The organism is Vibrio nigripulchritudo ATCC 27043, assembly GCF_000222685.1.
Taxonomy (GTDB): domain Bacteria; phylum Pseudomonadota; class Gammaproteobacteria; order Enterobacterales; family Vibrionaceae; genus Vibrio; species Vibrio nigripulchritudo.
Window position 1 is genome coordinate 1 of record NZ_AFWJ01000267.1, and the last position, 115343, is coordinate 115343.

General features: G+C 46.9%; 99 protein-coding genes and 1 pseudogene (1 of these 100 running past the window's edge). 31 read left to right on the top strand and 69 right to left on the bottom strand.

What is annotated here, in order from left to right; all coding sequences use genetic code 11:
• From RH89_RS18225 to dusA, 7 genes are all read right to left on the bottom strand, one after another.
• A partial coding sequence (locus RH89_RS18225; RefSeq protein WP_004405224.1) for a phosphoadenylyl-sulfate reductase occupies positions 1-676 on the bottom strand: 676 nt, incomplete at its 3' end.
• Positions 669-2387, bottom strand: a complete 1719-nt coding sequence (gene cysI, locus RH89_RS18230) for an assimilatory sulfite reductase (NADPH) hemoprotein subunit (RefSeq protein ID WP_004405225.1) — start codon at positions 2385-2387, stop codon at positions 669-671. The genes cysI and RH89_RS18225, both read right to left, overlap by 8 nt.
• Entirely contained in the window at positions 2387-4210 is a 1824-nt protein-coding gene (locus tag RH89_RS18235; protein WP_004405227.1) for an assimilatory sulfite reductase (NADPH) flavoprotein subunit, read from the bottom strand. Before RH89_RS18235 ends, cysI begins: the two co-directional genes overlap by 1 nt.
• Before the next feature lie 122 nt (positions 4211-4332).
• Positions 4333-4563 (bottom strand): hypothetical protein, encoded by a 231-nt coding sequence (locus RH89_RS18240; protein WP_004405228.1) that lies wholly within the window; start codon positions 4561-4563, stop codon positions 4333-4335.
• A gap of 140 nt (positions 4564-4703) precedes the next feature.
• Complete coding sequence (locus RH89_RS18245; RefSeq protein ID WP_004405229.1) at positions 4704-5369, bottom strand: TIGR04219 family outer membrane beta-barrel protein; 666 nt, start codon at positions 5367-5369, stop codon at positions 4704-4706.
• Positions 5370-5463: 94 nt separating this feature from the next.
• Positions 5464-5673 carry an envelope stress response protein PspG gene (gene pspG / locus RH89_RS18250; RefSeq protein WP_004405230.1) on the bottom strand — a complete coding sequence of 70 codons (210 nt, stop codon included), beginning with the start codon at positions 5671-5673 and terminating at the stop codon, positions 5464-5466.
• A 180-nt stretch (positions 5674-5853) separates the two neighbouring features.
• Entirely contained in the window at positions 5854-6858 is a 1005-nt protein-coding gene (gene dusA / locus RH89_RS18255) for a tRNA dihydrouridine(20/20a) synthase DusA (RefSeq protein WP_080564034.1), read from the bottom strand.
• 107 nt (positions 6859-6965) lie between these two features.
• On the opposite strand from dusA, the pseudogene RH89_RS18260 reads away from it, so the two are divergent.
• A pseudogene (locus RH89_RS18260) lies at positions 6966-8020 on the top strand (site-specific integrase).
• Positions 8021-8124: 104 nt separating this feature from the next.
• Positions 8125-8730, top strand: coding sequence for a DUF4145 domain-containing protein (locus tag RH89_RS28825; protein ID WP_004405234.1), 606 nt, complete (start codon positions 8125-8127; stop codon positions 8728-8730).
• A gap of 421 nt (positions 8731-9151) precedes the next feature.
• Here the strand turns inward: RH89_RS28825 and RH89_RS30120 are convergent, their stop codons facing one another.
• Together RH89_RS30120 and RH89_RS18270 are read right to left on the bottom strand one after the other, a co-directional pair.
• Entirely contained in the window at positions 9152-9289 is a 138-nt protein-coding gene (locus RH89_RS30120; protein ID WP_004405236.1) for a hypothetical protein, read from the bottom strand.
• The gene (locus RH89_RS18270) at positions 9286-9705 is read right to left on the bottom strand and encodes a hypothetical protein (protein ID WP_004405237.1); all 420 of its coding nucleotides are present in this window, start codon (positions 9703-9705) and stop codon (positions 9286-9288) included. The genes RH89_RS30120 and RH89_RS18270 overlap by 4 nt, the downstream gene beginning before the upstream one ends.
• 332 nt (positions 9706-10037) lie before the next feature.
• Here RH89_RS18270 and zur point away from each other — a divergent pair, with 332 nt between their 5' ends.
• Both zur and RH89_RS18280 read left to right on the top strand, forming a co-directional pair.
• Positions 10038-10487 carry a zinc uptake transcriptional repressor Zur gene (gene zur / locus RH89_RS18275; protein ID WP_004405239.1) on the top strand — a complete coding sequence of 150 codons (450 nt, stop codon included), beginning with the start codon at positions 10038-10040 and terminating at the stop codon, positions 10485-10487.
• Between the two features lie 13 nt (positions 10488-10500).
• Positions 10501-10962, top strand: a complete 462-nt coding sequence (locus RH89_RS18280; protein WP_004405240.1) for a chemotaxis protein CheX — start codon at positions 10501-10503, stop codon at positions 10960-10962.
• Positions 10963-11091: 129 nt separating this feature from the next.
• Here the strand turns inward: RH89_RS18280 and pgi are convergent, their stop codons facing one another.
• Positions 11092-12744, bottom strand: a complete 1653-nt coding sequence (pgi, locus tag RH89_RS18285; protein WP_004405242.1) for a glucose-6-phosphate isomerase — start codon at positions 12742-12744, stop codon at positions 11092-11094.
• A 285-nt stretch (positions 12745-13029) separates the two neighbouring features.
• Here pgi and RH89_RS18290 point away from each other — a divergent pair, with 285 nt between their 5' ends.
• A complete protein-coding gene (locus RH89_RS18290; RefSeq protein WP_004405243.1) occupies positions 13030-13455 on the top strand; it encodes a secondary thiamine-phosphate synthase enzyme YjbQ in 426 nt (141 codons plus the stop codon).
• 65 nt (positions 13456-13520) lie between these two features.
• On the opposite strand, the gene RH89_RS18295 is transcribed toward RH89_RS18290, so the two are convergent.
• On the bottom strand, positions 13521-14732 hold the full coding sequence (locus RH89_RS18295) for a BamA/TamA family outer membrane protein (protein WP_038146640.1): 1212 nt from the start codon (positions 14730-14732) through the stop codon (positions 13521-13523).
• Between the two features lie 468 nt (positions 14733-15200).
• On the opposite strand from RH89_RS18295, the gene RH89_RS18300 reads away from it, so the two are divergent.
• Positions 15201-17468 (top strand): hypothetical protein, encoded by a 2268-nt coding sequence (locus RH89_RS18300; protein ID WP_004405246.1) that lies wholly within the window; start codon positions 15201-15203, stop codon positions 17466-17468.
• 68 nt (positions 17469-17536) lie between these two features.
• Here the strand turns inward: RH89_RS18300 and RH89_RS18305 are convergent, their stop codons facing one another.
• The 3 genes from RH89_RS18305 to RH89_RS18315 all read right to left on the bottom strand — a co-directional run bounded on the left by RH89_RS18305 (position 17537) and on the right by RH89_RS18315 (position 21659).
• The gene (locus tag RH89_RS18305; protein ID WP_004405247.1) at positions 17537-18715 is read right to left on the bottom strand and encodes a helix-turn-helix transcriptional regulator; all 1179 of its coding nucleotides are present in this window, start codon (positions 18713-18715) and stop codon (positions 17537-17539) included.
• A 445-nt stretch (positions 18716-19160) separates the two neighbouring features.
• Positions 19161-20237: an alanine racemase gene (alr, locus tag RH89_RS18310; RefSeq protein WP_004405251.1), complete on the bottom strand. Its 1077-nt coding sequence runs from the start codon at positions 20235-20237 to the stop codon at positions 19161-19163.
• An 18-nt stretch (positions 20238-20255) separates the two neighbouring features.
• A complete protein-coding gene (locus RH89_RS18315; protein ID WP_004405252.1) occupies positions 20256-21659 on the bottom strand; it encodes a replicative DNA helicase in 1404 nt (467 codons plus the stop codon).
• A 170-nt stretch (positions 21660-21829) separates the two neighbouring features.
• Between RH89_RS18315 and RH89_RS18320 the strand changes: the two genes are divergently transcribed.
• Entirely contained in the window at positions 21830-22588 is a 759-nt protein-coding gene (locus tag RH89_RS18320) for a DUF481 domain-containing protein (protein WP_004405253.1), read from the top strand.
• A gap of 72 nt (positions 22589-22660) precedes the next feature.
• Here the strand turns inward: RH89_RS18320 and rplI are convergent, their stop codons facing one another.
• The 9 genes from rplI to RH89_RS18365 form a co-directional block, all read right to left on the bottom strand.
• A complete protein-coding gene (gene rplI, locus RH89_RS18325; protein ID WP_004405255.1) occupies positions 22661-23113 on the bottom strand; it encodes a 50S ribosomal protein L9 in 453 nt (150 codons plus the stop codon).
• Between the two features lie 32 nt (positions 23114-23145).
• Positions 23146-23373, bottom strand: a complete 228-nt coding sequence (gene rpsR, locus RH89_RS18330) for a 30S ribosomal protein S18 (RefSeq protein ID WP_000090471.1) — start codon at positions 23371-23373, stop codon at positions 23146-23148.
• Between the two features lie 16 nt (positions 23374-23389).
• Complete coding sequence (priB, locus tag RH89_RS18335) at positions 23390-23692, bottom strand: primosomal replication protein N (RefSeq protein WP_004405287.1); 303 nt, start codon at positions 23690-23692, stop codon at positions 23390-23392.
• 8 nt (positions 23693-23700) lie between these two features.
• Positions 23701-24108: a 30S ribosomal protein S6 gene (rpsF, locus tag RH89_RS18340; protein WP_004405288.1), complete on the bottom strand. Its 408-nt coding sequence runs from the start codon at positions 24106-24108 to the stop codon at positions 23701-23703.
• Between the two features lie 227 nt (positions 24109-24335).
• Entirely contained in the window at positions 24336-25127 is a 792-nt protein-coding gene (locus tag RH89_RS18345) for a DUF1338 domain-containing protein (protein ID WP_004405289.1), read from the bottom strand.
• 173 nt (positions 25128-25300) lie between these two features.
• Positions 25301-26764: a succinylglutamate-semialdehyde dehydrogenase gene (astD, locus tag RH89_RS18350; protein ID WP_004405290.1), complete on the bottom strand. Its 1464-nt coding sequence runs from the start codon at positions 26762-26764 to the stop codon at positions 25301-25303.
• Between the two features lie 27 nt (positions 26765-26791).
• A complete protein-coding gene (gene astA, locus RH89_RS18355; protein ID WP_004405292.1) occupies positions 26792-27811 on the bottom strand; it encodes an arginine N-succinyltransferase in 1020 nt (339 codons plus the stop codon).
• 94 nt (positions 27812-27905) lie between these two features.
• On the bottom strand, positions 27906-29117 hold the full coding sequence (locus tag RH89_RS18360) for an aspartate aminotransferase family protein (RefSeq protein WP_004405293.1): 1212 nt from the start codon (positions 29115-29117) through the stop codon (positions 27906-27908).
• Between the two features lie 351 nt (positions 29118-29468).
• Complete coding sequence (locus RH89_RS18365) at positions 29469-30047, bottom strand: aminodeoxychorismate/anthranilate synthase component II (protein ID WP_004405294.1); 579 nt, start codon at positions 30045-30047, stop codon at positions 29469-29471.
• Between the two features lie 402 nt (positions 30048-30449).
• On the opposite strand from RH89_RS18365, the gene RH89_RS18370 reads away from it, so the two are divergent.
• Both RH89_RS18370 and RH89_RS18375 read left to right on the top strand, forming a co-directional pair.
• On the top strand, positions 30450-32312 hold the full coding sequence (locus RH89_RS18370) for a S8 family serine peptidase (RefSeq protein WP_004405295.1): 1863 nt from the start codon (positions 30450-30452) through the stop codon (positions 32310-32312).
• Positions 32313-32326: 14 nt separating this feature from the next.
• Positions 32327-32782 carry a hypothetical protein gene (locus RH89_RS18375; RefSeq protein WP_004405296.1) on the top strand — a complete coding sequence of 152 codons (456 nt, stop codon included), beginning with the start codon at positions 32327-32329 and terminating at the stop codon, positions 32780-32782.
• Between the two features lie 134 nt (positions 32783-32916).
• On the opposite strand, the gene RH89_RS18380 is transcribed toward RH89_RS18375, so the two are convergent.
• From RH89_RS18380 to RH89_RS18425, 10 genes are all read right to left on the bottom strand, one after another.
• A complete protein-coding gene (locus RH89_RS18380; RefSeq protein ID WP_004405297.1) occupies positions 32917-34554 on the bottom strand; it encodes a glycoside hydrolase family 19 protein in 1638 nt (545 codons plus the stop codon).
• Positions 34555-34831: 277 nt separating this feature from the next.
• Positions 34832-36628 carry a HEAT repeat domain-containing protein gene (locus tag RH89_RS18385; protein WP_004405298.1) on the bottom strand — a complete coding sequence of 599 codons (1797 nt, stop codon included), beginning with the start codon at positions 36626-36628 and terminating at the stop codon, positions 34832-34834.
• A gap of 21 nt (positions 36629-36649) precedes the next feature.
• The gene (locus tag RH89_RS18390) at positions 36650-39043 is read right to left on the bottom strand and encodes a hypothetical protein (RefSeq protein WP_004405299.1); all 2394 of its coding nucleotides are present in this window, start codon (positions 39041-39043) and stop codon (positions 36650-36652) included.
• Entirely contained in the window at positions 39040-40173 is a 1134-nt protein-coding gene (locus RH89_RS18395; RefSeq protein ID WP_004405300.1) for a hypothetical protein, read from the bottom strand. The genes RH89_RS18390 and RH89_RS18395 overlap by 4 nt, the downstream gene beginning before the upstream one ends.
• A gap of 73 nt (positions 40174-40246) precedes the next feature.
• Positions 40247-41815: a hypothetical protein gene (locus RH89_RS18400; RefSeq protein WP_139063314.1), complete on the bottom strand. Its 1569-nt coding sequence runs from the start codon at positions 41813-41815 to the stop codon at positions 40247-40249.
• Positions 41816-41823: 8 nt separating this feature from the next.
• Positions 41824-42135 carry a hypothetical protein gene (locus RH89_RS18405; protein WP_004405302.1) on the bottom strand — a complete coding sequence of 104 codons (312 nt, stop codon included), beginning with the start codon at positions 42133-42135 and terminating at the stop codon, positions 41824-41826.
• A gap of 9 nt (positions 42136-42144) precedes the next feature.
• Positions 42145-42483: a hypothetical protein gene (locus tag RH89_RS18410; protein WP_004405303.1), complete on the bottom strand. Its 339-nt coding sequence runs from the start codon at positions 42481-42483 to the stop codon at positions 42145-42147.
• Between the two features lie 386 nt (positions 42484-42869).
• A complete protein-coding gene (locus RH89_RS18415; RefSeq protein ID WP_004405305.1) occupies positions 42870-44732 on the bottom strand; it encodes an L-tyrosine/L-tryptophan isonitrile synthase family protein in 1863 nt (620 codons plus the stop codon).
• A 163-nt stretch (positions 44733-44895) separates the two neighbouring features.
• A complete protein-coding gene (locus tag RH89_RS18420) occupies positions 44896-46338 on the bottom strand; it encodes an FAD-binding protein (protein WP_004405307.1) in 1443 nt (480 codons plus the stop codon).
• On the bottom strand, positions 46335-47171 hold the full coding sequence (locus RH89_RS18425) for a TauD/TfdA dioxygenase family protein (protein ID WP_004405308.1): 837 nt from the start codon (positions 47169-47171) through the stop codon (positions 46335-46337). The genes RH89_RS18420 and RH89_RS18425 overlap by 4 nt, the downstream gene beginning before the upstream one ends.
• Before the next feature lie 336 nt (positions 47172-47507).
• On the opposite strand from RH89_RS18425, the gene RH89_RS18430 reads away from it, so the two are divergent.
• Complete coding sequence (locus tag RH89_RS18430) at positions 47508-48401, top strand: LysR family transcriptional regulator (protein WP_004405311.1); 894 nt, start codon at positions 47508-47510, stop codon at positions 48399-48401.
• A 47-nt stretch (positions 48402-48448) separates the two neighbouring features.
• Here RH89_RS18430 and RH89_RS18435 read toward each other — a convergent pair whose 3' ends face one another.
• The 13 genes from RH89_RS18435 to pilM all read right to left on the bottom strand — a co-directional run bounded on the left by RH89_RS18435 (position 48449) and on the right by pilM (position 62828).
• Entirely contained in the window at positions 48449-51055 is a 2607-nt protein-coding gene (locus RH89_RS18435) for an ExeM/NucH family extracellular endonuclease (RefSeq protein ID WP_004405312.1), read from the bottom strand.
• 412 nt (positions 51056-51467) lie between these two features.
• Positions 51468-52484: a tryptophan--tRNA ligase gene (gene trpS, locus RH89_RS18440; protein WP_004405316.1), complete on the bottom strand. Its 1017-nt coding sequence runs from the start codon at positions 52482-52484 to the stop codon at positions 51468-51470.
• A gap of 118 nt (positions 52485-52602) precedes the next feature.
• On the bottom strand, positions 52603-53295 hold the full coding sequence (locus RH89_RS18445) for a phosphoglycolate phosphatase (protein WP_004405317.1): 693 nt from the start codon (positions 53293-53295) through the stop codon (positions 52603-52605).
• 69 nt (positions 53296-53364) lie between these two features.
• Positions 53365-54039, bottom strand: coding sequence for a ribulose-phosphate 3-epimerase (gene rpe, locus RH89_RS18450; protein ID WP_004405318.1), 675 nt, complete (start codon positions 54037-54039; stop codon positions 53365-53367).
• A 75-nt stretch (positions 54040-54114) separates the two neighbouring features.
• Positions 54115-54948, bottom strand: a complete 834-nt coding sequence (locus RH89_RS18455; RefSeq protein ID WP_004405319.1) for a Dam family site-specific DNA-(adenine-N6)-methyltransferase — start codon at positions 54946-54948, stop codon at positions 54115-54117.
• A gap of 69 nt (positions 54949-55017) precedes the next feature.
• Positions 55018-56541 (bottom strand): AAA family ATPase, encoded by a 1524-nt coding sequence (locus tag RH89_RS18460; protein WP_004405320.1) that lies wholly within the window; start codon positions 56539-56541, stop codon positions 55018-55020.
• Between the two features lie 30 nt (positions 56542-56571).
• Positions 56572-57660: a 3-dehydroquinate synthase gene (gene aroB / locus RH89_RS18465; protein WP_004405321.1), complete on the bottom strand. Its 1089-nt coding sequence runs from the start codon at positions 57658-57660 to the stop codon at positions 56572-56574.
• A gap of 22 nt (positions 57661-57682) precedes the next feature.
• Positions 57683-58201 (bottom strand): shikimate kinase AroK, encoded by a 519-nt coding sequence (gene aroK, locus RH89_RS18470; RefSeq protein WP_004405322.1) that lies wholly within the window; start codon positions 58199-58201, stop codon positions 57683-57685.
• A 189-nt stretch (positions 58202-58390) separates the two neighbouring features.
• Positions 58391-60133, bottom strand: a complete 1743-nt coding sequence (locus RH89_RS18475; protein WP_004405324.1) for a type IV pilus secretin PilQ — start codon at positions 60131-60133, stop codon at positions 58391-58393.
• Positions 60134-60169: 36 nt separating this feature from the next.
• On the bottom strand, positions 60170-60682 hold the full coding sequence (locus tag RH89_RS18480) for a pilus assembly protein PilP (protein ID WP_004405327.1): 513 nt from the start codon (positions 60680-60682) through the stop codon (positions 60170-60172).
• Positions 60675-61262 (bottom strand): type IV pilus inner membrane component PilO, encoded by a 588-nt coding sequence (locus RH89_RS18485; protein ID WP_004405328.1) that lies wholly within the window; start codon positions 61260-61262, stop codon positions 60675-60677. Before RH89_RS18485 ends, RH89_RS18480 begins: the two co-directional genes overlap by 8 nt.
• Complete coding sequence (locus RH89_RS18490; RefSeq protein ID WP_004405329.1) at positions 61259-61819, bottom strand: PilN domain-containing protein; 561 nt, start codon at positions 61817-61819, stop codon at positions 61259-61261. The genes RH89_RS18485 and RH89_RS18490 overlap by 4 nt, the downstream gene beginning before the upstream one ends.
• Entirely contained in the window at positions 61812-62828 is a 1017-nt protein-coding gene (gene pilM, locus RH89_RS18495; RefSeq protein ID WP_004405331.1) for a type IV pilus assembly protein PilM, read from the bottom strand. The genes RH89_RS18490 and pilM overlap by 8 nt, the downstream gene beginning before the upstream one ends.
• Before the next feature lie 145 nt (positions 62829-62973).
• On the opposite strand from pilM, the gene RH89_RS18500 reads away from it, so the two are divergent.
• Positions 62974-65472, top strand: coding sequence for a penicillin-binding protein 1A (locus RH89_RS18500; RefSeq protein ID WP_004405333.1), 2499 nt, complete (start codon positions 62974-62976; stop codon positions 65470-65472).
• A gap of 55 nt (positions 65473-65527) precedes the next feature.
• Here the strand turns inward: RH89_RS18500 and oxyR are convergent, their stop codons facing one another.
• Positions 65528-66409, bottom strand: coding sequence for a DNA-binding transcriptional regulator OxyR (oxyR, locus tag RH89_RS18505; protein WP_004405335.1), 882 nt, complete (start codon positions 66407-66409; stop codon positions 65528-65530).
• Between the two features lie 178 nt (positions 66410-66587).
• Between oxyR and RH89_RS18510 the strand changes: the two genes are divergently transcribed.
• From RH89_RS18510 to RH89_RS18520, 3 genes are all read left to right on the top strand, one after another.
• Complete coding sequence (locus RH89_RS18510) at positions 66588-67319, top strand: glutathione peroxidase (protein ID WP_004405337.1); 732 nt, start codon at positions 66588-66590, stop codon at positions 67317-67319.
• A 95-nt stretch (positions 67320-67414) separates the two neighbouring features.
• Complete coding sequence (locus RH89_RS18515; RefSeq protein ID WP_004405339.1) at positions 67415-68866, top strand: dihydrolipoyl dehydrogenase; 1452 nt, start codon at positions 67415-67417, stop codon at positions 68864-68866.
• A gap of 453 nt (positions 68867-69319) precedes the next feature.
• Entirely contained in the window at positions 69320-69574 is a 255-nt protein-coding gene (locus RH89_RS18520) for a DUF3624 domain-containing protein (RefSeq protein ID WP_004405342.1), read from the top strand.
• Positions 69575-69602: 28 nt separating this feature from the next.
• On the opposite strand, the gene RH89_RS18525 is transcribed toward RH89_RS18520, so the two are convergent.
• From RH89_RS18525 to argC, 5 genes are all read right to left on the bottom strand, one after another.
• Complete coding sequence (locus tag RH89_RS18525; RefSeq protein ID WP_004405344.1) at positions 69603-71069, bottom strand: alkaline phosphatase family protein; 1467 nt, start codon at positions 71067-71069, stop codon at positions 69603-69605.
• 328 nt (positions 71070-71397) lie between these two features.
• The gene (gene argH / locus RH89_RS18530) at positions 71398-73272 is read right to left on the bottom strand and encodes an argininosuccinate lyase (RefSeq protein WP_004405346.1); all 1875 of its coding nucleotides are present in this window, start codon (positions 73270-73272) and stop codon (positions 71398-71400) included.
• Positions 73273-73384: 112 nt separating this feature from the next.
• On the bottom strand, positions 73385-74599 hold the full coding sequence (locus tag RH89_RS18535; RefSeq protein ID WP_004405348.1) for an argininosuccinate synthase: 1215 nt from the start codon (positions 74597-74599) through the stop codon (positions 73385-73387).
• Between the two features lie 67 nt (positions 74600-74666).
• Positions 74667-75452 carry an acetylglutamate kinase gene (gene argB / locus RH89_RS18540; RefSeq protein WP_004405350.1) on the bottom strand — a complete coding sequence of 262 codons (786 nt, stop codon included), beginning with the start codon at positions 75450-75452 and terminating at the stop codon, positions 74667-74669.
• An 11-nt stretch (positions 75453-75463) separates the two neighbouring features.
• A complete protein-coding gene (gene argC, locus RH89_RS18545; protein WP_004405351.1) occupies positions 75464-76468 on the bottom strand; it encodes an N-acetyl-gamma-glutamyl-phosphate reductase in 1005 nt (334 codons plus the stop codon).
• 156 nt (positions 76469-76624) lie between these two features.
• Between argC and argE the strand changes: the two genes are divergently transcribed.
• The 3 genes from argE (at position 76625) to RH89_RS18560 (ending at position 81591) form a co-directional block, all read left to right on the top strand.
• Positions 76625-77761 (top strand): acetylornithine deacetylase, encoded by a 1137-nt coding sequence (gene argE, locus RH89_RS18550; protein ID WP_004405354.1) that lies wholly within the window; start codon positions 76625-76627, stop codon positions 77759-77761.
• Between the two features lie 263 nt (positions 77762-78024).
• The gene (ppc, locus tag RH89_RS18555; RefSeq protein WP_004405356.1) at positions 78025-80658 is read left to right on the top strand and encodes a phosphoenolpyruvate carboxylase; all 2634 of its coding nucleotides are present in this window, start codon (positions 78025-78027) and stop codon (positions 80656-80658) included.
• A 393-nt stretch (positions 80659-81051) separates the two neighbouring features.
• Entirely contained in the window at positions 81052-81591 is a 540-nt protein-coding gene (locus tag RH89_RS18560; RefSeq protein ID WP_022551979.1) for a PadR family transcriptional regulator, read from the top strand.
• Positions 81592-81661: 70 nt separating this feature from the next.
• Here RH89_RS18560 and metF read toward each other — a convergent pair whose 3' ends face one another.
• From metF to RH89_RS18575, 3 genes are all read right to left on the bottom strand, one after another.
• Positions 81662-82552, bottom strand: coding sequence for a methylenetetrahydrofolate reductase (metF, locus tag RH89_RS18565; RefSeq protein ID WP_004405358.1), 891 nt, complete (start codon positions 82550-82552; stop codon positions 81662-81664).
• Between the two features lie 217 nt (positions 82553-82769).
• Entirely contained in the window at positions 82770-85181 is a 2412-nt protein-coding gene (locus RH89_RS18570) for a bifunctional aspartate kinase/homoserine dehydrogenase II (protein WP_004405359.1), read from the bottom strand.
• Positions 85181-86347, bottom strand: a complete 1167-nt coding sequence (locus RH89_RS18575; protein ID WP_004405360.1) for an O-succinylhomoserine (thiol)-lyase — start codon at positions 86345-86347, stop codon at positions 85181-85183. The genes RH89_RS18570 and RH89_RS18575 overlap by 1 nt, the downstream gene beginning before the upstream one ends.
• 297 nt (positions 86348-86644) lie before the next feature.
• On the opposite strand from RH89_RS18575, the gene metJ reads away from it, so the two are divergent.
• Complete coding sequence (gene metJ / locus RH89_RS18580) at positions 86645-86965, top strand: met regulon transcriptional regulator MetJ (RefSeq protein WP_004405361.1); 321 nt, start codon at positions 86645-86647, stop codon at positions 86963-86965.
• 103 nt (positions 86966-87068) lie between these two features.
• Here metJ and RH89_RS18585 read toward each other — a convergent pair whose 3' ends face one another.
• Positions 87069-88328: a malic enzyme-like NAD(P)-binding protein gene (locus tag RH89_RS18585; RefSeq protein WP_004405362.1), complete on the bottom strand. Its 1260-nt coding sequence runs from the start codon at positions 88326-88328 to the stop codon at positions 87069-87071.
• 269 nt (positions 88329-88597) lie between these two features.
• Positions 88598-88816, bottom strand: a complete 219-nt coding sequence (rpmE, locus tag RH89_RS18590) for a 50S ribosomal protein L31 (RefSeq protein ID WP_004405363.1) — start codon at positions 88814-88816, stop codon at positions 88598-88600.
• A gap of 303 nt (positions 88817-89119) precedes the next feature.
• Here rpmE and priA point away from each other — a divergent pair, with 303 nt between their 5' ends.
• The 7 genes from priA to rraA all read left to right on the top strand — a co-directional run bounded on the left by priA (position 89120) and on the right by rraA (position 96895).
• Positions 89120-91321, top strand: coding sequence for a primosomal protein N' (priA, locus tag RH89_RS18595; protein ID WP_004405364.1), 2202 nt, complete (start codon positions 89120-89122; stop codon positions 91319-91321).
• Between the two features lie 253 nt (positions 91322-91574).
• Positions 91575-92579: a DNA-binding transcriptional regulator CytR gene (cytR, locus tag RH89_RS18600; RefSeq protein WP_004405365.1), complete on the top strand. Its 1005-nt coding sequence runs from the start codon at positions 91575-91577 to the stop codon at positions 92577-92579.
• A gap of 125 nt (positions 92580-92704) precedes the next feature.
• Positions 92705-93241 (top strand): SPOR domain-containing protein, encoded by a 537-nt coding sequence (locus RH89_RS18605; protein ID WP_004405366.1) that lies wholly within the window; start codon positions 92705-92707, stop codon positions 93239-93241.
• Between the two features lie 119 nt (positions 93242-93360).
• A complete protein-coding gene (gene hslV, locus RH89_RS18610) occupies positions 93361-93900 on the top strand; it encodes an ATP-dependent protease subunit HslV (RefSeq protein WP_022591191.1) in 540 nt (179 codons plus the stop codon).
• 10 nt (positions 93901-93910) lie between these two features.
• Positions 93911-95242, top strand: a complete 1332-nt coding sequence (hslU, locus tag RH89_RS18615; RefSeq protein ID WP_004405369.1) for an HslU--HslV peptidase ATPase subunit — start codon at positions 93911-93913, stop codon at positions 95240-95242.
• A gap of 126 nt (positions 95243-95368) precedes the next feature.
• The gene (locus RH89_RS18620) at positions 95369-96286 is read left to right on the top strand and encodes a 1,4-dihydroxy-2-naphthoate polyprenyltransferase (protein ID WP_004405372.1); all 918 of its coding nucleotides are present in this window, start codon (positions 95369-95371) and stop codon (positions 96284-96286) included.
• 78 nt (positions 96287-96364) lie between these two features.
• On the top strand, positions 96365-96895 hold the full coding sequence (gene rraA / locus RH89_RS18625; protein WP_004405373.1) for a ribonuclease E activity regulator RraA: 531 nt from the start codon (positions 96365-96367) through the stop codon (positions 96893-96895).
• 213 nt (positions 96896-97108) lie between these two features.
• Here rraA and zapB read toward each other — a convergent pair whose 3' ends face one another.
• On the bottom strand, positions 97109-97351 hold the full coding sequence (zapB, locus tag RH89_RS18630) for a cell division protein ZapB (RefSeq protein WP_004405374.1): 243 nt from the start codon (positions 97349-97351) through the stop codon (positions 97109-97111).
• Positions 97352-97672: 321 nt separating this feature from the next.
• Between zapB and glpX the strand changes: the two genes are divergently transcribed.
• The 3 genes from glpX (at position 97673) to RH89_RS18645 (ending at position 100035) form a co-directional block, all read left to right on the top strand.
• On the top strand, positions 97673-98680 hold the full coding sequence (glpX, locus tag RH89_RS18635) for a class II fructose-bisphosphatase (RefSeq protein ID WP_004405375.1): 1008 nt from the start codon (positions 97673-97675) through the stop codon (positions 98678-98680).
• 228 nt (positions 98681-98908) lie between these two features.
• The gene (locus RH89_RS18640; protein ID WP_004405376.1) at positions 98909-99526 is read left to right on the top strand and encodes a helix-turn-helix transcriptional regulator; all 618 of its coding nucleotides are present in this window, start codon (positions 98909-98911) and stop codon (positions 99524-99526) included.
• A gap of 179 nt (positions 99527-99705) precedes the next feature.
• Positions 99706-100035 (top strand): DUF3135 domain-containing protein, encoded by a 330-nt coding sequence (locus RH89_RS18645; RefSeq protein WP_004405378.1) that lies wholly within the window; start codon positions 99706-99708, stop codon positions 100033-100035.
• Between the two features lie 56 nt (positions 100036-100091).
• Here the strand turns inward: RH89_RS18645 and RH89_RS18650 are convergent, their stop codons facing one another.
• Together RH89_RS18650 and RH89_RS18655 are read right to left on the bottom strand one after the other, a co-directional pair.
• Positions 100092-100520 carry a DUF805 domain-containing protein gene (locus RH89_RS18650; RefSeq protein ID WP_004405379.1) on the bottom strand — a complete coding sequence of 143 codons (429 nt, stop codon included), beginning with the start codon at positions 100518-100520 and terminating at the stop codon, positions 100092-100094.
• Between the two features lie 13 nt (positions 100521-100533).
• Positions 100534-100881, bottom strand: a complete 348-nt coding sequence (locus tag RH89_RS18655) for a 5-carboxymethyl-2-hydroxymuconate Delta-isomerase (RefSeq protein WP_004405380.1) — start codon at positions 100879-100881, stop codon at positions 100534-100536.
• Between the two features lie 247 nt (positions 100882-101128).
• Here RH89_RS18655 and tpiA point away from each other — a divergent pair, with 247 nt between their 5' ends.
• Positions 101129-101899, top strand: coding sequence for a triose-phosphate isomerase (gene tpiA, locus RH89_RS18660; RefSeq protein ID WP_004405381.1), 771 nt, complete (start codon positions 101129-101131; stop codon positions 101897-101899).
• An 80-nt stretch (positions 101900-101979) separates the two neighbouring features.
• Here the strand turns inward: tpiA and RH89_RS18665 are convergent, their stop codons facing one another.
• The 4 genes from RH89_RS18665 to RH89_RS18680 all read right to left on the bottom strand — a co-directional run bounded on the left by RH89_RS18665 (position 101980) and on the right by RH89_RS18680 (position 105904).
• Positions 101980-102744 (bottom strand): IclR family transcriptional regulator, encoded by a 765-nt coding sequence (locus RH89_RS18665; RefSeq protein WP_004405382.1) that lies wholly within the window; start codon positions 102742-102744, stop codon positions 101980-101982.
• 45 nt (positions 102745-102789) lie between these two features.
• Complete coding sequence (locus RH89_RS18670) at positions 102790-104079, bottom strand: TRAP transporter large permease (RefSeq protein ID WP_004405383.1); 1290 nt, start codon at positions 104077-104079, stop codon at positions 102790-102792.
• A 9-nt stretch (positions 104080-104088) separates the two neighbouring features.
• Positions 104089-104616 (bottom strand): TRAP transporter small permease, encoded by a 528-nt coding sequence (locus RH89_RS18675; RefSeq protein WP_004405384.1) that lies wholly within the window; start codon positions 104614-104616, stop codon positions 104089-104091.
• Between the two features lie 67 nt (positions 104617-104683).
• Positions 104684-105904 carry a TRAP transporter substrate-binding protein gene (locus RH89_RS18680; RefSeq protein WP_004405387.1) on the bottom strand — a complete coding sequence of 407 codons (1221 nt, stop codon included), beginning with the start codon at positions 105902-105904 and terminating at the stop codon, positions 104684-104686.
• Between the two features lie 342 nt (positions 105905-106246).
• Here RH89_RS18680 and RH89_RS18685 point away from each other — a divergent pair, with 342 nt between their 5' ends.
• On the top strand, positions 106247-107854 hold the full coding sequence (locus RH89_RS18685; protein WP_004405391.1) for a GMC family oxidoreductase: 1608 nt from the start codon (positions 106247-106249) through the stop codon (positions 107852-107854).
• A 4-nt stretch (positions 107855-107858) separates the two neighbouring features.
• On the opposite strand, the gene RH89_RS18690 is transcribed toward RH89_RS18685, so the two are convergent.
• The 5 genes from RH89_RS18690 to RH89_RS18710 form a co-directional block, all read right to left on the bottom strand.
• On the bottom strand, positions 107859-108446 hold the full coding sequence (locus tag RH89_RS18690; RefSeq protein ID WP_004405393.1) for a DUF2913 family protein: 588 nt from the start codon (positions 108444-108446) through the stop codon (positions 107859-107861).
• Between the two features lie 114 nt (positions 108447-108560).
• Positions 108561-109382: a serine O-acetyltransferase gene (gene cysE / locus RH89_RS18695; RefSeq protein WP_004405395.1), complete on the bottom strand. Its 822-nt coding sequence runs from the start codon at positions 109380-109382 to the stop codon at positions 108561-108563.
• A gap of 55 nt (positions 109383-109437) precedes the next feature.
• On the bottom strand, positions 109438-110487 hold the full coding sequence (gene gpsA / locus RH89_RS18700; protein ID WP_004405397.1) for an NAD(P)H-dependent glycerol-3-phosphate dehydrogenase: 1050 nt from the start codon (positions 110485-110487) through the stop codon (positions 109438-109440).
• 162 nt (positions 110488-110649) lie between these two features.
• Complete coding sequence (secB, locus tag RH89_RS18705; RefSeq protein ID WP_004405399.1) at positions 110650-111126, bottom strand: protein-export chaperone SecB; 477 nt, start codon at positions 111124-111126, stop codon at positions 110650-110652.
• Positions 111127-111201: 75 nt separating this feature from the next.
• On the bottom strand, positions 111202-111636 hold the full coding sequence (locus RH89_RS18710) for a rhodanese-like domain-containing protein (protein WP_004405401.1): 435 nt from the start codon (positions 111634-111636) through the stop codon (positions 111202-111204).
• Positions 111637-111954: 318 nt separating this feature from the next.
• Between RH89_RS18710 and RH89_RS18715 the strand changes: the two genes are divergently transcribed.
• Positions 111955-115343, top strand: partial view of an alpha-2-macroglobulin family protein gene (locus RH89_RS18715; protein ID WP_004405404.1) — the 5' portion only. Its footprint extends 1390 nt past the window's final position; 3389 of the gene's 4779 nt are visible here — the first part of the coding sequence; the start codon lies at positions 111955-111957; its stop codon lies off the right edge, out of view.

Sequence of the window (115343 nt, forward strand, 5' to 3'; positions counted from 1 at the left end):
TACGAGTAGTATGAGTGTCACCTACAGATAGATAGCCTTCATCCCAAAGTGGGTGGTAAGGCAGGTCGTTCTCTTTGAGGTAATAGTGAACGTCTTTATTTGTCCAGTCGATTACAGGCAAGAACTTAAATACGCCATTTTGAATCGCTAAGATAGGAAGATTGGCTCGCGAACTTGACTGTTCACGGCGTAAACCAGAGAACCAAGTCCCTACCTTTAATTCGTTAAAGGCACGACGCATAGGTTCCACTTTGTTTATCTTGTTGTACTTCTCTATACCTTCAACACCTTGTTCCCACAATTTTCCGTAGCGAGCTTCCTGCCAGTTAGGACTGCTCTCTGCTCGGAAGATTTGTAGGTTGAGGTTAAGCTTTTCTGTCAATTCATCAATAAAGCGGTATGTTTCTGGAAACAAGTAACCAGTATCAGTCAATATCACTGGTACATCTGGCTTTACCTGTGAAACAAGATGAAGCATTACAGCGGCTTGGATTCCGAAACTGGATGAAACCACATAATTGCCTTCCAGATGCTCAATCGCCCAAGCCACTCTCTCTTGTGCTGTTAATGTTTCTAAGTAGCCATTCAGTTCCGCAAGGCGCAGCGACTGCTCCGCCTTGGTCATGGACAGTAACTCAGAAAGCTGTGGCTTCTTAGTTGCTGTAGTATCAGGCATGCAAATCCCTCTTGGATACAAAGACTTCTTCTATAATGCCCGCACGGATCGTGAAGTCACCGAAGCATTCGCCTTCGTTACGCTCTTTCGCCCAGCGACCGACTAACTGATCGATCTCTTCTAGGATTTGAGCGTCGGTAATGTTCTCTTTATACATCTTAGGAATACGAGTACCTGCACGGTTACCGCCTAAGTGTAAGTTATATCGACCCGGAGCTTTACCAACCAGACCGATTTCCGCAAGCATGGCGCGACCACATCCGTTAGGACAGCCTGTCACTCGTAAGATGATGTTTTCATCTTCTGGCAGACCGTGCTTTTCCAGAATGTCTTCTACGTCGGTGACAAACTCAGGAAGGAAACGTTCTGCTTCCGCCATCGCCAACGGACACGTTGGGAATGCCACACATGCCATGGAGCTTTTGCGCTGCTCACTCACGCTGTCGTCCATTAGACCGTGTTCACGAGCAATCTTTTCGATCTTCGCTTTCTGGCTCTTTGGAACACCAGCGACAATTAGGTTCTGGTTTGCGGTCATACGGAAATCGCCTTTGTGGATCTTCGCGATTTCTGCCATACCGGTTTTCAGTGGTTTACCTGGGTAGTCGAGTAGACGACCATTTTCAATAAAGATTGCCAGGTGGTATTTGCCATCTACACCTTCTGTCCAACCAATGCGATCGCCTCGGTCAGTGAATTCGTATGGACGACTCTCTTCAAACTTCACTCCAGCTCGTTTTTCAACTTCCGCTTTGAAAACATCAATACCTACACGATCAAGTGTGTACTTTGTTTTCGCATTCTTACGGTTAGAACGGTTACCCCAGTCTCGCTGAGTTGTCACTACTGCGGCAGCGACATCAAGCGTTTTGTCTAGGGAAACGAATCCGAAATCATCCGCACGACGTGCATAAGTAGAGGTGTCACCATGAGTCATAGCCAGACCACCACCCACAAGAACGTTAAAGCCTACTAACTGACCATCTTTTTCAATTGCTACGAAGTTTAGGTCGTTAGCATGCACATCGACGTCGTTTTGCGGTGGAATAACCACTGTTGTTTTGAACTTACGAGGCAGATAGTTGTTACCCAGAATCGGCTCTTCGTCTCGGTGCCCTTCAATTTTCTCGCCGTCTAGCCAGATCTCAGCATATGCTTTGGTCTTTGGCAGTAGGTGCTCAGAAATTTTGGTTGCCCAGTCGTAAGCCTGCTGGTGCAGTTCAGATTCTACAGGGTTGGACGTACACAATACGTTTCGGTTTACGTCACCCGCAGTCGCGATGGAGTCGATGCCGTATTTATGCAGAGTCTGGTGCATCAATTTGATGTTTGGCTTCAGTACACCGTGAAACTGGAAGGTTTGACGCGTTGTCAGACGAACACTTCCGTACATAGTGCTTTCATCAGCAAATCTGTCAATGGCAAGCCACTGTTCAGGCTTGATGATACCGCCAGGCATACGAGCACGTAACATCACATTATGCAAAGGTTCTAGCTTCTGCTTCGCACGCTCTGCACGAATATCGCGGTCATCCTGCTGATACATTCCGTGGAAACGGATAAGCTGGAAGTTGTCCGCAGTGAAGCCACCGGTTGTTTTGCCGCTAAGATCTTCGGTAATTGTACCTCGAAGGAAATCACTCTCACCCTTCAAGCGCTCGTTGTCAGATAATGGGCCAAGCTCCGTACCCAGTAGATTCTTATCGCTCATTAGTACACGTCCCTTTGATAACGTTTAGCTTTACGAAGATCGTTAACGAACTCTTCGGCTTTCTCTTGACTTAAACCGCCCTGATCTTGAGCCACTGTGATAAGTGCATCGTTCACATCTTTCGCCATGCGCGTTGCATCACCACATACGTAGATGTAGGCACCATCCTGAATCCATTGCCATACTTGCTCTGCATGCTCAAGGATTCGGTGTTGTACGTAGACTTTCTCTTGCTGGTCACGGCTGAATGCCACATCAAGCTGAGTCAAAATGCCCGACTTGAGGTATTTCTGCCATTCGACCTGGTATAAGAAATCCTGTGTGAATGTGCGATCACCAAAGAACAACCAGTTTTTACCTTCCGCATCACGGTTATCACGCTCTTGAATAAAGCTGCGGAAAGGCGCAATACCAGTACCTGGACCGATCATGATCACTGGTGTGTTGTCGTCTTGTGGTAGCTTAAAGTTGTTGTTGTTCTCAACAAACACTTTTACTTCACCGCCTTCTTCTAAGCGGTGAGAAAGGAAGCTGGAAGCTCCGCCGTAACGAGTCTCTTCACCAACATCGTATTCCACAACACCTACCGTCAGGTGTACTTCTTCATCTACCTCGCTTTGAGCAGATGCGATGGAGTACAAACGAGGTGTCAGACGACGCAAGATACCCACTAGCTCTTCCGCTGAAAGCTTAGTTTTCTTCTCACCAAGCACATCAACAACCTGAGTATTACCCGCGTATTCACGGAGCTTGTCTTTATCTGCAACCAGCTTTTCAAGCTTTTTACTGCCAGACAGTTCTGCGTATTTCGTAACTAGCTGAGGATTTGAAGTCGTGATTTCATACTTGCTGATTAGCGCCGTACGAATAGACAAGCTTTCGCCATCTACTTCTATTGTTTCAATGCCCGATAGCCCAGCTTTTTCAAGAATGGCATCGACCAGCTCAGCACTGTTTTCGTACCAGACACCTAATGCATCGCCAGGTTGGTAAGTAATACCAGACTCATCAAGATCGATTTCAATATGGCGAACGTCTTTACCGGAATCACGACCTGTAATCTTTTGGCTAGCCAAAAGCGTTGCTGTGTATGGCTTCTGTTTGGTGTACTGGCTGTGCGCAGCGGCTGGCTGACCCGCAGCATGAAGCTGAACCACTTCTGCTTCTGCACCTGAAGAAAGCATGTCTTTGGCTTTTTCTAATGCGCTCTTACGCCAATCTGCTGCTGGCTCTTCGTAGTCGACATCACAGTCCAGACGCTCGATAAACGACGTTGCACCTAACTTAGACAGATACTCATCGAAGTCTTTAGCGGTTTGACAGAAAAACTCGTAGCTTGAATCACCCAAACCAATCACACCATATTGCAGGTTAGGCAGTTTCGGTGCTTTTTTCGATTGAAGGAACTCATGAAGTTCCATCGCGTTATCTGGCGGCTCACCCTCGCCGTTTGTAGACGCTACCACGATAACGTGGGTTTCTTTTGCTAAGTTCTTACCTTTGTAATCACTTGCGTCGAATAGCTCTACTGCAATTCCTTCTGCTTGCGCTTCTTCTTTCAGCGCTTCAGCAACGCCTTTTGCGTTACCCGTTTGAGAGGCGAAAATGATGCTTAGTTTGCCCGCAGGTTTTGCGGCAACTGTTGCGGCGGCTTGATTAATTGGCGCTGCAGCACCAGCCGTCTGATTTTGACTTATACCCCAGAAATAACCACTTACCCACGCTAACTGCTGTGGAGATAGTTCAGAAATAGCTTGTTGTAATTGACCTATTTGCTGATCATTAAGTGGGCTTGCGAGGGCGGAAAGTTCCTTAAGTAACATGGTCACGACATCCCTATTCATTGCGTGATGATAGATTAACCACTCCCTCTAATAATAAAAAAGAATAGATGAGCATGTTTTATAACTTTTTGGAAGTAAGAAACGGGTCAGGAGGTAAGAGTTCAGTACTCTTCAATGCGAACTTGGCGAAATCCAACCGCCAAAGCAGACTTGGATGCTTTATCTAAGTCGATGTAATGACACTCTTCACCATGAGAATCTGTAAGGAGTATAAAGCCTCCCCGGGCGTGGCGAAATTCCACAATCCAGGTGCCTTCTTGAATGGAGGGTTCGATAATCGCTTCAACCAGCTGGTTATCTTGATACAGGCTTCGCAATTCAGAAATCGTCATCTGTCAATCCTTGCTAACAAGTATGTTATTAAGAATGACGGAAAACCATCGAATTGCAAATACAATGTTAATACAAATAACAAAAAGGCATACCAATCAATATCGATATGCCTTCTAGCTTCAGTATTATAGGTCGATTTTTAAAAGCCGACTTCCAGACCGACAAACGCACCGTGCGTTAGATAAGTGTCACTCGGACCTGAGAATAAATTGAAGCGATAGTCCATCACTCGGTAGCCGGCGCGAATAGCAACGTCTGCTTTATCAAGTTCGAATCTATATCGCATACCTGCGGTCACGTCGGCTGTTTTGTCGCCATCGCTGTTCCCGAAATCGAATTCACCAATAATATCTAAGTTGGTATCTGGAATTGTAATGGCGGCATTGGCATACCAGCTAAACAGCAATTTGCTGAAATCCTGAGTCGGGTCGACAGGGTTGGAGTAAACACCACTGGAATACTGAGACAACGTTAGACCCGCATCGAAATGCAGCAGTTCATGCTCAATCAGATCGTAATAAAAGGTGAAGTCCGTTTTATTGAAACTGATGTATTCCATCTCGACAGGGCTAAAACGAATACGGAAATCTGGCACGTAAGAGATGTCGTGTTTCAATGCTAATGAACCTGTGAACTGAGTATCTCTGTCACTGGACAGAATCACATCGGCATCATGCTTGTAATCTGTTTTTGCTACCCAGGCGTCTGCTATGGCTGTTACTTCAAAGCCAGACTCAGCAAAACTAGGGAACGTACATAAAGCTATAGAAGAGGAGAATAAAGCCGCAAAAACGCGATTTTTCATTGAAGGAAACCCCACCCGTAAAACGTGAACACAGTGGGGATACTATCATACTTGCACTGCACGAAAAGCCATCTTGTACAGCGCTAACCCAAAATTAACGTGGGCAGTAGACTTTATTTCGGAAGAACCACCAGGCAACCGCCAGAACGATCAACCAAGGCAGTAACTTAAATACCATGCCTACCATTCCGAGAACCAACATCACTGCGAACGCTACTGCACCCGCCGCAAAAATCGACACTAAGGTGACGCCGGTAAAAAACAACACACCCAGAAATACCAACACAAATAGCAGTTCAATCATTGTTTGCCTCTCTTTGCATTTCACTTTCAACTGTATGTTTTAGCTATTGCAGGAAGCAGACCAACTTTCAAAAAATGGCATTTTTTCTTTTTATAACAAGCAAATAAAAAGAAACCCTAAGGTTAAGCCTCAGGGTTTCAATTATTCTGTTTGGCAAAATACACCAACTGGTAGCGATTTTTACACACCCAGTTCTGATGGAATTTTCGCTAAAGCGGTTTCGACTACTTCTAAGCCAGCTCCTTTCTTGTGCGCGTTCTCACTGATGTATCGACGCCACTGCCGAGCACCCGGCATACTTTGGAACAGCCCTAGCATATGGCGAGTCATATGCCCCAGGTAAGTTCCTTTAGACAGCTCTTTCTCAATGTAAGGGTACATAGCGCGAACGATATCAGAGCGTTTTTTGATTGATTTATCTGATCCGAAAAGCTCTTGATCGACAGATGCCAGAATATAAGGGCTTTGATACGCTTCGCGGCCAATCATGACACCATCCAGATGCTGTAAATGCGCTTTGGCTTCTTCCAGAGTTTTAATACCACCGTTGATTGCAATGGTCAGGTTTGGAAAATCTTTCTTGATTTGATAAGCGCGAGGGTAATCCAGTGGCGGGATCTCTCGGTTTTCTTTTGGGCTAAGACCACTGAGCCAAGCTTTACGTGCATGAATCGTAAACTGCTCACAGCCACCCTTTTCAGACACTACAGAAACGAAATCCGTCAGAAACTCATAAGAATCCTGATCATCGATGCCGATACGTGTCTTTACAGTAACAGGCACATCCACCACTTCGCGCATCGCCGCAACGCATTCGGCGACTAAGTCTGGCTCTGCCATCAGGCAGGCACCGAAGCGACCGTTTTGAACACGGTCAGACGGGCAACCAACGTTCAGGTTAATCTCGTCATAACCACGATCCTGTGCCAGTTTGGCGCAAGTGGCTAAATCCGCTGGGTTAGAGCCACCAAGCTGCAACGCTACAGGGTGTTCTTCTTCGTTGTACGCCAAGAAATCGCCCTTACCATGAATGATCGCCCCCGTTGTAACCATCTCGGTATACAACAATGCATTATCAGACATTAAGCGGTGGAAGTAGCGACAGTGTCTATCAGTCCAGTCGAGCATGGGCGCAACACTGAAACGCTGCATTGGGAAATTGCTTGTATTCTCTGGCTTAGACACTGTTTTACCTCAATTTTTCTTGTCTCATTTTTGCGTCGAATCGCTTGGTTTTTCGTCGAATTCCGTACTATAGTACCCCTAGGAGTACCCCTCAAGGAGTAGGACAGTTGGCATCTTTTACTATAGAAAAGCGCACGTTAAAAAGTGGCGAATCCAGATTCAAAGTGACCATCTTCGTCAAAAAAGCGGACGGATTATACACCGTGAATCGAAAACTTTCAGAAAAAAGGAAATCGCTAGAACACACGGAAAGAACCGAGTTCAAGACATTGAAACTCAAGGGGTACTCAGAACAAAAGCAGTCCCCCTAGGGGTACTGTTAGACAAGTTCATGGATGACAGAGATCTCTGGGAACAAACCGGACGCACAAAGCAATACACGATCCGATTCTTACGTGATTGTGATATTGCCAAGGTTCAAAGCAACGAACTGAAATCCAGTGACCTCATAGAGCACTGTCGGATAAGAAAAACAGCTGGGGCAAAACCTGTCACTATTTACCATGATATTGCTTACCTGCGCTCAGTGATGAAGAAAGCAAAACCCGTCTTTGATATAGATGCCAACTTCCAAATCTTTGAAGAAGCAGTACCAGTACTCATTGATATGAAGTTAGTCGGTAAAAGTCAGAAAAGGACTCGCAGACCAACCTCAGAAGAAATTGAGCGATTAAAAGAAGCACTTCACGAACGCCAAAAGACCCACGCTAGTAAAATCCCATTTGTCGACATCTTAGAATTCAGCATCCTCACCTGCATGCGAATTGGCGAGGTATGCAAACTGCGCTGGGAAGACTTACACGAAGAGCATAAAACTGTGTTGGTTAGAGATAGAAAAGACCCACGCAAGAAAGAAGGCAATCATATGATCGTGCCACTGCTTGGTGAATCATTCGATATTGTCAAAAGGCAGCCTACTAACAACGCGCTGATTTTTCCGTACAACTCACGTAGCGCAACCGCTGGTTTTCAACGTGTTAGAAACTCACTTGGTATCGAGGATTTGCGCTATCACGATTTAAGGCGCGAGGGAGCGAGTAGATTATTTGAGAAAGGTTATTCTATAGAGGAAGTGGCTCAGGTTACCGGACATAGAAACTTGAATGTACTTTGGCAGGTTTATACCCACCTGTTTCCCCACAAACTGCATGAAAAGAGCTAATCCAAAACTAACATCGTGTAAAATACACAAAGTATTCACTGGCCTTGGAGCTGTTCAGAATGTCAACCTTAGTCTTAACATGCCCTCACTGTGAGGCAGAGAAGATGACCTTTAACTCGTTTTATGACCTAACGACTGCTAAACCATTTAATCCTGGTCTGTATCATCATTTGCTAGCAATGATCTGTAGCGGATGCCAACGAGGTATTATTGCAGAATTTCTATCAAGTAATGGTCAAGTCGATTTTCATGCAGATAAGTTTGGAAATCTAAAAGAATTCAGAGAGATACTAAATGGACACATTGATACATATCCTAAAGTAACGACTACCTCCCAGCTAGAGCATCTACCTGACAACATCAAAAATTTTTATGAACAAGCGTTAAAAAGCCACAAATCAGGCTTGTATGATGCGGCAGCAATTATGGCAAGAAAAACTCTTGAGGTAGCTACCAAAGAATTAAGCCCTGACCATAAAGACCTAACACTGTACAAGCGAATCGAGAAGCTATACGAAGAACACACAGTGACCAAAGTTCTTAAGGAGTGGGCTCATATCATCAGAGAAGAAGGCAATGGTGCAGCTCATGAAGAGGAACCAATTTCAGAGAATGAGTCCGAAGAGTTAACCTCTTTCACAACAATGTTTCTTAACTACACTTTTACTATGCCTGAAATGATTGAACTAAAAAAGCAGCAACCAAACTAGTAGCTAGTTGACACCCGAGTTAAAAACTTTATTATTCAGCTCGTAAGCCCCTCATTTTCTATGTGCGTAATGATGGACGGGTATTAAAAATTAATATTTCGTTTGTTTTAACATAGTAAATTAGGAGAGAAAGACATGAAGTATAATCGTGAACTGAAACTTGTTCTGCACGTGATGACGAGCATCATTCAATTAGCAAAACTAATTATGATGTTTTAATTTGTAGGATAGGGGCTTACACAAAAAAGGAGCCGTAAGGCTCCTTTTTTATTCCATCCAGCAGCAAGCGAGGGCAAGGAGGTTAGCCGTTAGCTTGTCCCTTACCCATGGCATGAGTAAACCGTCATTAACTGGCTTGCGTGTCAATTCACGCTCTATCATGCGTTTTTAAGCTGGCATTCCGCTCTGAGTGCAACTTAAGTTAAAGCTTGCCCACCTTTTCCACTAGCCTGTCGAGAATGTTTCGCGTGTTCTTGATGTTCTGCCAGAGCATAAACAAGATCAGCAATTCAGTGGGCTTGAGTCCCAAGTCCGAAATCACAGGTAACAAATCCGTCATATCACCATCCTTTTTGATTGCCGTTCAAGCCACACTTCAAAGGCTCGGCGCAACATGCGCCTAAACCCGAATGTGTCGATGTAAATCATGGCGAGCGCATACCAGTAGTATTCCGGTATATTTTCCAGTGCTTTGAACCCGGCATCCACGTAATGCACCCATTCAGGCACGAACGCCATCATGACGGGTAACGTGGTGATGATAAGCAAATACTCATCTTTCCAGCCGCGATTGGACAGGCTGATTTCGTCCAGCTTGGTGGCGTTGTTGTCACCCTGCTCTATTCGCTTGATGGTTGCCAGCGTTTTGGATTCTTCTATGCGGTCTTTTCGCTCCGCTGCTTTGTGTTTCGCGACTTGGTGATCGCGAAACAGGTTTACGAACGGGGAAAAGAGCGCGCCAATCAGTCCAGTCATAGCCACCCCTTTTACGTAAGTATTTCAGTGTGTACTCAGCCTGTAATGTTTAACACTTTTCCATATTTTTATTGCGGGATCGTGCAGAAATCTGGTAGAAAAGCCACCTTGAGTTACTTACCGCACGCATGCCAAATATGTGACACTTTGTTGCATGGTGCACATTTCCTAGATAGGTAAGTGATTTACAATCACAAAACGTTTTTCGCCATCCATTCATTGCTTGATTGGTCGACATCTTTTGCTTAGGGTTAAAAAAAACGCCCTTTACTGCCTAACTTGCTAGATAAATGGTATATTATTAATAATGTGCACCAAAATAGGTGAGCCAATTGGAGCTGTCGTTGCTAGAACAAATTGAAGGCATCTGCCAGAGCCGTGGTGTAAGGCTGACACCGCAGCGGAAAAGAGTGTTCGAACTTATCTACTCAAGCAAAAGTGCATCCAGCGCTTATGATTTGCTGGATAAGCTGAAAGTAAGTGAACCTCAGGCAAAACCACCAACGGTCTACAGGGCGTTGGATTTTTTATTGGAGCAAGGCTTCATCCACCGCGTCGAGTCCACGAACAGTTTTATTTCGTGTTGCTCGTTTGGTGCTCACAAACACTTCTCTCATCTTCTCATATGCGACAAGTGCGGGAATGTTTCCGAACATCAGGATGACCAACTGGTAGCCTTGTTGGCAAAAAACAGTGAAAAGCAGGGGTTTAACGTAACCAATCACGTTATTGAAACCCACGGTACTTGCAAAAGTTGTTTTTCAGACTTTACGGATAAATAAAAGATAGAACGTTATGCGCGCTGAATTTGTAAACCCGTTTTTAGCTTCATTAATGAATGTACTGAAAACTATGGCTTCTCTGGAGCTTAAGCCCCAGAAACCTCGTGTAAAGAAAGATGAAATTGCTCGTGGTGATGTGTCTGGTTTGATTGGTATGGTCGGTGACCAAACCCGTGGTTCAATGTCGATTACTTTTGATGAGTCTCTGGCTTTGGAAATCATGCAGAACATGCTGGGCGAGCGACCAAATGGTTTGAACGAAGAAGTGACCGATATGGTGGGTGAAATCACCAACATGGTAACTGGCGGTGCAAAGCGTATTCTTTCAGAAAGCGGCTTTGACTTCGATATGGCAACGCCAGTTGTGGTTTCAGGTAAAGGTCACACCATCCGTCATAAGTGTGAAGGCGCAATCATTATCATGCCTTTCTCTTCTGAATGGGGTAACGCATTCATCGAGATCTGTTTCGAATAAGACAGAGACTCATACGTAAAGGCTGTTGCATGGCAACGGCCTTTTTTGTTGCCTGAGATTTTGTTTTTAAACGCCTATAAAAAAAGGTCAGCACTTTTGCTGACCTTTGTATTTTTAACGGGATTAAACTTAAGCTTTAAATGCTTTGAATGCGTTAATCAAACCGTTGGTAGAACTGTCGTGAGATGCGATTTCTGAATCGTCTGCCAGTTCAGGCAAGATTTGGTTCGCTAGTTGCTTACCAAGCTCCACGCCCCACTGATCGAAGCTAAAGATATTCCAGATAACGCCTTGCACGAAGATTTTGTGCTCATACATGGCAATCAGGTTACCTAGCGTACGAGGGGTAATCTGCTTAACCAGAATCGAGTTGGTTGGGCGGTTACCTTCAAACACTTTAAATGGAACCAGAGACGCCACTTCTTCTTCGGTTTTACCCGCTTTTGCAAATTCTGCTTTTACTGTTTCTTCAGCTTTACCAAATGCCAGTGCTTCTGTTTGAGCAAAGAAGTTCGACATCAGTTTCTGGTGGTGGTCGCTTGCTGGGTTGTGGCTTAGCGCTGGAGCAATAAAGTCACAAGGGATCAGTTTGGTGCCCTGATGAATCAACTGATAGAAAGCATGCTGACCGTTAGTACCTGGCTCACCCCAGATGATTGGACCCGTTTGGTACGTCACTGCGTTACCATCGCGATCTACGTATTTGCCGTTCGATTCCATGTTGCCCTGCTGGAAGTAAGCAGCAAAGCGATGCATGTATTGATCGTAAGGCAAAATCGCTTCCGAATCCGCACCATGGAAGTTGTTGTACCAAACACCGATCAGCGCAAGAATCACTGGAATGTTGCTTTCCAGATCTGTGCTTGCGAAATGGTTATCCATCTCGTGCGCACCATCCAGTAACTCAACAAAGTTATCGTAACCAACAGACAGCGCTATCGACAAACCAATCGCAGACCACAATGAGTAGCGACCGCCAACCCAGTCCCAGAATTCGAACATGTTGTCTGTATCGATACCAAACTCTGACACTGCTGTCGCGTTAGTTGAAAGAGCGGCAAAGTGTTTCGCTACGTGTGCTTCGTCACTCGCTGCTTCAAGGAACCAGTCACGTGCTGTGTGAGCATTCGTCATGGTTTCTTGAGTAGTAAATGTCTTAGACGCAATCAGGTACAAAGTTGTTTCTGGGTTCACTTTTTTCAACGTTTCAACGATGTGCGTGCCGTCTACGTTAGAAACGAAGTGTAGGTTCAGGTGATTTTTGTATGGCGCCAGTGCTTCTGTCACCATGTAAGGACCTAAATCTGAACCACCGATGCCAATGTTAACGATGTCGGTAATGGCTTTACCTGTGAAGCCTTTCCATTCGCCATCAATCACGCGGTTGGTGAAAGATTGCATTTTCTCAAGCACTGCATTCACAGCGGGCATTACATCTTCGCCATCAACCAATACAGGTTTGTTGCTGCGGTTGCGCAAAGCCGTGTGCAGCACAGCACGATCTTCAGTCTGGTTGATCGCTTCACCATTGAACATTGCATCAATGGCGGTTTTTAATTCGGTTTCTTTCGCCAGAGCAAACAAGTGCTTAAGCGTTTCCTCGTTGACGAGGTTTTTAGAGTAGTCGACAAGGATATCCGACCCGAAACGTGTAGATAGTTTCTCGAAGCGTTGGGCATCTTCCGCAAACAGCGCTTTCAGATCCATGTCTTGTGCTGATTCGAAGTGCGCAGTCAGCGCATTCCAAGCTTGGGTCTTGGTAGGGTCAATGTTTTTTAACATGGTTACTTTTCCAATGTTCGTTCGATTGTGTTCTCTTCAGCCAGATAAATTTATATGATGCTGAGTGAATTCCAGATTAAGCGAAATAAAGAATCGTCTGTTTTGTGTTTGTTATATCCTATCGACACAAAACAACGTAATAAATTTTCAGATTCCGGATTATGGCTCAACCCGTTGTTACTGACATTGAGGTTTATCACGTAAACTCAATTGTACCTAATCGGAATCAACTATTAATGCGATTGTTTATAACAATTAGTGATTAGAAACAACAAGGCACAACCTATGTGGTATCAAACTACCTTTTCTCTCACCGCGAAACGCCGAGGCTTTCATCTTGTTACTGATGAAATTGAACAACATTTACCACAAATTCGTCAGTACTCGATAGGGCTTTTACATCTTTTCATACAACATACGTCTGCAAGCTTAACTTTGAATGAAAATGCAGATCCGACTGTTCGTGCCGATATGGAACAACACTTTAATAAATTTGTGCCAGAAAGAGCGCCATACTATCAGCACACCTATGAAGGGGATGACGATATGCCCGCGCATATTAAAGCTTCCACGCTAGGTTCAAGTGTCACCATTCCAATTACCGATGGAAGGTTAGCTGTGGGGACATGGCAGGGAATTTACATAGGCGAACACCGAGATCACGGCGGAGCGCGAAGAATCGTGGCAACTATCCAGGGTACGACTGAATAATTAGTCGTAAATACAAAATAAAACAGGCGCTTAGAGCGCCTGTTTTTTGATTCGAATTGACCGATTTAGAACGGCTGATTGATCATCACACGGAACATGTTTTCTTCATCACCGAATGCCATTTCAGTTCTGACTACAATGCCCTCGACCTGGAATCGAACGCCGCCACCCAAGTTGTATTTCATGTTGTTGTGAAGCTCTCGAAAGTCGAACTCATTGGCGACTCTACCCGCATCCACAAACGCTACCCACTGCCACCAAGGCACTTCGTACCAATTGAAAATTGGCCAGTTTTGAAGCGGCTGCCATTCCGGCATAACCCGGTATTCTAGGCTATAGTGTACGGCGCTACGACCATGATACCGATTGGCAGAGTAACCTCTTAGATGATACAAACCACCCAGTGAGACACCAGCATACCCCGGCGGGCGCTCACAAGTCCCAGAGCCACATAGACCCCAGGTTGGCGTATCTGCAACGTACATATCAAACGCCAGAACCTGTCGAGAAAACACGTCGTCCACTTTGCCTAAGCTAAAGAAATGGCTTTGTTCGACTTCAACTTTGGTCCACGGATTATCATTTCCTGAGTCCGGTGCGTGAGCCACATTGATTTTCAACTTCGCGCCCTGACTTGGGTTGCGGACGTCGTTGCGATTGTCCCACTCAAACCCTAGATTAATGCCCCATGTGGAATCCGGCGAAGTATCATTTGCAACACTCAGGCTGCGCTTGGAAAGGAAAGGTTCAATACGAACCATCGATATTCCGCTGGTCGCTGGCGACGCCCCCTGAATGCGCCTTTTAGGTTCGTAGGCGGCTCTCGCTCCTTTGAACGCTGCTGCCCCCCACGGAATGATATAGCGCATAGTGAAATGGTACTGCGCTTCGTCTGCGTCGGTCACTGTCTTTTGAGAAAACTGCGAGTCGTTACTTCCGGCAGTACCCAGATGATAAGGGAAATCAGAGTAGCTGGCATTGTATGCGTCAAAACCAAGCAGCCATGCCTTCCCTACCTGAAAGTTATTAAGCCCGATAAAAGTCATGTTACTGCCCTTATCGGAAATCAAACCCGCGCCAATTAAGCCCGTTTGAGGCTGACCTATACCTTTTAACAGACCCGCGACACCAATGGTGTTGCCCAGTGTACTGGATGAAAAAGCAAAAGGTACTGCTGCTGTGTCTGGCATCCAGGGAGGTAGCCATTCATAAGCGGATACACAGCTTGACAAACTAAGTGAGGAAATGAGTAAGGTCTTCAATATGTGTCTAGACATTATTTAATTGCTGCACTCCATGGCAACTCCAGAAATTAATTTGATCACAAATTCGTGCGTAATGGTACCAACATGATACGCCACTTTTTCAAATCACGTATCGCGACTCGGTTCGACTGAAAAGTCACGGCCAGTCTTAAACCAAGTTCTCGAGTAATTTTGTCGGAGACAGATGACACACCATAGAGTGACTATTAAACGCACCAGTCCAAGAGGATTTCGTCATAGAACAGTACTCCTGAAGGTACAGCCACCACACGCTCAGTGCTATTTGAGAGCTCAGAGTCTCCTTCAAGCCATTTGTCTCGGCCCAATTATACCCCCTCAATTGGGGGGGATGTAATACCGTCGCGCAGCGATAGTCTTTGTTGTGAGTATGTTTCAGCTATGTCGCATAACCAGAAAAATGCCACTAGTTGTCAGGCTCAACTTCAATACAAATAGACAAATACGTTTAAGGAAGAACCTATGAGTAAGAGAGTGGCAGCTACTCTGGCAACAAGTATGTTTGTGCTAGCCGGGTGCTTTGGCGGTGACAATAGTAGCAGTAGCAACAGTGATAATGGTGGTAAGGCTGCCTCGAGTAACCTGAGCGGACGCATTGCTGATGGTTACCTAGCAGGGGCAACCGTCTGCTTGGATACCAATCTGAATATGGTTTGTGACGTGGGCGAGCCTTCCGCAGTGTCAGATAGTGAAGGGAAGTATAACCTCAATATCTCCAATGAACAGGCGAGCGAGTACCCGGTCATCGCCATCGTGACCCCAAATGTAACGGATAAAGACACGAACAACTATGTTGCCAACGCTTACACTATGGTTTCACCTCCGAGTTATTCTCAATTTATTAGCCCAATTACGACATTGCTTGCCCTTTCCGCACAAGATTACTCCACCGATTCACTGGCAACCAGCGCTTCCATTCTTCGCACAAAATTAGGGGTATCTGACGAAGTCGATTTGTACAGTGACTTTATCGCTGCGCAAACAAACATTGGCAACAGCGACAGTTATAAGAAAGTACATAACGTCGCCCAGTTAGTGGCACGTAAGCTGGGGCAACACCTTACGAGCTTCAATAATGGCGACAACGAAGGAGAAATTGATAAAACGAAACTGGTTGTTGCGGTTGATTCCGTTAGTAAATCCGTTTCTGAGCTGGCTGAACTTGGTGAGCTAAGTGGTTTTAATGCTGATGCTATTGCACAATCCAAGTCTTCTGAATGGAATGATGATGTCAAAGACATTGTTCCTTCTGAGAAGTTTGTTCAAATCGAAAATGAAAGATCGCTTCCTAACGCGTTAAGTGGTGGCGTCTACCAGTTTATCGATACTGACGGCAACAAAACGGATTTCTTAACCATTAAGTTGAACGTGACAGACCAAGGCTACAACGACAGCAACGCCGTCGTTGTCACCAACACCAATGGGGATACATATACCTTTGAGTCCACAGACAGAAGCGATGTTGATCTCGACTTCGATGGTCAGGTCGCATTTGTGAAGACGTTAGCCGGAGACACTTTGGTCAGCGATACATACACTTTTTCATTGACCAAAGGAGAAGGTGACTCCCTTGAGTTATTTACAGATAGCTACGTACAACCCACGTTAGCCAGTTATAACAACAACCTACTCAGTGCCGGTATCTCTCGGGTTTATACGCCTTTCAATGAGACATTTCTCTCCTTTCCCGTAGAAGATGATGAGCTGTTCTACCAAGCCTTGTTATTGGATGCAGAAGACAATGTTATTTACACTGGACGAGTAGAACAAGGGAGAAGTGTTGTCTGGAATGATGACCTCGCTGAGGTACAAGCAGCCGCCAAACTGTTGGTAAAAGCGTCCGACGGCTCTAATCACCGTGATAGTCACTATACAAGAGAACTGTTTAAAACCGCGTTGACAGAACCGGAAGACACACCCTTCATAGGATTTGCACGTACGTATTTCCGCAATGCTTATGACGTTTCTTCAAGCAAGTCCAAGCAACGTTATGTTTTCCAGTTCAATGCTGAACCTGCCGCTGAGGAAAATGCGTCCACCTTGGTAAAAAAAGTCAATGCGTTCAAAATTGAGTACTTTAATCCTAATACATCGAGTTACGTAGAAGTACTCAGTGCAAATGTGCAGGATTCAATATTTGAAGGACTAGGGAAAAGCGCTGAAGCTGAGCAGAATGATTACGATTTGTGGTACCAGCTAGACAACGATGGATCTGTGATTTATTTGGATGCGTTTTTCCAAGGCGATACGTCTGCCGCTGAAATGGCAGTCGGTACGTACCGTTATTCTGTCACCGACACCAGCGGAAAAACATTCTACAGATATGACTACTATGGTGGGTTATCAGCAGGGTTTCCTGAATTAGTCGCAAGCAGTTTTAAAGCGAAGGAACTCAATGCTGACTGGTATCAATTGTCCATCGATTCGGCTGAAGGAGGTGACGGTTCGCTAGTGTACGAATTTCAGTTTAATGTCCTTTACCAAGGTGACAATGGAGAAGATCACAACTATCTGTTTGGTTTAGATAGACAACGAGAGCCCATCGCTTTAGTGAAGAAACAAACACTCGAAGATGCCATCTCAGAATTTGAAGAGAAACGAGGTGTAGAAGTGGATGAAATTTTGGTTGATGTCTCTATCTTCGACGGAACGAAATCTTACCAAATGGACAATAGGTTTGAACTAACCGACATTAACTTCGCTCAAGCTCTTGCGGCTGAGAATCAATAGCTAACAACGTCATTTTACTTATAGCTAATTCAAGGCAGGTGGACAACCTGCCTTGCTTTTTGGTTCTGCTAGGCTGAACGATAGACAGGGCTAGTAAGCAGAGTCGCGATAAGATCGGATTGAGAATGACTGCCCGTTTTCACAAACACCGATTTGATATGGTCTTTAATCGTATGCGCGGACCTCTCAAGTATGGTGGCAATTTCGTTGCGATTAAAACCGCTGACGATCAATTCGCAGATCGTGGTCTCTGTATCCGTAAGCCCAAAAATCGCTTTTAAAAACTCAGGATTCACATGAATTGGGTGCTGACGGTCATAAAGATAGACAATCGCACCAATCTCATAGCCTTTGAGCAACTGCTGTTCGTCATGAGCAAGCGAATGATTAATGCCAATCGGAACTAGAAGAATCGTTATAGGTGATTGCTTATTGGTTAGATGGGTGACGCGGCACGCCTGTTTGACGTTGTCTCCCTGCTTGAGCACATTGAACAGATTCGAAATGTATTCGCGTTTTACAGAAACATCATTAATTGAGAATCGGTTCGCGTTTACCTCCAAATCACTGTACAACTCCCCAAGCTCTATCGCTTTCTGGTTAACACAAATCAACTCTCCTTTGCTGTCATACAACAGGGCACCGTGAGGTAATTGAGCAATAAGATGGTGCAGATTCGACGTTTCATTTCGGATATTTTTAAACTGCTGATAGAGAGTAAACGCTCTTTGAATATGCGGAATGAGTTCATTGAATACGAGAACATCATCGCTTGAGAAAGCGGGATTCGACGTATCGCGATGGACGGTGATCATCGCTACCTGATTTTCCAACCTACCCACAATAGCAGATGACGCATCCAAAAAATCATTGCCATCAAACCACTGCTCTACCGCCAGTTGAATCGGCGTTAATGTCGAACTTTCAGGTCGTCCAATATCACTGAGTAACGTATAAAATTGGCTAGGAGGTGCCTGATCAATGTATTTGTACAAAACATCGCCCTTCTCCAATTTATTCTCAACAAATTGAATCAAAGCATCAGCTTTGGGCCCAGCAATCCATGCACCTTCGGTGACATTGCTAATAGTGTTTTGTATGTGGAGCACGGCATCACATAACTTAAATTCGATGGTGAGCAGTTCTAAAAAAGGCTGAAAACCTTGCTGATGGGTAGGAGCCTGATAGAGCAAATCGATTAAGTGGCTAAAGCGAAACAAAGAATCCTTTCTTATGGTCTCCGCCATACTTATTGTTCCCCTATATTGGTATGGTAAACATTTCAATCATGTTTGAATCTCATTTACTGATAATGTACGCACTTATTTACAATGAGCATAGTTTCATAAGTGAGATTTTCTGTATGTTGTCTTAACAATGTATAGAAATGACGGAATGAAAACTTAGCAATCAAACTAAGCCCTGCGGGAACGAAGAAATGGCATATCGCCTCGCCATAAGAGACGGCGAGGTTTATTTCTGGGAGTTTCAATACTTCAAATTATCAAGTCTAGTCGTCCCCGCCGACACCATGGTACTTATCGGAGCCTTACGCCCAAAGTTCAATAGCCTCGGCCAATTCTGAATAACTAATGCTGGTATAAAAATCTATTTTTATACCATTACCTGCTTTTGATGGGGACAATATAGGAGATCTTAGGAGCAGTTAACTTGGTTGGTTTTCCCCATCAATTATTTGAGGTACTCCATCTCAACGCGAGAGGTAAGCTTAGTCACCAACTCATACGCTATGGTGCCAATGTGATGTGCGACTTCTTCAGAAGGCAAGTCTTGCCCCCAAAGGATTACTTCGTCTCCGACTTTGTCTTCACAATCCGGTCCCAAATCGACCGTTAACATGTCCATCGAAACCCGACCAGCAACGGGGACTCGTCTGCCATTCACTAGAACAGGTGTTCCAGCAGGAGCCGTTCTTGGGTAACCATCGCCATAACCAATGGCAATCACTCCGATCTTGGTGTCACGCTCACTGTGCCAGATAGCTCCGTAGCCGACTGGTTCACCTTTTTTCAGATCTCGCACTGCAATCAGGTGCGATTTTAAGGTCATGACGGGTTTAAAGCCGAGTTCTTTGGCGCTCTTGTCAGAGAAAGGAGAAACGCCATACATAATGATACCTGGACGTACCCAATCCAGATGGCTCTCTTTCCAGGCCAATAAGCCAGAAGATGCCGCCAGTGTACGTTCACCTTTGCAACCTTCTGTCAGGGCAAGAAAGTTGTCAATTTGAGCTTGAGTAACCGGGTTCTCCAGCTCGTCTGCACACCCAAAATGGCTGATATAGCGCAATGGTTTGGCGACGTTTTCACACGCTTTCAAGCGCTCAACAAACTCAGAATACACTTCTGGACGCACACCTAAACGATGCATTCCAGTATCGACCTTAAGCCAGACTTTTACTGGGTTTTCCAGTGTTGCCTGTTCCAGAGCTTCAAGCTGCTCCTCACAATGCACCACGGTTTGAATATTGTTGGTAACCAGAATCGGTAAATCTCTTGGGGAGTAAAAGCCTTCAAGCAACAGAACAGGCCTGACGATGCCACCTGCCCGCAGTTGTAGCGCCTCTTCAATACGTGCCACGCCAAATGCATCTGCCCCTTCTGCTGCCTGAGCAATTTCGAGCAGACCATGCCCGTAAGCATTAGCTTTCACCACAGACATGACTTTGCTTTGCGGTGCGTGCTCTTTCACCATTCTGAGGTTGTGTTTCAGTGCAGAAAGGTCGATACACGCCGACGCGGCTTTCATATAACTCATGTTCGGCGATTACTCTTCATCAAACGCAGGACCTGCGTAGTTATCGAAACGGGAGAACTGCCCCTGGAAGGTGAGTCGAACCGAACCGATAGGACCGTTACGCTGCTTACCTATGATGATTTCTGCGATGCCTTTGAGTGAGCTGTCTGGGTTGTAAACTTCATCTCGATAAATAAACATGATCAAGTCGGCATCCTGCTCGATGGAGCCCGATTCACGAAGGTCGGAGTTTACCGGGCGTTTGTCGGCACGTTGCTCTAGGGAACGGTTAAGCTGCGACAGCGCCACCACGGGCACGTTCAGCTCTTTTGCCAATGCTTTCAAAGAACGAGATATTTCGGCGATTTCCAAAGTACGGTTGTCCGACAGCGCTGGTACGCGCATAAGCTGAAGGTAGTCGACCATAATGAGTGACAGACCACCGTGCTCACGAGCGATACGACGAGCACGAGAACGCACTTCGGTTGGCGTCAGACCCGAGCTGTCATCGATGTACATGTTCTTCTTCTCCATAAGAATTCCCATGGTAGAAGAAATGCGTGCCCAGTCTTCATCGTCCAGCTGACCGGTACGGATTTTGGTTTGGTCAACGCGAGACAGGGAGGCCAGCATACGCATCATGATCTGTTCCGAGGGCATCTCAAGAGAGAAAATCAATACAGGTTTGTCCGACACCATGGCGGCGTTTTCACACAAGTTCATGGCAAATGTGGTTTTACCCATCGAAGGACGTGCCGCCACGATAATAAGGTCAGAACCCTGAAGACCTGCTGTTTTCTTGTTGAGGTCTGAGAACCCCGTATCCACACCTGTCACACCGTTTTGCGGCGTCTTATACAGAATCTCGATACGCTCCAGAGTTTTCTCTAGGATGTTATCGACGTTTTGAGGACCTTCGTTCTCGTTAGTTCTGTCTTCTGCAATGGCGAAAACCTTACTTTCTGCCAAATCCAGAAGATCTTCCGAACTGCGACCCTGTGGGTCATAACCCGCATCCGCGATCTCGTTAGCCACACCAATCAGGCTACGTACCAATGCCCGCTCTGCCACGATATCGGCATACGCATTGATGTTTGCAGCACTTGGTGTGTTTTTAGCCAGATCAGCGAGGTATGCAAAACCACCGACGTCGTCGAGTTGCTCTCGCTGTTCTAGGAATTCAGATAAGGTAATCAGATCAAGCGGTTTGCTTTCTTCAAGCAAGGTTCGAACACCATCAAAAATCATGCGGTGTGGACGGCTATAGAAGTCTTTTGCCACTACCCTTTCTGCTACCGAGTCCCAGCGTTCATTGTCCAATAGCAGACCACCGATCACAGACTGCTCTGCCTCAAGAGAGTGCGGCGGTACTTTGATAGCGTCTACCTGGCTATCCACTGGCTTCTTGTTACGATTATCTCGGTTTTCTGACATGGGTGTTCTCAACAGCTTATCTTGACCGTTCATTATAGCTAAGTTCTATCTGCAGGCTACTTCAAGATGCGCAGCACCGTTAAGAAAATCAGAAATTAACAGTGACCTGACCCATAACCAAAAGGCTATGAATACAATTCCGTATCAAAAGAATCTGTAAGGGGTATTGGGTGTCGAAAAATTTGCTCGCGTTGAGCCTGGTGGTGGTCAGTGCCAGTCTGTATGCAGAGGAAAACTCAGACACGGATACGTCGAGCCCCTCCCCTCTGAAAACCGAGGTGGAATTTGGCTATCAGGCACACAGCGGCAACTCTGATTCAGAATCCTTAAATAGCCGCCTTGAGGGGGTTTATACAGAAGGTCGTCACCGGCATTCCGGTGAATGGAAGTTTTACAAGCTCAATAAGAATGGAAAGGAAGACAAACGTCAGTCCACCTACCAATTGCAAAGCGATTACAAGCTCGCTCCTCGCACTTACCTTTACGCTAACTTCAAAGGCATCGATTCCAAATACAGTGCTTATTTCAAAGATTACACTTGGTCGAGCGGGTTGGGTTATCAGTTTTCTTATACTGACGATTTGAAGCTTTCGATGGAATTAGGTCCGGGCTATCGTCACCAAAAGCCGAATCTGGATGAGTTGGACGACGACGATTTGATCTTTCCTCATAACGTGGATGAGTTCATTTTTCGTGGTCTGTTCAAGGGGGATTGGAAGATGCTTCCTTCACTCTCTTTAAGTGCGGAAATTTCAATAGTCAGTGGTCAATCTAATACGCGATTCGACAATGAAGTGAGTATTACCAACACTATTACGGAGAACATCGCGCTGAAGCTGACTCACTCTCGCCAGTATCTGGATCGCGTCCCGAATAACTTGAGTAACACGGATACGGTTGTCTCAGCCAACTTGTTGGTAAAGTTTTAGTTCCCTCTTCCCTCTTACAGGTATAAAAAAAGCTGGCATAAAGCCAGCTTTCTCAAATCGCTTGGTACTGAATTACTCAGCAGCAACAACTTGTAGGTCAACTTTAGCAAATACTTCAGAGTGAAGTTGGATGCTAATTTCGAACTCACCAGTGTTACGTAGAGCACCTTCAGGTAGGCGAACTTCGCTCTTAGCAACTTCAACACCTGCCGCTGTGATAGCGTCAGCGATGTCGCGAGTACCGATAGAACCGAACAGTTTACCTTCGTCACCAGCTTTAGATGCGATAACAACAGCTTCAAGAGCGTTTACTTTCTCAGCACGAGCTTCAGCAGCAGACAGTTGCTCAGCAACTTTTGCTTCTAGTTCAGCACGACGAGCTTCGAACATTTCAACGTTAGCTTTAGTAGCCATTACTGCCTTATTCTGAGGGATAAGGAAGTTACGAGCGTAACCAGATTTAACGTTAACAGTATCGCCAAGACCACCTAGGTTACCGATTTTATCAAGTAGAATAACTTGCATTGTTTAATCCTCTTTCTTAATAAAACGACCGATTACTGATGCTTATCAGTGTACGGTAGTAGTGCTAGGTAGCGAGCACGCTTGATAGCGCGAGCTAGTTGACGCTGGTATTTAGCGCTTGTACCAGTGATACGGCTAGGTACGATTTTACCAGCTTCAGTGATGTAGTTTTTAAGAGTTGCTACGTCTTTGTAATCAATCTCTTGTACGCCTTCTGCAGTGAAACGGCAGAATTTACGACGACGGAAGAAACGAGCCATGGGCTATCTCCTGATCTTAAATATGTATGATGTTGTCGGCATGTAACACTAATTTCCCGTTGCCATTTCGGCTGGTTTGATAAGCAACAAAACCGCTTACCTTAATGTGACTGCCTATAACGAGTTCTTGAGTTAATTCTTTTGACTTTTGCCCGCTGATGACGACCGGCATACGACAATACACTTGTCTCGGAAGGTCAGCTTCTAACACTGTGGAGCGATGTTCCAGCCAAAATCGGCAATGAGGAACGCCCGCAGGGCTTTGGCTTCGAATTGGTGCTTTCGCGACAGTGCCACTCAGCTCCATTCGATTGGTCATTGAATGAATTACTCAGCAGCTGCTTCTGGTTTAGCTTCTGTACGCTCAGAACGCTCTGCACGCTCTTCACGACGAGGAGCACGCTCAGCACGCTCTTCTTTCTGCTTAAGCATGATAGATTGCTCAGTTACAGCAGCTTTAGTGCGCATGATCATGTTACGTAGAACTGCATCGTTGAAACGGAAAGCAGTTTCTAGCTCGTCGATCACTTCTTGACCAGCTTCAACGTTCATTAGAACGTAGTGAGCTTTGTGAAGCTTGTTGATTGGGTAAGCCATTTGACGACGACCCCAGTCTTCTAGACGGTGGATAGTACCGCCAGCTTCAGTGATTGAACCAGTGTAACGCTCGATCATGCCAGCAACTTGCTCGCTTTGATCAGGGTGCACCATGAATACGATTTCGTAATGACGCATTGGTTGCTCCTTACGGATTATTCAGCTTCCACAAATGGCTCGGTCGTCCAGAGGAAGCAAGGAACTAAAGAAAATTGACCGAGAATTAAGGACGGCAAATAGTATAGAAAAACACCGCTAAGAGCAAGGAGTATTTGAAGGTCTAAAATAGATATTTTCGAAGACAAAAGTAAGGCACCGACAGAGACTGACGATGCCTTGTAAAGGCTATAAGTAACAACGCTATGTTAGCTGTCTGTACTTTCGAAAATCTTGTCTGCTGATGCCGCAACAAATCCAGGATAAAGCTCGCCATTTGCCATTGGGTAACGCTTGGCAAATTCATAAAAGCCACCAGGAACGACTTCTGTGCCTTCAACAAAAGTAACAGGGACTTTGTCCGCCATGGTCGAAGACTGCTCTAGCAGCACATCTGGTGAGCCTTTCACTTCCCCACCAAATTCATTGATGGTGAAGCCCGAGTTGCGAAGGTGATCGTTCACCCCTTTCACTTCTTCAAAAGCATTCAGTTGGTTGACGCTAACGGTAAAGTGGTTAGCACCGTAACCGTGTGCCGCCAGCCAGGATGCGTATTCGCTTTCTTTAGCCAGCTCTTTATAGTCGATGTGGCTGATGTCCCACAGCCGACCACCGTACAGAAATTCGCTGCCTGTTAGCTTGGAACTGTCGACCTGTTTAACCAGGCTATTGACAATATCCTGAACGGTTTGAGAACACTTGTGAACTTCCAGTTCACTGATGAACACTTTTGGCTGTTTAGGATCCGGATGCTCAAAGTGTTTGGCCACCAGCTTCTTCGATTCAAAAACATAGTCACCGGCAGGTTTGTAACCGATCTCTAGCAAAGGTTTGGCTAGCGTTTCAATCCCTAATGGCTCGACACCAAAGGTGCGCAGTGCGATGTGATCGTTAATGAGTGGCTCGTCTTCTTGCAGTAACTCATGCACTTTGTGTGCAGAGGGGCAAAGACGAGTGATGTAGTCATTCCAAAGTGAAGCAAACAAATTGTCTGGCGACATAACGCCTCCTTGTTAAATCTACCAAGACAGGTAGGGGTTATTGGCAGTCACCTCAACCCGAGGTGACTTCAGCCTGTGACAGAGTTCTGGTTGGCTTCCAGTTATTATTATTTTGGCTCGAATTGTTAGGGGTTAATTACCTATGCGGATAGCCCCGATATTATTTTTGTTTACTATTTTAGCTCGACACCCGGGCTGAGCGTGGCTGGCAATACTGTCTCTTGCCCTTCCATTGATGCCATTGGGTACGCACAGTAATCTGCGGCGTAGTAGGCGCTTGGGCGTAAGTTGCCAGAGGCTCCCGGTCCGCCAAATGGGGCATCACCACTTGCGCCCGTTAGCTGACGGTTGCGATTTACAATGCCCGCTCGGATATGTTCGACAAAGTAGTCCCAGTCGCTATCCAGAGTAGAAACCAAACCAGCAGACAGACCAAATCGGGTGTCGTTTGCCATGTCCACTGCAGATTCCAGACCTTCATAACGAATCACCTGAAGCAGGGGACCAAAGTATTCTTCGTCTGGCAGGTTTTCAATCTCTGTGACATCAATGATGCCCGGTGTGACAAACGCTTCTCCTTTTGATGCTGCCTCAATCAGGCTCACACCGCCCAAACCTTGTAGGTTGGTTTGCGCTTCGAGAATACCGCTCGCAGCCTGAATGGAAATTTGAGGTCCCATGAAAGGAGCGGGATCTGCAAATGGCTCATCGACGCGGATATTTGCAGTAGAAGCCACCAGCTTGTCGATCAGAGCATCGCCCTTTTCGCCGACAGGCACGTACAGACGACGAGCACAAGTACAGCGTTGGCCCGCACTGATAAATGCAGATTGAATGATGGTATAAACCGTCGCGTCCACATCACCGTAATGATCTGCGATGACCATTGGGTTATTGCCGCCCATTTCAAGCGCCAGCATCTTATCTGGCTGACCAGCAAACTGGCGATGCAGAACATGACCTGTATTGGCGCTACCAGTGAACAGAACACCATCGATTTTTCTGGCATTCGCCAGCGCAATCCCTGTTTCTTTCGCACCTTGTACTAGGTTAATCACACCATCAGGCAAGCCTGCCTGTTGCCATAGCTTTATCGCGAATTCACCAGTCCAAGGCGTTTGCTCTGAAGGTTTGAATACCACGGTGTTGCCTGCCAATAAAGCTGGAACAATGTGACCATTAGGCAAGTGACCCGGGAAGTTGTAAGGACCAAATACTGCCATCACGCCGAGTGGGCGGTGGCGAAGTACAATTTGGTTGCCTGCGGCTTCTCGCTGCGCCTCGCCAGTGCGATCGTGGTATGCGCGAATTGAGATGGCAATTTTTCCTGCCATTGCGCCCGCTTCTGTACGAGTTTCCCAGATGGGTTTACCCGTTTCTTTGGCAATGATGGTCGCGATTTCTTCGCTGTTCTCTTTAACCAGCTCGGCGAACTTTAAGACAACGGCTTCACGCTCAACGAATGGTAGTTTCTTCCATTGCAAAAACGCGGTGCGTGCGGCATCAACTGCCGATTCCACCTGATCTTCCGTCGCGCCTTTACCTTCCCAAATCGTCTCGCCATTGTATGGACTGGTTGAAGCCAGTGCTTCGCCTGCGCCTTCTACCCAAGACCCGTTTATCCAGTGCGTGCTCATACTGCTAATCCTTCTTTCGTGTTCACGTTACTGTGCGAGCAAACGCACGTAATCACCGTCTTTGACTTCCAATGCATTCGCCACTTCCTGGCTCAGCATGACGGTGTCGGTTGCTTTGTCGTACGCAGCAGTCGCTGCGGTCGCTCTGAAGTTTTCGAATGATGAATTACACATCAAATAATGCTGTGCGCTTGAATGTTCCTGTACGCTGACTTTTGCCCGGAACGAGTGGCGTACCGACTCGATATTTCGAAGGTCACACTCCACCGACGGACCAGCATCAAAAATGTCGACATAACCTCGGCACGAGAAGCCTTCCTGTTCGAGCAGGCGAAGCGCCGGACGGGTGTTGTCGTGCACTTTGCCGATCACGGCCTGCGCTTCTGGTGACAGTAAGTTGATGTAAATAGGCAATTTAGGCATGAGGTCGGCAATAAAGCCTTTCTTACCAATACCCGTCAGGTAATCTGCCATGGTGAAATCAATCGAGAAGAAATGCTCCTGCAGCCATTGCCAGAATGGTGAGTTGCCTTCATCGTCTGACACCCCTCGCATCTCTGCAAATACGGTTTCTGAGAAGCGATGCGGGTGCTCAGCCATCATCAAGAAACGACATTTGGACATCAGGCGACCGTTTAACCCCTGACGAAATTGCGGGCGTAAGAACAGGGTACAGATCTCGCTACACCCCGTGTAATTGTTACCAAAGGTCAACAGTTTAACGACATTGTTTACACCTAGCTTGGGTGACGAATGCACTACTTTGCTGATGTGGTAAGTGTAAAAAGGCACATCCCAGCCAATGGATGCTTCAATGCCCGTAGTGCCGGCTACTTCACCCGTTTCGCTGTCGAAACCGACCATTAAGTAGCCTTCATCTCCGGGTTCGGTGACTTCAGATTTGCCGAAACTGTAGACCGAGTGGTCAATGCGATTGGTTAATAATTCTTCGTTGACAGGAAGAGAAGTAAATCCATGTCCTGATTCTACGGCACAGGTATTCAGTGCCTCATAATCTTGTTTCGTAATAGGACGAACTACCAGCATCACAACTCCCTCCAGATGCTATTGCAGAATCTCGCGCCAAGAAAAAGGCCGGGTACGTTCACACCCGACCAGTTCGATGTGCCGAGCTACTGCCTTAAACTAAGCTTGCGATGGCTTTTTCTAGTCTTGCCAGCCCTTCTTCGACTTCTTCTTTTGAAATCACAAGAGACGGGGTAAATCGAACGACATTGGCACCAGCAACCAGAACCATCAGCCCTTCATTACCTGCTGCAACCAGGATGTCGCGAGCGCGACCTTGCCACTCTTCATTCAGAGCTGCGCCTAGCAGCAGACCTTTACCACGAATTTCAGAGAAAATCGGGTACTTATTGTTAATTCTAGACAATCCTTCACGGAACAGCGCTTCACGTTCCTTCACGCCTTCCAGAACGTCTGGCTGGCGTACAACATCAACCACAGCTTCTGCTACCGCACAAGCCAGTGGGTTACCACCGTATGTTGAACCATGAGTACCAATTTTCAGATGCTGAGCCAGTTCTGTTGTAGTCAGCATGGCACCGACAGGGAAACCACCACCCAGTGATTTTGCCGTGCTTAGAATGTCTGGTGTGATACCAAGACCCTGGTATGCATAAAAGTCGCCTGTACGACCATTACCTGTCTGAACTTCATCAAAAATCAGCAGCGCGTTGTGTTTGTCACACAGTTCACGTACCGCTTTTACGAATTCTGGTGTTGGGGAAACAATGCCGCCTTCCCCCTGAAGAGGTTCCATCATGATGGCACAGGTGCGATCTGAGATGTGAGCTTCGAGCGCTTCGATGTCGTTATATGGCAGGTGAGTAACATCACCCGGCTTAGGACCGAAACCGTCTGAGTAAGCAGCTTGCCCACCCACAGTTACAGTGAAGAATGTGCGACCGTGGAAGCCTTGTTGAAATGCGATGATTTCAGATTTTTCTTCACCATGCTTATCTGCTGCCCAGCGACGTGCCAGTTTCAATGCCGCTTCGTTTGCTTCTGCACCCGAGTTTGCAAAGAAGACTTTTTCAGCAAAACTTACTTCAGTCAGCTTCTTCGCCAAACGTAGCGCTGGCTCATTGGTCATCACGTTACTTAGGTGCCAGATCTTGTTCGCCTGATCTGTAAGAGCAGATACCATCGCGGGGTGACAATGTCCCAAGCAGCTCACAGCGATACCACCAGCAAAGTCGATGTATTCTTTACCAGCTTGATCCCATACTCGTGCACCTTCACCACGAACAGGAATGATCTCCATCGGGTTGTAACAAGGCACCATTACGTCATTAAACAGGCTGCGTTCTACTTTGTTTTCCATTGTCATCACATACTCCATTCCGATCCCAATGTATTTGAGCAATAGCCAGAATCCGATACCACGTGGTATTTTCTACTGCTCAAACATTGTATTTACATTAAATTAACTATTTCAATAGTGATTTGTTCTTTTTATAGAACAAACAACACGCTAGCTGCCAAGAGCCATGAGTATTTATGCACCAGCCAAATGCTTTTATGAAGCAATTTATACTTATACGTAAAATAAGCTGGGGTTAACCATATATAGATAGAAGGGTTACGAAGACAAGCGAATCGTATTGCGAATAGTTTTGCATAGAACGCTATTAAGAAAAAAAACGGAAAAAATGTTAAGAAAAGTGACCCGAAGCAGGCTTTAACGACGCAGAAAGTTGGCGAGCAGCTCGTGCCCTTGTTCTGTTTTGATGGATTCGGGGTGAAATTGCACTCCTTCAATAGGCAAAGTGTTGTGCTGAAAGCCCATGATTTCGTCGAATTCACCGTCAACGTCTTTTGTCCAGGCAGTCACTTCAAAGCAGTCTGGAAGTGTTTCTGCTTTGACCGTCAGAGAGTGATAACGCGTGACCGTCAACGGCATATTCAGTGCTTCAAACAATCCTTGCTGCTCGTGCCAGATTGGTGAGGTTTTTCCGTGCATCACTTTCTTCGCACGAATCACATCTCCACCAAATACCTGAGCAATTGCCTGATGACCCAGACACACACCTAATATAGGCAATTTGCCAGCAAAGTGTTTTATAGCCTGCAGCGAGATCCCTGCTTCATTCGGAGTACACGGTCCGGGGGAGATAACTAAGTGGCTAGGTGCTAGTGCTTCTATACCTTCTATGGTTATTTCATCATTACGCACAACTTTGACATCCGCACCCAGCTCGCAGAAGTACTGATACAAGTTGTAGGTGAAAGAGTCGTAGTTATCGATGATTAACAACATAAAGGCAGTTTATAGACATGTTACTTAAGGGCGGTATTGTGCAGCAGAGTCACGGAAAGGCAAGTGAAAATTCAGGTTAGTTTGGGTCTGCTGACCTTTCTAGGTTAAATTTTATCCGAATGGGATGCTTGGTCAGATACGTTTTGATCGCGGTGCAAGATTTTAAATTTCGCCGATTTATCCGGTTATTTTTCCGAACATCATTCCAACACTTTAAACCCTTCGGTTGTCAACAGATTGAAATCAAAGTCGGTGAAAAGAAAGCGCTTTTTCACTTTGTTCTACGATCAATGTCTCCTATCAGCACCTTCCATAAACATCCAAGTTCGAGATATTAATAAATATGAATCTCATTGCTATGCGATTCGATTAATATTACTAACAATAAACATAGGATGTACGATGCATAAAAAACGGATTATCTCATTAGCAATTGGGGCAGCAATTGCTTATGCCGGCACAGCAGGCGCAACTGATAGATTCCACGCCGACCGTTGGCTAACACCAGGTGACCCTCTATTACAACATCAGTGGAACTTACTAAATACTGGTCAGGCGGCTTTCGCAGCACAGGGTGGTGTTGCAGGACATGATTTGAACTTGTGGCAAACACATTTGTTTGGATACGGCGGTCAGGGCGTGATTGTTGCCGTGGTTGATGATGGGCTTGAGATTGCTCATCCAGATCTGGCACCAAACATTAAACCGGGTTCCTGGAACTTGGTTACAAATACCAACGATCCCACGCCAACAAAAGCATCAGCCAGCCACGGTACGTCAGTAGCGGGTATTATTGCAGCGGCGGGTGGCAACAATGAAGGTGTTCGTGGTGTTGCTCCACAAGCCGGTCTGAAGGGTTATAACTACCTAGACGAGCAGTCTATCGAAAGCTGGCTCATTACCCACGGTAAAGATCCAAGAACGGCTGATGTGCGCGTGTTCAACCAAAGCTATGGTTCTCAGCCTCTATTTAGTATCCCTTACGACTTAACCAATAATCTGAACCTGGCAGTTCAGGATGCGGTTCACCAAGAAGTCAGTACCACAGCACATCAGGGCAAAGGGGCACTGTTTGTTAAGTCTGCTGGTAATGGCTTCGGACGCACCAGTGTTCGATTCACCAGTGGCGCTACTTTCCGCATTCTTCCAAAAGACTACGATACTGCAGAAGTGCCTAATGAAGGGCTGCCATGGCAGAACAGTAACCTTTCTTTCAACAACGCCAACTACTGGAATATGACGGTAAGTGCGATGAATGCCGATGGTAAGCTGTCTTCATACTCTTCCGTTGGTAGTAATGTCTTCCTGACTGCTCCTGCTGGTGAGTTTGGACGTGACAAACCAGCTCACGTTACCACTGATCTGATGGGTTGTGATCGTGGTTACAACACCATCGAACGAGCAGATCGTAACGGCTTGCATGGTGGAACAGCGGATGATCCAAACTGTAACTACAACGGCGTTATGAACGGTACGTCTTCTTCCGCGCCGAACACTTCTGGTGCCGCGGCTTTGCTTATGAGCGTACGCCCGGATTTATCTCAGCGTGACATTCGCCACCTACTGGCGACAACAGCAACCAAAATCGACGCAGAGCACGTGAATACTGACATTTCTTACACCACTTCATCCGGTGTATCACGAACTGTCACAGGGTTAGAAGGATGGTCTGCCAACGCAGCTGGTTACGACTACAGCCCATACTACGGCTTCGGTCTTATCGATGTAGATAAAGCGATGTTTGCCGCACGCACTGCACAGCCTCTGCCACCATTACAGCTCACTGAGTGGAAGACCACTACAGCAAACATCACTGTGCCAGACGCGGGTGATCAAGCCGTTACGGATACAGTAGCCATCAATGATGCGCTTAAAGTGGAGTCAGTTCAGGTTAAAGTTGATATTGACCACGAGCGTACCAGCGATCTTCTGATCGAATTAGTCTCTCCTTCCGGTACCAGCAGTGTTCTGATGTCTCCTCGCAACAGCCTGGTTGGACGTTCTCTACTGCAAGGTATCGGACAAGCGATTGGTGACGAAAGCCGCGGTTACCGCGATCATCTGTTACTGAGCCATAAGTTCTATGGTGAAGATGCTGCGGGTGAGTGGACATTGCGAGTGACAGATACCAGCGGTGAGCACAGCCACTGGATCCTGCGCAACCGCAATGACGAAACTCAGAGCTTCAACATCCCTCACTTCAACAACAGCGTACCGGGCACGATCAACCATTGGTCAATCCGTATTATTGGTCACCAAGGTTAATCAAGGAGATACTTATGAAATTTAAAGCGATTGTACTTGCCTCTGTATTGGTTTCTGCATCGGCAATGGCAAACTCAGACATTAAAAATGAGATTGGTATTTCTGCTGCGCCGGGTGAAAAAGTGCTTATTAACGGTCAAACCTTTTTCAAAGAGAAAGAGGAATCTTTTTCACTGCTTCGTTTCCTAGGCTTTGACAACCCTGTTGAAGTGTATGCAGGTGACGCACTTACTGATGAAACGGGTATCGAGACTCACAAAGCCAGTGGTGTCATTTTGGTAAGAGCAAGCCAGGATCAAGCGAAAGCTCTTGCGAAGGAGTACGGCTTAGAGGTGGTATCTCAGGCAGGTTCTATTTCTGTATTGAAAGCATCTACATCCACTGAACTGCTTAACTTAGCGTCTCAGTTGGAAGCTAAAGGTGTCACTTTACAAGTCGAGCTTGTGAACAGCGCTGAGCAACCAGAATAAATACAGCCACAGTAAACATACAAAGCCTTGGTACTCCACCAAGGCTTTCTTGTTTAAGCGTGACCAAATAGAAATAAAAAACCAGCAGAGGGTATCTGCTGGCTTTGTAATGATCTCAATCTCGTATAAGCGAGTTACTTACAAGAAATTTGGTCCCAGTTCCAACCAGAGTTTGGATTGCTGCCCGGAGTATCCCAGACACCTGGGTTATTTTTCGCGATATAGCACTTACCTGCATGAGTCACTTTGTCACCATTGGCAACCTGGCTCACACCTTCTTGCCACTCAATGAATCCATTTGGATTTGTTGGTGGAGGTGTTGGTGTTGTTGTGCCGTTAAACACTTCCCATGCACCGCCTAGCGCTGGGTCATCACCCTGAGTCCAGTTTTTCGCTTGGTAAACCACACCTTTACGTGCCGCTTTGTCGCCTTTGTTGTAAACCTTGTTCACATCCCAACCCGCAACGCCATCAACTGCTGGCTCACCAGGCTCTACTGGAATTGCTTTATCCACAACTCGAACTTCAGGCCAGATGGTATGAGAACCATAGAAGTTAGTCACACACTTCTCGTAGTCACCTGGAACAAGAGCAGAATAAGCCGTTTGGAAAGGTACCAGTTCACATTCAAACGATGCGCCTCCCGGGCGTTCTGGGTGTGGTTTCCAATTACCATCCCAGTTGGTGTAAAGCACGTCAGTTGAACCTTTCAGGTTCAAGCTGCCAAATGGCGTTTGCTGATAGCAAGTGTTCTTCTCATCTGCTTCAATTGGGATCTGGTAATGAGCCGCTAAGCCTTCCCAATAGCTGATGCGGTTAACTGGCTGACCTTTTGTCTTATTGTGCTCACCACACTCAATACCACCGTTGATCACATTGATGGTAGTACCAAAGCCATAACCAATACCGGCTTCGATTTCACGCTGTGATGGTTTCCATGTACGGTCAATAACATGAAGCATGGCTGGTTTTGGTGCCTGAGGAGTCAGGAAGAACCAGATAGCAGAAGCCATGTTCAACCAGGAATCTGCCACCAAAGCAGGATTCTTAAGAAGCACAGTCGCATCACCATCGAACATCACTTCCGAGAATGCGCCGTAGTTAAAGTGGTAAGACAGCTGCTTCGCACCACGACCAAAGTAACCTTGTCCAGGTTCACACGGCCAGCGTCTGTTTTGCCAATCATCAGAACCACACCCTGTTGTGTAGCCTTCCTGACCTTCAGCCCAGCCCATCTCTCTTACGTGGAATAGCGCTTGCTGCCACTTTTCCAGACCAAGAGGGTTATCTGAAACATTACTTACTTCAACGTGACCACCTGTTTCCTGCGCAAAGTGCGCAAAAGCCGTCACAATCGATTTCTTACAGATAGCATCTGAATCACGACCGTCAGTGTATTCGCCACAGAACGCTGGGAATTTGCCAATCGCACGCAGGAAACGTGTGTAAGAGTATTCTGGTGCCGCCATGTGAGTTAAGAAATCCCACTCGGTTTGCGGGAAGACACGCTCAACACGTTTAACGTTTTCTGGGTTGGTCGTCAGCCCTGGCTGAATCGCTTCAACTATTGTGTTTGAACGAGTTTCGAGCGCTTTCGACCAGATGGCATACATAGGATCGGAAGTTAATGATTTTTCAACGGCTTGAATATCTGCACGAGCAATGATGTAACCGTTTGGATTTGTAGGGTCCGGTTGGATGTTCATTGCAGCAAATGCATTTGCAGACAACAAACCACCAATCAATACTGAAAGGTAACGTTTTGTTTTCATTCCTATTCCTCTCGCTCCATAAAAATAAGGAAATTAGCAGAATGATAATTTAGTCAATGGATTATTCGCAGTGAATTCTATAAGCGTAATGAATATCTCCGAGTCACTTCTACCAAATGAAAACCGAACACCAACTGGCTACATTTTTATTGAGCGATTTATCGAGGAAATAACAGGTTTAGTAAACAACTCTGTTGATATGACAAGCTCACACTTTGAGCCATAAAGAAAAACAGAAGCCAAAGGCTTCTGTTTTAAAGGGAAATGCAAGTTGATGTTAAATTCTGGCTTGTTCCAGTACATTTTCTGCGTAGTTTTTGAGGCTTGTGATCCCTATAGTTGGGATATACTCCTCAAGTACATCAATCGCTTCTGGGTACTGTACTGCCATGTTCCCCAGTAAATCAACCAGTTGCTTAATCACTTGCTGGTTGGTTTCTGCAAATAGGCGCTCTTTGTATACCTGAACAAACTCAGATCGCGGCGTGGTGAAACTCAGACCTGCTGATGCGATTTCTCGAACACGTTCATCTTCAGCTTCCAATGAGCTCAGCAATACAGACTGAGCTTCTGGCGTATTGACGAACCGGAGTGAATTGACGGCCGCATGGCGCACGGATTTATTCTCATGGCTTAAGAAGGGCGTCACCTTGTCTGTTTGGTTCGGTGAACCAATGTTACCAAGCACACTCAGTGAATCAGCAATATCACTCGCGTCTGAAGCCTGACTCAATTCAAGTTCAAACTGTTCATAGAGCTTATTCGCCCTGTCTTCATCTCTGTCCAGTAAGTTATTCGCCATGCTACCCAAAACCAATTTTGCCTGGACTTGATCTTCATGTTTAAAGAGCGTTCGAGACATTGTCTGAACCGCATCAACACTTGCTTGAGTCGGCTCTTTTAGGAACGCAAGCTTTAGCATGATTGCCTGTTGCTTGGATACCGACGAGGTATTGAGTACATCCAGCAGAATTTGCTGAGCTTCAGGTGAGCCGATATTAACCAGAAGTGCACTCAGCATTTGAAAAGACGGATGGCTGGCATTGTACATCCTCATCCACTCTTCTATCTGAGTCAGTTTTGATGGGTCCAAGGCAACCCAGGCACGAAGCTCGAAGAACAACTGAGAGCGCTCTTTATTGCCATAAGACGGCGTTGCGCGCAGACGACCTTTGAAAGTATCAGGATCAGCGTTAGACAAGGTATTTTCATACATTTGAGTCTTCAACAGCGTTTTCTGATAGTGACCAGCCAACGTATCCCGGACGACTTGCCCAACCAAAGCCGTTCTGGTGTCTGCTATTTTTGACTGAGAGAGGTAGTTCAGGCTGAGAGACATGCTCTCTTTCGCCATCAAACGGTTAGCGGAGAAGGTACTTCGCTCTCTGTTGGTTTGAATTTGCTCGATTCGTTTAAAGAACCGACTGATCACCACATTCGTGGATTGATTCATACGGACTTGCGGGTTAAGCGCAATGTATTCCTTTAAGATCGTCGTATCTAACGTTGGAGAAGAACCTTCCTGCAAGCGGTAACTCACATCGTAATCTGAAGTAAAGTCGCCTTCTACAGTTTGCCAGTTAGCTTTACCGTCGTTGGTAAGTGAAACCTGAAACTGCCCTATCCACTCCTTTAATACAGGAGAGAACTCAGCAAAGTAGCGCTCCTGAAACTCTAAGTCGGATAAAAGACCATCTTTACTCAGAGTACCTGTTACAACGATGTCTTTCGGCCATACCCAATTCACTTCTTCGTTGATACTGGCTTTAAAAGTGTCTGCATCAAATGAAAACTCCAATTGATAGCCCAATGCATTTTCCTCGATAACATGGATATGCATCTTACCTTTGAAGGCATAATCCACGTTTATCGAAGAGGCAATAAGGTTGGCAGCTTCGGCATACCCCGAAGCATGACCAGATGCATCACTGGTGTACTCTAACCCGTAAGTGTATGTATTACCGGGCTCGAAACGGATCAAGTAGTTTTGCTCCGTTCCTTTGACATACCCAATCAAAATCAAAGCAACAACCGCTGCCATTGCAGCCAAGTACAGCGTTACCTTTTTTGTCATTCTTTACCAACCTAACTGTTTTTAGTGTAAGAAACCGTGCAGGCTTCTTAGCACATTTGCGTTATCAATTTTTTCTTGCTCAGTGACCGAAGTCGATGAGGTGCCACTAAGCGAACTTACAGGCACGGAATCACTGAAGCTCTCAGCTCCCATGTGCCAGTCGGCGGAGTTTCGAGCCATCACACCCTGAGCACGTGATTGCGCCGAGTTGTGATCAATTGTCGCCGCAAGCCAGGATTCATACTGCTCCAGGTTTTGCTTAGCCGATTGATTACTCAACTGAAACTCTGCTCGTTTTTGAGGAAGTAAGGTAACAGATGCACTTTCAAGTTCCTCCTTCAACTTCGCAAAGGTATTTTGAATTCGAACCTGAGTCTTAGAGCTATAGTCATTCAGAGCAACGTGTCTTTGATACAGGTTCACTTTGCCTTTTAACGCATCCGCTTCACGTCGATCGGTCTGATCGATCAGAGAGCCATTCATCTGAACGCCCTGATAGCCATAAACCAATTGCCAGTTCATGATAGGTTTCGACCAGGCATACCCAGCATAGCTGTAAAGATTTTTGGACTTTCTCTTACTTCGGATACATGGATACGGAATTTTTATAAATCCAATTTTCTTTTTACAGATCTTGATCCAAGGATACTCAACATAAGCGCTGATACCACCACTCATGGCTCTCAGTAGTACGTCAGAAGTCAGACCGAGTTTGAGGTAAGGTTCACCAGACTGAGCGAAGAACACACCCGCTTTACCACGAAGTGGAGCGGACAAATTCAATACATCAATGTTACCTCTTACACCTGCTGACAGGACTTTTTTGATGCCTACAGCCCCTTCACCAAACGCACCCGCTTTCGCCATTGGCTGAAGCTCTGCATACACTTGAGTCATATATAGACCCCAGCTTAGACGCGCATTTGAGCTCGCATACACCCCAACAGAGACATAAACCGGAATAGGACCTATCGCAAATTGCTGAGTGTAATCATAAGAGTAGCTGTATCCATCACCACCACCCAAAAGCTCTATGCTGTCTTTAATGATGCCTTCGTTTTTCAGCCAGTGACGCTTATAAAGCTGGTGTCCCAATACCTGAATATCGACATTACCTTCCAACTTCTGAGGACCTACCTCGGCTTGCGCATAAGCCCCGATAGCATTGTTCTCTTTGTTGAAGATGTAAACATCTGCTCGACCCACTGCGATCGCCCATTGAACTTCTTCTGAACCGCGAATTTCGTAATACGCAGACGCTTTAGTACCAGCAATGCTTCGCTTGCCAAGGTCAAAGCCCGTCCAGTCTTTACGCTTCTTAAGCGCCAAATCTTCTCGAGTTGGCGGTTCAAAAGATTCATTAAAGCTGATGGTCGGCACATCTGGAATATCCCAGTTAGCCGGAATGGCGAGACCCAAATCTTCGATGGTTTGCTTGATGAACTCAGGAGACGGCATGGTTAACTTTATCTTTAACCCATCCAGTTCTAAGAATTCTGAACCCCACTCCATTGCTTTAACCAACGGAGACCAAGTCAGAATGCTATCGATAGCTGGCAAGTCAAAACCCATTCCAGCCAATGCGCTATTGATCTTATCTTCAATATAAGAGATCACAGCCTGGGCAGTATTGCCTCCACTTCCACCACCCACCATTTGGATCAAGCGATCAACATCAACCTCTGTCACACCGTTCACGGTTTTCATTGGCAGATTCATGGCTTCGTAAACGCTGTAGCCAAGTGCACACAAGATCTTATTGGTGTTGTTTGCAGCTCGAATGTACTGATCGAATTTCGCTAAATCACCAGATTTCAGTCGATATGGTTCATCAAGGAATTCTTTTAACTTCTCGTCAGCATGGTCCGCGATATGTCCATTAACCTTTTCCACCAGCCTATCGACGTTTATTTGCGGGCAGCTTCCAGGATCAATGGCATCCAAACGACGCATTAACTCTTTGCGAGCATAAAGCTCTAACGCATCCAACAAGCGCTTCTGTAGCAGTTCCGGATCGTTAAATAGCTCATAGATATCCACCGGCAGCTGCTCAAAGGATTCATCACGCATACTATAGCCATATGGCGTGATCTGCGCTTCCAGCTGGTTTGCTAACCCAATGTACTCGTTGATCTCAATACGCTCTGGCTGAGTTTCCGAGGTTACGTGAAGCAGCAGGTAAGTCTTACCAGATTGAACATCCAGCTCCAGATCGTCATTGGGATCTTTATTTGCCAACTCTCGAATTTCACTGTCTGTAAACGGGACAAACTCCTTTGGCGTTCTGTCTCCAAGTACAAGTTTGATGATTTCTTCCCCTGCCGACGCTCCTGCATTTTGTGCAAACACAGAAGGCACATTAAAGAAAGTGAATAGAGCAAAGAGACAAAGCAGTTTCTTCAATGTAGACATCATTGTGTCACCTCCGAGAAAGGTGCTTGAGGAACACGAGATAACTGAGCATGCAGATAACGCTGCTGATCAAGCGTCATTTTTTGAATAGCGGTTCTATCCAACCCAATCAAACTCTTAAGTAATGCGCAGTTATATTTCTGGTGGTTTGCCGAAATTTTGCATTGCGGCGCATACGTTGACAGTGTTCTCCGATACACATCATAAAGGGTAATGTATGCCCTTCTTTGAGCCACACTCAGAGCACGTTTTGCATCGTTGTACTTTCTGTCCATAAAATTCAGACTCGGCTGCTTCAAGGAGGCTTCTAACGGACTGCTTATGATTCGAGCTCTGTCTTTTTGGTAACTGGCTTCAAAGGCTTTGAAGTGAGCATCTGCAAGGAACCAGTCCCTGCGTGCTCGTGATGTGACAAAGGATGCTGCTTTAGATGCATCATCAACGGGTTTAGACACCAGTGACTCAACCGCAAAGAGTTGCTTTAAGTTCTCTAACGACTGAGTTAATTCAGGGTACTGTAGCCTTGAAAGACTGATGATTGACGCCAATACGTCACTGGTTAACAACAGAGCACTCTCTAAACGAGACATCTGTTCAGCTGTGAATGTTTTGCTGATATCGTCAAATGCACCATAAGTTGTGGTGACGTTTGTATTCAAAGCAGGAATTGTTGCGCTGAACTCCTGGATGTAATCCGTCGGATACTGAGGTATGTCATTCAGCACCGCCATGCCTCGGATAGCCTGCTTGCGGATATGAGAAGATTCATCAATTGCTATGTAGAGTTCATTGAGTAGCAGAGACATTTCACTTTTAAATGCACCTGCATCCGATTTAGCTAAGCTCTGGTGGTCACTTAAACGACGCCTTAGGTCGTTCATCTTATTCATCCAGACATTATGTTCGGCATACCATTTCGATACTTTGTCTGATACACCGTTTTGCCCTAAGTAGTGCTCATCTCTTGCCAGTCTGTACTGACTCAATGATTGTAATATTTGATCAATTCGATAATTGATTTGATTGAGAGACTTTTGCTGGTTGTCCAACTGTTCAGAGGTCACGTTCGCTGCGATTGCATTTCCCTGAAATAGCGCCAATAGCAAAGCCGCTCCAACTAGCCTAACTTTCATGTTATACCCAGTAGAAGTAAATATAAGAGAATAAAAAAGCCACTTAAGTGATTAACTTAAGTGGCTTGCTTGATTAGAGTTCAGCTAACTTAGCTTGAAGTGCTTTAAGTTTCTCTCGCTCGATACTGCTGGCGTTTCTTGCCACCGCTAACGTGTGCTCAATAACATTCACAAGCGCCAGAACTTTTCGGCTATTTGTCGTTTTCATGCTTTCAATGATAGGACGCAGATCTGAACTATTGGTATCAGAATAGGATATATCGCCAGTTAACTGCGCTAGAGAGACTAAGAATTCCCAATGCGCGTAGTGGACAGTCTCGTATTTCTTATACCCAAACTCATCGTAGAGATAATCCAAGTCAAAATTGAATAAGTTCTCGATACCGCCAACGCCAGTTTGTTGCGCCAACTGATCTAACTTCTCAAAATTAGGCTTTGAGTTTACTGGGTCATGTAAGGACGTCTCCATGACCAGTGTCCATTCCATACTTGGGTCATCAAACTCTGAAGGAATATAACCCGAAGTGAAGAAATCAGACACAAATACCGTCGTCGCAATCGTGTCCCATATGGTTGTCATTTCTTGCGTAATCTGATGTTTCATGTCATTGCTTGAACGAAGTAAATTGTCCAGAGACTGTCTTTCCACAATCAAAGAATTCGCTTCAGCAACAAGAACGTCAGCCAGTCTTTCTAGCTCAGTGATGTATTCCGTTCCACCTGTAATATCCAGGTTCACACGCCAGTACGGTTCACTCAGGTCTTGACTGTTAACAACAGCAAACCTGACTGGGCTGGTACCGCATCGTTTCAAGAAGGTCTTCAACGCGTTAGGCTCAAATCCTCCGATACCGGAATCAGATGCGACGCCAATTTTTGATAGGTTGGAATCTTTATAGTGGAGCGGTACGTTGACTGAAGGCACGGTCGCATTATCAACACAGCTCAATTCATAATACGCGGATGGCAAAACTTCAGACTTGAAGCTCCCAGACCACTTTGAAGTCACGCTTGTTGGTATCGGAGTCAAATTTGTCACTTCTGCTGGTATGAAGGTCGTAATGTCACCAACTCTGATTGGTACTAAACCAAGGTTTTTGGAGATTCGGTTCTTCTTAACAATCTCTTTCAGTTCACCCCGGTAGTCTGCTCTCGGTACTTTGTAAGTAAGATCAGCCTGAACAGGCGTCACCGTTAAGTTGTTGCTTACACAGGTTTCAATATTCCCGGCCACACTACAGTGAGAGCCACGGTGATAGTATGCAGATTTATCAAACTGATATGGTCCACTTTCACAGCTGATAACGTTAGCAAACTTGCCTGTACTAGTGTTAAACGCTTCATATACTGCTGCGCAATTTTGAAGCTTCTTACTTACCGAAAATTCGGGATTATTCTGTCTGACACTTAAGTCGCCCGCTAAATCTAAACTTTCCGGATAAAGAACTATTGAAGTTTGGCTCGGCGACAAAATTTTACGTTTGGTAGGTAACGTTTGCTCACTAACCCAATCGTCCAAACTGCAAGACCACTGAGCGTGAGCAGGGTATTCATTGGATTTAAGCGTACAGGTAGCAGCACTGGTGAATGAAACACCAGACAAGACGGCACCTATGGTTAGGTATAAGTTAGATAGTTTCATAGAGCTGATCATCCCTTAATCATTTGATAACTCTGAACAACAGGGCTGCCCTGCTCACACGCTTCAGATATATGAAATTTCACTTTGGTTTGCGTAAACATTGCAGACGCTAGTACCGAAATAGTTTGCTGTTCAGAGGTAGAAACCAGTACCTGATTACCTGCGCAGTCGCTTTTAATATTGAGTGCATTCGGCAACACAATTTCGCAATACTCGCTGTCCATAGCACACTGTATATTGCTGATTTCACTGACATGAGTACCAGCGGCATTCGCTCCCACTGAAAACAAAGCAAGACTGAGAAGAGTTTTGAGTCTCATACTCCCCCCTTACTTAACGCTTTTGCGCGCAAGTACATTGAAAGAAGCCAGTTCAGGCAGGGCGTTATAACAAGTGTTGGACAGTTCGATCTCAACCTGATGGTTAGTCATCATGGCAGATGAAAGCAGCGCTACAGCTAGCTTTCCTTGTTCGCTATCAGATTCCCATGTGATTTGGTTGGCAGTACATTCAGCCGGACCCACCTGTTCTAAATTCAAGGTCAAAGAACAACGGTTAGTTGCCTGATCGCACCCCAGGCTTTGAATGGATGCTGGTGGAAGACTCTGAGCCATCGCGGCTGTTCCAAATAAGGACAACCCCAACGCGATAAATAACTTATGTTTCATTTCTAAACCTATGTACGTTGTTAATGAATTTCCATGAACGTCGAATTTGAGCCAGTGCTTAAAACCATCTGCCGAGCTTCTTTCGAAGTGTTCACGGATTTTTTAATAGGTAGGTACTGGCTAATTAAATGACATGCCAGTCAATATGCATATCAATCAATATCTTATGCTAACTTATAATTCTTGGTCGATATATGGACACCAAACAGTGATTCATAGGATTCTGATGCATATCACTATTTTGAATATTCTCTTTTAGGCTTATAAATATCTTGTCTGTCATACAGACGTCGGAAATTAAATAAAGATAAATATTTGGTTATCACAGTGTTTAAAAATGAAAAAAGCCAGCGTTACGCTGGCTTGTGTATTCAAACCTTTTAACCCTAACTGGCTCGGTTAAACTCAGCCATATTATGTGGTTGCCACGGAGAGTTGACCGACTTAGGCTGGAGCTGCATTCGCCACAATTCGCGTTTTCCGATGAAGGGTTCCGCTCCCATCAGTGTTGAATGATTATTTACCAGTAACAGGTCGCCTTCTTGAATTTGATGTCGGGTTTGTAATCGTTCATCACCACATATCTGGTTCATACGATTTTCCAAAGGGGTTACCTGATCGTAAGTTGGCGAATCGACAATCTCTGCATTGATGGAAAAGAGAATTTCTGACTGAGCATGCTCCCCTTCACTTTGAGCCCAACGCACAACATCTTGCTTGCTCCATGGGCATCGAGTAACCAATGGGTAAACCATAGATTCCGGCTCTGGATGTTGAGTCTGCGGGGAATAACGAAGTGAGGTATTTCGAAGGGCTTCCCGCTCAAGACCATGAACACTGATCGCAGCAAGAGCGGCATCCACTGAAGTGATGGCACCAACCCCATCGTGTTGTTGGTTTGAGTGACAACGGCAATACAAGATGAATTCGTCTGGAGTGTAATCTTCGTAACGGTATTTATCCTGATTCACACCCATGTATGAAGGCGGACACATCAAATTCCAGTGAAGCGGCAACGCTGCTTGATCAGTATGTTGAGATGCCATGATTTGAACCTGTCCAAATTGCCAGGGAACGGCAGAACCTCGCTCACAGTACCAGTTTTCCATTTCGGTAGGTTCACTGAACTCATCGAACCCGCGCAACGTGACTGTGCCAAACTCTTTCATCAGGTGGCGTAGCTCTTTTTGATTGAGCGCACTCACAGGCAAATCGGCTGTGTTATTTTCAAGAACTAAACCGGACTTTTCATGGTAAAGCGTGGCAGAAAGCTGCTTGAGCTGATGAGCCATTTCCTCTGTTCTGGCAGTTAGCTTCAGGTAACACCACGCTCTCTCTTGATGCATCACAGGAATGACCACCCCGCGACTGTTCAAATGATTTTCCCGCGAATCAACCACGAACTTTCCTGTTGTCGAATCAAACATCATGGTGCTGTGCCAGGGCGTTTTGAACTGCTTTTCTTCGAAAAGAAATAAGGAGTATTTCTTGCCTACCATTGGGTGTTCATGAATGCTCAAGCGTATGCAGTCACCGAAATGCGCTTGCAGAAAACTATCCAGTGCTTTGCCTTGAACCATCATGCCTTTCGCTATTTCAGCCAAACGCTGACGACGCGATTTGTACGAGTACTTAGACAAAATATGCTTCTGGTCTTGGTTCATAAATTTCTTCAAACCCAGATAGGTGTTGTTCATTTTGTTGTTGCGCAGTTTGAGCTCAGCAAAATTCTGCTCGTAGCTAGGGTCACCAAATTTATCTTTCAGCCCTCTGAAATACTGATCGTCTGTCAGCCCGTCAAAAGCTTCAAAATGCTCGAAATTGACGATCTTTAGATAGTCACTGCAATTCATGCTTTCGACCATCTTTCTTAACTCATTCGAGTAATCGTAATGATGTTCGAGGTCGACTGAGATGTAATCTGAAAACGTATGGTAATCAGAGAAGATGTAAAAAGTGACACCCGGTTTATACACTGCTTGAATGTCGCGGATGGCTTTCACGAATTTTCGCAGTACTAAGTACTCCCCCATATCCGGTTTGTGCCCTAAAACTTTGTCCAGGTTGTTGGTTTTACACGGGAAAGCAGGAAGAAGCAGTTTTATCTGACCGTCATTCGCAACATAATCTCGTATCTGTTGTTTAAGCTTAACCAATCCCTGAAAGCTGGCATCGGTTTGTGCGAGTAATTGGTTGAGCAAAATAAAGGATATATTTTCCACGCATTGCTCACGTTGAATATCTAGCATAACTAACCCTTAAAATATATTTAAGACTTAAATTTGATGAGAATTTAATTTCAGATATATTCAACATTCAATAAATAACATGATAATAATTAGAATCTTTCTATTATTTACCAGTCATTAATTTAGATATGAATATATTTAGCTAATGGTTATTATTGAATAGTCAGATTGACAATTGTTCTAATAATATTTCGACGTTTTCTAATGGCGTTATAGATTCAATGTAACCATCCGGGCGAATAAGTATCGCATTACCTTGATAATGCGCGTCTCTAGCCCAAAATCTTCCATTGCCTTTTTGATTATGAATCGCTAAGACTTGAACCCAGGCAGGGATATTTTTTAGCTGCTCGTCGCTCTGCCCTATCAAGAGCAGGGTGAATTTGGTGTAGTCCAGCAGGCTGTACAACCGTGTTTTGCTCTCTCCATCAAAGACTTCAAAATCAAAGACACGTAAACCCTCGATCCCAGACTCCCCGTAGCGAATCCCCATCCCAGTAATATTACCAGCACGCTTTTCGACAATTTTTACATAGTCCTGTGCATGGGTTCCGGTGTCTGAGTATTTGGTGGAACGTACTAATTCCCCAGAACTGTCAATCACACTGCGAGCTACGGGCTGGCGTTCACTTTCGTAGCTTGTTAACAGATCTTCAGAAGCATGATGATTAAGCACCATATTAAGCTTCCACATTAGATTAAACGCGTCCGCCAATCCGGTATTCAGCCCTTGCCCCCCATTGACCGAGTGAATGTGACTGGCATCGCCTGCCAGGAATACTCGGTCATTCACAATGAATTTCTCTGCTACCGATTCTTTCACCGTGAATTGCGAAAACCAGACAACTTCTTGAAAGCTCAGCGTATGCGGTGACATCGCCCGGTTTATCTTGGCAATGGCTTCTTCCATGGTGAAGTCTTTGGTATCCATACGAATATAGAATCGGTCAATGTCACCTTCCCTCGGGATCCAGGCTACATCCGACGTTTCAGCCTGAAATACGATGATCTCAGGTACTTTTGGAAAGTCTGTTTCCAAAACGCCGTCGATCACCGCCCAAATAATCTGTGGGTGCACAATTTCGAACGGTACTTCAAAGTGGTTACGCACAAAGGATTGTGAACCATCGGCTCCAATCACATAACGAGACCGGATAGTTTCGCCATTGGTGAGTGTGGTCAGGCAGCCATCTTCGTCTGTTTTGATGTTTTCAATTGACGTAGAGCGCATGACTCCTTGCTTCATTGCTGTCAGATTTTTATCTAGAAGCTGTTCCACAAAAGACTGCCCAAGCATTAAAAAATGCTTGTGAAAGCACCCTTCCAACTCTTCCCACCAAGAGGACTGGCGAGATACAAACTCACCATTCGCCCACACTGAACTGGTGTTACATGGCTTGCCTAATGGATACAGATCATCAAACAAGTTTACGATTTCCAGAAGTTGTAGCGTACGGGCATTCAATGCATCTGCACGGCCAACTTGAAGCGGAGCGTCAGACTTATCAACCACCACTGAGCTGAGCCCGCACTGCTGCGCCAGATAGTGACACATGAGCCCCACAGGTCCTGCGCCAACGATCATTATGTCTGTCTGTTTGGTCATTGATACGACTCCAGGCTTGGGTTATCAAATGGGGGATTGCTTAGTACCTGCACACGTCGAATGTGGCGTGGCGATTGAGAAATAAAAGCTTCGCGGCCATGCAGCAGGTTAAAGTTATCGGTAATCACTATGTCACCGGTTTGCCATTCATGAGCATAGAAGTTTAGAGGATCGTAAAGGGCTTCTCTAAGAGTCTGATGGAAGTACTCGACTTCATCTTGAGTAATACCAGTGAACTGGGTATCAGGTGGGTTAAGGAGGTCGCCTCTCTCTTCGAAATGCGGTTCGTTGTAACGGATAACTAGATGATCTTGCAGCGGGTGTTTGGTAATAATCGGGGAAACGGTTCGGCTGTTGTAAAACTCCATTTTTCGCTCGTAGTTACCAATGACTTTCTTCCAAAACTCGACGTGTTCTTCCGGCGCATTTTCAAGTGCCATAATGGTGTTCGTGAACGTAGTTCTGCCACCTTGTCCGGGCTTAGGTGCCTTCACACACTGGAAGATTTGATATTCAGGCACCTGTGGTCGATACATACCATCCCAGTGAAGCGGCATGTAACTGCTGTCAAAAATATGGTCGCCAGGATCATCTTTCTGAATCAAATCCAGCACTTTCCCGAATGGCCAGATACTGATTTCCCCCCATCCTTCGCAATAATCTGCAAAATCATCGGACTCTTCGAAGGTTTCAAAGCCTCTTAATAAAACCAGTTGCCTTTGTTTGAACAAATCACGCATCTTTTCAATATTCAGATCTTTTACACTGGTATTTTTGCTTATGGGTTCAACGATGACACCAAATGGTTCGAGAGGAGTTATTTTGTAATTCATAATTATTTACCTTTGTAGGGTTTGGTTATCCATATATTTATCTATGGAAAGTACCATTGGGAATTAATTACTAAATCCTAATTTACAGCGTGAAAATATTTACAAGAATTTTGATTTTGGATCGTTGACATTGCATGACATATATATAAGGGACAGAGAATAAGGAAGTAAGATCTCATTAATTAAAAATTCAATCTCTCCTTCGTCGATATTATTTATTTTTTTGAAACCAAAGACGCTTCTCTATATCCAAATATCGTAAACATTATTTTCATAAATGTGGGTTTTGACTAGATAACAAAATAAGAACCAAAAGTTACCGATAAAGGAACAATCATGTTGAATGAATTAAAACGTATAGCGATATTCAACAAAGTCGTGGAGTGTGGCTCTTTTACGATGGCAGGCGAATCCCTCGGCTTAGCGAAATCCAAGGTTAGTGAGCAGATAACGTCTTTAGAGTCGACATTAAACGTCCGCTTATTGCATCGCACCACGCGCAAAATCAACCTCACTACCGAAGGCATTACATTTTATCAATACAGTAGCGGGCTGCTAAAAGTTGCAGAGGAGGCTTTTAGTTCAATTAATCACTTAGCTTCTGAAGTGTGTGGCACCATTCGAATTGGTACGACGATAGACGTTGGTTCTTTCGTGCTCACGCCCCTGCTTTCAAAGTTTTCGGAGCAATACCCCAACGTAGTATTTGATATTCAGCTGGACGATGGTGTGCAAGACCCAGTGGAAGCCAATCTGGACATCGTACTCAGGATAGGCGAACTCACCGCTTCTTCATTGGTCGGCAGAGTGTTGGCTCCATTTGAGCTGGGTGTGTATGCCAGCCAGAATTATCTCAGCAAAGCGCCGCCGATTCGCCAATTGCAGGACATCGAAAAACACAATTGGGTCTGCCTGACCCGCTCAAATCTGCCTAATGACATACTTCCACTCACTAATGGTTCTGGCGACATTCACCGGGTTAAAACCCACCCCAAACACATCTGTAATGCCCCACTGGGATCGATGTCGATGGTGCAGCAGGGTATGGGAATAGGGCTGATTGCTAACTTCCTGGTCGAGGAAGTGAACGACCCGACACTAGTGCGGCTGTTTCCGGACTTTTATCAAAAAGGTCCAACAATGAATATTCTGTATCCGAGCCGTAAAAATCTGGCTCCCAGAGTCAGGCTATTCATCGATTATCTGATCGAAAAAATACAGCCTCAATAACGAAGAAAAGCCAGCATTTGCTGGCTTTTTCATAAGAGGAACTTGGATTACTTACGACGACGCCATAATCCCAGACCAAACAGTGCCATCAAACCAGCAAAGCCGACAGAAGCGCCTCGCATGTTCAGATCCAAGACAGCTGGGTCATGATCTGAAGAGCGGAAGTGATCCTCATACTTAGGAAAATCACCTTTGAACTCATTGTTGTAATCAAACAATGTGGATTCACCGCCATTGATGTGCCAGTCGGTCGCATCAACCACTTTCTTCTTCAGGCTCTTACTGATCAGCAGATGATCCAGCGCGCCCACTTCGTCATTAAACGAGTAGCTCCAGCTGTTTGGATGCTTCATCTCTACTGCATTGATGTAACCATAGTTCTGGTTGATCACCGCACCAGCATCACCAAACTGCTCGCTGTCACCGATGAAGGTATTACGCGCGGCTTTGATCTCTTTGCCGTATTTCTCTTGCGAGTAATCGGTCAGCACCAACAGCGGATCTTCTTTGCCGTAAGCATTCAGATCGCCCAAGATCACTTTGTGACCTTTGATCTCTTTCATCGCATCGCCAAGCGCGACCGCTGCAGCCACACGGAATGCTTCACAAGAACCTTGCTTATCGACATCCACACCGCCCTGACCGCCTTGGTCTACCGGCGCAGCGTCTTCCCAGCATTTCGAACCTTTCGATTTGAAGTGGTTTACGGCAATGGTGATTTTCTCTTTCGTGCCTTTCACTTTAAAGGTCGGCGCGAAGCTGTCACGCTGGAAGTTTTTACCGTCTTCAATCACCTTGCCGTCATCATCCAGCACAGGTGGTGCATCCTGACGAGGCATAGGGATAACACGAGTTTTCTTCAGTTTCACTTTCGCGCTGCGGTAAATCACTCCGGTGGTAATGGCATCCGTACCTACGTAATCCATCTCGTCAATCGTGCCGTCTGCGTTAGTATCCAGAGAAACAAACTGGTACTGCTTGTGTTTCTTGTCGATGTTTTTATTCAACTCTTCAACAAGCTGACGAATCGCCGCACCCTGACCGAAGCCATTGTTTTCAATTTCCATCAAGCCGATGATGTCCGCATCCAAACGCAGGATAGCGTCAACAATCTTGGCTTGCTGAACCTCAAACTCACCTGGTTTGTTGGCACCACGGTTTTGACCTCGTGGGTTTTGGTCACCACCTTGTGGAGAGTTGAAGTAGTTCAGTACATTGAACGTAGCAATGCGCAAATCACCGCCGCGTTTCAGCTTAGGTTTTTCCGTGCGCGGATCGTTGTGTACAAAGTTATCATCGTTCAGCGTGTTGGTCGCAATAAGGCGATAATCACCGAAGCTGTAGGAGATCACCCCTTCCAGACCGACTACCGTATCATCAATGCGGATGTAGTCTTCGGTAGAGCCATCCTGATCAACGTCTGTACGACCAAAATCTGGGTAATAAGGGATTACGCCACTTGGCGCTTTGGCATCTGACTCGACGAATAAACGGCGATGAGCATTCTCTTCCGCCTGTGCTTTCGCTCCGTCAGATCCTGCTGCGTTGTTCTGGTTTGGCTGCATATTTGGACGACCCTGCGCCAATACCATATTGTTGCGGCGCGCAGCATAATCAAAGCCAAAGGTGCGGGTGACGCGCATATCCAGCTCTTGCGAAGTTTTCACCAGCATGCCTTCGTAACGCTCTAACGTTTCATCGAAGTTTGCGTCGGATTCTGCAATTTGCATTGCTACCGCTTCAGGCGCTGTCGTTTCATTTTGTTTAACGTAGTTGCCATCTTCCACTTTCAGTTGGGTCAGATTGTAGAACTCTTGGACTTTACCGCGTGCACATACCACATCACCCGGTTGCAGATTGATGCTGGTTTCGCCAGTGTAAACAAACAGACCTTCAGACGTATTCGGGTTGCTATCGTCGGTTTCTGCCTGCAGGTAGAAACCTTTGGTCAGCCCAGTCGTTACTGCACTGACAACACCACGGACAAAATACTCGTCGTCGGTGATGTATGGGTAACCATTAATGAATGGCGATGTCGCCCCTTCACCCTGAATTTCCTGAATTGAAGTAAAGCTTGGAGCGTGCCCGTCTACCGTACAGTTAAAGGCGACCGGAGGTGTACCTCCATCCAACTCGCCCAAGCCATCAATATTGTCTTTACCCAATACCGTCCACTGGCTTGCAACGTAAGTTGACGAAGGGGTTAAGCTGTCCGAATTTCGCACCAGCGTTTTGTCTTTGGCGAAGTCAACGTCCCCCATCACACCGATGATGTCATGAACGGAGTTGTCAGAATTCAGCAAGGCTACTGGGTCATCGCCATTGAAATTGACCACAGAACCGTTGTTCTCGTCGGTTACGGCTTGAATCGCCGCGTTCGCACTAGGGTGAGAGATTACCAGGACGTCATTGGCTGCGATGGTTTTACCATCGAGCGACAGTGTCTGAGTCCACGAACCTCCACCATTTGTTGATTTAGCAAGCTGAAAGCCATTCAGGCTGACTTCCACATTACTCGTATTTGCAATCTCGATAGCTTTGTTAAAGCTACCACCTTCAACGTATTGGGAGAGCACGACATCTGCAAATGCGGGTGTGGAGAGAGCACCACTAATAGCAAGCGCAAGGAATGTCCTTGTTGTTTTGGTTTCCATTGTCCACCTCTTGTCACTAAGGATGTGTCGACCGCTTTCATCCGTAGCAGTTCTTTGTCACAAAATTGGAATGTTGCTGGCTCCAGCAACGTGCGAAGTGTTTACCTTTTATGTAACTGACAAAAGAGTTTACCCATTCAATCGAGACACCTATCGCATTGTTAGAGTAAATACTTGAATCAACCCCTAAATTTCAACAGAAACGGTAACTACCCCATATGACAATTACAGGAATGATTGATGAAGTTTATGTGTGGACTTGGAAAAGAGGCAGAATAGAGAAACTGGAAGGGAAGAGTAGAGAACAAAGAGAATTGAAAGAACAGAAAATCGAGAGAGCAGACAGCAAAAAGCCCTCGGAAATTTCCGAGGGCTTAGGGTAACCAGAGTATGGTTTAAAGGTCGGTTGACCCTATGGACGCGCTACAAAACCCACCGCTTTGTACACTTGTTTTAGTGTTTCAGCAGCACGGGCAGACGCTTTTTCTGCCCCTTGCTTCATTACGCTGTCCATGTAAGCGCGATCTTCACGAATGCGCTTGTATTCAGCTTGGATCGGTTCCAGCATCGCAACCAACGCTTCGCCCACATTTTTCTTGAACGGACCGTACATTTCAACGCCCTGATATTTCGCTTCAATCTCTTCGAAGCTCATACCTGTTGCTGCAGAGTACAGCCCCATCAGGTTAGAAATACCCGCTTTGTTTTCAATATCGTGCGCAATACGCGGCGGGGTTTCTGTGTCAGTTTGTGCTTTGTTGACCTTCTTCAGAATCGACTTTGGATCTTCCAACAGAGTGATCACGTTCTTGCGGTTGTCGTCAGACTTAGACATCTTCTTCGTTGCATCCTGCAGGCTCATAACTCGCGCATTAACCTTAGGGATGTACGGCTCAGGAACAGTAAAGATTGGCTGCTCCGGGCTGTAGATGTTATTAAAACGAGTCGCGATGTCGCGCGCCAGCTCAAGGTGCTGCTTCTGGTCATTTCCTACTGGCACCTGATGTGCACCGTAGAGAAGAATGTCTGCTGCCATTAATACCGGGTAGCCAAACAAGCCCGCGTTAACATCGTTCGCATAGCGTTGGGATTTGTCCTTGAACTGAGTCATACGGCTCAGCTCGCCCATTTGGGTGTAACAGTTAAGAAGCCAACCCAGTTGAGCATGCTCAGGTACGTGTGACTGAACGAATAGCGTGCTCTTTTTCGGATCAACACCAACAGCCAGACAGATAGCCAGTGCGTCGAGTGTCGCTTCATGCAATGCTTTCGGGTCCTGACGAACCGTGATGGCATGAAGGTCTACTACGCAGTACTGACAATCGTACTCGTCTTGCATTTGTTGCCATTGACGTAGAGCACCCAAGTAGTTACCGATACTTAGTTCACCTGACGGTTGAACACCACTCAATACGATGGGTTTGCTCATGAGGATGGTTTCCTTGCTAAATTCAAATGGATATAAAAAGACGCATACCCTATCAGGGCATGCGTCTAAGCAGTGTACTCATTGATGAGTAATTTACTAGTGCAAACGCAGTATTTCGTTACGAATACTCGGTGACTGGCACAATATTCAAAATTTCGGCAATGTTGTCTGCAACAAAATCCGGATTCGCGTTCGAAATTGGCTCTCCATGGTTGTAACCATAGGTCAGAGCAAACGAATGGCATCCTGCATTTTGCGCCGCAAGAATGTCATTTTTTGAGTCGCCCACCATCAACATTTCCTCTGCCTTTACGCCATGCTTCTCAAGCAACCAGTTCAGCGCCACTGGGTTAGGTTTTTTCTCTGGGAAAGCATCGCCGCCTAACACGTCTGAGAACAACTCTGTCATCTGGTGTTGCTCCAACACTTCGGGCACGAATTTGGAAGGCTTATTGGTCACCAAAGCCAGTGTGTAGCCAGACTGCTTTAGTGCCATTAACGTTTCTCGAACATTATCGTAAAGGTGGCTGAGTTTATGACCGCCCTGCTCGTAGAAATCATCAAATTTGGCGCGTGCCTCCTGAATGGTTTCAGGAGCCAGGTTCGAATCGATTTTAATGTTCTGGGATAACGCGCGTGAGATAAGTACATCAGCGCCATTACCCACCCAGTCTCTGACTTGTTCTTCGGTCACTGAAGCGAAGCCCATCGCCTGTACCGCCTGATCAGCGGCGACTGCCAAATCCGGCACACTGTCTAGCAGCGTTCCATCTAAATCAAAGGCAATCAGCTTGATTCCATTTAAAGACATATTTTTCTCTATTCCTAAAAAAGTGATGCAGTGCCTGAGCACTGCATTCAATCTACGTAATCTGACCGCTTAACGGTTCACTTTGGCGAGCTCACCGCGCATTTCTTCAATCACAGCTTGGTAATCCGGCTTATCAAAGATGGCGCTTCCCGCCACAAACATATCCGCACCGGCTTCTGCGATTTCTCGGATGTTTTCGACTTTCACGCCGCCGTCGACTTCAAGGCGAATATCGCGACCAGAAGCATCAATGCGCTTGCGTACTTCGCGTAGCTTATCCAGAGTATTAGGAATGAAAGACTGACCACCAAAACCTGGGTTCACTGACATCAGAAGAATCAAGTCGATCTTGTCCATGATGTAATCCAGATGATGAAGAGGTGTAGCAGGGTTAAACACCACACCTGCTTTACAGCCGTGCTCTTTGATCAACTGTAGAGAGCGATCAATGTGATTGGTTGCTTCGACATGGAAAGTAATCATCGATGCGCCCGCTTTCGCGAAATCTGGGATGAGTCGGTCGACTGGTGTACACATTAAATGTACGTCGATAGGCGCTGTAATGCCGTAATCGCGTAGCGCTTTACAAATAGGAGCACCGAAAGTCAGGTTTGGCACATAATGGTTATCCATTACGTCAAAATGGACCACATCCGCGCCTGCCGCGAGTACTTTTTCTACGTCCTCACCCAGACGAGCAAAGTCCGCAGAAAGAATGGAAGGAGCGATTAGAAAGTCTGACATACCTGACCTCAATATAAGAATTTCGAGTAATAATTGCTCGCAATTCTACCCAACAAGGCGCCGAGATCCCAGAATTTATTGGTTAGAAAGGTCAGTTGGCTCAAACAGTGCCAGAAGTTCGTCGACTTTGTTGCGACCCGCACCATTTCGGCTGATGGTTCGTTTCACTTTCACGACATTAAGCTTTGCCCCTTTGTATAAGCGGCGCGTCAATGGCGTGTCGTGATTAGAAATAAGAACAGGAATGTTTCTTTGTTTTGCAGTTTTTTCCGCAATTTCCCCCAGTTCCCCCTGGTCATCCAGGCTGAACCCGTTGCCAGCATAGGAGGTGAAATTTGCCGTCGTCGACAGTGGTGCATAAGGCGGATCGCAGTACACCACACTGCCTTTGCGAGCACGACTAAATGTTTCAGCATAACCTTCACAAACAAACGTGGCTTTCTTTGCTTTCTCTGCAAAGAAAATCATTTCGTCTTCTGGGAAATACGGCTTTTTGTAAGAACCAAAAGGAACGTTGAAACCGCCTTTTTTGTTATATCGGCACAAACCATTAAAGCCAAAGCGGTTCATATACAAAAAGGCAACAGATCGAAACAGCACATCATCTGTGTCATTGAATTGAGCGCGGATATCCAGATACACCTCTTTGCGATTGTGCTCAGGTGTAAAAAGGCGCTTCGCTTCTTCGATGTACTTTTCTGGGTGCTCTTTCAGCAGGTTGTACAGATTTATCAGGTCGGGGTTGATGTCGGCCAGCAGGTATTGTTCGTAGTCAGTGTTCAGAAACACTGATCCAGCCCCAACAAAAGGCTCAACCAGTTTTCGCGCAGGTGGCAGATGGCGCTGGATGTCTTCTACCAAGCCATATTTGCCACCAGCCCACTTTAGAAAGGCGCGTTGTTTCTTCATCGACCGTTCAATTCCAACTACTCAAAATAAGGCTGCGGAATGTAACATATTTTACGACAAACCTCAGCGTTATTTGCCACGTTCAATCTCTCGTTGAACCTGAACCATCGATTTTGCCCATGGACCCAGTGCCTGAATGTCCAGAGACAATTCCGACACGGCATCCCTTGCCTGTTGAATGGTAGGAAAATCTTTATAAGTGACAATAAACCATTCCACACCATTGCGGATGGTTGGGTAAATTCGGACCTGTTCCTGAATCTGGTGCAAGTCTATGAATTCCTGTACTTCTTCTTTAGAAGTCAGTGCTGCCAACTGAAGGGTGTAGTTTCGGCTGGAAACCGCTGCCAGTTCTTCACGGGCGTAAGAGAAAGTCACCGCTTTCGGCGCTTCTTCGGCAGGCACGTCATCCTCTGCCAGCTGAACCTGTACCTGAGCCTGAGTTTCTTCCCGCGTAATGGCATCTTCTCTGGCATCATCAATCGCGGAATCAATCACGGTGATAGTCTGCGGTGGTCTTTCTTCCTGAAGCAACGCGTCGACAACATCCGAAGGTACGACAACACGTTTTCCTCCGTCGCTTTGCCCTACTTCAGCCGTTAAATCCGTAACCTGGGGGGGCAATGAAGCAAAATCATCTGTGCTTTCATCGTCAGCGGACGCTTCACTATTCCCTGAGGTGACATCATCCAGTTTTGTGCCAGGAGCCAACTCGCTACCCGCATCGGCAACCGTCCCTGTCTGACTATCTGAGCTTTCGTTTCCGGCTTGTTCGGTGGCAGCTAAATCGCGATCATCAAGTAAATTGGGTTGGCTAAGATACCACCAGTATCCTCCGCCAATCAGAAGAAGCAGTAACAAAATCACAATGGCAATACGAATCGGCGACTCTATGACCGAACGGATGATGATCCTTCTTTCCACTTTCTTATTCCCCAATTCCATTAGCTGCCCCGGAAATTTTTGTGTTTTAGCGACGGCTTTTCTGATCTTTTTCTTGGCGTCTTCTCCAACGGTATAACGCACCACCAGCGCTTCAGTAAAAGCGATGGCTTCATCAGCAGAAAGCGGTTCAATCTCTAAATCTATCGGCTTGGTTTCCTGACCATAACTGATGCGAGTCAGTATGTGCTCTAAGCTATCTCCTTTGGAAAACAGCACCACATTGACTGACCACTTAGGGTGATTTTGCGCCTCAATAACCAGCATCCACAATTCTGCCAGTAAGTCCTCACTAAGGAGTTCGGCGTCATCAACCACAAACACCACATCACAGGCTTCGTCACCGACCAAACGGGAAAAGCTATCGATGATGGCGTCGTGCTCATTAAACAGAGGGTCGGACACAATCTGATTGAGCATCATCGCACGTTGCTGCTCATCGGTTTGTGTGGGGAAACAAAGAAGAAGAGATTGATTTTTTTCGGATGCCCAAGCTTCCAAATATCGCTGGGCAAGCCAGGTTTTGCCTGAACCACTGACTCCATTGATGTTAATCAGGTTGGAGCCAAAACGAGTCAGGAGCTGCAATCGATCCAGCAGCTCGGTTTGTGTTTCTAATTCCAGTACTCGCAGTTCATGAGCAAGACTCATTGACGTCACCTTAGGTAATTGGCAGACGTATTACTCACTCACACGACATGCGTCGATCGCCTGCTCAATAACATGATTTGGAACATCTGAGACAACTTTTGACGTCCCGATACCCGTTGGCAGCACCAATCGGAGCTTGCCAGAAAGTACTTTTTTATCACGCATCATGTGTTTGATAAAGTCTTCAAAACTCATACTGTTAGGCGTGTGCACTGGCAAACGGGATTTCTTAAGTATAGAAAGGATTCGCTCAAACTGTTGCTCATCAATCATTCCCTGTAACAGCGCGGTCTTTGCAGCCATTACGGTTCCTGAAGAAACAGCTTCGCCATGCAACCAGTTCCCGTACCCAAGTTCTGCCTCGATGGCATGCCCAAACGTGTGACCTAAATTAAGCAACGCGCGAATACCAGACTCTTTTTCGTCCTGTTCAACAACGTCCGCTTTAATCTGACAACAACGGGCAATGGCGTAAGTAAGCGCTTCTTCTTCCAACGCATACAAACGCTCTAGGTTTTCTTCTAACCAAGCAAAAAATTCGCCATCGTAGATGATGCCGTATTTGATCACTTCGGCAATACCCGCAGCAAACTCACGCTCTGGAAGCGACTTCAAACAGTTGGTATCGATCACCACCGATTGAGGCTGATAAAAAGCACCAACCATATTCTTACCCAAGGCGTGATTCACGCCCGTTTTACCACCAACGGAAGAATCAACCTGAGAAAGCAGAGTCGTTGGAACCTGAATAAACTCAACACCACGTTGGTAACTGGCAGCAGCAAAACCAACCACATCACCAATCACACCGCCGCCCAGCGCAACAATCGTCACGTCGCGACCATAATTGCCTTCAAGCAGGAAGGTCATGATGGTATTGAAGGTATCGAGGTTTTTGTACTGTTCCCCATCCGGCAGCTCTAACAACTTGGTTTCATGTCCAAGTGATTCAAGCTTGCTTGTAATGGTTTCAGCATAAAGAGGAGCCACTGTTACATTACTGATAACAACGACTTTCTTTGAAGAGATGTTAGAAAAGTACGCCGAGTCATCAAATAACCCGGCGCCAATAGAAATTGGGTAGCTACGCTCACCAAGATCAACCGTAATCCGTTCCATGGTTTGCTCTCCGAAATTGAACTTAACGTTCTTCTAGCATTTTTACGATTTGGTTGGCTACTACTTTTGCACTTTGATCGTCGGTACGTACCACGTAATCAGCCACTTCTTCGTACAGACCGTTACGCTCGCCAGCCAAAGCTTCAAGTACGTCGCGAGGATTGTCAGTTTGCAGCAGAGGACGCTTTTTATCGCGGTTAGTGCGTGCAAGCTGTTTTTCAATAGTGGTTTCCAGATAAACCACGACGCCGCGAGCCGAAAGACGGTTGCGGTTTTCTTTACTTTTGACTGAGCCGCCACCTGTCGCCAGAACAATACCTTGTTGCTCTGTCAGATCATTGATGACCGCTTCTTCACGTTGGCGGAAGCCATCTTCACCTTCCACATCAAACACCCAAGCAATATCGGCGCCCGTGCGCTCTTCGATAACCGTGTCAGAATCAACAAACTCCATATGAAGTTGTTGAGCCAGGTGTCTACCAATTGTACTTTTGCCGGCACCCATTGGGCCAACAAGAAAAATATTACGTTTTTCAGCCATGTTCAGCAGTTATTTACAACGTTAATTCAATGACATCGCCTTGAAGTAAGCCGGATTGGCCACTGTATGAAAGCCTTCAAGGCACCTTTTCCTCACAGATAAATTCGTGATCAGACCCAAAATTATCTCAATTATGATGCCTCGAATGCAACCTTATTTTTTGTCGATGATTGAGAATTTACCCAAACCCTACTGTAGAACGACCTTTGGCGTAATGAAAATAAGGAGTTCGCTTTTTCCTAAATTTTCGTAGCTTCGGCGGAAAAGTGCACCTAACAGAGGTAAATCACCCAAAAGTGGCACTTTATCGACCGTATTTGTCACACTTTGTTGATAAATACCCCCAAGAACCACCGTTTCTCCATTGTCTACCAACACCTGAGTACCGATTCTTTGAGTTTCAATGGCCAGGGCTTCACCATTGCCTGTTTTTACGACTTTGCCGGGTCTGTCCTGAGTAACACTCAAATCCAGCACCAGTTTGTTGTCTGGGGTAATCTGTGGCGTCACCTTTAAGCTCAGCACAGCCTTACGGAATGCGACCGTAGTTGCACCGCTGGATGAAGCTTCAAGGTAAGGAATTTCTGTACCTTGCTCGATGTAGGCCGGTTTCTTGTTGGTGGTAATCAGTCTCGGGCTGGAGATGATTTCCGCTTTGTTTTCCGTTTGCAGAGCAGACAACTCCAAATCCAACAGAGTGTCAGAGCCAAGTTTTGCCACTTGGAACGCGATACTGGCTGCATTGGCATTTGTCGCCCCCAGGTTGACGGCAAGGAAATCATCAATACTGGTGCTGCCTCCACCTTCACCGCCGCCTTCGCCTCCAGAATCACCACCTGAGCCACCAGCCTGATAAAGACCGACCGTCGCGAGGTTATTTTCAATGGTCGCGCCCACAGAGTTTGGTCCACTTGTTGAACTGAAGCCCCAGCGGACACCCAACTCTTCAAGTTCACCTTCTGTGACAGTCACAATACGAGCTTCTATCTGAACCTGTTTAACAGGGATATCGAGAGATTCCACAATATCTTCAATAACGCTGATGTTTTCCGGTAAGTCGCGTACCAGAAGGGAATTGGTACGTTCATCAATGGAAATACTTCCGCGCTCAGAAAGCATGGAAATTTCACCGTCGCCGCCGATCATTTCCGCAATGTCAGACGCTTTGGCAAACTTTACTTCAACGATTTTGGATTCCAGCGTACCGAGCTCTTGCGCCAAGCGTTCTTGTTCAAGATCTTGCTGCTCTCTTTGGTCAAACTCTTCTTTTGGGGCAACCAGAATTACGTTGCCTTCAACACGCTTATCCAACCCTTTTACTTTCAGGATGATGTCTAGCACTTGCTGCCACGGCACATCATCCACCTTAAGCGTTAAGTTGCCTGTGACTGAGTCAGATACCACCAGGTTGAACCCGTTATAGTCAGCGATAAGCTGTAATACGCTTCGAACAGGGATGTCCTGGAAGTTAATAGAAATAAGCTTGCCTTCTTTTTCTAGAATGCTCGCCTGCTCTGGTTCGTCTTTGGGTTTCGCAGAGACGGTGATTTCCAGAAAACGATCCCTTAGGCGGTAGTCGTAGTTATAAGCCGCGTTTGTGCTGGCAAATAAACGTGTGTTAGAGCCCTCACGGAACACTTCCACATTTTCTACGCTGGTAGCAAAATCGGATACGTCGACCACGAAAAGCTTTTCGTCCACCACGCTGGTTTCATGCAGGGAGATGTTTAAGCCATCGGGCATCGGCTGAATGTCTACCGCTGCCGCATTCGATGCTAACTCCACGACCAGCAGAGCATGTTTTTCTTTACTGAGCCTAAAATCGATACCAACGAATTCGTTGGACTGGGCATGAACCCCGGTTGTCGAAAACAACCCGATAAAGATAAGCAGAGCACAACGATATATATGCGCCCGACAAAACTCCGCCATAGTTACTTCTTCCCTTCTAATCTTAATTCCTAAAATCTATTTCAACGCGAGCTTAACGTTACGCTGCTGCCAGCACCCCAACCCATCAGGCAAGGTTTCCTGAATGGTGAGATGCTTAGGTGTTATCTTGATGATCTTGCCGTTGTTCAGCCCGAGGTAGTGTCCTTTCTTCACTTTGACGACCTGACCGGTAGGCACCTGAATGATGCCCGAAACAGAGTTTCCACTTCCCATTACGCCTTTCAGTTGAAGCTGAGTGAGCGCAAAGCGTTCCAACTTGCCGTTTTTGCGTCGTGAAGAGGGCTGCCAGCAATCTTTAACCAGTGAAGGCTGAGTCTGAACGACCGCAATCTTAGGCAACGCAAACGGTGCCCGTGTCGCCAACGGGTTGAACTCACTAGCCTTAAAAGTTTGTTCTGCCTGCAGCTTTGATACTTGTGTTGAAGCACTTTGCTGCGTTTTTAAGATGAAATCCTGCAGCGGCTCCTGATTGGCGCGACATCCGGATAAAGCCACCACTACCATGATTCCCAATAGTGCTTTATTCATCGGTCACCTCCGGTTTGAACTGATAGGTGTACGCCCTTACCCTGAAGTGAAGGGTGCTGCTTTCCTGACTGACCCGCTGCCAGTCGACATCGTCGAAGTTTATGATCCGCGGTAGGTTGGCAATGGCCGCTGAGAACTTACCAATGTTTTCGTAAGTTCCGGTGAGTTCAATATTCAAAGGCAGACGATAAAGAAACTCCTGATTCTGCTTCTTACCCCAATCGATACGGGTAAACGTCAAACCGTGCTGAATACCCAGCTCGTTTACAGAAGCCAGCATGCTTGCCAACTCTTTCTGTTCAGGAAGCTGTTTTAACAGATAGTCATAACGGCTATTGAGTTCATCCAACTGCTCCTGCAATTTTGGCAGTGCCGCTACCTTATTGGTTTTGATAATCAGGGTGCTTTTGAGTGTCTGCTCTTTCTGCTTAAGCTGCTCAAGATCCGCTTTCATGGGAGAGAGATAAAACCAGCTGCCCACTCCTTGAAGAATCAGAAACAACAGTGCCAGCACTAAAATCTGTGCAACAAGCGGCCATTCCGGTAAGTCTTCGAAATCAAGTTCTTGCCAATCGATCATGATTTTTCTTCCTTGATAGGCGCAAAAATGAAGGATACTTTGAAGGTTTTAAATACTTTGCCAAACAACTTCTTACCCGAAACAATGGAGTGCATTTCCACATCTGCCAGCTTGGCGGAGCGCTCCATACTGTCGAGCATTGTGGTGATATTGGCTGTGCTGTCACTGATGCCATTCACTTCAACTTCAAAATCGTTCATTTCAATTTTGTCGACGTAAACACCCGGTGGAATGGTATCTGGCAGGTGGGACATGAAATCCGTGGTTTTGTTGCGCTTGATTTGAAGCGCCTCGACCGAGCGCAGTCGGGTAAGAATAGACTCGTGCTGATCACGAACCTCACTCAAACCGCGTAGTTGCTGGTCTAAGTAGGAGATGTGACGAGTCAGCTCAGCATTGCGTTCTTCCTGAACACTCATTTGCTGCGAGAAATAAACGCCAACGCCCCACTGCACCCCGACTGCGGCGAGTATCGCGGCAGCCAGATAGGAAAAAAACTGGCGGCGGTATCTGGCGCGCATTTCATCACGCCAGGGCAGTAAGTTAACGCTATGCATGGTGATTTCCTTTCAGCCATTCTACTCCACTGATCGCCAGCCCCATGGCCACACCATACGCGGCAGAATCAGACAACTGCTTTATCGACTTCTTAGTGCCGTTTTCCACTAAACCAAACGGGTTCAACTGTGCCACTTCAAGGGAAAGCTCGCTGCTCAGCATGTCCGCAATACCAACCAGATTGGCACCGCCACCACTGAGCCAGATTCCGTCTACGTTTTGCTGAGGATTAACGGAGTTATAAAGGCTAATGTGGCGCTGAAGCTTTTCGCCTAACTCTCTGACAAACCCTTGTGTAAGAGAGTCGCTGCTTAAAGAGATGGATTCAGAAACTTCTTGTGACTGAGCCACATTCTGGGTACCGAAAGGCACTTCTTTATAGAAAGGGGTTCTTCCCGCGGCAACCGTGCATAAAGACGTTTGATTCAATCCAATATCCACCAGCATCCATTGTCGGCGTTCCGGATGAACCTGGCTGGCAAGACGCCAGACTTTTAGCAGGCTGTTAGCGTGTACATCAACCGTCAACGGTTTTAACCCAGCCTTCGTTAATGCCGCAACTCGCGAATCGACCACTTCTTTACGAGTAGCATAAACCTGAAAGGTAGATGTGGTGCTGCGCGTGGTGACTTTTTGGTCCACTTCGAAGAAGTCTAAACTCAGCTCTTCCAGTGGAATGGGAGACTGCTGACCAAAAGCCTGATGAACGGCAAACTCTTGTTCTCTGCCATCCATATCCTGTTCAATTTGCAGAACTTTGCTGATAACAGCCTTGTCTGGTACGGAAACTGCGACTTGTTGACTAAAAAGAGGCAAGCCCTTTTTAAGTTCTTTGAGTTTCTTTACAATCTTCTGATAATCGAGCGTATGGTTTTCAGAGAAAATATCTTCGGGTACAGTAAGCTCATTATAACCAACAAGTTGCATTAGCTCGCCAATGGGTTTCATGGCGACAGCTTTGATACTGTGATGACCGAAATCGATGCCAACTACTAAAGATCTACCCATGGCGATTTGGCTCCTCAAAGAGTGTTACACTCGGCAAGTTGGAAAAAACGAGTTGATTAATACATATCCAAAAAATAATCCTGACGTTTTATCGCAGTAGCAATAGATATGTAACTAGATAGCCAAACTAAACAGGGATTCTCCGGTGAAGTTCATAAAGCATTTGTTAATATTTTCATTGGTTTGCACCATTTTGGGAGTGACCACAATTATTGGATTTTACTTTTACGTAAAGCCCGAACTCCCCGATGTGGCAACGTTGAAAGATGTAGAGCTGCAAACACCGATGCAAGTTTTCAGTGAAGATGGAAAGCTGATCTCACAATTTGGCGAAAAACGCCGTGTTCCTGTTGCTCATGATGACATTCCTCAAGAGCTCATTGATGCACTTATCGCGACCGAAGACAGCCGCTTTTATGATCACCCGGGTATTGACCCTATTGGTATTGTGCGTGCAGCCATTGTTGTAGCCACCACTGGCTCAGCAAAACAAGGGGCGAGTACCATTACTCAGCAGTTGGCAAGAAACTTCTTTCTGACCAATGAAAAGAAGATCATGCGAAAAATCAAAGAGATTTTTATCGCAATCCACATTGAGCAGCTTCTGACAAAAGAAGAAATTCTCGAACTTTACATCAACAAAATCTTCCTTGGTTACCGCTCTTACGGCTTCGGAGCGGCGGCGCAGGTGTATTTTGGTAAAGAATTGAATGAACTCAGTTTGAGTGAACTGGCGACATTGGCCGGTATGCCTAAAGCACCATCCAGCATTAACCCTATCCGTTCACTGGAACGTGCGACCAAACGTCGTAACGTTGTGCTGATGCGTATGCTGGAAGAAAAGTACATCACCAGAGAACAGTATGATAACGCTCGTGCAGAAACGATTGTCGCCAAGTATCACGGTGCTGAAATCCAGCTTAGCGCGCCTTATGCAGCAGAAATTGCGCGTGCCTGGGCTCTGGAAAACTACGGTGAAGATGCTTATACCTCTGGAATTCGTATCTACTTAACTGTTAATTCCAAGCTTCAGCAGGCGGCCAATGAGGCGGCGATCAATAACCTGCTTGGTTACGATGAGCGCCATGGCTATCGCGGCGCAGAAAAAGTGTTGTGGGAATCCGGTGAAGTGCCTTGGACCGAAGACAACATGCGCAAGCAGCTTAGAACGGTGCCTACTTACGGTAAGCTGATTCCGGCAATCGTGACTGAAGTGGGTGAAAAGTCGGCAAAGGTATACATCAAAAATCAGAACTACGCTTCTTTGGACTGGGATGCCATGAAATGGGCGCGCTCATTCAGAAGCGACAACCGTCAGGGCGCGGCACCAAAGAAAGCTTCAGACATTATGACTGCTGGCGAGCAAATCTGGGTACGTAAAATCTCTCTTCCTGCTACGGATGAGCAGCTAGAGCAACAGTCGACATGGAAGCTGGCTCAGGTGCCAGACGCAAACACAGCATTTGTTGCCATGAGCCCGAATGACGGTGCAGTCCTCTCGCTGGTGGGTGGATTTAACTTTGTCCATAGCAAATTTAACCGCGCAACTCAGTCCGTGCGTCAGGTCGGCTCCAGTATTAAGCCTTTCATCTATTCTGCTGCTATCGATCAGGGTCTGACGCTGGCGAGTCTGGTCAATGATGCGCCAATCAATCAGTGGGATAAAAGCCAGGGCACGGCGTGGCGACCAAAGAACTCTCCGCCTACATACACCGGTCCGACTCGTCTTCGAATTGGTTTAGCGCAGTCTAAAAACGTCATGGCCGTGCGCGTATTAAGAAGAGTGGGTCTCGATAACACCATTGATTACCTCACCCGTTTTGGGTTTGAAAAAGACCAGCTTCCGCGTTCTGAGACCATCGCACTGGGTGCGGGCAGTTTGACTCCCGTAAAAGTTGCTCAGGGCTTCTCGGTATTTGCAAACGGCGGTTACTTCGTTGACCCGTATTACATTGCTAAGGTTGAAGATGCGTTTGGTAACCCGATTTTTGAAGCCACTCCGAAGGTGGTCTGCCACTCCGATTGTCAGCAGGCAAAAACGGAGAATGAATTCAATGAGCAAGACGTTGATTCACCTTACGCACCTCAGGTTATTTCAGAGCAAACCGCTTTCCTAATGCGCGAAATGTTGTATAGCAACGTATGGGGTGGCGGTAACTGGCGTCAGGGTACAGGCTGGAACGGCACAGGTTGGCGTGCACAAAAGCTGGGGCGTCGTGATATCGGGGGTAAAACTGGTACCACTAACGACTCTAAAGACACTTGGTATAACGGTTATGCGCCGGGTATGGTTGCGGTTGCCTGGGTTGGGTTTGATAACCACCAGCGCGAACTGGGGCGCAGTGTCGCTAACCCGAACTTGGGTAAAGACCAGATCACTGGGGCTGAATCGGGAGCGAAAACCGCTCAACCTGCGTGGATTGAATTTATGAAAGTGGCACTGGAAGACATTCCAGTTGAAAGGAAGAAGCTGCCACCAAGTATTATTCGAACTCGGGTTGATCGTGAATCTGGCATGCTGACAAACAAATCGGACAGTTCAACCATGTTTGAATACTTCCGCCGGGGTACAGAGCCACGTGAATACGCGCACGACCCAATCAGCGAAGCCATTTACAGTGAAGATGGTGAAGAGCTGTTCTAATCCATTCCATTCGAATTAAAAAGGCGCTTACGCGCCTTTTTTAATGTCTTTTCATCTACACCAGCTCTGCAATACTGCCTGCCAGTTGCTCAAAGCGGTTGCGTAGCGGTGACCCGGGGCGATACACCAACACTATCTTTCGGCTGGGCTGCGGATTGCTAGCGCGCACATAGCAAACGCCATCGCGTTTCTTTTCAGAAGGCACTGACAACTCTGGCAACAAAGTGATTCCTCCTCCTGCCGCTACCATGTTTCTTAGCGTTTCAAGGCTGGTCGCTTTAAATCTTTCATCGTCTCTGGCACCAGCAGCAAAACAGAATCCCAGCGCCTGATCTCTTAAGCAGTGTCCATCCCCCAGTGCAAGCACAGTTTTGCCGTTGAGTTCCAGCATATCGATTTCATCTCGCTCTGCCCATTCATGGTCACAAGGCACCGCAACACTCATCGGCTCATCGTATAAAGCGAGTTCTTTAAAAGGGGCGGTTTCGGCAACGGAAGCCAGTACCAAACAGTCTAATCGTCCCTCTTCAAGCTGGCGTACCAACTGATGAGTCTGGGCTTCATGCAGAAATAACTCTAAGTCCGGAAACTGTTCTTTGAGATTTGGGATGATTTTTGGCAGAAGGTAAGGCCCGACTGTTGGAATGAATCCAATGTGCAGCGGTCCGCTCATCTCTTTGCCTTGCAGGGTGGCCATATCCGTGAATACCTTTACCTCACCGAGTATCCTCTTTGCCTGCTCGACGAGCTGTAAGCCTGCTTCCGTAAACAGGACTCTTCGACTGCTGCGCTCTAAAAGAGCCGTGCCCAGTTCATCTTCCAGCTTTCGGATCTGGCCACTTAACGTAGGCTGACTCACAAAACACGCTTCCGCAGCTTTACGAAAATGTTTGTGTTCAGCCAAAGCGACCAGGTACTCGAAATCACGAATATTCATTTTTCCACCCTAAATAGAAAATATCTATCAATACCATAACAATAAACGATTAGAACTATCAACACGATCGTTAAATAATGGACTCAACAAAACGAAACAGGCTGAACGAACAAAGGCCAACTACGCTGATTAAAGTCGGCTCACAGTAAGAATTCAAAAATCCATAGAGGAAACCAACATGTTCGCACCAAAAGAAGGTCAAACTGTACCACAGGTCACTTTTCCAACTCGCAAAGGCGATGCTTGGGTAAATGTTACAACAGATGAGCTTTTCAAAGATAAAACGGTCATCGTGTTTAGCCTGCCAGGTGCGTTTACACCGACTTGTTCATCCAGCCATTTACCTCGCTACAACGAACTGTTCCCTGTGTTCAGAGAACACGGTGTAGACGAGATTTTGTGTCTGTCGGTAAACGACACTTTCGTTATGAACGCATGGAAAGAAGACCAGGAAGCAGAGCACATTTCTTTCATCCCAGATGGAAATGGTGAGTTTACTGACGGCATGGGCATGCTTGTAGACAAAAATGACCTTGGTTTCGGTAAGCGTTCGTGGCGCTACAGCATGCTGGTGAAAAACGGCGTTGTAGAAAAAATGTTCATCGAACCAAACGAGCCAGGCGACCCATTCAAAGTATCGGACGCCGATACCATGCTGAACTACATTGCACCGAACTACAAAACACAGGAATCCATCACGGTATTCACTAAACCAGGTTGCCCTTTCTGTGCGAAGGCGAAACAAAATCTGATTGATAACGGTCTTCAGTATGAAGAAGTGATTCTGGGTAAAGACGCAACCACGGTTAGCCTGCGTGCCATTTCTGGACGTGCGACTGTTCCTCAAGTGTTTATCGGTGGTAAGCATATCGGTGGCAGTGAAGAACTAGAGAGCTTCCTACTTAAATAAGTACTCACTACGTGTTTAAGCAATTTACCTAGTTTAAGCCCGGATTTTCCGGGCTTTTATTTCGATACCCGACCCAAACAATACGAGAACCCATTATGAAACAATTGAATGTTGATGTAGCAATCATTGGCGGCGGCACAGCGGGGCTTGGCGCTTATCGTACGGCGAAAGCACACACTAACAGTGTCGTTATGATTGAAGGCGGTCTTTATGGCACAACCTGTGCTCGCGTAGGTTGTATGCCATCTAAATTGCTCATTGCTGCTGCAGAAAGTGTTCATCAGATCGAAAAAGCCCCGGGCTTTGGTATTCACCCTCAAGGTGAGATTGTGATCAATGGTCGTGAAGTGATGGATCGGGTAAAGCGCGAACGCGATCGCTTTGTTGGGTTTGTACTTGAAGGGGTAGACGAAATCCCTGCCGAAGACAAAATTGCAGGCTACGCTAAGTTCTCCGATGACAACACTCTGATCGTCGATGATCACACAGAAATTAAAGCTCAGCGTATTGTCATCGCAACCGGTTCTCGTCCAGCTTATCCACCAGTCTGGAATGAACTTGGCGATCGACTGATCGTTAACGATGACGTATTTGACTGGGATGATCTGCCAGGCTCCGTTGCGGTTTTCGGACCGGGCGTCATTGGACTGGAACTGGGCCAGTCTCTGCATCGATTAGGTGTGGATGTGAAGCTATTTGGTCTGGGTGGACAAGTAGGGCCGTTGACCGATCCAGAAGTAATGGCGTATGCAAATAAGGCTTTCAGCGAAGAGTTCTATCTGGATGCCGATGTCAAAGTCGAAAGCATGAAACGCGTGGATGACCATGTCGAGATCCAGTTCATAAATCACGATGGGGATCTGGAAACGTTCAAAGCGGATTACGTGCTTGCTGCAACGGGACGTCGCCCGAATGTCGATAAGTTGGATCTGCAAAATACTTCGGTTGAACTGGATGATCGCGGCGTACCTAAAGCGGATCACTACACCCTACAAACTTCTGCAGAAAATATTTTCATTGCTGGCGACGCAAGCAATCAGATCCCACTGCTTCATGAAGCGGCGGATCAGGGTCGTATTGCAGGTGATAACGCAGGTCGATTCCCAGATATTCGTGCTGGTCTTCGTCGCTCCGCGATCTCTGCTGTGTTCTCTGACCCTCAAATTGCGATGGTAGGCGAAACATACAGCCAGATTACCAAGCGCTTGGGCGATTGCGGATGTTTTGCGACGGGTGAAGTGTCGTTTGAAAATCAAGGTCGTTCCCGCGTTATGCTCCGCAATAAGGGCGTTCTGCATGTGTACGGTGAGCAAGGTACTGGTCGCTTCCTAGGCGCTGAAATGATCGGTCCGAATGCTGAACATCTGGCACACCTGCTGGCTTGGGCACATCAAAACAAGATGACTATTTCTGACATGCTGGACATGCCTTTCTATCATCCGGTCATTGAAGAAGGGGTTCGTACCGCGCTACGTGACCTGAACGCCAAGTTGCATCTGGGTCCTGAGATGATTAAGCACTGTCTGGATTGCGGTCCAGGCTGTTAAGACTCTATTTCCGATACTAGCGATTACAATAATAACTAAGGGTCTGTTGACCTTTCGAGCTGATTTTTGCAGCGATTTGTGGATTCTTTATACAAGGCAACGCTTATTCGGTGTAGTCCCTCTACATCAATAAGCGGTAACACAGTAGAAAGGAGCCACAAATGCTGCCCGAAGGGTTCGTTTCTATGTGCTTTACTCTTTGTTGCAAGGTATTTGCTTAGAATGACTAAGCTAAAGACCTTGCGCCGCGATTAAAACACATAGAACTCGAACAAAATTTAACCGCGAAAGGTCAACAGACCCTACTCTAAGTCCCCTTTTCCCCTGACTTTTTTCTCCAGAGTCAGGGGCTTTTCACATTAATTTCATCTAAATATCGACTTTCATCTCTTCGATATACCATACGATTAGCTATACTAATTACAGGATTTGTTTAGTAAAAAATGGCAATTTATGGCTTGTCAGTCATGTCAGGAACACTGGTTCTGGAAAAAAATCGGTCGTTGCCAGCGATGCCTGGATCAGCTTGCCGTTCTATCGGTTATATGCTGGATTATCTGGTGGGTTGCATTCAGAGAATCCCCAAAAAGCATTGAGTCGCTCTCGTTGATCATGGCGGGATTCGCCTTTAACTTCTTGCTTGCATTGCATTTGTGGATGAGATTTGTGATCTTCCCTTGGCAGGAACGCAGTAAAAAACCGCGCTAAATAGCGCGGTTTTCATTTTGACTGATTTCTATTTTGTCAGCTTCAAAGCTTCATCAATCACGTGGTAAATGTAATTTTGCTCAACCACTCCCTGGAATAGCCAGGCTTGCGGTCCGCGAGCAAAAATAGCCACGTCTTCACCAGAGTGCGTTTCAGAACTCAACTTCACCAGCGCCTGTTGTAAGTAGCCTAACTTTTGTACGTCTTTTTCTGTCAAATCGGTTCGACCACCTTCCACTGCACCCGGTCCATTACCATAAGCCAGTGTGGTGTAGTTCTTACCAAATTCGTCTTTGTTGAGCTTACCTTTAGAACGGGACAAGCCAAGGATTGGGTTGCCGCGCTCGGCATAACCGTTAGAAATCAATGTGTGAGCGTGGTCAGCGGTCACAATGATCAAGGTATCTTTCGGATCTGTCATTTCCAGTGCCGCTTTGATAGCACGGTCATATTCCACCGTATCTTCCAAAGCACGAGCTGCATTACCTGCGTGGTGGGCATGGTCAATTCGTCCAGACTCCACCATCAACAAGTAGCCCTTGTTATTGTTTTTCAGAATCTCGATCGCTTTCGATGTCATTTCTGCCAGTGAAGGCTCTTTGTTTTCTTTGACACGATCCGCTTCGTACTGCATGTGACTGCTCTCAAACAACCCGAAAGCACGCTGGGTGTTACCGCTCAGCTTATCGAATCCTGTGCGATCATAAACGTAGTTACCTTCTGGGTAGCGCTGTTGCCACTCATCAACCAAGTTACGACCATCTTTACGCTTACCTTTTTTACCTTCTGGATCCGTCATGGTGTTAGGTATGAATTCTCGACGACCGCCACCAAATGCCACCTGGAACCCATCACCGTAACCAAAGTTAACGAACTGATGAGCGATGTCTGTACACCCGGTGTCTTTGGCAATGTTGGTCAGCTTTCCGTCGTTCTCCCAGTTGCGATCTGCGCTGTGAGCGTAAGTGGTAGCAGGTGTGGCGTGCGTTAAACGCGCAGTAGATACAACCCCCAGCGACAACCCTTTTTCCGCTGCCATCTGGAACGCTGTTTTCACTTCATTGCCTTTCTGGGTGTTACAGAAACCGCGCTGCACATTGTCATTCACATTGATGATACCGGCTTTGGTTTTCACCCCGGATACCATGGCTGTTGCTGTACCCGCCGAGTCAGGAGTTTGCATGTCCGTATTGTAGGTTTTGGATAGCGCTGTATGTGGCAGTCGCTCCATAGCCAGAACGTACTCTTCACCCTTTTCACCTTGTTGCTGACCAGCATAGATGCGCGCCGCAGTGATTGTGCCGACACTCATGCCATCCCCTACAAACAGGATGACGTTTTTGGCTGGTCCATCAATGGGTTTACGCTCTTTCGCAGCGGCAATGGCGCTTTTAGCTTCCTTGTACCAAGAATCTGATTGCTGAGGAACATTAGCGTATGTCGTGCCCGCAGCGATTAAGCTTGCTGCCAGCAGTGAGATTTGAAGTCCTTTCACGGGAAGTCTCCGAAGTCTATGATTAGTAACGGGCTAACTTTAAATTCCGAAAAGAACGCGTAGGTATCAAACTGGTGAATGTTTCATGAAAGTTTCATGAAAATGCAATGTTATAACAAATCATTAAAAGTAGGATGATTTTGAGATTGAGCTGGAACAGAAAAAGAAAAAGCCCCTAAACCAAATTTGGTTAGGGGCTTTCTTAGATTCATCTAAGAAAAAGCAGTGGTACAAATATGACCGCGCTTTCTCTCAATAAGTTCCCAAAAAAGATCAATTTTCTTTAAAAAGATCTGAGCTGATTCAAAAACCGTTGCCAATCACAAAGTTATGCAACACTTGCCTTAGTGATCACTTGTTCTGCAAGGTTGATCTCTAGTGCAACTTCATCACAGGCATGCGTTCTTGGGCATTGATCACAATCCTTCAGTACTTTCTCTGGAAGCAGAGATTTGGACGTCGGAATGAAGTTGTACTTCATGAAGAATTCAGGCACACGAGTCAGAACAAAAACTTTCTTGATTGCCATCTGACGCGCTTTTTCAACTAAGTGAGCCACAATAGCACTGCCCTGTCCCTGACCTTGCCAGCCAGCTTCTACACCAAGAGTGCGAATTTCTGCCAGCCCGGAATCATAAACATAAAGTGATCCACAACCGGTGACTTCGCCCTGATGCTCGGCTACCGCAAACGAACCGATATCTCTGACCAGTTCATTTCGGTTACGTGGCAAGTTTTCACCCAACCCAGCCCAGTAAGCCACCATGCCGTCTAACGCATCGATGTCAGTCAGACGCGCCGCACGTACTTTCACTCCAGAAGCGTCGCGCTGAGACAAACGCTGCTGCGCCTGATCCACGGCATAAGCCACCTGAGTTGGAGAGACACCACCCAAAGCGGAGCGCTTTTCAAGGCAAGATTCGATAGTAAGAATGTCATAGACATCCTCTTCAATGACCTCGGAGAATTCTTTGAGCTCAGAAATAGACAGCTCTTCCAACGCACACCCTTTGGCAATGGCTGCAACCACAGCTACACCGACAATATGGTGCGCCTCACGGAACGGGATGTCTTTCGCAACCAGATAATCCGCAAGCTCTGTTGAATTGGCATAACCTTGTTTTGCTGCTTCCAGTGTGCGCTCGCCGTTTACTTTGATGCCGTCGAAACACAGTGCTGCCATTTCCATACACTCATTCCAGGTGTCTAACGCGTCGAATAAGCCTTCTTTGTCTTCCTGCATGTCTTTGTTGTAAGCCAGCGGAAGGGCTTTCACGGTCATCATCATGCCCGCCATGGAGCCGTATACACGACCACATTTACCACGGATCAATTCAAGTGCATCCGGGTTTTTCTTTTGCGGCATCAGAGAGGAACCGGAAGTCACGGTGTCTGCTAACTCAATGAAATTCGATTCACCCGAGTTGTAGAAGATCATGTCTTCTGCCAGACGGGAAAGGTGCAGCATAGAAATGGACGCAACAGACATTAGCTCCATCACGTGGTCGCGATCAGATACAGAATCTAGGCTGTTTCTGGTCGCACGGCGAAAACCTAAGCTGTGAGCCAGTTTTTCACGATCCATTGGGTAAGCGGTTCCTGCTAAAGCACCTGAACCCAACGGGCAAGTATCCAAACGCTTAATGGCATCAGACAGGCGAGAATAATCACGCTCGAACATTTCGACGTACGCAAGGCACCAGTGAGCAAAGGTCACAGGTTGTGCACGCTGAAGGTGCGTATAACCAGGAAGTACGGTGCCCTGATGCTCTTTCGCCACTTCGACCATTTGACCTTGCAAACGATCCAGCGCCATCAAAAGTTGATGACCTTGCTGGCGGCACCAAAGCTTAAGATCCGTTGCCACTTGGTCGTTACGAGAACGCCCTGTGTGCAGTTTCTTACCCAAGTCACCTACTTTTCCAATCAACTGCTGTTCAACCCAGCTGTGAATGTCTTCGGCATCAGAGCGCAAGATCTTCTCTGGGTTTTCCATGACTTCCAGCTTCAACTCATTCAGAGCCAGCTCTAATTTCTGCTGTTCGCCTTCAGAAAGGACGCCAACGGAAAGCAGTGCTTTGGACCAAGCAATGGATCCAACAATGTCTTGCTCCGCCAATCGGTAATCGAATCGCAAGGAGTCATTGAATTGTTTGAATCTGGTGTCTGCTGCTTGGGTAAATCTCCCGCCCCATAATGCCATGGCGTCTCTCCTGAGTTGTGGCTCTGAGTGTTCTCAGAGCCGCATTGCTGCGTGTAATTAGCTTAAAAGTAGGGTCTGTTGACCCTAAATACTGTGAAAAAGTGGTGCTCGATTATTTTTTGTTTTCATTCAGTGCACGGATACGACTCGCCAGAGAATACAGACGAATGAATCCGCCTGCGTGGCTTTGGTCGTACACTTCGTCTTCACCGAATGTCGCAAATTCTTCCGAATACAAGCTGTTGTCTGAACGCTTCTGAGTCACCGTTGCCTGACCTTTGTACAGCTTGATCACCACTTCGCCGTTCACATCTTGAGCCAACTCTTCTGTTGCTGCAAGAAGGGACTTACATAGTGGTGTGAACCAGCGACCATCGTAAACAAGATGAGAAGCCTTCAAACCTAGCTCTTCACGGAATTCATAAGAGGCTTTGTCTAGCACCAGTTGTTCAACGGCACGCAGCGCTTCCATGATGATGGTGCCGCCCGGAGTTTCGTAACAACCACGCGATTTCATACCAACCAGACGGTTTTCTACGATATCGATACGACCGACACCATGCTTAGCACCTTTTTCATTCAGGTAAACCAACGCGTTGTATGGCGTCATCGCTTCACCGTCAACGGCAACTACCGCGCCTTTTTCCACTTTCAGCGTCACGCTTTCAGATTCGTTTGGTGCTTGCTCTGGGTCTACCGTCCATACCCAGCAATCTTCGTTTGGTGCATTCCACGTGTCTTCAAGAACGCCACCTTCAGTTGAGATGTGCCACGCGTTGGCATCACGAGAATAAATCTTGGTCAGAGAAGCAGTACATGGGATGTTGCGCTCTGCCAGATAATCCAGACACTCTTCACGACTTACCAAATCCCACTCACGCCATGGCGCAATCACATGAAGATCCGGTGCAAGTGCTGCAAACGCACCTTCAAAACGCACCTGATCGTTACCTTTACCCGTACAGCCGTGACACAAAGCATCTGCGCCCACTTTACGTGCCACCTCAACCTGAGCTTTAGCAATGATTGGACGTGCCATAGACGTACCCAACAGGTATTTGCCTTCGTACAGCGCACCCGTTTTCAGTGTCGGGTAGATGTAGTCAGCGACCATCTCTTCTTTCAGGTCAGCGATGTAACATTCAGATGCACCAGACGCTTTAGCTTTCTCTTCGATGCCTTCCAGCTCTTCTTCGCCCTGACCGACATCCGCAACGAATGCTACAACTTCACAGTCATAGTTTTCTTTCAACCATGGAATGATCACTGACGTGTCCAGACCGCCAGAGTACGCTACAACTACTTTATTTACGTTTACTTTGCTCATTTTACTTCTCCTAATCCCTGGGTCTGCACTTGGCGGTCAGCGCCCAAAAGGTCATACAATATTCGTTTTATTCGGGTAGAAACTGGGTACCAATGTTGATGCCCGCAAATAATTCGGTGAGTTTTTCAGGGTAGCGCCACGTGGCTACCTGGATTGGACGCCCTAAGTCGTTTGCTGCTTGCAGCGCCGCATGCACTTTTACAATCATGCCGTCGGTAATAACTTTGCCTTCAATTAACTGCTCCGCTTCGGTTTTATCCAAGCTGCTCAGTAGATGTCCTTTGCCATCCAGCACACCACTCACGTCTGAAAGCAGAACCACTTCAGCATCCAAAGCACCAGCAACAGCAACGGCAGCTTGGTCGGCATTCACGTTCATGAGCTGACCTTCATTGGTCATGCCAATGGAACTGATGATGGCAATCGCACCCGTATTCATGACGGCTTGCAAAACCTCTGGGTTGCCCGGTGTGGCATTCCCTACCGCGCCCAGTTCTGGGTCCAGCTCTGTTACGTCACACAACCCGCCATCCGCCAAGCTTAAGCCAACGGCTTTTACGCCCGATTTAATGGCTTCGCCTTGCAGCAATTTATTGGCAGTACCAGCTAAAGCACCGGCGATAACAGGAATCTGGTCGTAAGGAGTGACACGCAGTCCGTCTTTTTTCACGGTTTCCAACTGGAGTTTGCCCATCAGATCGTCCACCAGATAGCCGCCGCCATGAACTATTACAATCGCTCGCTGCGCTGACTGCTGATAATCCTTGATGGCACCAAACAATTTTCCCAGCGTTTCGCTGCACTCTAATGCGGCTCCGCCCAGTTTCACGACAAGTGGATTTTGTGTACTCATCATCAAATTCCTTATATCAGTGCTGTCAGTGGCTCATAGCCAAAACGCAGGTTAAGGCATTGCATTGCCTGACTGGATGCGCCTTTCAAAAGGTTATCTATTGCTGAAACCACAATGACGTGCTCGCCCTGTACCTTCCAGCCCAAGTCGTTAAACGGCGTGTTTTCGACTTGCTGAATCGCTGGTAACTTGTCACCGAATAAACGTACTGCAGGTTTGTCGCCATAAGCATTGTGGAAGGCGTCAGCGACGGCTTGCTCAGTCACACCTGCTTTTAGCTTCATAGTAATAGTCGCCAGAATGCCACGCTTAAAGTTGCCAAGGTGTGGCGTGAAGATGACGTCACAACCCAAGTGAGACGCAATTTCTGGTTGGTGACGGTGCGCAAATACACCATAAGCCTGCATGGACACTTCGCAGAAGCTATTGGTCATTGTCGCTTTTCTGCCTGCGCCAGATACACCGCTGGTCGCGTTAATCACTGGCCATTGATTGGTGTCGACTAATCCTGCATTCAGCAATGGTTTAATAGCCAATTGGGAAGCCGTTGGATAACAACCCGGAACAGCAACGAGTTGTGCTTCGGCGATATCGGCTTCATTCCATTCAGCTAGCCCGTAAGCAGCTTTATCTAACCACTCTGGATTACTGTGCTCGAAGCCATAAAAAGTCGGGTAAAAATTTTCTTTCTGAACACGGTATGCGCCGGACAAATCAAAAACGGTGCACCCTTGTTCTAACAAAGTCGGCGCTAAGTCGTGGCTGACTTCGTGGGCGGTAGCAAGAAAAACGACATCAGAGTCTTTAGCCACTGCCTCAATATCAGTAAGAGGTGTTACAGGCATATCCACGACACCGGTCAGTTTTTTGTGTAGCTCTGAGACAGGCTTATTTGCGTCGACACTATTGGCGGACACATACAAACCTGATAGCTTGAGATTCGGGTGTTTGGCAACCATTAAGGCAAGTTCTGCCCCTGTATATCCGCTGGCACCAATGATCGTGGTTTTTAACATCTGCAACACATCCAATTCGAGGGTCACTTCATTTTGTTAAAAGTGACTATCCATACTTGATTATTAGCTCAATTTGAGTTTTTATTCACTTATTGTGATTTAATATGTGTTTTATCGTTTTCAGCTTTATCTGTCAACAGTGGAAGTGAAGTTAATATGCAATTACCTGGTTTTATCGATATCTACGGTGGCTTAATTTCCACCTCTTCTATTAGCTCAAGTGATCCAAGTTGGGATGAAGGGAACAGTGAAGTTATTGCCAAGCTGGCTACCTGGTTTGAAGATCTGGGGTTTGAGACCCAGGTTGTCGAGGTAGAAAAAGGCAAACACAACCTGATTGCCAAGATGGGGAAAGGAGAAGGTGGTCTTTTACTAGCAGGGCATACGGATACCGTTCCTTTCGATGAAGGGCGATGGAATTACGACCCACACGCACTAACCGAAGCCAACGATCGCTTTTATGGTTTGGGCACAGCAGATATGAAAGGTTTTTTTGCTTTTATATTAGAAGCAGTAAAAAAGACAGACTGGAGCCAGCAAGCCAAACCTCTTTACGTATTGGCAACCTGTGACGAAGAAACCACCATGCTTGGTGCAAGACACTTTACCGAAGATGCTCCCTTCAAACCGGACTATTGCATCATTGGGGAACCAACCAGTCTCGTCCCGATTCGTGCGCACAAAGGTCACGTCGCAAATGCCATTCGCGTAACGGGTCACTCGGGTCACTCTTCAAACCCTGCACTTGGTGTAAACGCCATTGAAGTCATGCATGAGGTGTTGTTTGCTTTAATGAAGCTGCGCGATGACCTGATTAAAGCGTACCATCACCCTGGTTTTGATATTCCCAACCCAACTTTAAACCTTGGGCACATTCATGGTGGAGACAGCGCCAACCGAATTTGTGGATGCTGCGAGCTGCACTACGATGTTCGCCCTCTTCCGGGAATCAGCTTAGATGGCTTAGACAATATGCTGCGAGAAGCGCTCAAAGAGGTCGAAGCCAAATGGCCGGGCAGAATAGAAATTAAACCACTGCATGAACCCATACCGGGCTATGAGTGCGATCACGAACATCCGTTTATAGAAGGCATGGAGCAAATTTGCGAGCAGCCTAGCGAAACCGTGAATTACTGCACTGAAGCACCATTTCTTCAACAACTCTGCCCGACTCTAGTGTTAGGTCCAGGTTCCATTGACCAGGCTCACCAGCCTGATGAGTTTCTGGCGTTTGAATTTATCGACCCAACCATCAAGATTCTCGACAAAGCCATTCATCAATACTGTTTCTAAACATTTCAGAAAGTTATTAATGGGAGCGACCTTATTCGCTCCCTTTTTAACCACGCCTAAACCTGATTGCAGCAAGCCTCAGCAAAAATTGAAAGAAAATTTCACAATGCAGTTACATTGACCGTATCAAAAGTGAGCAATATCAATAGTTGCTCGAAATCAGCCCTTTCAGTGTCGGATTATTTGACTCACGCCAAACAATTTCGCTAGATTGTGTCCTTACACACAACAACGGATGTAATAAATTTACGAGGCGGGACACAATGAATGAAAAATATGCCGCGCTAAAAAGCAATGTGAGCATGTTAGGTCGATTGCTTGGCAATACCATTCAAGATGCACATGGCGAAGCGATCCTAGAGAAAGTCGAAACCATTCGTAAACTCTCAAAATCAGCAATGGCTGGTGGTCAGGAAGACAGAGAGAACCTCATCAAAGAAATTGAAAGTCTGCCTGATGAGCAACTGACACCAGTTGCCCGCGCATTCAATCAGTTCCTTAACCTCACTAACATGGCAGAGCAATACCACACGATTTCTCGCCATTGTGAGGAACACGTCTGTGAACCAGACGCTTTAAATAGCTTATTCTCAAAACTCAGCCAGAACAGCATCAGCAAGCTTGACACGGCACAAGCCGTTCGTGACTTAAACATTGAGCTTGTGCTGACCGCGCACCCAACTGAAATCACGCGCCGCACTATGATCAACAAGCTGGTGAAGATCAACGAATGCTTGTCGAAACTGGAACTGAGTGACCTTTCTTACAAAGAGCGTCAGAAAACTGAGCGCCGTCTGGAGCAGTTAATCGCTCAGGCATGGCATTCTGACGTTATTCGTCAGCAACGCCCTACACCTCTGGATGAAGCGAAATGGGGCTTTGCCGTAGTAGAGAACTCTCTATGGCAAGGCGTTCCTGACTTTCTGCGTGAACTCGACGAGAAGCTGGAAGGGTATCTGGACGAAGGGCTTCCAATTGATGCCCGCCCAGTGCACTTTTCTTCCTGGATGGGTGGTGACCGAGACGGCAACCCGTTTGTTACCCACACTATCACACGTGAAGTAATGCTGCTCTCTCGCTGGAAAGCGGCAGACCTTTACCTGAATGACATCAATGAACTGGTCAGCGAACTGTCGATGACCAAGTGCAGCGATGCGCTACGCGAACTGGCAGGCGAAGGACAACACGAACCTTACCGCGCCATTCTGAAACGCATTCGCGATGTGCTGACTGAAACTCGTGACATTCTTGAAGCAAAAATCAATGGTGAGCAGTTAGCAGTCAAAGCGCCGCTTAAATCCGTTGATCAGCTTTGGGAACCTCTACACGCGTGCTACCAGTCATTGCATGAGTGTGGCATGGGCGTCATTGCTGACGGCTCTCTGCTGGATACACTTCGTCGAATCAAAGCGTTTGGTATTCATCTGGTTCGTCTTGACATCCGACAGGAAAGTACCCGTCACTCGGATGTACTGTCTGAATTGACTCGTTATCTTGGTATCGGAGATTACGATCAGTGGAGCGAGCAGGACAAAGTTGCCTTCCTAACCGCAGAGTTGAGCTCTAAGCGTCCTCTTCTCCCACGCGACTGGGAACCTTCAGAACCCGTTAAAGAAGTACTGGATACCTGTCGTATCGTGGCAAGCCAGCCACGTGAAGCATTCGGTGCTTATGTCATCTCAATGGCGAGAACTGCTTCTGACGTTCTGGCTGTGCATCTTCTTCTGCAAGAATCAGGCTGTCCTTACCGCATGGACGTATGTCCTCTGTTTGAAACGCTGGACGATCTGAACAACGCGGAAGCAGTGATTACCCAGCTAATGGGTATCGACCTTTACCGTGGCTTCATCCAGAACCATCAAATGGTGATGATTGGCTATTCCGATTCCGCCAAAGATGCTGGTGTAATGGCAGCAGGCTGGGCGCAATATCGTGCCATGGAAGCCTTGGTTAAGGTTTCTGAAGAAGCAGGCATTGAGCTGACTCTCTTCCACGGACGTGGCGGTACAGTGGGTCGTGGTGGTGCTCCTGCACACGCTGCACTGCTGTCTCAGCCACCTAAGAGCCTTAAAGGCGGCTTACGCGTTACGGAACAGGGTGAGATGATTCGCTTTAAGCTGGGCTTGCCAGAAGTCGCAGTAAACAGCTTTAACATGTATGCCAGCGCAATTCTTGAAGCAAACCTGTTGCCGCCACCAGAGCCGAAGCAAGAATGGCGCGATCTGATGGATGTGCTGTCAGAAGTCTCCTGTGAAGCTTACCGAGGCGTGGTACGTGGTGAACCTGACTTCGTCCCTTACTTCCGTGCTGCGACGCCAGAGCTGGAACTGGGCATGCTGCCACTGGGTTCTCGCCCATCTAAGCGTAACCCTAAAGGTGGCGTAGAAAGCTTGCGCGCGATTCCGTGGATTTTCTCATGGAGCCAGAACCGTCTTGTTCTTCCTGCGTGGCTGGGTGCCGGTGAAGCCATTCAGTATTCAGTAGATAAAGGGCATCAGTCTCTATTGGAAGCTATGTGTCGCGAGTGGCCATTCTTCTCGACTCGCTTAGGCATGCTGGAAATGGTGTACTCAAAATGTAATATCGAGATTTCCCGCCTCTACGATCAGAAGCTCACAGACGAATCATTGTGGCCTTTAGGCGATAAACTGAGAGCTCAATTGCAAAAAGATATTAAAGCTGTTCTTAATGTTGAGAATAACGAAAACTTGATGCAAAGTGATCCATGGGGATTGGAATCTATACGCCTTCGCAACATCTATGTAGAGCCGTTGAATATGCTACAAGCAGAACTGCTATACCGCACAAGGCAGACAGAAACTCCGTCACCTGAGCTTGAAGAAGCATTAATGGTCACAATTGCTGGTATTGCTGCAGGAATGCGCAACACCGGCTAGGCAGTGCATTATTCTTCAAATGAGACAAAAAGCCGCTAAATGCGGCTTTTTGTATGGCACCAAAACACTATTGAGAATTTTGTCAGTTTTTACAACCAATCATATTCTTTATTCTACTTAATGCTTATTATTATTGATAAGCTATCTAATCGCTGTAACTATTTCTAATAACTATCCGCAGCATCTCTATGGCATTGAATTTGATCTTTTAGGTCTCATATTCAATAGCTGCCATTTTCTAGGTGATATAAGGCTAAGAAGGTGACAGGGCCATCTAAATTTGTCTTTAGATTGGTATGAGCACTAATTCACACAACATAAACGTACCGTAGAAGTACAATCGGTGAATTGGCGTTCAAGTTTTACAGTTTGATTGACCATTGGATTGAAGACATGTCATTACCGCACGTAATCCTTACTGTTTTAAGCACTCGAGATGCAACTGGATACGACATCACTAAAGAGTTCTCATACAGTATTGGCTATTTTTGGAAAGCGAGTCACCAACAGGTATACCGCGAGCTAAATAAAATGGCTCAAAACCAACTTGTGACTTGCGTGCTTGAGCCGCAAGAGGGCAAACCAGACAGGAAAGTTTATTCGATAACAGAAGAAGGACGCCGAGCACTTGGGGAGTGGTTTGACCAACCTACTGCACACCCGACCGTTCGCGATGAGTTCTCTGCCAAGTTAATGGCATGTTCCGTACAACCTTCTACTTCTTATATCGAACAGTTGACTGGTTTGATTGAAGAGTCCCGTCAGCTAGTAAACCACTACAAAGAAATTGAGTCGGTTTACTACGCAACGCCAAGTACTTTGGACAAGCAGGCTCGTTTAGAGCGCCTGACTTTGCGTCGCAACTTGTTGCTACGTGAAACTTGGGTAACCTGGGCTGAAGAAGTGCTTGCTGAACTTGAGGCGATGGCGTAATTACTCGCCTCTCACAAACAACAAAGGTTGGCGCATGCGCCAACCTTTTTTTATTTCTATAGAGCAGCAATTAACCCTGCGGGCGAACGCCTAGGGTGTGGCACAGCGCGTACGTCATTTCTGCACGGTTCAGCGTGTAGAAGTGGAAGTCTTTCACGCCTTCACGACTCAGGATACGCACCATATCAATCGCCTGACTCGCACCCACTAACTGACGAGTGGTTGGATCGTCATCCAAACCTTCGAATTGCTTCGACATCCACCCAGGAACTTTCACGTTGTTGATGGCAGCAAAACGAGACGCTTGCTTAAAGTTCGACACTGGCAATATCCCAGGTACGATTTCCACATCAATGCCCGCTGCAACACAGCGATCGCGGAAGCGAAGGTAGCTCTCTACATCAAAAAAGAACTGAGTGATGGCACGGTTTGCGCCTGCGTCTACTTTGCGCTTCAGGTTAAGCAAGTCTGCCTGAGCACTTTTCGCTTCTGGATGCACTTCTGGGAATGCCGCTACAGAGATGTCGAAGTCGTGCTGAGATTTCAGCAGCTCAACTAAATCTGATGCGTACATGTCTGGCGCACCGCCACCCGGTGGAATATCACCACGAAGCGCAACAATGCTTTCAATTCCATTGTTCCAGTAATCGTTCGCGATGTTCACCAGTTCGTCACGAGAAGCGTCAATACAGGTTAGGTGCGGCGCAGCAACCAGGCCAGTCTGGTCTTTGATCTCTTTAATGATGGAGTGCGTACGGTCTCGCTCACCAGAGTTTGCACCATAAGTTACAGACACAAACTTAGGTTGAAGGGTTTTCAGGCGGTGAACGGAGTTCCAAAGGGTCTCTTCCATCTTTTCACTGCTAGGCGGAAAAAACTCAAAGGAAACGTTGATGTCATCAGAAAGTTCAGCAACGTTCTGATTCAAAGCATCTATATGACTGGCGTGGGTATAACTCATGCTTCTCTCCCTGTGGCACCACCACAAAAAAACTCTTTTTTAATCCGTAACGACGTTTAGACGTCTATATGTCCAAAGAATGTCTTTTATCCGATTTAATGTCAACTGGATCACTATGAATTTTATTCATGATGCTGCTGAACATTTTTCAACATGAAAAATTACGGCATTTTTAAGAGATTGGGAATAGAAAAAAAGGGCGTTACACGCCCTTTTCTTAAAGAAGACCAGATAGCCTATTGAGATCTGATTGAATTGCCCCAGCGGTCACTGCTTTACCTGCACCAGGCCCGCGAATCACCAGTGGGTTATCTTTGTACCATTTACTCTCGATAGCAAAGATGTTGTCACAAGGAAGCAGATTCGCTAAAGCATGCTCTCGTGGAAGCGCCTCAACACCGACAGAGGCTTTGCCGTCTTTTTCCAGCCTTGCTACATAGCGAAGCACTTTGTCTTCTCTCTGAGCCTTTTCAAGGCGCTCTGCAAGGAGCTCGCTTAAGATTTGTCCGTTGTCTAAGAAATCATCCAGAGGCAAATCTCTCAAAGACTCTGGTACCAAGGATTCGACTTTTACGTTTTCTGGTTCAAGCTCTAAACCCGATTCACGCGCCAGAATCACCAGCTTACGCATCACGTCGGAGCCATCCAGGTCGCAACGTGGGTCAGGCTCAGTTAAACCTTGCTGCCAGGCCAGGTCCACTAAGTCGCTGAATGGTACCTGTCCATCAAACTGCTGGAACAACCAGGATAAGGTGCCTGAGAAAATGCCGGACAACGCCAATATGTCATCGCCACTTTCACGCAAATCGCGAACGGTATGGTTAACTGGTAAGCCTGCTCCTACCGTCGCGTTGTAGAACCAGTGGCGACCCGTTTTTGAAAACGCGTCCTGTACCTGATGGTAAACCTCACCCGGTGCGGAGCCAGCCACTTTGTTTGCAGAAATCAAATGAAAACCGTGTTCCGCAATGCTTACATATTGATCGGACAGCGCCTCACTTGCGGTCACATCCAATACAATGACTTCATCGTACTTCTGTTGGTGGGCAAGTTTGTCCAGCCATTCTGTGCCGTCATTGCTGATCGCTTCATCGTCAAACCGACTGAATACTTCATTGGCATCAATGCCACTAAAGTCGAGCCAGTAGGTCTGGCTGTCTACTACCGCCACTAGGTCAAAGGTTTTGCCGTAGCGCTTTTCCAGTTCGTCTTTCTGCTCTGAAAACAATTCAAGCCAGCTGGAGCCAATGTTGCCTTTACCACACAGTGCGATAGCCACACGTTTCTGCGCCTGAAACAGCTGGCTGTGAATGCCTGTGATCAATCGAGAAGTGTCGGTCTTGCGAAGAATCGCCACCAGACTCAGTCCAGATTCTGCTTCGCTGATAAATTCCACCGGACCGTTTTTCAGTTGCTGGTAGAATCCATAGCAGTGGTTCGGGTTATTGGTCACGCCCGCCCCCACAGCAGCAACCAGAGAATAGCCTTCTTTTAGTTTAATCTCGGCGCCAATGGACACATCCTGAAGGTGGGATAGCGCATCCCCCGCCACTTCGCTGGTGTAAGCCAGAAGTAAACAGCCCTGATCTTCTTGTGCTTCAAAAGCCAGTGGGCTTAATTGAGCGCGAGTTAGAGTGGTGAGTACTTCTTTCGAATGATGATCAAAATCGTGGCCATGCCCGAAGTCCACTTTCACTAACAACACTTCATCCAGAGAAGTAATGATTTTTGCGCCACGACCAGACGCCAGCACACGCTCGATACGGGTCGAACCCGATTCAGGCTGGTAACTACAACGCAAATGCAGTTCCATCGCACTTTGAGCGACAGGCTGAAGTGTACGGCTATGGAGTACAGGGGCAGCTAGACGAGCCAGTTCACTGGCTTCATCAAGACGAAGCAGCGGCAATAGGCAAGCATCAGATACTTTGCGCGGATCCGAGCTGTATACCCCGGCAACATCACTCCAGATTGTCACGCGAGTAGCTTCAGCCAAAGCTCCGATTACCGTTGCAGAGTAGTCAGAACCATTACGACCAAGCAAAACGGTTTCACCATCGTCGTTTTTTGCCATAAAGCCCGTAATCACCACTCGGCACTGACGGTGCTGTGCCAGCGATTCTTTGATAAGTGGGTAAGAGCGCGCGCGATCCACCTCGGGCTGCGCACCATGCTCTGCTCGAAGGAAATCACGCGAGTCCTGAGAGACGGCTTCGAGATTATTGTGATTCAGCAGTTCAGCCAGCAGTCTTGCCGACCAAAGCTCACCGTGCCCCATTGCGGAAGATTTTTGCGCACTTGTAAGCGGGAACGAAAGCTCACCCAATCCGGAGAATTCGGTATTCAGGGCATCCAATAACCCGGCAGCACGCTCTTCAGGCAATAGGCTTTCAATCAGATTAGTCTGGTATTGTCTTAGTTCTTGCAACATCTCATGAGCGACACGACCGTCTTTTTCTAACGCCCCTAACCAGGCAATCAGTTGGTTGGTGGTGCTTCCTGCCGCCGACACCACCACAAGGTCGTTCGGCTGAGAATATTCTTTAAGGATGTTGACTACGCGCTGGTAGCACTCTGCATCAGCCAGGCTGCTACCACCGAATTTGTGTAATTGGCGTTCAACCGTCATTACGCCACCTCCCTGGCTTTGACAAACGCTTGTTCTAGGTCAGCGATCAGGTCATTCACGTCTTCAAGACCGACAGAAAGACGCAACAATGTTGGTGCAATGCCAGCTTCAGCCTGTGCTTCATCGCTCATGGCACGGTGCGTCATAGAGCCTGGATGACAAATAAGACTTTCTACGCCACCCAGCGATTCTGCTAACGAGAACAGAGTCAGCGAGCTGGCAAAGACCTTCATCTGCTCCACGCTTCCGTTAAGTTCAAAACTCAGCATAGAACCAAATCCAGACTGCTGCTTTTTGGCAATATCATGACCTGGGTGCTCTGGCAAACTTGGGTGATAAATGGTGCCCACCAGCTCGTGCTCTTTCAGGTAAGCCAGAATCGTGTTTGAGCTTTCTTCATGCACGCGCATACGAGCGCCCAACGTGCGTAATCCACGCAATGTCATGTAGCTGTCGAAAGGCGTACCAGTTGCACCAATACAGTTACCCCACCACGCCAGTTCTTCTGCATGTTTTTCGTCTTTGCAAATCAGCACACCGCCAATCACATCCGAATGACCATTAATGTACTTGGTGGTCGAGTGGATAACAAAGTCTGCACCTAGCGTTAAAGGCTTTTGGTACACAGGTGTCAGAAAGGTGTTGTCGACCGCAACAAGTGCACCAACCGCTTTGGCTTGCTGGCATATTTTTTCAATATCCACCACGCGAACCAATGGATTTGAAGGGGTTTCCAGCAATACCAGTTTTGGTTTCTTGCTGATTGCCGCAGCCAGTGCCTCATCGTCTGACTGATCAACAAACTCAACTTTGAAATCTCCTTTCAAAGCGCGAGTGTTGAATAAGCGATGGGTTCCGCCGTAGCAGTCGTGTGGCGCAACGATAAGATCATCTGGACCCAGAAATGCCGTTACCCACAGATTAATTGCTGCCGTACCTGTGTTGGTAATGATGGCATTTGCGCCTTCTTCGAGTTCAGAAAGTGCTTGCTCCAGCAACCCACGGTTTGGGTTTCCAGAACGGGTGTAATCGTATTTTGGTACTTCACCAAAAGACGGAAAACCATAGTTTGTCGACAGATAAATCGGTGGGACAACCGCGTGATACTGGGTATCCGCTTCAATACCAGTTCTTACGGCAATAGTGGCTGGCTTTCGTTGGCTCATATAGTTGGTCTTCCTTTCCAGTGGTGCGTTTTACTTGAGCATCTGTTATACCAATTACAAACGCTGGATAACATGCAAGTGACGTGTTTTAACTGAGAGTGTCACGATTAATGTGCAACACTTTAGCGCCATCATTTTGGGACGTCAACACTTCTAGACGTCCATATGTCTTTGCTTATGGCGGTAAAAGTCGCTAAAATCCCACTTTATGAAAGGCTAAGTCGCTAAAACACATGAAAACAGCTTGCTGGGCGAACTAGTCATCCATTTTAGATAAATTATAACTGAAGGTGCGCAATGGCAGATTGGAATGGCGAGTACATCAGCCCCTATGCTGAACATGGCAAAAAAAGCGAACAAGTCAAAAAAATTACCGTATCAATCCCGCTAAAAGTACTAAAAGTACTGACTGACGAGAGAACCCGCCGCCAAATCAACAATTTGCGTCACGCGACTAATAGCGAACTGCTTTGTGAAGCCTTCCTTCACGCCTACACAGGTCAGCCTCTTCCAACAGATGAAGACTTGCGTAAGGATCGCCCGGATGACATTCCAACCGAAGCGAAAGCCATTATGACGGCAATGGGCATCGAGTTCGAAGCTTACGATGACGAATAAAACGAAGGGACAGCAAATGCTGTCCCTTCTTTATTGAATCGCACGACTTGGCAATTTATCCAAGTCGTTTTTTATTCCACCTAGTTTTTATTCTAATTGGCTTTTATTCCAAATAGCTTTCAGGCATGTCGATTCTCGCAACCCCAGAATCAATCGCTGCCTGAGCAACCGCTTTTGCCACTCGAGGCAACAAACGTGGATCCATAGGTTTAGGAATAATATAGCCAGCGCCAAATTCCAGGTTCTCTACTCCAGCTGCTTTTTTCACTTCTTCCGGCACGTCTTCTTTTGCCAGTTGGCGAATCGCATCAACCGCAGCCAGTTTCATTTCATCATTAATCTCGCTAGCACGAACGTCCAATGCACCGCGGAAAATGAATGGGAAACAAATAACATTGTTGACCTGGTTCGGGTAATCGCTGCGACCAGTTCCCATAATCAAATCGTCACGAACTTGGTGCGCCAGCTCGGGCTTGATTTCCGGATCCGGGTTAGAACACGCGAACACCACTGGTTTGTCTGCCATTAGCTTCAACGCTTCTGCTGGCAGCAAATCAGGACCAGACACACCCAGGAATAAATCGGCACCGTCAATGACATCCTCAAGCGTGCGTTTGTCGGTGTTATTGGCAAACAGTTGCTTGTACTCGTTCAAATCATCACGACGGGTGTGAATCACCCCTTTGCGGTCCAGCATGTAGATTTTCTCACGCTGCGCGCCACATTTAATCAAAAGCTCCATACAGGCAACGGCTGCTGCACCAGCGCCCAAACAGACGATAGTGGCGTCTTCCAGCTTTTTACCTTGCAGTTCGATGGCGTTCAACATACCTGCAGCAGTAACGATAGCCGTACCATGCTGGTCATCGTGGAAAACAGGCACGTCACAACGCTCAATCAAGCGTTGCTCAATCTCGAAACAGTCTGGGGCTTTGATGTCTTCTAGGTTAATGCCGCCGAAGGTGTCGGCAATGTTGGCAACCGTATCGACAAACTCGTCGATGGTGCGATGCTTTACTTCAATATCAATCGAGTCCAGACCAGCAAAGCGTTTAAACAGAAGGGATTTCCCTTCCATCACGGGTTTTGACGCCAGAGGACCCAAGTTACCCAAACCAAGGATGGCGGTTCCGTTGGAAATAACGGCAACCATATTTCCTTTAGCGGTGTACTTGTAAACGTTATCGGCGTTTTGCGCGATTTCACGGACTGGCTCTGCCACACCAGGACTGTACGCAAGCGCGAGGTCTTCGACGGTATTGGCGGGTTTTGTCAGTTCGACAGAAATCTTTCCGGCTGTAGGTTGAGCGTGATAGTCCAGAGCTTGTTGGCGAAAATCTTGTAGGGTGTTGTCTTCAGACATGTGGGGACGTTCCAATTATTGTTTTTTGTTGGGGTAAAGTGCATTTGTTGCATGGTGAGCTGATACCGACCGCAAAAAAGGCTCAAACTCTGTTGTTATACTAAAGTATGACTTGCATTCTTCATAGATTAGCTAAGTTAAAGAAAGGCAATTTTGGAAGAGCTAAGACCACTTAACCGAGAGCTAAATCAAAAAATATTTATTTCATCAACGAAAAAAGGACGCCGAGGGCGTCCTTTTCAAATTTGGTCAGTATTACGAGTACGTAATTACTTCTTGCTGCTTAGAGCACCGAAACGCTTGTTGAAGCGATCTACACGACCGCCAGTATCAACGATACGCTGCTTACCTGTGTAGAATGGGTGACATTTGTCACATACGTCCAGGTGGATTGACTCTTTCTCTAGAGTTGTCTGGAACTCAAACGTGTTGCCACAAGAACAAGTTGCTGCAACAGATTTGTATTCTGGGTGAATACCTACTTTCATGGGATAACCTCAAATTGGGCCGTGTCGCTATCCGATTCTATGCCGGACACCACACGTAGTTTAGATAATTCGATGCAGAATGACCACATCATCAAGGCGCAGTATAGTAATGAAACATGAGGGTAGGATCAACCTATTTGGCAGTTTTTTCGCCAACTATTTTCACAAACAGTGTGGTTTTATTTCGCCTTACCCTAAAGGGTAAGATGCTCCAGTTTCAGCAAGACTGCACCACTAGGTTACCTGACCTTACTAACTCAGTTATAATCAGATCATTCCTATCAGGTTCATTATAAAAGATTTATGCGCCCTTCTATTGCCAGAGTCGCCTTGCCCGTCCCATTAGACAAGCAATTTGACTACCTTATCGCTTCCCACCAGTTCCCGGTTATTGGCGGGCGCGTTAGCGTACCTTTTGGCAGGCAGACTCTGGTAGGCGTCGTGACCGAGCTTGTTTCTCAGTCTGAGTTTCCTCTACATCAGCTCAAAACCATTAGAGAAGTGCTTGATGACAAGCCTGTGTGGTCAGACTCGTTATATTCTCTTCTTCAGTGGTGCAGCCAGTTTTACCTTTATCCACTGGGTGACACGCTAGCTAACGCTATGCCAGCAATGTTGCGAAAAGGGCGTGCCGCCGACTTTACTGCGTTGAAAGAATGGTTCATCACTCCGGCAGGTAAAGACCGCTTGATGACTGGTTTTGGGCGCGCGGTTCAGCAAGCCAAGGTAATGGGATTACTGGAAAATGGACCGGTTTCCCATCAGGCGATGCTGGATAATGAAGTCTCCAGCTCCGTTTTGAATACCTTAGAGGACAAAGGCTGGATAGAGCAGCGAGAACGCCAGCCCAAAGCCATTAACTGGTCAAACGAAGTAGAGAGTGACGACGACAAGCCCAAGTTGAATGAAGAACAGTCCGTCGCGATTGCTGCGGTAAACAGCCATCAAAGTTATGGCTGCTTCTTACTTGAAGGGGTGACAGGTTCAGGCAAAACCGAGGTTTACCTCAATATGATCAAGCCTGTTCTGGAGAAAGGCAGGCAGGCATTGGTACTGGTTCCTGAAATCGGGTTAACACCGCAAACCATTAATCGCTTCAAACGGCGCTTTCAGGTTCCGGTTGAAGTCATCCACTCCGGGCTGAACGATACCGAGCGCCTTAACGCCTGGTTGGCAGCGCGGGATAAGCACGCAGGCATCGTAATTGGCACTCGCAGTGCGCTCCTGACGCCGTTTGCTGACCTGGGCATCATCATCGTCGATGAAGAACACGATGCCTCCTACAAGCAACAAGACAGCCTTCGTTATCACGCGCGGGATGTGGCAGTGATGCGCGCAGCCAAAGAAAAGATTCCTGTGGTTTTGGGTAGCGCAACACCCGCACTCGAAACGCTGCACAATGCCCTGACGGGCAAATATCATCACTTAACGCTTTCAAACCGAGCGGGGTCTGCCGTACCCACCACCAATAAAGTATTGGATGTAAAAGGGCTGTATCTCGAAAGCGGGCTGTCTGCTCCGCTGATAGCGGAAATGCGTAAACACCTCAATGCGGGCAATCAGGTGATGTTGTTTCTTAACCGACGCGGTTACTCCCCTGCTCTGATGTGTCATGAATGTGGGTGGATAGCGGATTGCCATCGCTGCGATGCTTATTACACCTTTCACCAACACAGCCGTGAAATGCGTTGTCATCACTGTGGGGCACAACATCCTGTCATACACCAATGCCAGGGCTGCGGCTCAACACAACTGGTTTCCGTGGGAGTGGGCACCGAGCAACTGGAAGAACAGTTAGCCACTTTATTCCCCGATTTTAAAGCCATTCGAATAGACCGAGACAGCACTCGTCGAAAAGGCAGCCTGGAAACCGCGCTTAAGGCGATTCGTAATAACGAGTACCAGATTCTGATTGGCACACAAATGCTGGCGAAAGGGCATCACTTCCCGGACGTCACGTTAGTAGGGCTTATCGATGTGGACAGCTCACTCTATAGCTCAGATTTTCGAGCATCAGAAAGACTGGCTCAATTGTTCATTCAAGTGGCAGGGAGAGCAGGGAGAGCCAGTAAAGCCGGTGAAGTTATCCTTCAGACTCATCACCCAGAGCACCAACTTCTACAGGCGCTCATTCATAAAGGCTATCGTCATTTCGCCAGCACAGCTTTAGAAGAAAGGAAGCTCGCGCTGCTGCCGCCTTACGCTTTCTTGACCTTATTTCGCGCTGAAGCGAATCAGGAAGGAGCTGGAGAATTATTCCTGCGTCAGGTCAGGCAAACTATTGAATCACATCCGCTTTTCAATGATGAATGTATGGTATTGGGACCAATGCCTGCACCTCTGGCACGCCGTGCGGGAAAATCACGATGGCAATTAATGTTGCAAGCCCCATCACGTTCTTTAATGCAACAATTACTGTACAGTTCAAAACCAGTCATCGACACATTGCCGATGGCGAAAAAAGTGCGCTGGACCACTGACATCGAACCGCAAGATCTCTCCTGATAAGTAAAATCTCTGTAAATTGATGTGATGTCAGTTCTGTTACTGGATCAGACTTTGTAGCTAGTTTGAGAAAACGAATATGATCCTATGTGATTGATGTCACGGTACTCATGCAAAATTTGTTAATCTGCCCGTAAATTAATCTTAATTTAGAGCATAAAATATCCAATAAAAAAGTTGCTCACGTCAGCGCTAGGTTTAATTGTTATAGATGCTTAAATACAGCCATGAAAAATAAAGAGGACAACTTATTATGGCGACAATGAAGGATGTTGCCCAGCTAGCAGGAGTTTCAACTGCAACGGTATCGAGGGCTTTGATGAATCCTGAGAAGGTTTCGTCGACGACACGTAAACGTGTGGAAAGCGCCGTTTTGGAAGCTGGTTATTCGCCGAATTCACTGGCAAGAAACTTACGACGTAATGAATCCAAAACTATCGTTGCAATCGTCCCTGACATTTGCGACTCCTACTTTACAGAGATCATTCGCGGCATTGAGGATGTGGCCGTGGAAAACGGGTATCTCGTATTGTTAGGAGACAGCGGTCAGCAGAAGAAACGAGAGAGCTCACTGGTCAACCTGGTCTTTACCAAACAAGCAGACGGCATGTTGTTATTGGGGACACACCTGCCGTTTGATGTCAGCAAACCGGAACAGAAAAACTTGCCACCACTGGTCATGGCATGTGAATTCGCGCCGGAACTGGAATTGCCGACAGTGCATATTGATAACCTAACGTCTTCGTTCGAAGCGGTGAACTACCTCACCCAAATGGGTCATTCGAAGATTGCTCAGATTTCAGGACCTGACGATGCAGCATTGTGTCAGTTCCGTAACCAGGGTTATCAGCAGGCTTTACGTCGCGCTGGCATCACCATGAATCCAACTTACAAAGAAATGGGCGATTTCACCTTTGAATCAGGGCAAAAGGCAATCGCAAAACTTCTGGCACTTCCGGAACCACCAACTGCCGTTTTCTGCCACAATGACGCCATGGCAATCGGCGCTATTAAGGGAGCAAAAGCGGCTGGATTGAAAGTACCTCAAGACCTGTCTGTTGTCGGGTTTGATGATATTCAGTTCGCGGAGTTCTGTGATCCACCATTGACGACTATTACCCAACCTCGCTACGAGATCGGTCGTCAGGCAATGTTGATGCTGCTTGAGATACTCAAAGGCAGAGATGTACATGCCGGATCACGTCTACTGGAAACAGAACTGAAAATCCGAGACAGCGCAGCGCCTCCAAGAAGCTAAGGCTTCATGGGTCTGTGACCCAAAAGATGGACACACCTGCAAGCTTTTCAATGGTAACACTGGTTTTCCAGAGTAATTCTGGATTACCATGTTACCCGTTTTTATTGAACGCAAGCTGTTAAACCGTGGCAAATAAAGATTACGTAAGAAGAGGACGTGGGCAAAAAAAGCCTACCAGAAAACAAACATCCAATAAGAAGCCGTGGAAAGCAGGCATCGTCGCCATATTACTGGCTGGCGCATTTGGTTATGGGCTTTACACACTAAGCCAGGATCCGGAGCCGCCTAAACCACAAGTGGTGGAAAAACCGAAAAAGCCCGTCAGCAAACCAAAACCACTGCCGCCTCCACCAGAGGAAAAATGGGAGTACGTTGAATCACTGCCCAAACGTGAAGTACAGGTCGAAGCCAAAGAACAAGTGGTTTCTGATATTCCTTACATCATGCAGTGTGGTGCCTACAAAACTCTGGCGCAGGCAGAAGCTCGTAAAGTGGATATTGCTTTTCAGGGGATCAGTAGCAAGATTCGCAAGAAAGAAGGCAGTAGCTGGTATCGCGTCGTATTAGGGCCTTACACCTTCAAACGCGATGCGGAGCGCGATCGCCATAAGCTACAACGGGCAAAAATCGAACCGTGCGCTATTTGGAAAGAATCGCAATAACCGATGTATAAAACACAAAACATCAAACATTCTCAGGGGAGCCAGTTGGCTCCCTTGTTTTTTTCTCTCCTGCCCTCATATTTCACATATATCGCGAGCGAAACAAAAGGTTAATAAAAGTGACTACTATCGTATCTGTACGCCGAAATAATAAAGTCGTCATTGCTGGAGACGGTCAGGTTTCTTTAGGAAATACCGTCATGAAAGGCAACGCAAAGAAAGTACGCCGCCTCTACAATAATAAAGTACTGGCAGGTTTTGCCGGCGGTACGGCTGACGCATTCACACTATTTGAGCGCTTCGAAAGCAAACTGCAAATGCATCAAGGGCATCTGACCAAAGCCGCAGTAGAACTGGCAAAAGACTGGCGCAGTGACCGCGCACTGAGAAAACTCGAAGCACTGCTTGCGGTTGCGGATGAAACCGCTTCGCTGATCATCACAGGTAATGGTGATGTGGTTCAGCCAGAAAACGACTTAATTGCCATTGGCTCTGGTGGTAACTTTGCTCAGGCAGCCGCTACTGCTTTACTGGAAAACACCGAGCTTGATGCCCGAGAAATTGCTGAAAAATCACTGAAAATTGCTGGTGATATCTGTGTATTCACCAATCATCACCACACGGTCGAAGAACTCGACACAGCAGCGCAAGAATCATAAGGAATTCAATATGTCTGAAATGACGCCAAGAGAAATTGTTCACGAATTGAATCGCCACATCATCGGACAAGACAAAGCAAAGCGCGCTGTGGCGATCGCTCTTCGTAACCGCTGGCGCCGCATGCAGCTTGAAGAAAGCTTACGCGTCGAAGTCTCCCCCAAGAACATTCTGATGATCGGTCCGACCGGTGTCGGTAAAACAGAAATCGCTCGTCGCCTTGCCAAGCTGGCCAATGCCCCATTCATGAAAGTGGAAGCCACTAAATTCACGGAAGTGGGTTACGTGGGTAAGGAAGTGGAAACCATCATTCGCGATCTGACGGATGTAGCCATCAAGATGACTCACCAGCAAGCGATGGAAAAAGTAAAATTCCGCGCTGAAGAGCAGGCAGAAGAACGCATTCTGGATGCCCTGCTTCCACCACCGCGTGAAGGCTGGGGTTCCGGCGACGCCGCTGAAGAAAAGTCCAATACACGTCAGATCTTCCGCAAGAAACTTCGCGAAGGTCAGCTAGACGACAAAGAGATCGACATCGAAATTGCTGCTCCGCAAATGGGCGTAGAAATCATGGCGCCTCCTGGCATGGAAGAGATGACCAATCAGCTTCAGGGCATGTTCCAGAACCTTGCCGGCGACACCAAGAAAAGCCGCAAGATGAAAATAAAAGACGCGTTCAAAGCTCTGACAGAAGAAGAAGCAGCAAAGCTGGTCAATCAGGAAGAGTTGAAAGAACAAGCCATCTACAATGTTGAAAACAACGGCATTGTCTTCATCGATGAAATCGACAAGATTTGTAAACGTGGTGAAAGTTCAGGTCCGGACGTATCTCGTGAAGGAGTTCAACGTGACTTACTTCCTCTTATCGAGGGCAGCACCGTTTCCACCAAGCACGGCATGGTCAAAACTGACCACATCCTGTTCATTGCATCCGGTGCATTCCAGGTAGCGAAACCATCAGACCTGATTCCAGAATTGCAGGGTCGTCTGCCAATTCGTGTGGAACTGGAAGCGCTAACCAGTGATGATTTCAAACGCATTCTGACAGAGCCTAAAGCTTCTCTGACCGAGCAGTATTCTGCTCTGATGGCGACAGAATCCGTTGACGTTTCATTCACTGAAGAAGGTGTTGATCAAATTGCCAATGCCGCGTGGCAAGTGAACGAAACCACTGAAAACATTGGTGCTCGTCGTCTTCACACTGTGATGGAACGCCTGATGGAAGAGATTTCGTTTGAAGCGACCGACAAGAGCGGAACGGCTGTGAAAATTGACGCGGAGTACGTGAAATCCAAGCTGGGTGAGTTTGTTGAAGACGAAGATCTCAGTCGCTTTATCCTGTAAGTCTGCATTGGATACATCCAAATATTTGATGTAAAACAAGCCCACCTCAGTTAGGTGGGCTTTTGGTATTCCCCTCTGCTGGCGCGTTGATATACTGGATACAAATCGGTCAACGACGTACGACGCATGAGACAATCACTAAGTGTATGGCTTGATGCCGCTCGCCCCAAAACACTGCCACTGGCGTTTGCTTCTATCGCAACAGGCAGCAGTGTTGCCCTATTTAATGGTCACTTTTCATTCCCAGTCATGGTACTGGCTCTTCTTACCGCAATACTGCTGCAAATCCTTTCCAACCTTGCGAATGACTATGGTGACGCAATAAAAGGAACTGATAACAAGGAGCGTATTGGTCCAACTCGTGCCATTCAGTCTGGTGCGGTGACTCCACAGACCATGAAACAAGCCATCATCATCAATATTATTCTGACTATCGCATCGGGTCTTGCGCTTATCTTCTATGCCCTGCAAACGCCTACCAGCATCATGGCATTCATCGGGCTTGGGCTTTTGGCTATCATCGCTGCCATTGCTTATACCGTGGGCAACAAACCTTATGGCTACATTGGCTTGGGAGATTTGTCGGTGTTTATCTTCTTCGGTCTGCTTGGCGTAGCGGGCACGTTCTTCCTCCATACAGGGTTTATTGATGCCACCACATTTTTACCCTCAGTCGGGTGCGGTTTGCTGGCAGTAGCCGTTCTGAACATCAATAACATGCGAGATATTGAGAATGATGCAGCCTGCGGGAAACGCACTATGGCTGTTCGCTTGGGAGCAGAGCGAGCCAAGCGCTACCACCTGCTTTTACTCACTGGCGGGATTGTTCCTTTTATCGCATTTTTAGCTCTGCACAATACCGCGCTGGCCTGGGGCTTAGCCATGCTGCTGGCGGTGCTTCTCACCGTTAATCACGGTAAAGCGGTACTGGCAGCGACGACCCCAACTGAGCTTGCGCCTATGATGCCAGTTATCGTCAAATGTGCTCTGGTCACTAACCTGTTGTTCTCAATCGTGATCACGGGTCAAACTCTGATGACTTAATTGAGTCTTGTCATTGCATTGACTTACTAGGCATATATACTCGAATACAGAACTGTGTAACAGAAGACGACATTGCTTATGGAATACAACACCTCAGCACTATGCGATATCTATCAGGATCAGGTAGATGTAGTGGAGCCTATGTTCAGTAATTTTGGTGGTAGCGCCTCATTTGCAGGTCAGATTACAACCATCAAATGTTTTGAAGACAACGGGCTGATCCGTAACACGCTTGAACAAGATGGTGTTGGTCGAGTATTGCTGATCGATGGTGGTGGTTCATTACGCCGCGCGCTCATCGACGCTGAGCTTGCGTCTCTGGCAGAAGAAAATGAATGGGAAGGCATTGTAGTTTATGGATGCGTTCGCGAAGTTGATGAACTGGAAGACATGAACCTCGGTATTCAGGCTCTAGCCTCAATCCCCGTAGGAGCCGCGCAGCAAGAAATCGGCGAGCAAGATCTAGCCGTTAATTTTGGTGGAGTCACCTTCTTACCTGACGATTACCTTTACGCTGACAACACAGGCATCATCATCTCTCAGGAACCTCTTGATTCCGACCTAGAAGGCGAAGAAGAAGACGAGTTCACCGAAGACGACGAAGAATAAGACTTCCGCTCACCCAATACCAAAAAAGCAGCCATCGGCTGCTTTTTCACTTTTTGAACCAATTACTTGCAAGCTAAACATTGGTTCAATCAGAAAATCATGAACTAAGTGCTGCTTCTATCTTTTTAGAGCTAGGAAGAAGCGCGGAGTTTACGCATGTAAATGAGCACTTCTGACAACGCTATAAAATGATAGAGCAAACTTAGACGTGATTTACTCTACTTCGTCCATCTTGCCTAATAGATTACGAATGCGCTCCTGCCATGCATTATGCTCTTCACGCATTTTAAGGTTTTGGCTTTCCAGTTCCTCACGGCTGTTTTTCAGCTCGTTTGCTTCAGAGTTAAGTTGAGCGTTCTGCTCTTTCAACTCTTCTACTTCCATTTGTAGAAGTGCGATGGTATCAACTGCGGTTTGGATTTTTGCTTCTAGCTGCTCTAGGACTTCTAAAGACATGTTAGCCACCTGTTTATTTTGATTCAGTCTACGTGAATGAAAGTTCACAAATTATTCCACATTCTACTCAGCATCCCGCGTCGACACACGTTCAAAATTGGTGATCTTTGCTCGGTTGGTCAAAAAAAAGGCTATCTTTAACCAAAATTTGACGTTCGCTATCAATCTATTGGCGATCACTGGGAAAAATTGATGCTGAGCAATCCACAGGGCGTTTCACGGATGAAATAGCAAACGTTTCAATATGGCTGTGTTAGAATCATGGCTGTGTTAGAATCGCCGCCAATTCTTTCCTGTTTTGGTTTCGTATCTGGAGTTCACATGAAACGCGATTTGGCGATGGCTTTTTCCCGAGTCACTGAGGGTGCTGCACTGGCTGGTTATAAATGGCTGGGACGTGGTGATAAAAACGCAGCGGACGGCGCTGCAGTTGAGGTCATGCGCGCACTACTGAATAAAACGGAAATCTCGGGTGAAATTGTCATCGGTGAAGGTGAAATCGATGATGCGCCTATGCTGTACATTGGTGAGAACGTCGGTATTGGTGGCGATGCTGTGGATATTGCTGTCGACCCGATTGAAGGCACTCGCATGACCGCTATGGGTCAGTCCAATGCATTAGCGGTATTGGCGGCAGGTGAAAAGGGCAGCTTTTTGAAAGCACCTGACATGTACATGGAAAAACTGGTTGTTGGTCCGGGTGCAAAAGGGGTGATCGACTTAGACAAACCGCTGGCTGAGAACTTAACCAACATTGCTGAAGCCCTAGGCAAAACGCTGGATACTCTGACGGTGATCACTCTGGCGAAACCAAGACACGATGATGTGATTGCAGAAATGCAAAAGATGGGTGTACGTGTATTTGCTGTGCCAGACGGCGACGTGGCGGCATCTATTCTAACGTGTATGCCAGACAGTGAAGTAGACGTTATGTATTGTGTGGGGGGTGCGCCAGAGGGTGTGGTTTCTGCTGCGGTTATTCGCGCACTAGACGGCGACATGCACGGTCGCTTATTGCCACGCCACGAAGTGAAAGGCGATACGGAAGAAAATCGCGCTCACGGTGAGCAAGAGCTGGAACGTTGTAAAGAAATGGGTGTCACGGCTGGCATTGTTTTGCGTATGGAAGACATGGCACGCAGCGATAACGTGGTATTTTCAGCAACAGGTATCACCAAGGGTGACTTGCTTGAAGGCATTACTCGTCAGGGCAATATTGCAACAACGGAGACGCTATTGATTCGTGGTCGTTGTCGTACCATTCGTCGTATCAAATCGATTCATTACCTTGAAAGAAAGGATGATGAAGTCCGCGACATCATTTTATAGCCCAGGCTCAAATCGAGTGTTATCGAAGCGCAGCCAGGCTGCGCTTTTTTAATCCTGAAAATGGTGATTTTTCCTGAAAAAGTTAACTATCAAGGTCACGGGTTAATGCGTCTTTAAGCTCTGATACCAAAACTTCAGCACTATTGCGGATTTAATCAAGAGTTTGCTTTATTAACTTCATACCTCATAATAGTCCCAAGGGTGAATGCCCTAGCTATGAGGGGAAGAATGAAAACAACGGATCGTATCTTACATAAAATCAAGCGTGAAGGTGCCATCACCGCTAAGAAGCTATCGCAAGACTTTTCCATGACTACCATGGGCGCTCGCCAGCACCTACAGAGCCTGGAAGAAGATGGCTTACTGATTTTTGAGGATGTGAAAGCCAAAGTTGGACGCCCCACTCGCCACTGGTCGCTGACAGATAAAGGTCATGAACAGTTCTTTGATGGTCATAGCGATCTGATGATCAATATGATTGATGCTGTTGAAGCGGTGTTCGGTAAAGAGGGGATGAAAAAAGTCACCGCCGAACGTGAAGCCAGCACACTTCGTCAATACCGCTCAGCCATGGCGCATTGTCAGACTCTCGAAGAAAAACTCAACATTCTTGCAGAGCTCCGCGAGAGTGAGGGCTATATGGTTGAGTTGCTAAAAAACGATCAAGGGTTTGAATTAATTGAAAATCACTGCCCAATTTGTCGTGCTGCGAAACGCTGCCCTAGCCTCTGCCTTTCCGAGATAAATGTCTTTCGTAAGCTTTTAGGAAAAGAATACTCCATCGAACGCACCGAACATATCATCCAGGGTAAACGTCGGTGTAGTTACCAAATAAGCGCGCAATAATTTCCCAACGGTATCATTTACTTATACAGCAAGCTCATCTTGTCGCTTTTTCTTATTAGCTCAATTGCATATATCAATTGTGAGACTGAACAATAATAGAGCAATTAAAGTGCATTTTTTGAGCTAATTTTATCGTATGCTCTGCTCATGTGCTGTAACAAAGAAGTAGGAGGGTGCAGATGGGACGCGCTCAATATGATCAAACTTTACCTCCATTTGAGGAGCTTGTCGCTCTGGCTCAGGATGACCCAGAAGCGTTTAACGAATTTCGTCAAAAGATGTGTGAAGAGATGATCACTTACGCTTCGGTTGAGATGCAGCCTCGATTAAGAGCTCAGCAAAGCCATATCGAGAGAGTGATCGACCGATGCAAGAATCCAACGCATGCCAATGTGGCACTAATGAATGAGCTGACAATTCAAATCGGCAAGTTTCAAGATGCGTTGCACGGTGACATCACCAAAGAATCCGCCGATATTGTTCCGTTCAATCTAGAACGCAAGCAATAAGGTATGAAAACAAAAACGGACCTGAATTCAGGTCCGTTTTTTCATTCGTAGACAAATCACCTTTCTGGGGGTGCGCCGTACTGGTTCTCTTTTTGGTCGCCGGGTAAAAATCCACATTCGACAAGAATCCATGCTCCTGCAACTAAAGCGAGTAAAGAGGCAACCGTCTCGATTGCGGTTGTCTGCATCTGAACGCCTGGAGCCGCAACAGGCGCGAGAACACGTCCCGCAATAACTGGGATGTGCAGCGCAAGCCAGTACACTGATTTGCCTCTGTCATGCCAACGCTTTGCGGTGATAGCCAGATCGGGATAAAGCATACATGCCAAAAAGAAAATGGCGATAACGTTGCCCAGCTCTGGGAACAGCCCTCCTGCCCCGTAACTGAATCCAATCACTATTAAGTAGTAAAACGCGTTCCAGATCCAGAATACCTGACGTCCGACACGTCCTTGAAAAGAAAACAAATATTGCTTAATCGACATCTCTTACCTTTGCTCAATTGAGCACTTTTTGAAAACATTTGGTGTCCATATCCCGGACATTGACCGTCAAACTATGAACAGCGCTTGCCTGCTCCTGGAGAATATCCATCAGTTGACGGGACAGGTTGCGCTTTTGCTCTTCTGTTCGTCCGCTTAGAAGATCGAAGGTGATGTGGATGAAATCCACCGTATCTTCCTGATCGCCCACCAGCCAGTGGTGGCAACGGAAAGCTCGTGACTTAACAGAAGCGACGTCAAACAACCCACTCTCTATGGCTGCCTGATGCAGATCTTCCAACAGAAGCGGAACATTAACGCGCTCGTCCACTGAATTTGAATACTCCATCACTAAATTTGGCATTGCTACATCCCTGTTATTCTTTATTTTGACAGCGCTTAACATACAGGAAAATAAGCGCCTTGGTGCACCACAGACTGGATTTTGCCTGCCTGATCACTGCAAATTACTTTCTTAGTGACAACATGAGATCTGACCTTACAGCCAGATCGCGGAAAGACATGACACCAGTCATGATTTAGCCGTATTAATCTGTTATATTCTTTCGCAATCACGTTTATTTTTTACATTAATTAATGGAGATATTCCTATGCGTCGTCCTGTAGTGATGGGTAACTGGAAACTTAATGGCAGCAAAACTATGGTCACTGAGCTGCTAAACGGCCTTAATGCGGAACTTGAAGGCGTAACTGGCGTAGACGTTGCAGTTGCTCCACCAGCACTTTACATTGATCTGGCTGAGCGCTTGATCAAAGAAGGCGGCAACAAAATCATCCTAGGTGCGCAAAACACTGACGTGAACAACAGCGGCGCATTCACAGGTGATACTTCTCCAGAAATGCTGAAAGACTTCGGTGCGTCTCACATCATCATCGGTCACTCAGAGCGTCGTGAGTACCACGTTGAGTCTGACGAGTTCGTTGCTAAGAAATTCGCTTTCCTAAAAGAAAACGGTCTGAAGCCAGTTTTCTGTATCGGTGAGTCTGAAGCACAAAACGAAGCAGGCGAAACTGAAGCAGTTTGTGCTCGCCAAATCAACGCAGTAATCGACGCTTACGGCGTTGAAGCGCTAAACGATGCAATCATCGCATACGAGCCAATCTGGGCTATCGGTACTGGTAAAGCAGCAACAGCTGAAGATGCACAACGCATTCACGCTTCTATCCGTGCTCTAATCGCACAAAAAGATGCAGCAGTTGCAGAGCAAGTAATCATCCAATACGGTGGTTCTGTTAAGCCTGAGAACGCAGCTTCTTACTTCGCACAACCAGACATCGACGGTGCTCTAGTTGGCGGTGCGTCTCTAGACCCTAAAGGTTTTGCTGCTATCGCAAAAGCAGCAGCGGAAGCAAAAGCTTAATTTCGCTTTTCCTCCAGAATGACAAAGACCAGCCTCGGCTGGTCTTTTTTGTTGTGTATTTAGAGTCTGTTGACCTAGCTTCACTCAAACTGCACTTTTGCCAAGGCATTAGCGGCTTTATTAAGAAAGGGGAGGTAAAGCCTTAGCTCTTCCAAAGATTTGCGGATTTTAGGAGCATGCACAGACACGGTAAAACAGACACTGCCTTGTTTGTCCCTCACAGGAACGGCAATCGCCACCATACCTTCCATAAATTCTTCCCGGTCAAATGCAATACCTTCACGACGAATCTGATCCAGCTCTTCTTGCAGTTGATTAGAGTCCGTTAAGGTAAAAGGTGTATAGGACTTTAATGGCGTCGCATGAACGAGCTTATCCCGCACTTTGGGCGTCATATGTGCCAACAGCATTTTCCCGCTGGCGGTACAGTGCAGTGGCAACTGCGACCCGACGGGCAATTGTATTCGATAGGGCCAGTTAGCTTCCACGCGATCAAAATAAACGGTGTGGTCCCCATCCAGCATGGTGCAGTTGCAGGTTTCATCCACCTCCTGAGACAATACTTTTAAGATGGCGTGCCTTGGAGCACTAAGCGCATGATTCGACATGATGCCCAGCGAAAACTCCCTTGCCCTAAGACCAGGAATATAACGCCGGCTGACGGGTTCTCTTTCCACCAGCCCTTCCTGTTCCAGTTGCTGAAGAATACGATTTAACGTGGGCTTGGGCAGCCCAAGCTCCTCAATTAAATCGGATGTTGATACGGGTTTGGGTGCCTGTACGACTTTCTCCAGAACCACAAACCCTCGCATGATAGTGGGATGTGTTGCTCGCTCCCCGTCCATCTGCCTTTCCTTCTTTTATGCACCACCACACTGGAGGTGATTGACTTAACCAGCTCCGCCAAATTGCAGCAGGAATGTTGAAAGCGGAGGCCAGAAAGCAATAATAAGCCAAGCCACCATCAATGCGAACAGATACGGTAAAACATGACGAACAATCGTGAAGTACGGTATCCCGGTCATCCCACTGGCCACATAGAGATTTAGCCCGTAAGGCGGTGTGATAAACCCGATGGCATCGCCCACTAAGAACACCACTGCAAAGTGAATAGGATCAACACCCACACTGTAAGCAATCGGTGCCAGAATAGGGGCTAAGATGATGGTGTTGGGCAAACTTTCCAGTACTGTTCCCGCCATTAACACCAAGAACATACACGCCAACAGCACGAATGTTGGATCGCCGATACTCGACATCCAGCCATTCACTACCTCCCCAGCGCCTAGTAAAGACAGCAACTGTTGCATCACCACAGAAACCGCAATCAAAGGCGCAAGCATGCCAGTGATCTGACCGGAACGAAGCAATATTTCAGGTAACTTGGTCAGCTTTATCTGGCGTGTCACCAACACACCCGCTATCAGGCAAAAACCGACGGTTACGCCTGCCGCTTCTGTCGGTGAGAATGTACCGGAATAGATGCCGTAAATAACAATCGCAATTGCCAGTATCCCCAGATACGCCCTAAACCCTGCACGCACAATGCGTTTCGGCTCAAAGCGAATCATGTCGCCCCAGTTATTGCGTCGGCTGACGAGATAGCAGGTGACCTGCATGGCAATCACCATCAAAATGCCCGGGAGCATGCCTCCGATGAACAGATCACTGATCGACAAATCGAGCAAAAATCCATAAACAATAAAGATAATACTGGGCGGAATGATGATTCCGACCGTCCCTCCGGCTGCCACTGTTGCCGCCGCGAAGCGCTTATCGTATTTGTTGTTTTCCATTTCAGGCTGCATGATCGAGCCGATGGTGGCCGTTGTTCCGGCATTCGAACCAGAAATAGCCGCAAACATCCCACAGGCTCCGATGGTTGCCATCCCTAGTCCGCCTCGCACCCAGCCTAATATGGAATAGGCAAAGTCCGACATTCGCTTCGCAATCCCCGCGGCATTGATCAGGTCGCCCGTCAGAATAAAAAGCGGGAGTGCCAGCAAACCAAAGAAGCTCAACCCTTCAAACAAGGTGACCCCCACGTTTGCCAGAGTAAAGTCAATCACCAGGCTGCACCCTACAACCCAGAAACCGATCACAAGAAAAATCGGCACTCCCAGCAAAAATAGCCCCGTGACACCAATCGATATCAGGGTAATTAACGTTCCATTATCCATTTGTTCTCCTTAATCCAATAGCGATGCCTGGAGCACAAACGGCTCTTTGTTGCGGTAACGTGCAATGTCCTGCATCAGATTCTGCAGCACCCGAATCACAATCAGCCCCCAAGCCAGAGGGGTCGCTAGGTAAAACCACCATTCCATTACGTTGTCTGTACCTCCGACAATGGCAAAGTTGTCATAGGCGAGCCAGGTTTGCTGGTAGGTGTAGTAAATGACGATGATGGCGAACGTAATCCAGAGAACCGCATCGAGCACGAAACAGAAAAACTGCATGCGATACGACAGGCGAGACCGAATTTCAGTCAGCGCCAGATGAGTGCGCTTTTTAATGTTGTATGACGCACCAAACCAAGTAACCCATAAGAACAGCAAAACAGGAACCGTCGTACTCCATGGCACCTGCTGGTTGAATAAGAAGCGCCGAATCACCTCAACAAAGATAATTCCCGCCATGGAAATGTAAGTAATCAGAATGATCACTTTTTCGGTGTTGTTATCCAGCCAACGAAAAAGCACTCGAAGAAACGTCATATCCCTATCCTGTATTCCATTGAATGAAAGCGGCAGCGGATGCACAACACACCCGCTTCGCCTGTGTTTAGCTTTGCCACCAGCGCTGAGGCTCAACGTTTACCGGAGCCATGTCTTTAGGGATCTCGCGTGCAATGTCATAAATTTCCTGATAGGTATCATGGCCACCCGACCATTTGTTCAGGCGCTCACGCCACGCTTCCCAAGGTTTTGGATTGAATTCTGGCGAACACATCTCTTCCGCTTTTCTCAACTCGGCATCTGACAGGGTTGCCACGCGAACGTTGTTCTCGGCAAAGATGGTGCCTGGCTTTTGCGGGTTGGTTGCTCCGACAATGTCGTACAAACCTGCCTCGTTCATCCCCTGAGTGTAGATTTGAGCAAGATAGGCCGACTCCATCACCGCGTCTTGCAGCTCCGAACCCAGCTTGTCGAACACCGACAGGTTCATCGCGGTGTGCTCCGTACCACAGAAGAATTTCAGATCGACACACTGCGAGACCACTGGCGCCATACCGGCGTACGCCACTGCACCCATCCAGGTTTCAGCGCCATCAATTAAGCCTTGCTTCAATCCGTCTAACGTTTCTTCCCACGCAATGGGAACCGGATTCAGGTTCATTAGCTCCATGGCGATTCGCCCAAGCTGCGTCCCCGTGACTCGGTTCTTTGTTCCTGCTAACTGGTCGACGGATGTCACGGTCGGTTTGTCCTGCCATTTCAATCCAAGCTGTATGCCTCGCAATTCGCAGTGAGTAAACAAGAACTGGACATTATGGCGTTTTCGCAAAGGTTCACGAAGCAGTGCCTCACTCTTTTTGCTGTAGAAGAAGTGGTATTGCGCCGCGCGAGACGGGAACATGTAGGCGTAATCCAATACATTCAGATATGGTGCGCCACCAGCTGAGTTCTGAGTCGAGGCAGAATAAATATCAACAATGCCCTGCTGGGTCTTCTTAATGCAGTTGGTCTGTCCACAGATTTGGTTGCTGCCAATAAACTCCACCCGAATGGCACCATTGGTACGCGCTTCCAGATCTTTGGCAAAGAACAACTGACCCGACTTTTGAATATCGAGGTTTTTTTCGTTAAAACCCGACGCACCGAACTTCAACTGAAACTTGGGTTTCACGGCATAACGCTTTTTGGCGGTTTGCTCAGCGGCATTTGCCAGCTGAGATAAGGTTGCTCCGGCACCTAATGCGCCAGCAGCCAGTAGTGTGGATGTCGCCCCGTATCGGGCAGACACTTTCATAAATCCACGTCGGGTTAATTTTTCGTCTCTCATGGTTATCACTCCATTGACTAAAAATGAACAGCGCTTCCCTATTTCTGACTACCGCTTTTCGACAAACTCAGGGGTTTCTCACCTCAATACACAAGCATTGTAATAGGTCGAACAACACGCCGTTGTAGTTATTGAATCTCCTCACATTGCCCATTTTTAACCCGAGCAAATGTTAATTTTTTTGATTCAACGTTGCTCATTTATTACACAAAAAAATAAAAAACAACCCTTGACTTAAAAAATTGAGCCATTTAGTCTCAATAAATGAAACTTAAGACTTATTGGATTTGATGGCGAAAATTTCTGAGTCGCCATCACACGATGACAGGGAATGTGAAAAAAATGAGCACATCGGAAGCGCAGTTTGACTACATTGTGGTTGGGGCAGGATCCGCTGGATGCGTGTTAGCCAACCGGCTTTCTGCTAACCCCAAAAACAAGGTATTGTTGTTAGAAGCGGGAGGGAACGACAGCAACCCATGGCTGCACATTCCGGTTGGGTATTTTAAAACCATGCACAATCCGAAAACCGACTGGTGTTACCTCACCGCCCCCGACAAAGGCATCAATCATCGGCAGTTACAATGGCCGCGAGGAAAAGTCATTGGCGGTTCCAGTGCCCTCAATGGTTTGTTGTATGTTCGTGGTCAGGCGGAAGATTACGATCGCTGGGAAAAGCTGGGGAACAAAGGCTGGTCATACCAAGAGGTGCTGCCATATTTCAAAAAGTCTGAAGATCAGGAGCGCGGAAAGAGTGAGTTTCACGGTGTCGGTGGACCGCTCAAGGTGTCGGATTTGCGATTGCGTCGCCCCATTGCGGACTTTTTCATTCAGGCTGCCGTGCAGGCAGGTATACCAGAAAACCCAGACTACAACGGAACGTCTCAAGAGGGAGTAGGCTATTTTCAGCAAACTGCTTACAAGGGCTTTCGCTGGAGCACAGCAAAAGGCTTTCTGAAACCTGTACTTTCCAGACCGAATCTGACAGTGGCATTGCACGCTCAGGTTCACAGGATACTCTTTGAAGGAAAAACGGCAATTGGGATTGAGTACCAGCAGAAGCAATCCAAAGTCATCACCAAAGCTTCAAAAGAAGTCATCCTGTCTTCTGGTGCCATTGGATCGCCTCAGATTCTCCAACTGTCTGGAATTGGTGATCGTGATCTGATGGATCAACTTAACATTCCACTGATCCACGCCTTACCCGGAGTGGGTCAAAACTTGCAGGATCATCTGCAAATCCGATTGGTGTTCAAAACCAGCCAACGCACACTAAATGACGAGGTCAACAGTGTATTCAAACGCCTGTGGGTAGGCATGCAGTACGCGTTTAACCGCACTGGACCTCTTACCTTAGCCGCGAGTCAGGTCGCGGTGTTTACCCAATCCAATGAATCGCTTTCCAGACCCGATATTCAGTTTCACATGCAGCCACTGAGTGCCGATAAACCGGGCGAAGGTGCACATCCATTTTCGGCTTTTACGTCTTCGGTTTGTCAGCTTCGCCCGTACAGCCGTGGGTATGTGCAGATAAAGTCTAGTGATCCGGCGGAGCACCCGGAAATACAGCCGAATTATTTGTCGGATGAAAGAGATGAAAAAACAGTGGTAGACGCCATCAAGGTGGCCAGAAAAATTTCGGCACAGCCAGCGCTGGCAAAGCACATTCTCGAAGAGTTCGTCCCGGGAAGCCAGTATCAGACTGATGAGGAGTTACTGGAAGCGGCGCGAAACTTCAGCCAGACCATTTATCACCCCACCAGCACCTGCAAAATGGGCAATGATGATATGGCAGTGGTGGATGAACGTTTAAGAGTGCATGGAGTGAAACAGCTTAGAGTGGCAGATGCATCCATCATGCCGGAGATCGTGTCGGGCAACACCAACGCCCCTACTATCATGATCGCCGAAAAAGCCGCCGATATGATTCTGGAGGACAATGGAAACTAGGAAGTTAGTCACTAACTTTCAATAGGATGCGAATAAAATGTTCGTCTTCGTAATCGACGTCATAGTCAAACTGACTGTTGGCGTATATCGCCCCTAAAAAGGTGTGTCGGTGAGACTGATTGCCACGAAATAGCATGGGAATGCCCACTTGAAGCTGGTTGGTATCGTTAAAGTGTACGTTTAAATCTTGTGAAAGCACCGCCACCAGACAGCCGTTTTTATTGTGGTCGAGATCCAGCGCTTCAGGCGTTGAAAGCACAACCGTTGTCCCGAGTTTCTTTTCTATCTCATTGATCAGCAGCAGGTAGCCATCAAGATGCGGGTAACCGGGTTTTCCGTCTTCACCCAATACCAACCCTTCAAGAAATCGCTCTAAATTGGCGTTCGAATGCTTATTTAGCTGTACAAAAAGCTTGATTTGCTTGCGAATGGATTTGTATTTATTGAGCTTTAACTTGGGTTTGAACCAACGCACCAACGCCTCGTTTTTCTTTGCCGTTGAAAGCAAAGTGCGAGGATTTGACTGAATTTGAAACTGAAGATGCAGCAACGCATGTAGAGTCAGAGTTTTAAAAAGTTGCGAGTGTTCCATTTAACCGACGTTATGATTTTATTATTAGAATTGTGAAGAAGGAGTTTACAGACTCCAAAGACTATAAAACCACTTGAGCGACAATTACTCAAGTGGTTCAGTTGGCGATGTGGGCTATATACCGTCTCCGCCAATGAAAGTCTGGGATTTGCCGTTAAATTGCTGATCCATGTCGAGTGAAGGCTTGTCGCTTTTTGGTCGACCGACAATTTTAGCCGGTACACCAGCGACAGTGGTATGCTCAGGAACCGCCTGTAAGACCACAGAACACGATCCAATTTTAGCGCCTTCACCCACTTCGATGTTGCCAAGAATCTTAGCACCAGCTCCGATCATGACACCTTCGCGGATCTTCGGATGTCGGTCGCCGCTCTCCTTACCCGTACCACCTAACGTCACGTCCTGCAAAATAGACACATCATCTTCAACCACCGCGGTTTCACCGATGACGATCCCCGTTGCGTGGTCAAGCATGATGCCTTTTCCTATCCGCGCCGCCGGGTGAATATCCACCTGACACGCCACGGAAATCTGGTTTTGCAGATAGGTGGCTAGCGCAACGCGCCCTTGTTTCCACAACCAGTTCGCCACTCGGTAACCTTGAAGTGCGTGAAACCCTTTCAGGTAAAGCAATGGCATAGAATACATGGCAACCGCTGGATCTCGATTGACCGTCGCACAAATGTCGCATGCTGCAGAGGCTGTCAGATCGGGATCTGAATTAAATGCCTGTTCCACCACTTCACGTACTGCCATGGCTGGCATTGAGGCTGTCTTGAGTTTGTTGGCTAAGATGTAGCTTAGCGCAGCCCCCAGACTGTCATGATTGATGATGGTTGCATGGTAGAAACTGGCAAGCATCGGCTCTTGCTCCGATTGCTCTCTCGCCTCTCTGACGATGGCTTTCCAGACCTTCTGTTTTTCACATTGCTTCATTGTGGTATTCCGATCTTCCTTGAAAATGAGGCAGAGCTAGCTGCCACAAAGTCATTTAAGCTTCTGCTTTTTTGTCACGCGCGAGCAGGTCTTGGGCCGCCATGCGCGCATCCTTACCTTGATACAATACTTGATAGATTTGTTCAACTATTGGCATTTCAACACCCATGCGCTCTGAAAGTACCCACACTTCTTTGGTGTTGCGATACCCTTCGACTACCTGACCAATTTCTTCCTGAGCTGTATCCACATCTTTGCCCTGCCCAAGTGCCAAACCGAATCGACGGTTTCGAGACTGGTTGTCGGTACAGGTCAGTACCAAATCGCCTAATCCGGCCATTCCCATAAAGGTTTCAGGCTGTGCTCCTAATGCAGCGCCTAACCGGGTCATTTCAGCCAGACCTCGGGTGATCAGTGCCGTTCTTGCGTTAGCACCAAATCCGATGCCATCAGACATACCGGCACCGATGGCAATCACGTTTTTCACTGCACCGCCAAGCTGCATACCAATAAAGTCACTATTGGCGTACACGCGGAATGTTTTGCTGCAATGGATTTTCTCCTGCAGATCTTTCACAAAGTCCGAATCTGGAGACGCCACTGAAATAGCCGTTGGTAATCCTTGTGCTAATTCTTTTGCAAACGTGGGACCAGACAACACCGCTAATGGATAACGTTCACCAAGTTGTTCTTGCGCCACCTCTTTTAGCAGACGACCTGTTTCCGGCTCCAAACCTTTCGTCGCCCAGCAAATTCTGGAATCTTCACGCAAAACAGGTTTGATACTATCCAATACAATGCCAAAGACATGGCTTGGGACAACCACCAGCAGATCTCGGCTTGCCTGTACGGCTTTCTCTAAGTTGTCTTCGATAATCAGTGTGGGTGGGAATTCAATTCCTGGCAGAAATTCGTGGTTTGCTCTGTCGGCTTGCAGACGCGCCATATGCTCCGGCTCGTGCCCCCACAGAATCACATTTGCACCATTGCGCGCTAATGAAATAGCCAGAGATGTGCCGTAAGAACCAGCGCCAATCACAGTCATGGCTATCTCTTTGCCATTGTAATTATTGGTACTGTGTTGGTTGCTTTGAGGTTGTGTCATCGTTCCACCCGATACATGTCGTGAGTATGGAGTTAGTATACTCAAAAAACGTTACCGTATGCTTGTGAGGCAGGTACATAATAAAAATGCACATCGCATCGTGAGATTTGATGTGCATAACAATCAAAATTCCACAGCCTTTTCAGGCTGTGGTTAAGGCGATTAAGCTTGCGCTTCGCCTTCCTGAGCTTGCTGCTGTAGGTAGTTCATGAACAGAGCGTCAAAGTTAACTGGCGCTAGGTTCAGTTGAGGGAACGTACCTTTAACCACTAGGCTGGAAATCGTTTCACGAGCGTATGGGAATAGGATGTTCGGGCAGAAAGCACCTAGGCAGTGAGCCAGTTGACCCGCTTCCATGTTTTCTGCTGTGAAGATACCACCTTGCTGAACTTCACATAGGAAAGCAGTTTTCTCATTTTCTGTGTCACCGTTTTTCACAGTAACAGTCAGACGAAGTACAACTTCGTATACGTTCTCACCCAGTTCACGGCTTTGCGTGTCCAGATCCAGTTTTACGTCTGGCGTCCATTCTGTTTGGAAGATTTCTGGAGAGTTTGGCGTTTCGAAAGAAACGTCTTTTAGGAAGATACGTTGAATTGCAAAGTTTTGGTTTGCTTCTTGAGGTGCTGCTTCAGCCATTGTCAAAATCCTTTAATCAATATATTTGCCCCGGCAACGCCAAGGCATGAAAACCTGTGTAGGTATCTGTGAAAATTATTTCTTACCACGAACTAAGGGTAGATTCGCTTCATTCCACGCAATCAAGCCATTTTTCAGTAAGTAAACCTTCTCAAAACCAGCTTTGTTCAGCTCATTCGCACTTGCTTGCGCAGTTTGACCTGTTTTGCATACCACAATGATTGGGTTCGATTTATGCTTTTCAAGGCTCGCGATGGAACCATTTTTGATATCTGAAGGCAAAATGTGAACTGCGCCTGTAATATGACCTTTCTTGAATTCGTCCTTGGAACGAATGTCAACAACCACGCCATCTTCGCGGTTCATCATGTTGGTCACTTCTGCGGCAGTCACTTCTTTGTAGCCTGCGGTTTTGCTCTTAAAAATATTGACGACAAGGGCGACGAAAATACCGGCCCATACCATCACTAGAATGGTGTTATTGGAAATAAAATCTAAATATTCTTGCATGTCCTACGCTCTTGCAACGCTTACGCGGGTGTCTGTAAAGGGCAGATTATAACGTCGAAGGTGCCGAAATTCGATAATGGTTGTTGAAAGAAGTGAAATAAGAGGCAATGCTCACCTTTCAGGTCTCCAATCTTTGGCTTCTGACCCAAGATTGACAATAGTTTTGGGGTTTTGAACCAAACTCATAAAAATCGATACTATTGAATTAAATCAACAACATATGCAATGACATTTATACAAACCGTTGGAGATATTGTATAGTCTGCGCACAATTGCAATTAAATACGACCAGTTGAACTATTCGGTAAAGGAACCGCCATGAGACGACTTGTTCAAATCACGCTTGCTTTCGCTTTGACCCTTTGCTCATTTCTGTCATGGGCAGACGCCAAAATCAGCTACCTCGGGAATTACACACACAATGGTGCTTCCGCCATTATTGTGCAGTTTGATGAGCAGGTGCCTTTCCAGAATGCGGTGTCCATCTCGACCAAAGGTGGTGAGGAACTGCCGAATGCCTGGGTATTCAATAAAGCCAAGACTGCGCTTATCTATGCTGACGTCGAGGTGGGGAAAAATTACGTTCTCACTTTGAATCAGGGGCTGAAATACGAGGATAAGTCAGAACACACGGTCAGTATCTATCGAAAAGATCCAACGGTGGAAGTCATCGGGCGAGGTCCTGTGGTGCCAGCCAACGGAAAGCGCAGTATCCCGATTTCTACGATGAACGTTGAGCAAGTTTCTGTTGAAGTATTGAAGGTTTCTGACCCTGCAGCATTTCTCAACACTTCGCATTACTCTTCACAACCTGATCGCTGGGCACTGAACCGACTGACCAGTTCAACGGCTCCGATAACGGTTCTGAATTTCGATATTCCCACTGGCAAAGCCAATCAGTCGCAATACACCGAGCTTTTCTTACCTGACGAGCTGGTCAATGGCTGGTACCTGTTGATTGTTAAACCGACGGGCAGCTACAGTTACGACAGTGAAAAAGCCATTCAGGTGGCACTGACCGCTGTCGGTATTCAAACCAAAGTCTTTCCTAAGCAACTGGCGGTCTACCTCTCTTCTTTCTCAGATTCATCTGCTATTACCGATGCCAACATTTCGGTTCATCATAGAGACGGCAATGTTACGGCTCTTGGCAAATCGACAGACGGTTTTGCTCAATTCGATTACGAAGTCAAACAGGGCGATATCCTGTTCGTTCAGAAAGGTGAAGAAGTCAGCCTTCTTCCACTTCGTGAAATGCCTCTGGATCTCTCGGATTACAAAGTGGCAGGCAGACAATATCAGGACCATGAAGCCTTTATTTATTCCAATCGGGATCTGTTCCGTCCGGGAGAAGTTCTTCCCCTTAATATCATTGCCCGAGATCAGGATGGTGAAGTACTGCAGGACGTGCATCGCTTGTATGTGGAATACATCAAGCCCGACCAGAGTATTGCCGCAAGTCGTTGGTTAAACCCTGCTTCAGCAAATGGCTTCTTCAGTGACGAATACGCCATTCCAGCCAGTGCGCCATTAGGTAAGTGGGTCGCACAAGTCAAGCTACATAAAAAAGCCAAAGCGCCGATCAGCACATTCACGTTTGATGTGAGTGAGTTTGTTCCCGAGCGTATGGACTTGACGGTGGATATGCCCAAATCCATCGAATTGGGTGCCTCTAAAACCACAGCGGAACTGGACGGTAAGTATCTGTTTGGATCACCAGCGGCACAAAATCGCGTCTCGATAGACACGCATTACCTGCCAACTCATTACTTTGACACCGACCTGAGTGATTTCTATGTCGGTCAGCCGTTTAATATTTCCTACTGGCGCGATGTTCCTGATATCGAAGACATCAAGCTTGATGACAATGGTAAGTACTCCCTAACCTTCCCACTGTACGCGCCTGAACTGATGAAGTCGCCAGTCAATGCTCTGTTCACGTTTGAGCTGTTTGAGACGGGCGGTGCAAGCGTTTCTCGCAACCAGCAACGTCAGTTGTGGTCAGGAAAACCATTAGCTGGAATTAAAGCACCAGATGATGACATTAACTCATACAGCAGCGTTGAATTTCAGGTGGGTTTGCTCAGCGGAGATGGTAAAACCCTGCAAGCAGGCAACCTTGATTATGTTTTAGAGCGCAATGCGGGCGGATACTACTGGGTTTACAGCGAAAGCAGTGGCTGGGATATTCGCAGTGACGATAAATGGCGACCAGTCCAAGCAGATAACCTTCTCACTGAAGCAGGAAAAGCCATTCCACTTCAGCTGAATGTCGATTGGGGACGCTATCGCCTTACGATAACCACCGAGCAAGGTACAGTTACACGATTCCCTTTCTGGGCTGGTTGGAATGAAGGCAGTGCACAGCAACCTGTAAAACCGGATCAGTTGTCTATGACGCTTGATAAAAAGCGTTACACGGCAGGCGATGACGTTCAGGTAACCGTATTCAGCAAGCAAGCGGGTGAACTTCAGTTGAGCCTGGATGGCGGACAGTCGCTTTTGCAGCAGCGTCATGTGATTGAAGCAGGCGAACATCAGTTCACTCTGCCAATTGATGCCAGCCTGAATCGTCACGACCTTTATGTCACTGCCACGTTAGTCAGCAGTGCCGCTGAGCAGCAAGCAGGAGCTAAAGCTCTGCCTAGACGTTTCTTTGCTATTGCCCCCGTAATGCTTGATCGCAAAGACAGGGTTTTACCTGTGAGTATTGAGCACGCGGATAAGCTGCTGCCACTAGAGCCTGCTACCATCAAGGTCAAGCTGGACAAACCCTTAGAGCAAAAAGCGTGGGTCACGCTTTCTTTGGTAGACAGAGGCATCATCAATCTCGCGAAGTATGAGCCGCCTGTGATGGCTGACTGGTTCTTCTCACACCGTCGCTACCAAAGTGATGTCATCGATATGTACTCCCGCTTCTACCAGACTCGTCCGGATTCCTTCGTGACGCGTCATCGCTATGGCGGCGATCAGGAGATTGACCTGAACGTGAGCAACGATGATCTAGTGGAAAGCAAAACCATCACCATTATGTCTGAATTGGTGCAGTTCGACCAAAATGGCGAAGCCAACACCACCGTGGATATCCCGGATTACAATGGCCAGGCTCAGGTTGTGGCGATGGCATTTACCGACAGCCAATATGGTCAGTCGGAGTCTAATGTGACTATTTCGGCACCTATTGTGGCGGAGTTGGCAGTACCACGTTTCCTGACTCCAGAGGATTCAAGTCAAACTTACATGGAGCTGTTTAATACCTCCGGTACAAATCAGACGGTGAAAGCTTCGATAGAAGGTGGAGACATTCTCTCTTTACCGGGGGAAACGTCGTTCGAGTTTACCCTTCAGGATGGCGAGCGCACTGGTGTGCCCGTTCCGTTCAACATTGGCAAAATTCAATCAAATTCAGAAGTTATCACTCTGAAACTCACCATAGATGCGACGGGTGATGATGGTACTCGCTACCACCAGCAGCGTGACTGGGATATTCCAGTGCGTATCGGGCAGCCCATGGCAAGCCAGCGCACTCTGATTACACTAGCGCCCAGTTCGGATGCTATTGATTCAGGTACCGCCGAAGGCAGCACTTACACCCTTACACCGGACTTATGGAAAGATTACCAGGACTTTACCGAGCAGTTTGCCGCTGTCACCTTCTCTCGCTCGCCTCAGGTCAACATTGCTGAATACGCTCAGGGGCTGTTCCG

Bases quoted from the DNA above. Each gene is read 5' to 3' on its own strand.
- cysI (WP_004405225.1), bottom strand. From the start codon at position 2,387: ATGAGCGATAAGAATCTACTGGGTACGGAGCTTGGCCCATTATCTGAC.
- RH89_RS18235 (WP_004405227.1), bottom strand. From the start codon at position 4,210: ATGTTACTTAAGGAACTTTCCGCCCTCGCAAGCCCACTTAATGATCAG.
- RH89_RS18240 (WP_004405228.1), bottom strand. From the start codon at position 4,563: ATGACGATTTCTGAATTGCGAAGCCTGTATCAAGATAACCAGCTGGTT.
- RH89_RS18245 (WP_004405229.1), bottom strand. From the start codon at position 5,369: ATGAAAAATCGCGTTTTTGCGGCTTTATTCTCCTCTTCTATAGCTTTA.
- pspG (WP_004405230.1), bottom strand. From the start codon at position 5,673: ATGATTGAACTGCTATTTGTGTTGGTATTTCTGGGTGTGTTGTTTTTT.
- RH89_RS28825 (WP_004405234.1), top strand. From the start codon at position 8,125: ATGACCTTTAACTCGTTTTATGACCTAACGACTGCTAAACCATTTAAT.
- RH89_RS30120 (WP_004405236.1), bottom strand. From the start codon at position 9,289: ATGACGGATTTGTTACCTGTGATTTCGGACTTGGGACTCAAGCCCACT.
- RH89_RS18270 (WP_004405237.1), bottom strand. From the start codon at position 9,705: ATGACTGGACTGATTGGCGCGCTCTTTTCCCCGTTCGTAAACCTGTTT.
- RH89_RS18280 (WP_004405240.1), top strand. From the start codon at position 10,501: ATGCGCGCTGAATTTGTAAACCCGTTTTTAGCTTCATTAATGAATGTA.
- pgi (WP_004405242.1), bottom strand. From the start codon at position 12,744: ATGTTAAAAAACATTGACCCTACCAAGACCCAAGCTTGGAATGCGCTG.
- RH89_RS18290 (WP_004405243.1), top strand. From the start codon at position 13,030: ATGTGGTATCAAACTACCTTTTCTCTCACCGCGAAACGCCGAGGCTTT.
- RH89_RS18295 (WP_038146640.1), bottom strand. From the start codon at position 14,732: ATGTCTAGACACATATTGAAGACCTTACTCATTTCCTCACTTAGTTTG.
- RH89_RS18300 (WP_004405246.1), top strand. From the start codon at position 15,201: ATGAGTAAGAGAGTGGCAGCTACTCTGGCAACAAGTATGTTTGTGCTA.
- RH89_RS18305 (WP_004405247.1), bottom strand. From the start codon at position 18,715: ATGGCGGAGACCATAAGAAAGGATTCTTTGTTTCGCTTTAGCCACTTA.
- alr (WP_004405251.1), bottom strand. From the start codon at position 20,237: ATGAAAGCCGCGTCGGCGTGTATCGACCTTTCTGCACTGAAACACAAC.
- RH89_RS18315 (WP_004405252.1), bottom strand. From the start codon at position 21,659: ATGTCAGAAAACCGAGATAATCGTAACAAGAAGCCAGTGGATAGCCAG.
- rplI (WP_004405255.1), bottom strand. From the start codon at position 23,113: ATGCAAGTTATTCTACTTGATAAAATCGGTAACCTAGGTGGTCTTGGC.
- rpsR (WP_000090471.1), bottom strand. From the start codon at position 23,373: ATGGCTCGTTTCTTCCGTCGTCGTAAATTCTGCCGTTTCACTGCAGAA.
- priB (WP_004405287.1), bottom strand. From the start codon at position 23,692: ATGACCAATCGAATGGAGCTGAGTGGCACTGTCGCGAAAGCACCAATT.
- rpsF (WP_004405288.1), bottom strand. From the start codon at position 24,108: ATGCGTCATTACGAAATCGTATTCATGGTGCACCCTGATCAAAGCGAG.
- RH89_RS18345 (WP_004405289.1), bottom strand. From the start codon at position 25,127: ATGTCGCCAGACAATTTGTTTGCTTCACTTTGGAATGACTACATCACT.
- astD (WP_004405290.1), bottom strand. From the start codon at position 26,764: ATGAGCACGCACTGGATAAACGGGTCTTGGGTAGAAGGCGCAGGCGAA.
- astA (WP_004405292.1), bottom strand. From the start codon at position 27,811: ATGCTGGTAGTTCGTCCTATTACGAAACAAGATTATGAGGCACTGAAT.
- RH89_RS18360 (WP_004405293.1), bottom strand. From the start codon at position 29,117: ATGACAATGGAAAACAAAGTAGAACGCAGCCTGTTTAATGACGTAATG.
- RH89_RS18365 (WP_004405294.1), bottom strand. From the start codon at position 30,047: ATGTTGTTAATCATCGATAACTACGACTCTTTCACCTACAACTTGTAT.
- RH89_RS18370 (WP_004405295.1), top strand. From the start codon at position 30,450: ATGCATAAAAAACGGATTATCTCATTAGCAATTGGGGCAGCAATTGCT.
- RH89_RS18375 (WP_004405296.1), top strand. From the start codon at position 32,327: ATGAAATTTAAAGCGATTGTACTTGCCTCTGTATTGGTTTCTGCATCG.
- RH89_RS18380 (WP_004405297.1), bottom strand. From the start codon at position 34,554: ATGAAAACAAAACGTTACCTTTCAGTATTGATTGGTGGTTTGTTGTCT.
- RH89_RS18385 (WP_004405298.1), bottom strand. From the start codon at position 36,628: ATGACAAAAAAGGTAACGCTGTACTTGGCTGCAATGGCAGCGGTTGTT.
- RH89_RS18390 (WP_004405299.1), bottom strand. From the start codon at position 39,043: ATGATGTCTACATTGAAGAAACTGCTTTGTCTCTTTGCTCTATTCACT.
- RH89_RS18395 (WP_004405300.1), bottom strand. From the start codon at position 40,173: ATGAAAGTTAGGCTAGTTGGAGCGGCTTTGCTATTGGCGCTATTTCAG.
- RH89_RS18400 (WP_139063314.1), bottom strand. From the start codon at position 41,815: ATGAAACTATCTAACTTATACCTAACCATAGGTGCCGTCTTGTCTGGT.
- RH89_RS18405 (WP_004405302.1), bottom strand. From the start codon at position 42,135: ATGAGACTCAAAACTCTTCTCAGTCTTGCTTTGTTTTCAGTGGGAGCG.
- RH89_RS18410 (WP_004405303.1), bottom strand. From the start codon at position 42,483: ATGAAACATAAGTTATTTATCGCGTTGGGGTTGTCCTTATTTGGAACA.
- RH89_RS18415 (WP_004405305.1), bottom strand. From the start codon at position 44,732: ATGCTAGATATTCAACGTGAGCAATGCGTGGAAAATATATCCTTTATT.
- RH89_RS18420 (WP_004405307.1), bottom strand. From the start codon at position 46,338: ATGACCAAACAGACAGACATAATGATCGTTGGCGCAGGACCTGTGGGG.
- RH89_RS18425 (WP_004405308.1), bottom strand. From the start codon at position 47,171: ATGAATTACAAAATAACTCCTCTCGAACCATTTGGTGTCATCGTTGAA.
- RH89_RS18430 (WP_004405311.1), top strand. From the start codon at position 47,508: ATGTTGAATGAATTAAAACGTATAGCGATATTCAACAAAGTCGTGGAG.
- RH89_RS18435 (WP_004405312.1), bottom strand. From the start codon at position 51,055: ATGGAAACCAAAACAACAAGGACATTCCTTGCGCTTGCTATTAGTGGT.
- trpS (WP_004405316.1), bottom strand. From the start codon at position 52,484: ATGAGCAAACCCATCGTATTGAGTGGTGTTCAACCGTCAGGTGAACTA.
- RH89_RS18445 (WP_004405317.1), bottom strand. From the start codon at position 53,295: ATGTCTTTAAATGGAATCAAGCTGATTGCCTTTGATTTAGATGGAACG.
- rpe (WP_004405318.1), bottom strand. From the start codon at position 54,039: ATGTCAGACTTTCTAATCGCTCCTTCCATTCTTTCTGCGGACTTTGCT.
- RH89_RS18455 (WP_004405319.1), bottom strand. From the start codon at position 54,948: ATGAAGAAACAACGCGCCTTTCTAAAGTGGGCTGGTGGCAAATATGGC.
- RH89_RS18460 (WP_004405320.1), bottom strand. From the start codon at position 56,541: ATGAGTCTTGCTCATGAACTGCGAGTACTGGAATTAGAAACACAAACC.
- aroB (WP_004405321.1), bottom strand. From the start codon at position 57,660: ATGGAACGGATTACGGTTGATCTTGGTGAGCGTAGCTACCCAATTTCT.
- aroK (WP_004405322.1), bottom strand. From the start codon at position 58,201: ATGGCTGAAAAACGTAATATTTTTCTTGTTGGCCCAATGGGTGCCGGC.
- RH89_RS18475 (WP_004405324.1), bottom strand. From the start codon at position 60,133: ATGGCGGAGTTTTGTCGGGCGCATATATATCGTTGTGCTCTGCTTATC.
- RH89_RS18480 (WP_004405327.1), bottom strand. From the start codon at position 60,682: ATGAATAAAGCACTATTGGGAATCATGGTAGTGGTGGCTTTATCCGGA.
- RH89_RS18485 (WP_004405328.1), bottom strand. From the start codon at position 61,262: ATGATCGATTGGCAAGAACTTGATTTCGAAGACTTACCGGAATGGCCG.
- RH89_RS18490 (WP_004405329.1), bottom strand. From the start codon at position 61,819: ATGCATAGCGTTAACTTACTGCCCTGGCGTGATGAAATGCGCGCCAGA.
- pilM (WP_004405331.1), bottom strand. From the start codon at position 62,828: ATGGGTAGATCTTTAGTAGTTGGCATCGATTTCGGTCATCACAGTATC.
- oxyR (WP_004405335.1), bottom strand. From the start codon at position 66,409: ATGAATATTCGTGATTTCGAGTACCTGGTCGCTTTGGCTGAACACAAA.
- RH89_RS18510 (WP_004405337.1), top strand. From the start codon at position 66,588: ATGTTCGCACCAAAAGAAGGTCAAACTGTACCACAGGTCACTTTTCCA.
- RH89_RS18515 (WP_004405339.1), top strand. From the start codon at position 67,415: ATGAAACAATTGAATGTTGATGTAGCAATCATTGGCGGCGGCACAGCG.
- RH89_RS18520 (WP_004405342.1), top strand. From the start codon at position 69,320: ATGGCTTGTCAGTCATGTCAGGAACACTGGTTCTGGAAAAAAATCGGT.
- argH (WP_004405346.1), bottom strand. From the start codon at position 73,272: ATGGCATTATGGGGCGGGAGATTTACCCAAGCAGCAGACACCAGATTC.
- RH89_RS18535 (WP_004405348.1), bottom strand. From the start codon at position 74,599: ATGAGCAAAGTAAACGTAAATAAAGTAGTTGTAGCGTACTCTGGCGGT.
- argB (WP_004405350.1), bottom strand. From the start codon at position 75,452: ATGAGTACACAAAATCCACTTGTCGTGAAACTGGGCGGAGCCGCATTA.
- argC (WP_004405351.1), bottom strand. From the start codon at position 76,468: ATGTTAAAAACCACGATCATTGGTGCCAGCGGATATACAGGGGCAGAA.
- argE (WP_004405354.1), top strand. From the start codon at position 76,625: ATGCAATTACCTGGTTTTATCGATATCTACGGTGGCTTAATTTCCACC.
- ppc (WP_004405356.1), top strand. From the start codon at position 78,025: ATGAATGAAAAATATGCCGCGCTAAAAAGCAATGTGAGCATGTTAGGT.
- RH89_RS18560 (WP_022551979.1), top strand. From the start codon at position 81,052: ATGTCATTACCGCACGTAATCCTTACTGTTTTAAGCACTCGAGATGCA.
- metF (WP_004405358.1), bottom strand. From the start codon at position 82,552: ATGAGTTATACCCACGCCAGTCATATAGATGCTTTGAATCAGAACGTT.
- RH89_RS18570 (WP_004405359.1), bottom strand. From the start codon at position 85,181: ATGACGGTTGAACGCCAATTACACAAATTCGGTGGTAGCAGCCTGGCT.
- RH89_RS18575 (WP_004405360.1), bottom strand. From the start codon at position 86,347: ATGAGCCAACGAAAGCCAGCCACTATTGCCGTAAGAACTGGTATTGAA.
- metJ (WP_004405361.1), top strand. From the start codon at position 86,645: ATGGCAGATTGGAATGGCGAGTACATCAGCCCCTATGCTGAACATGGC.
- RH89_RS18585 (WP_004405362.1), bottom strand. From the start codon at position 88,328: ATGTCTGAAGACAACACCCTACAAGATTTTCGCCAACAAGCTCTGGAC.
- rpmE (WP_004405363.1), bottom strand. From the start codon at position 88,816: ATGAAAGTAGGTATTCACCCAGAATACAAATCTGTTGCAGCAACTTGT.
- priA (WP_004405364.1), top strand. From the start codon at position 89,120: ATGCGCCCTTCTATTGCCAGAGTCGCCTTGCCCGTCCCATTAGACAAG.
- cytR (WP_004405365.1), top strand. From the start codon at position 91,575: ATGGCGACAATGAAGGATGTTGCCCAGCTAGCAGGAGTTTCAACTGCA.
- hslU (WP_004405369.1), top strand. From the start codon at position 93,911: ATGTCTGAAATGACGCCAAGAGAAATTGTTCACGAATTGAATCGCCAC.
- RH89_RS18620 (WP_004405372.1), top strand. From the start codon at position 95,369: ATGAGACAATCACTAAGTGTATGGCTTGATGCCGCTCGCCCCAAAACA.
- rraA (WP_004405373.1), top strand. From the start codon at position 96,365: ATGGAATACAACACCTCAGCACTATGCGATATCTATCAGGATCAGGTA.
- zapB (WP_004405374.1), bottom strand. From the start codon at position 97,351: ATGTCTTTAGAAGTCCTAGAGCAGCTAGAAGCAAAAATCCAAACCGCA.
- glpX (WP_004405375.1), top strand. From the start codon at position 97,673: ATGAAACGCGATTTGGCGATGGCTTTTTCCCGAGTCACTGAGGGTGCT.
- RH89_RS18640 (WP_004405376.1), top strand. From the start codon at position 98,909: ATGAAAACAACGGATCGTATCTTACATAAAATCAAGCGTGAAGGTGCC.
- RH89_RS18645 (WP_004405378.1), top strand. From the start codon at position 99,706: ATGGGACGCGCTCAATATGATCAAACTTTACCTCCATTTGAGGAGCTT.
- RH89_RS18650 (WP_004405379.1), bottom strand. From the start codon at position 100,520: ATGTCGATTAAGCAATATTTGTTTTCTTTTCAAGGACGTGTCGGACGT.
- RH89_RS18655 (WP_004405380.1), bottom strand. From the start codon at position 100,881: ATGCCAAATTTAGTGATGGAGTATTCAAATTCAGTGGACGAGCGCGTT.
- tpiA (WP_004405381.1), top strand. From the start codon at position 101,129: ATGCGTCGTCCTGTAGTGATGGGTAACTGGAAACTTAATGGCAGCAAA.
- RH89_RS18665 (WP_004405382.1), bottom strand. From the start codon at position 102,744: ATGGACGGGGAGCGAGCAACACATCCCACTATCATGCGAGGGTTTGTG.
- RH89_RS18670 (WP_004405383.1), bottom strand. From the start codon at position 104,079: ATGGATAATGGAACGTTAATTACCCTGATATCGATTGGTGTCACGGGG.
- RH89_RS18675 (WP_004405384.1), bottom strand. From the start codon at position 104,616: ATGACGTTTCTTCGAGTGCTTTTTCGTTGGCTGGATAACAACACCGAA.
- RH89_RS18680 (WP_004405387.1), bottom strand. From the start codon at position 105,904: ATGAGAGACGAAAAATTAACCCGACGTGGATTTATGAAAGTGTCTGCC.
- RH89_RS18685 (WP_004405391.1), top strand. From the start codon at position 106,247: ATGAGCACATCGGAAGCGCAGTTTGACTACATTGTGGTTGGGGCAGGA.
- RH89_RS18690 (WP_004405393.1), bottom strand. From the start codon at position 108,446: ATGGAACACTCGCAACTTTTTAAAACTCTGACTCTACATGCGTTGCTG.
- cysE (WP_004405395.1), bottom strand. From the start codon at position 109,382: ATGAAGCAATGTGAAAAACAGAAGGTCTGGAAAGCCATCGTCAGAGAG.
- gpsA (WP_004405397.1), bottom strand. From the start codon at position 110,487: ATGACACAACCTCAAAGCAACCAACACAGTACCAATAATTACAATGGC.
- secB (WP_004405399.1), bottom strand. From the start codon at position 111,126: ATGGCTGAAGCAGCACCTCAAGAAGCAAACCAAAACTTTGCAATTCAA.
- RH89_RS18710 (WP_004405401.1), bottom strand. From the start codon at position 111,636: ATGCAAGAATATTTAGATTTTATTTCCAATAACACCATTCTAGTGATG.